General features: G+C 66.2%; 100 protein-coding genes, 4 pseudogenes and 1 other annotated feature (2 of these 105 only partly in view). Of the genes and pseudogenes, 54 read left to right on the top strand and 50 right to left on the bottom strand.

Annotated elements, in window-relative coordinates; translation table 11 throughout:
- The 5 genes from HUS23_02855 to HUS23_02835 all read right to left on the bottom strand — a co-directional run.
- A protein-coding gene (locus HUS23_02855) for an efflux RND transporter permease subunit (GenBank protein ID QKT02825.1) crosses the window boundary here: on the bottom strand, window positions 1-2,453 show its 5' portion. The gene continues 622 nt to the left of window position 1, outside the view; the window shows 2,453 of its 3,075 coding nt (coding positions 1-2,453); the start codon lies at window positions 2,451-2,453; its stop codon lies off the left edge, out of view.
- The gene (locus tag HUS23_02850; protein ID QKT02824.1) at window positions 2,450-3,547 is read right to left on the bottom strand and encodes an efflux RND transporter periplasmic adaptor subunit; all 1,098 of its coding nucleotides are present in this window, start codon (window positions 3,545-3,547) and stop codon (window positions 2,450-2,452) included. Before HUS23_02850 ends, HUS23_02855 begins: the two co-directional genes overlap by 4 nt.
- Window positions 3,544-4,173 carry a TetR/AcrR family transcriptional regulator gene (locus HUS23_02845; GenBank protein QKT02823.1) on the bottom strand — a complete coding sequence of 210 codons (630 nt, stop codon included), beginning with the start codon at window positions 4,171-4,173 and terminating at the stop codon, window positions 3,544-3,546. Before HUS23_02845 ends, HUS23_02850 begins: the two co-directional genes overlap by 4 nt.
- A 116-nt stretch (window positions 4,174-4,289) precedes the next feature.
- Complete coding sequence (argF, locus tag HUS23_02840; GenBank protein ID QKT02822.1) at window positions 4,290-5,192, bottom strand: ornithine carbamoyltransferase; 903 nt, start codon at window positions 5,190-5,192, stop codon at window positions 4,290-4,292.
- Between the two features lie 4 nt (window positions 5,193-5,196).
- Window positions 5,197-6,381, bottom strand: a complete 1,185-nt coding sequence (locus HUS23_02835; GenBank protein QKT02821.1) for an acetylornithine transaminase — start codon at window positions 6,379-6,381, stop codon at window positions 5,197-5,199.
- A 373-nt stretch (window positions 6,382-6,754) separates the two neighbouring features.
- On the opposite strand from HUS23_02835, the gene HUS23_02830 reads away from it, so the two are divergent.
- Window positions 6,755-7,264 carry a urate hydroxylase PuuD gene (locus tag HUS23_02830; GenBank protein ID QKT02820.1) on the top strand — a complete coding sequence of 170 codons (510 nt, stop codon included), beginning with the start codon at window positions 6,755-6,757 and terminating at the stop codon, window positions 7,262-7,264.
- Window positions 7,265-7,732: 468 nt separating this feature from the next.
- On the opposite strand, the gene HUS23_02825 is transcribed toward HUS23_02830, so the two are convergent.
- Window positions 7,733-8,317 carry a superoxide dismutase [Fe] gene (locus HUS23_02825; GenBank protein QKT02819.1) on the bottom strand — a complete coding sequence of 195 codons (585 nt, stop codon included), beginning with the start codon at window positions 8,315-8,317 and terminating at the stop codon, window positions 7,733-7,735.
- Between the two features lie 144 nt (window positions 8,318-8,461).
- Between HUS23_02825 and HUS23_02820 the strand changes: the two genes are divergently transcribed.
- The 4 genes from HUS23_02820 to HUS23_02805 all read left to right on the top strand — a co-directional run bounded on the left by HUS23_02820 (window position 8,462) and on the right by HUS23_02805 (window position 12,662).
- The gene (locus HUS23_02820; GenBank protein ID QKT02818.1) at window positions 8,462-10,024 is read left to right on the top strand and encodes a hydantoinase B/oxoprolinase family protein; all 1,563 of its coding nucleotides are present in this window, start codon (window positions 8,462-8,464) and stop codon (window positions 10,022-10,024) included.
- A 4-nt stretch (window positions 10,025-10,028) separates the two neighbouring features.
- The gene (locus HUS23_02815) at window positions 10,029-11,810 is read left to right on the top strand and encodes an N-acetylglutaminylglutamine amidotransferase (protein ID QKT02817.1); all 1,782 of its coding nucleotides are present in this window, start codon (window positions 10,029-10,031) and stop codon (window positions 11,808-11,810) included.
- A 102-nt stretch (window positions 11,811-11,912) separates the two neighbouring features.
- A complete protein-coding gene (gene grxD, locus HUS23_02810) occupies window positions 11,913-12,245 on the top strand; it encodes a Grx4 family monothiol glutaredoxin (protein ID QKT02816.1) in 333 nt (110 codons plus the stop codon).
- Between the two features lie 123 nt (window positions 12,246-12,368).
- Window positions 12,369-12,662 carry a PepSY domain-containing protein gene (locus HUS23_02805; protein QKT02815.1) on the top strand — a complete coding sequence of 98 codons (294 nt, stop codon included), beginning with the start codon at window positions 12,369-12,371 and terminating at the stop codon, window positions 12,660-12,662.
- 13 nt (window positions 12,663-12,675) lie between these two features.
- Here HUS23_02805 and rnt read toward each other — a convergent pair whose 3' ends face one another.
- The 3 genes from rnt to HUS23_02790 all read right to left on the bottom strand — a co-directional run bounded on the left by rnt (window position 12,676) and on the right by HUS23_02790 (window position 16,059).
- The gene (gene rnt / locus HUS23_02800) at window positions 12,676-13,344 is read right to left on the bottom strand and encodes a ribonuclease T (GenBank protein ID QKT02814.1); all 669 of its coding nucleotides are present in this window, start codon (window positions 13,342-13,344) and stop codon (window positions 12,676-12,678) included.
- 41 nt (window positions 13,345-13,385) lie between these two features.
- Window positions 13,386-14,432 carry a dihydroorotase gene (pyrC, locus tag HUS23_02795; protein QKT02813.1) on the bottom strand — a complete coding sequence of 349 codons (1,047 nt, stop codon included), beginning with the start codon at window positions 14,430-14,432 and terminating at the stop codon, window positions 13,386-13,388.
- 244 nt (window positions 14,433-14,676) lie between these two features.
- Window positions 14,677-16,059 carry a class II fumarate hydratase gene (locus HUS23_02790; GenBank protein QKT02812.1) on the bottom strand — a complete coding sequence of 461 codons (1,383 nt, stop codon included), beginning with the start codon at window positions 16,057-16,059 and terminating at the stop codon, window positions 14,677-14,679.
- Between the two features lie 317 nt (window positions 16,060-16,376).
- Here HUS23_02790 and pdhA point away from each other — a divergent pair, with 317 nt between their 5' ends.
- The 5 genes from pdhA (at window position 16,377) to HUS23_02765 (ending at window position 24,167) form a co-directional block, all read left to right on the top strand.
- On the top strand, window positions 16,377-17,369 hold the full coding sequence (gene pdhA, locus HUS23_02785; GenBank protein QKT02811.1) for a pyruvate dehydrogenase (acetyl-transferring) E1 component subunit alpha: 993 nt from the start codon (window positions 16,377-16,379) through the stop codon (window positions 17,367-17,369).
- Window positions 17,369-18,352: an alpha-ketoacid dehydrogenase subunit beta gene (locus HUS23_02780; protein ID QKT02810.1), complete on the top strand. Its 984-nt coding sequence runs from the start codon at window positions 17,369-17,371 to the stop codon at window positions 18,350-18,352. Before pdhA ends, HUS23_02780 begins: the two co-directional genes overlap by 1 nt.
- A gap of 6 nt (window positions 18,353-18,358) precedes the next feature.
- A complete protein-coding gene (locus tag HUS23_02775; GenBank protein ID QKT02809.1) occupies window positions 18,359-21,454 on the top strand; it encodes an FAD-dependent oxidoreductase in 3,096 nt (1,031 codons plus the stop codon).
- Between the two features lie 264 nt (window positions 21,455-21,718).
- Window positions 21,719-22,264, top strand: coding sequence for a hypothetical protein (locus HUS23_02770; GenBank protein QKT02808.1), 546 nt, complete (start codon window positions 21,719-21,721; stop codon window positions 22,262-22,264).
- A gap of 100 nt (window positions 22,265-22,364) precedes the next feature.
- Window positions 22,365-24,167 (top strand): AAA family ATPase, encoded by a 1,803-nt coding sequence (locus HUS23_02765; protein ID QKT02807.1) that lies wholly within the window; start codon window positions 22,365-22,367, stop codon window positions 24,165-24,167.
- A gap of 508 nt (window positions 24,168-24,675) precedes the next feature.
- On the opposite strand, the gene HUS23_02760 is transcribed toward HUS23_02765, so the two are convergent.
- Window positions 24,676-25,140 carry a transposase gene (locus HUS23_02760; GenBank protein QKT02806.1) on the bottom strand — a complete coding sequence of 155 codons (465 nt, stop codon included), beginning with the start codon at window positions 25,138-25,140 and terminating at the stop codon, window positions 24,676-24,678.
- A 153-nt stretch (window positions 25,141-25,293) separates the two neighbouring features.
- Between HUS23_02760 and HUS23_02755 the strand changes: the two are divergent.
- The 5 genes and pseudogenes from HUS23_02755 to HUS23_02735 all read left to right on the top strand — a co-directional run bounded on the left by HUS23_02755 (window position 25,294) and on the right by HUS23_02735 (window position 31,146).
- Window positions 25,294-26,381 (top strand): annotated as a pseudogene (locus HUS23_02755) (IS3 family transposase).
- A 56-nt stretch (window positions 26,382-26,437) separates the two neighbouring features.
- Window positions 26,438-27,424, top strand: coding sequence for an IS4 family transposase (locus HUS23_02750; GenBank protein ID QKT02805.1), 987 nt, complete (start codon window positions 26,438-26,440; stop codon window positions 27,422-27,424).
- A gap of 339 nt (window positions 27,425-27,763) precedes the next feature.
- The gene (locus HUS23_02745) at window positions 27,764-29,041 is read left to right on the top strand and encodes a hypothetical protein (protein QKT02804.1); all 1,278 of its coding nucleotides are present in this window, start codon (window positions 27,764-27,766) and stop codon (window positions 29,039-29,041) included.
- 12 nt (window positions 29,042-29,053) lie between these two features.
- Complete coding sequence (locus HUS23_02740; protein QKT02803.1) at window positions 29,054-30,133, top strand: hypothetical protein; 1,080 nt, start codon at window positions 29,054-29,056, stop codon at window positions 30,131-30,133.
- A 494-nt stretch (window positions 30,134-30,627) separates the two neighbouring features.
- Window positions 30,628-31,146: a DUF2141 domain-containing protein gene (locus HUS23_02735; GenBank protein ID QKT02802.1), complete on the top strand. Its 519-nt coding sequence runs from the start codon at window positions 30,628-30,630 to the stop codon at window positions 31,144-31,146.
- A gap of 62 nt (window positions 31,147-31,208) precedes the next feature.
- Here the strand turns inward: HUS23_02735 and HUS23_02730 are convergent, their stop codons facing one another.
- The 3 genes from HUS23_02730 to HUS23_02720 all read right to left on the bottom strand — a co-directional run bounded on the left by HUS23_02730 (window position 31,209) and on the right by HUS23_02720 (window position 34,158).
- Window positions 31,209-32,030, bottom strand: coding sequence for an alpha/beta hydrolase (locus HUS23_02730; GenBank protein QKT02801.1), 822 nt, complete (start codon window positions 32,028-32,030; stop codon window positions 31,209-31,211).
- Between the two features lie 270 nt (window positions 32,031-32,300).
- Complete coding sequence (locus HUS23_02725) at window positions 32,301-33,698, bottom strand: FAD-binding oxidoreductase (protein ID QKT02800.1); 1,398 nt, start codon at window positions 33,696-33,698, stop codon at window positions 32,301-32,303.
- Window positions 33,699-33,729: 31 nt separating this feature from the next.
- On the bottom strand, window positions 33,730-34,158 hold the full coding sequence (locus HUS23_02720; GenBank protein QKT02799.1) for an ester cyclase: 429 nt from the start codon (window positions 34,156-34,158) through the stop codon (window positions 33,730-33,732).
- A 903-nt stretch (window positions 34,159-35,061) separates the two neighbouring features.
- On the opposite strand from HUS23_02720, the gene HUS23_02715 reads away from it, so the two are divergent.
- On the top strand, window positions 35,062-35,865 hold the full coding sequence (locus HUS23_02715; GenBank protein QKT02798.1) for a DMT family transporter: 804 nt from the start codon (window positions 35,062-35,064) through the stop codon (window positions 35,863-35,865).
- 284 nt (window positions 35,866-36,149) lie between these two features.
- Here the strand turns inward: HUS23_02715 and HUS23_02710 are convergent, their stop codons facing one another.
- Together HUS23_02710 and HUS23_02705 are read right to left on the bottom strand one after the other, a co-directional pair.
- On the bottom strand, window positions 36,150-37,226 hold the full coding sequence (locus HUS23_02710; GenBank protein QKT02797.1) for a hypothetical protein: 1,077 nt from the start codon (window positions 37,224-37,226) through the stop codon (window positions 36,150-36,152).
- A gap of 11 nt (window positions 37,227-37,237) precedes the next feature.
- Window positions 37,238-38,509 (bottom strand): hypothetical protein, encoded by a 1,272-nt coding sequence (locus HUS23_02705; protein QKT02796.1) that lies wholly within the window; start codon window positions 38,507-38,509, stop codon window positions 37,238-37,240.
- 634 nt (window positions 38,510-39,143) lie between these two features.
- Here HUS23_02705 and HUS23_02700 point away from each other — a divergent pair.
- Entirely contained in the window at window positions 39,144-39,407 is a 264-nt protein-coding gene (locus tag HUS23_02700) for a hypothetical protein (protein QKT02795.1), read from the top strand.
- Between the two features lie 398 nt (window positions 39,408-39,805).
- On the opposite strand, the gene HUS23_02695 is transcribed toward HUS23_02700, so the two are convergent.
- Complete coding sequence (locus tag HUS23_02695) at window positions 39,806-40,213, bottom strand: hypothetical protein (protein QKT02794.1); 408 nt, start codon at window positions 40,211-40,213, stop codon at window positions 39,806-39,808.
- 49 nt (window positions 40,214-40,262) lie between these two features.
- On the opposite strand from HUS23_02695, the pseudogene HUS23_02690 reads away from it, so the two are divergent.
- From HUS23_02690 to HUS23_02665, 6 genes and pseudogenes are all read left to right on the top strand, one after another.
- Window positions 40,263-40,984: pseudogene (locus HUS23_02690) on the top strand (IS3 family transposase).
- Window positions 40,541-40,654, top strand: a sequence feature (AL1L pseudoknot). Its footprint overlaps the pseudogene before it by 114 nt.
- A gap of 73 nt (window positions 40,985-41,057) precedes the next feature.
- Entirely contained in the window at window positions 41,058-41,387 is a 330-nt protein-coding gene (locus HUS23_02685; protein QKT02793.1) for a transposase, read from the top strand.
- Window positions 41,384-42,244: an IS3 family transposase gene (locus tag HUS23_02680; protein QKT04941.1), complete on the top strand. Its 861-nt coding sequence runs from the start codon at window positions 41,384-41,386 to the stop codon at window positions 42,242-42,244. Before HUS23_02685 ends, HUS23_02680 begins: the two co-directional genes overlap by 4 nt.
- Before the next feature lie 1,086 nt (window positions 42,245-43,330).
- Window positions 43,331-43,630, top strand: coding sequence for an ester cyclase (locus tag HUS23_02675; GenBank protein ID QKT02792.1), 300 nt, complete (start codon window positions 43,331-43,333; stop codon window positions 43,628-43,630).
- Window positions 43,631-43,661: 31 nt separating this feature from the next.
- Window positions 43,662-45,057 (top strand): annotated as a pseudogene (locus HUS23_02670) (FAD-binding oxidoreductase).
- A 270-nt stretch (window positions 45,058-45,327) separates the two neighbouring features.
- Window positions 45,328-46,148, top strand: a pseudogene (locus HUS23_02665) (alpha/beta hydrolase).
- 62 nt (window positions 46,149-46,210) lie between these two features.
- On the opposite strand, the gene HUS23_02660 reads toward HUS23_02665, so the two are convergent.
- The 9 genes from HUS23_02660 to HUS23_02620 all read right to left on the bottom strand — a co-directional run bounded on the left by HUS23_02660 (window position 46,211) and on the right by HUS23_02620 (window position 57,261).
- Window positions 46,211-46,729: a DUF2141 domain-containing protein gene (locus HUS23_02660; protein QKT02791.1), complete on the bottom strand. Its 519-nt coding sequence runs from the start codon at window positions 46,727-46,729 to the stop codon at window positions 46,211-46,213.
- A 495-nt stretch (window positions 46,730-47,224) separates the two neighbouring features.
- The gene (locus HUS23_02655; GenBank protein QKT02790.1) at window positions 47,225-48,301 is read right to left on the bottom strand and encodes a hypothetical protein; all 1,077 of its coding nucleotides are present in this window, start codon (window positions 48,299-48,301) and stop codon (window positions 47,225-47,227) included.
- Between the two features lie 11 nt (window positions 48,302-48,312).
- Window positions 48,313-49,602: a hypothetical protein gene (locus HUS23_02650; protein QKT02789.1), complete on the bottom strand. Its 1,290-nt coding sequence runs from the start codon at window positions 49,600-49,602 to the stop codon at window positions 48,313-48,315.
- Between the two features lie 464 nt (window positions 49,603-50,066).
- The gene (locus HUS23_02645; protein ID QKT02788.1) at window positions 50,067-50,579 is read right to left on the bottom strand and encodes a hypothetical protein; all 513 of its coding nucleotides are present in this window, start codon (window positions 50,577-50,579) and stop codon (window positions 50,067-50,069) included.
- A gap of 386 nt (window positions 50,580-50,965) precedes the next feature.
- Window positions 50,966-52,807, bottom strand: a complete 1,842-nt coding sequence (locus tag HUS23_02640) for an SLC13 family permease (protein QKT02787.1) — start codon at window positions 52,805-52,807, stop codon at window positions 50,966-50,968.
- Between the two features lie 371 nt (window positions 52,808-53,178).
- Entirely contained in the window at window positions 53,179-53,883 is a 705-nt protein-coding gene (gene soxX / locus HUS23_02635; GenBank protein ID QKT02786.1) for a sulfur oxidation c-type cytochrome SoxX, read from the bottom strand.
- 26 nt (window positions 53,884-53,909) lie between these two features.
- Window positions 53,910-54,755 (bottom strand): sulfur oxidation c-type cytochrome SoxA, encoded by an 846-nt coding sequence (gene soxA, locus HUS23_02630; GenBank protein ID QKT02785.1) that lies wholly within the window; start codon window positions 54,753-54,755, stop codon window positions 53,910-53,912.
- 629 nt (window positions 54,756-55,384) lie between these two features.
- Window positions 55,385-56,209 (bottom strand): DUF4824 family protein, encoded by an 825-nt coding sequence (locus HUS23_02625; GenBank protein QKT02784.1) that lies wholly within the window; start codon window positions 56,207-56,209, stop codon window positions 55,385-55,387.
- Window positions 56,206-57,261 carry a DUF2157 domain-containing protein gene (locus tag HUS23_02620; GenBank protein ID QKT02783.1) on the bottom strand — a complete coding sequence of 352 codons (1,056 nt, stop codon included), beginning with the start codon at window positions 57,259-57,261 and terminating at the stop codon, window positions 56,206-56,208. The genes HUS23_02625 and HUS23_02620 overlap by 4 nt, the downstream gene beginning before the upstream one ends.
- 386 nt (window positions 57,262-57,647) lie before the next feature.
- Here HUS23_02620 and HUS23_02615 point away from each other — a divergent pair, with 386 nt between their 5' ends.
- Window positions 57,648-58,538 (top strand): EamA family transporter, encoded by an 891-nt coding sequence (locus HUS23_02615; protein QKT04940.1) that lies wholly within the window; start codon window positions 57,648-57,650, stop codon window positions 58,536-58,538.
- Window positions 58,539-58,804: 266 nt separating this feature from the next.
- Here the strand turns inward: HUS23_02615 and HUS23_02610 are convergent, their stop codons facing one another.
- The gene (locus HUS23_02610; GenBank protein ID QKT02782.1) at window positions 58,805-59,899 is read right to left on the bottom strand and encodes a two pore domain potassium channel family protein; all 1,095 of its coding nucleotides are present in this window, start codon (window positions 59,897-59,899) and stop codon (window positions 58,805-58,807) included.
- A 140-nt stretch (window positions 59,900-60,039) separates the two neighbouring features.
- Between HUS23_02610 and HUS23_02605 the strand changes: the two genes are divergently transcribed.
- The 6 genes from HUS23_02605 to HUS23_02580 all read left to right on the top strand — a co-directional run bounded on the left by HUS23_02605 (window position 60,040) and on the right by HUS23_02580 (window position 67,137).
- Window positions 60,040-61,254 carry an argininosuccinate synthase gene (locus HUS23_02605; GenBank protein QKT02781.1) on the top strand — a complete coding sequence of 405 codons (1,215 nt, stop codon included), beginning with the start codon at window positions 60,040-60,042 and terminating at the stop codon, window positions 61,252-61,254.
- 142 nt (window positions 61,255-61,396) lie between these two features.
- Window positions 61,397-61,963, top strand: a complete 567-nt coding sequence (locus HUS23_02600; protein QKT02780.1) for a biliverdin-producing heme oxygenase — start codon at window positions 61,397-61,399, stop codon at window positions 61,961-61,963.
- Window positions 61,960-64,029 (top strand): diguanylate cyclase, encoded by a 2,070-nt coding sequence (locus HUS23_02595; protein QKT02779.1) that lies wholly within the window; start codon window positions 61,960-61,962, stop codon window positions 64,027-64,029. Before HUS23_02600 ends, HUS23_02595 begins: the two co-directional genes overlap by 4 nt.
- A gap of 69 nt (window positions 64,030-64,098) precedes the next feature.
- Window positions 64,099-65,934 (top strand): DNA helicase RecQ, encoded by a 1,836-nt coding sequence (recQ, locus tag HUS23_02590; GenBank protein ID QKT02778.1) that lies wholly within the window; start codon window positions 64,099-64,101, stop codon window positions 65,932-65,934.
- A 49-nt stretch (window positions 65,935-65,983) separates the two neighbouring features.
- A complete protein-coding gene (locus HUS23_02585) occupies window positions 65,984-66,607 on the top strand; it encodes a hypothetical protein (GenBank protein ID QKT02777.1) in 624 nt (207 codons plus the stop codon).
- Entirely contained in the window at window positions 66,604-67,137 is a 534-nt protein-coding gene (locus HUS23_02580; protein ID QKT02776.1) for a TlpA family protein disulfide reductase, read from the top strand. Before HUS23_02585 ends, HUS23_02580 begins: the two co-directional genes overlap by 4 nt.
- A 33-nt stretch (window positions 67,138-67,170) precedes the next feature.
- Here the strand turns inward: HUS23_02580 and HUS23_02575 are convergent, their stop codons facing one another.
- From HUS23_02575 to metG, 13 genes are all read right to left on the bottom strand, one after another.
- Window positions 67,171-67,983, bottom strand: a complete 813-nt coding sequence (locus HUS23_02575; protein QKT02775.1) for an alpha/beta fold hydrolase — start codon at window positions 67,981-67,983, stop codon at window positions 67,171-67,173.
- A gap of 114 nt (window positions 67,984-68,097) precedes the next feature.
- Window positions 68,098-69,969, bottom strand: coding sequence for a DUF4105 domain-containing protein (locus HUS23_02570; GenBank protein ID QKT02774.1), 1,872 nt, complete (start codon window positions 69,967-69,969; stop codon window positions 68,098-68,100).
- Between the two features lie 95 nt (window positions 69,970-70,064).
- Window positions 70,065-70,562 (bottom strand): DUF3015 family protein, encoded by a 498-nt coding sequence (locus HUS23_02565; protein QKT02773.1) that lies wholly within the window; start codon window positions 70,560-70,562, stop codon window positions 70,065-70,067.
- 122 nt (window positions 70,563-70,684) lie between these two features.
- The gene (locus HUS23_02560; GenBank protein QKT04939.1) at window positions 70,685-71,122 is read right to left on the bottom strand and encodes a DUF1841 family protein; all 438 of its coding nucleotides are present in this window, start codon (window positions 71,120-71,122) and stop codon (window positions 70,685-70,687) included.
- Between the two features lie 36 nt (window positions 71,123-71,158).
- Entirely contained in the window at window positions 71,159-71,824 is a 666-nt protein-coding gene (gene nth / locus HUS23_02555; GenBank protein QKT04938.1) for an endonuclease III, read from the bottom strand.
- Between the two features lie 46 nt (window positions 71,825-71,870).
- Window positions 71,871-72,287 (bottom strand): hypothetical protein, encoded by a 417-nt coding sequence (locus HUS23_02550; protein QKT02772.1) that lies wholly within the window; start codon window positions 72,285-72,287, stop codon window positions 71,871-71,873.
- A gap of 153 nt (window positions 72,288-72,440) precedes the next feature.
- Window positions 72,441-73,130 carry an electron transport complex subunit E gene (locus HUS23_02545; protein ID QKT02771.1) on the bottom strand — a complete coding sequence of 230 codons (690 nt, stop codon included), beginning with the start codon at window positions 73,128-73,130 and terminating at the stop codon, window positions 72,441-72,443.
- Entirely contained in the window at window positions 73,123-73,743 is a 621-nt protein-coding gene (rsxG, locus tag HUS23_02540; GenBank protein ID QKT04937.1) for an electron transport complex subunit RsxG, read from the bottom strand. The genes HUS23_02545 and rsxG overlap by 8 nt, the downstream gene beginning before the upstream one ends.
- A 23-nt stretch (window positions 73,744-73,766) precedes the next feature.
- The gene (gene rsxD / locus HUS23_02535) at window positions 73,767-74,798 is read right to left on the bottom strand and encodes an electron transport complex subunit RsxD (GenBank protein ID QKT02770.1); all 1,032 of its coding nucleotides are present in this window, start codon (window positions 74,796-74,798) and stop codon (window positions 73,767-73,769) included.
- A 6-nt stretch (window positions 74,799-74,804) separates the two neighbouring features.
- A complete protein-coding gene (gene rsxC, locus HUS23_02530) occupies window positions 74,805-76,400 on the bottom strand; it encodes an electron transport complex subunit RsxC (protein QKT02769.1) in 1,596 nt (531 codons plus the stop codon).
- Window positions 76,400-76,963 carry an electron transport complex subunit RsxB gene (rsxB, locus tag HUS23_02525; GenBank protein ID QKT02768.1) on the bottom strand — a complete coding sequence of 188 codons (564 nt, stop codon included), beginning with the start codon at window positions 76,961-76,963 and terminating at the stop codon, window positions 76,400-76,402. The genes rsxC and rsxB overlap by 1 nt, the downstream gene beginning before the upstream one ends.
- Before the next feature lie 4 nt (window positions 76,964-76,967).
- Window positions 76,968-77,549, bottom strand: a complete 582-nt coding sequence (gene rsxA / locus HUS23_02520) for an electron transport complex subunit RsxA (GenBank protein ID QKT02767.1) — start codon at window positions 77,547-77,549, stop codon at window positions 76,968-76,970.
- Between the two features lie 142 nt (window positions 77,550-77,691).
- Window positions 77,692-79,731: a methionine--tRNA ligase gene (metG, locus tag HUS23_02515; protein QKT02766.1), complete on the bottom strand. Its 2,040-nt coding sequence runs from the start codon at window positions 79,729-79,731 to the stop codon at window positions 77,692-77,694.
- Window positions 79,732-79,890: 159 nt separating this feature from the next.
- Here metG and apbC point away from each other — a divergent pair, with 159 nt between their 5' ends.
- Together apbC and HUS23_02505 are read left to right on the top strand one after the other, a co-directional pair.
- The gene (apbC, locus tag HUS23_02510; protein ID QKT02765.1) at window positions 79,891-80,985 is read left to right on the top strand and encodes an iron-sulfur cluster carrier protein ApbC; all 1,095 of its coding nucleotides are present in this window, start codon (window positions 79,891-79,893) and stop codon (window positions 80,983-80,985) included.
- 1,026 nt (window positions 80,986-82,011) lie between these two features.
- Window positions 82,012-82,578 carry a dCTP deaminase gene (locus HUS23_02505; GenBank protein ID QKT02764.1) on the top strand — a complete coding sequence of 189 codons (567 nt, stop codon included), beginning with the start codon at window positions 82,012-82,014 and terminating at the stop codon, window positions 82,576-82,578.
- A 16-nt stretch (window positions 82,579-82,594) separates the two neighbouring features.
- Here HUS23_02505 and HUS23_02500 read toward each other — a convergent pair whose 3' ends face one another.
- Genes HUS23_02500 through purM form a run of 3 tightly spaced genes read right to left on the bottom strand, consistent with a single transcriptional unit; the run spans window position 82,595 to window position 85,031 of the window.
- A complete protein-coding gene (locus HUS23_02500) occupies window positions 82,595-83,305 on the bottom strand; it encodes a DUF3108 domain-containing protein (protein ID QKT02763.1) in 711 nt (236 codons plus the stop codon).
- Window positions 83,302-83,976, bottom strand: a complete 675-nt coding sequence (gene purN / locus HUS23_02495) for a phosphoribosylglycinamide formyltransferase (protein QKT02762.1) — start codon at window positions 83,974-83,976, stop codon at window positions 83,302-83,304. Before purN ends, HUS23_02500 begins: the two co-directional genes overlap by 4 nt.
- Window positions 83,973-85,031, bottom strand: coding sequence for a phosphoribosylformylglycinamidine cyclo-ligase (purM, locus tag HUS23_02490; GenBank protein ID QKT02761.1), 1,059 nt, complete (start codon window positions 85,029-85,031; stop codon window positions 83,973-83,975). The genes purN and purM overlap by 4 nt, the downstream gene beginning before the upstream one ends.
- A gap of 135 nt (window positions 85,032-85,166) precedes the next feature.
- Between purM and HUS23_02485 the strand changes: the two genes are divergently transcribed.
- The 3 genes from HUS23_02485 to hda are packed head-to-tail and all read left to right on the top strand — an operon-like array spanning window position 85,167 to window position 87,445.
- A complete protein-coding gene (locus HUS23_02485; GenBank protein QKT02760.1) occupies window positions 85,167-86,189 on the top strand; it encodes a DUF2066 domain-containing protein in 1,023 nt (340 codons plus the stop codon).
- A gap of 9 nt (window positions 86,190-86,198) precedes the next feature.
- On the top strand, window positions 86,199-86,768 hold the full coding sequence (locus HUS23_02480; GenBank protein QKT02759.1) for a CDP-alcohol phosphatidyltransferase family protein: 570 nt from the start codon (window positions 86,199-86,201) through the stop codon (window positions 86,766-86,768).
- Complete coding sequence (gene hda, locus HUS23_02475) at window positions 86,765-87,445, top strand: DnaA regulatory inactivator Hda (GenBank protein ID QKT02758.1); 681 nt, start codon at window positions 86,765-86,767, stop codon at window positions 87,443-87,445. Before HUS23_02480 ends, hda begins: the two co-directional genes overlap by 4 nt.
- A 102-nt stretch (window positions 87,446-87,547) precedes the next feature.
- On the opposite strand, the gene HUS23_02470 is transcribed toward hda, so the two are convergent.
- The 3 genes from HUS23_02470 to arsC are packed head-to-tail and all read right to left on the bottom strand — an operon-like array spanning window position 87,548 to window position 88,876.
- The gene (locus tag HUS23_02470; protein QKT02757.1) at window positions 87,548-87,928 is read right to left on the bottom strand and encodes a DUF2069 domain-containing protein; all 381 of its coding nucleotides are present in this window, start codon (window positions 87,926-87,928) and stop codon (window positions 87,548-87,550) included.
- Window positions 87,921-88,523, bottom strand: coding sequence for an NAD(P)H:quinone oxidoreductase (wrbA, locus tag HUS23_02465; protein QKT02756.1), 603 nt, complete (start codon window positions 88,521-88,523; stop codon window positions 87,921-87,923). Before wrbA ends, HUS23_02470 begins: the two co-directional genes overlap by 8 nt.
- Window positions 88,524-88,525: 2 nt before the next feature.
- The gene (gene arsC / locus HUS23_02460) at window positions 88,526-88,876 is read right to left on the bottom strand and encodes an arsenate reductase (glutaredoxin) (GenBank protein ID QKT02755.1); all 351 of its coding nucleotides are present in this window, start codon (window positions 88,874-88,876) and stop codon (window positions 88,526-88,528) included.
- A 136-nt stretch (window positions 88,877-89,012) separates the two neighbouring features.
- Between arsC and HUS23_02455 the strand changes: the two genes are divergently transcribed.
- From HUS23_02455 to HUS23_02425, 7 genes are all read left to right on the top strand, one after another.
- Entirely contained in the window at window positions 89,013-89,339 is a 327-nt protein-coding gene (locus HUS23_02455) for a DUF4398 domain-containing protein (GenBank protein ID QKT04936.1), read from the top strand.
- Window positions 89,340-89,981: 642 nt separating this feature from the next.
- Complete coding sequence (locus HUS23_02450; GenBank protein QKT04935.1) at window positions 89,982-90,302, top strand: LysM peptidoglycan-binding domain-containing protein; 321 nt, start codon at window positions 89,982-89,984, stop codon at window positions 90,300-90,302.
- Window positions 90,303-90,443: 141 nt separating this feature from the next.
- A complete protein-coding gene (locus HUS23_02445; GenBank protein ID QKT02754.1) occupies window positions 90,444-90,917 on the top strand; it encodes a TlpA family protein disulfide reductase in 474 nt (157 codons plus the stop codon).
- 13 nt (window positions 90,918-90,930) lie between these two features.
- A complete protein-coding gene (locus tag HUS23_02440) occupies window positions 90,931-91,476 on the top strand; it encodes a thioredoxin fold domain-containing protein (GenBank protein QKT02753.1) in 546 nt (181 codons plus the stop codon).
- The gene (locus HUS23_02435) at window positions 91,473-92,807 is read left to right on the top strand and encodes a TolC family protein (protein QKT02752.1); all 1,335 of its coding nucleotides are present in this window, start codon (window positions 91,473-91,475) and stop codon (window positions 92,805-92,807) included. Before HUS23_02440 ends, HUS23_02435 begins: the two co-directional genes overlap by 4 nt.
- Complete coding sequence (locus tag HUS23_02430; protein ID QKT02751.1) at window positions 92,804-93,592, top strand: efflux RND transporter periplasmic adaptor subunit; 789 nt, start codon at window positions 92,804-92,806, stop codon at window positions 93,590-93,592. Before HUS23_02435 ends, HUS23_02430 begins: the two co-directional genes overlap by 4 nt.
- Window positions 93,593-93,600: 8 nt before the next feature.
- A complete protein-coding gene (locus tag HUS23_02425; protein QKT02750.1) occupies window positions 93,601-93,858 on the top strand; it encodes an acylphosphatase in 258 nt (85 codons plus the stop codon).
- A gap of 108 nt (window positions 93,859-93,966) precedes the next feature.
- Here the strand turns inward: HUS23_02425 and HUS23_02420 are convergent, their stop codons facing one another.
- The 4 genes from HUS23_02420 to HUS23_02405 all read right to left on the bottom strand — a co-directional run bounded on the left by HUS23_02420 (window position 93,967) and on the right by HUS23_02405 (window position 96,968).
- Window positions 93,967-94,605, bottom strand: coding sequence for a lytic transglycosylase domain-containing protein (locus HUS23_02420; protein QKT02749.1), 639 nt, complete (start codon window positions 94,603-94,605; stop codon window positions 93,967-93,969).
- On the bottom strand, window positions 94,538-96,256 hold the full coding sequence (locus tag HUS23_02415; GenBank protein ID QKT02748.1) for a proline--tRNA ligase: 1,719 nt from the start codon (window positions 96,254-96,256) through the stop codon (window positions 94,538-94,540). Before HUS23_02415 ends, HUS23_02420 begins: the two co-directional genes overlap by 68 nt.
- A 75-nt stretch (window positions 96,257-96,331) precedes the next feature.
- The gene (locus HUS23_02410; protein ID QKT02747.1) at window positions 96,332-96,676 is read right to left on the bottom strand and encodes a hypothetical protein; all 345 of its coding nucleotides are present in this window, start codon (window positions 96,674-96,676) and stop codon (window positions 96,332-96,334) included.
- A 4-nt stretch (window positions 96,677-96,680) separates the two neighbouring features.
- A complete protein-coding gene (locus HUS23_02405; protein ID QKT04934.1) occupies window positions 96,681-96,968 on the bottom strand; it encodes a DUF3579 domain-containing protein in 288 nt (95 codons plus the stop codon).
- Window positions 96,969-97,242: 274 nt separating this feature from the next.
- On the opposite strand from HUS23_02405, the gene HUS23_02400 reads away from it, so the two are divergent.
- The 10 genes from HUS23_02400 (at window position 97,243) to HUS23_02355 (ending at window position 109,652) form a co-directional block, all read left to right on the top strand.
- A complete protein-coding gene (locus HUS23_02400; GenBank protein ID QKT02746.1) occupies window positions 97,243-98,793 on the top strand; it encodes a DNA mismatch repair protein MutS in 1,551 nt (516 codons plus the stop codon).
- A 150-nt stretch (window positions 98,794-98,943) separates the two neighbouring features.
- The gene (locus HUS23_02395) at window positions 98,944-100,662 is read left to right on the top strand and encodes an acetolactate synthase 3 large subunit (GenBank protein QKT02745.1); all 1,719 of its coding nucleotides are present in this window, start codon (window positions 98,944-98,946) and stop codon (window positions 100,660-100,662) included.
- Between the two features lie 4 nt (window positions 100,663-100,666).
- Window positions 100,667-101,161: an acetolactate synthase small subunit gene (ilvN, locus tag HUS23_02390; GenBank protein ID QKT02744.1), complete on the top strand. Its 495-nt coding sequence runs from the start codon at window positions 100,667-100,669 to the stop codon at window positions 101,159-101,161.
- A 48-nt stretch (window positions 101,162-101,209) separates the two neighbouring features.
- Window positions 101,210-102,226, top strand: coding sequence for a ketol-acid reductoisomerase (gene ilvC / locus HUS23_02385; GenBank protein ID QKT02743.1), 1,017 nt, complete (start codon window positions 101,210-101,212; stop codon window positions 102,224-102,226).
- A 194-nt stretch (window positions 102,227-102,420) separates the two neighbouring features.
- Entirely contained in the window at window positions 102,421-103,236 is an 816-nt protein-coding gene (pssA, locus tag HUS23_02380; protein ID QKT02742.1) for a CDP-diacylglycerol--serine O-phosphatidyltransferase, read from the top strand.
- 300 nt (window positions 103,237-103,536) lie between these two features.
- Window positions 103,537-105,081: a 2-isopropylmalate synthase gene (locus tag HUS23_02375; GenBank protein ID QKT02741.1), complete on the top strand. Its 1,545-nt coding sequence runs from the start codon at window positions 103,537-103,539 to the stop codon at window positions 105,079-105,081.
- Between the two features lie 13 nt (window positions 105,082-105,094).
- Window positions 105,095-105,820, top strand: coding sequence for a uracil-DNA glycosylase (locus tag HUS23_02370; protein ID QKT02740.1), 726 nt, complete (start codon window positions 105,095-105,097; stop codon window positions 105,818-105,820).
- Window positions 105,821-105,849: 29 nt separating this feature from the next.
- The gene (gene rimI, locus HUS23_02365; GenBank protein ID QKT04933.1) at window positions 105,850-106,272 is read left to right on the top strand and encodes a ribosomal protein S18-alanine N-acetyltransferase; all 423 of its coding nucleotides are present in this window, start codon (window positions 105,850-105,852) and stop codon (window positions 106,270-106,272) included.
- A gap of 346 nt (window positions 106,273-106,618) precedes the next feature.
- Window positions 106,619-108,202 carry a peptide chain release factor 3 gene (locus tag HUS23_02360; protein ID QKT02739.1) on the top strand — a complete coding sequence of 528 codons (1,584 nt, stop codon included), beginning with the start codon at window positions 106,619-106,621 and terminating at the stop codon, window positions 108,200-108,202.
- 175 nt (window positions 108,203-108,377) lie between these two features.
- On the top strand, window positions 108,378-109,652 hold the full coding sequence (locus HUS23_02355; GenBank protein QKT02738.1) for an MFS transporter: 1,275 nt from the start codon (window positions 108,378-108,380) through the stop codon (window positions 109,650-109,652).
- A gap of 97 nt (window positions 109,653-109,749) precedes the next feature.
- On the opposite strand, the gene HUS23_02350 is transcribed toward HUS23_02355, so the two are convergent.
- Window positions 109,750-112,539, bottom strand: coding sequence for a valine--tRNA ligase (locus HUS23_02350; protein QKT02737.1), 2,790 nt, complete (start codon window positions 112,537-112,539; stop codon window positions 109,750-109,752).
- A gap of 301 nt (window positions 112,540-112,840) precedes the next feature.
- On the opposite strand from HUS23_02350, the gene glgC reads away from it, so the two are divergent.
- Window positions 112,841-114,109 carry a glucose-1-phosphate adenylyltransferase gene (glgC, locus tag HUS23_02345; GenBank protein QKT02736.1) on the top strand — a complete coding sequence of 423 codons (1,269 nt, stop codon included), beginning with the start codon at window positions 112,841-112,843 and terminating at the stop codon, window positions 114,107-114,109.
- Window positions 114,099-115,343, top strand: partial view of a glycoside hydrolase gene (locus tag HUS23_02340; protein QKT02735.1) — the 5' portion only. Its footprint extends 447 nt past the window's final position; the window shows 1,245 of its 1,692 coding nt (coding positions 1-1,245); the start codon lies at window positions 114,099-114,101; its stop codon lies off the right edge, out of view. Before glgC ends, HUS23_02340 begins: the two co-directional genes overlap by 11 nt.

Below are 115,343 nucleotides of genomic sequence, written 5' to 3'. Positions count from 1 at the left end.
ACGGCATCGCCGAGCGGCAGGTCCGGATTGGCGTAGAAGTTCGCCGCATACTGCAGGCTGTGGCGTCCCACCACCGCGGGGCCGACCTCCTCGTGGAACTGCGCCACGGTGTCGAGGCGCACCATCTCGCCCTGCGCGCTGCGCAGCCAGATTGCGGAGAGGTCATCCGGCTGTTGGAAGCTGCCCTCCACGGCCTTCAGGCGAATGTCGTAGCGCTCACCGTCGCCCGGCTCATCGTTGTACTTGGCGACGTCCAGGCCGCCCGCCAGTACGTTGGCCGCCTGCGCCACGTCGCGCGCGGACAGTCCCAGCGAGGCGGCGCGCTCGCGGTCCACGTCCAGCACCAGCTGGGGCAGATCGAGCTGCAGGTCGAGGTCGATGCGGCCCATGCCGTCGATGGCCGAGAGGCGCTCCTGGATGGCCTGCGAGTACTCGGCCACCTCGGTGAGATTCGGGCCGCGCACCACGAACTGCAGCGGCTCGCCGCGCTGGCCGCCGACCATCGGAATCGGCCCGGCGAAGGCGCGCACGCCGGGGATCTGCGCGAGTTCGGCGTTCACCGCGGCGATCAGCTCCTGCTGCGACTGATCGCGCTCGGCGTGCGGGAGCATGCGCACCACGGCGATGCCCTGATTGGCCTGGCCGCGGTCGCCGAGCCCGATGGCGGTGAAGTAGTTGCGCACCGAGGGTTGCTTGGCGATGACGTCCTCGACCAAGCGCAGGCGCCCGTCGGTGTAGTCGATGCCGGCGCCGAGCGGCGCGCGCAGCATGATGATGAACTGGCCCTCGTCCTCCTCGGGCAGGAAGGCCTTGCCGACGTTGGCGAAGAACCAGCCGCTGGAGAGCACGATGACCGTGGCGATGGCGATGGTGGTCCAGCGCCAGTCGAGGGCGTGGTTCAGCAGCCAGCGGTAGCCGTTGTCGAGCCGCCGGAAGCCGTTCTCCAGCACGTGGTACACGCGCCCGTGCTGGGGCTGCACGCGCAGGAAGCGCGCGCACAGCGCCGGCGTGAGGGTGACCGCCACGAAGTAGGAAATGAGCACGCCCACCGCCACCACGATGGCGAACGATTCGAAGAACCGCCCGATGATGCCGCCCATGAACACCACCGGCGCGAAGATCGCCACCAGCGAGAGCGTGGTGGCGAGCACCGCGAACACCACCTGCTTGGTTCCCGAGAGCGCGCCCTTGATCGGGTCGGGCTCGATGGTCTCGCGATGTCGGTAGATGTTTTCCAACACCACGATGGCGTCGTCCACCACCACGCCGATGAGGAGCAGCAGGGCGAGCAGGGTGAGGGTGTTGAAGGTGAAGCCGAAGAAGTACATCACCGCCACCGCGCCGAGCAGCGACACCGGGATCGCGGTCGCGACGATCAGCGTGGCGCGGAAGTTCTTCAGGAACACCCACACCACCAGCGCGGCGAGCAGCGTGCCCAGGATGATCTTGTCGAGCAGGGCGTAGATCATCTCCAGCACGAACACCGACTGGTCGGAGGCGATCTCCAGGCGCAGCCCCGGCGGCAACTGCGGACGAATCTCGGCATCCAGGCGCTCGCGCACCGTGTTGGCGATGGCCACCGTGTTGCTGCCCGGCACCTTCACGATGCCCAGGCCCACCGAGGGCTCGCCGTTGAAGCGCGCCAGACGCCGGAAATCGGCCAGCCCGTCGCGCACCTCGGCCACCTCGCGCAGGCGCACATTGGCGCCGTCGCGGTGAGCGATCACCATCTCCTCGAGTTCGCGCACGCTGTGGAACTCGAGGTCGAGCTTGAGCAGGCGCTCGGTCTGGCCGGAGGTGAGGAAGCCGCCCGGCAGCTGCAGGTGCTCGCGCTGAAAGGCGGCGATCAGGTCCTGCACCGTGAGGTCGTATTGGGTCAGGCGCTCGGGATAAAGCTCCACGCGGATGGTGCGCTGCAGGCCGCCGCCCATGCGCACCTCGCCCACGCCGTCGATGGTCTCGAGCTGTTTGCGCACCACGTTGCGCGCGTACTGGCTGAGCTGCTGCTGGGTACGGTCGCCCTGCAGTACCACCCACATGATGGGCGAGGCGTCGGCCTCCACCTTCGCCACCACCGGCGGATCGGCGTCGGTGGGCAGTTGGCGCAGCACCTGATTGACCTTCGATTGCACCTCGTTGAAGGCGACGTCGATGTCCTTGTCGAGGTTGAAGGTCACCACCACGATGGAGGTGCCGGGCGAGGAGGTCGACTGCACGCTGTCGATGCCCGGCACGCTGTTCACCGCCGATTCGAGGATGGTGGTGACGCTCGCGTCGATCACCTCGGGGTTGGCGCCCGGCACCACGGTGGTGACCGACACCACCGGGAAGTCGATGGTCGGGAAGCGGTCGACGCCGAGCTCGCGCATGGCCACCAGGCCGAACAGCACCAGCACCGCGCTCAGCATGTAGGCGAAGACGCGGCGGTGGACGGAAATCTCGGGCAGGTTCATGAACTCACCTCGCGCACCGGCGCGCCGTCCGTCAAGAAGCCCGCGCCGTCGGTGACCACGCGCTCACCGGCCTGCAGCCCCTCCAGGATCTCCACGTGACCGTTCTGGCGCTGCCCGGGGCGCACCACCCGCTGTGCCGCGCGGCCCTCCTCGATCACGTACACCACGTAGCCGGCCGGGCGTTGCACCACCGCCAGCTCGGGTACCAACACGGCGTCGGCGCGTTCGGAGAGGTTCACGGTTCCGGTGACGCTCGCACCGGGTCGCCAGCCACCCGGATTGGGAAACTCCGCGATGACGGTCACCGCGCGCGAGGCGGTGCCGATGCTCGGGCGCAGCTCGGTGATGGTGCCGTCGATGCGCTGCTCGGGCGCGGCCGGCGAGGCGAGTTCCACGGTCAGCCCCGGGCGCAGGCGGGTCGCCACGCGCTCGGGAAAGGGCAGGTGAACCCGCAGCACCTGGTCGGTGGAGATGCGGTACAAGGGCGCGCCGGTGCCGACCCACTCGCCGGGGCTGGCGCGGCGCTCCTCCACGGTGCCGTCGACGGGCGAGACGATGCGCGTGCGGGCGATGTCGCGTTCGGCGCGCGCATGCTCGGCCCGCGCGCCCTCGAGTTGGCGCTCCAGCGCACTTAGCTGCGCCTCGGTATCGTCCAGCATGCTCTGCGAAATGAAGTTCTCGGCCAGCAGTTCACGGTTGCGTTCGACCTGGCGGCGCTGGTTCTCGATCAGGGTCTCCAGGCGCGCGATCTCGGCGCGCGCGCCGTCGCGCGCCAGGCGGTAGTCGCCTGGATCGAGCTCGGCCAGTAGCTGCCCCGCCCGCACCTGGTCGCCCTCGTCGGCGTGCAGGCGCAGGACACGCCCCGCGACCTCGGCGCCCACTGTGGGCGCCTCCTTGGCGGTCACGGTGCCGAGGCTGCGCTCGGTCAGGCGCACCGTGCCGGCCTGCGCCTCGGCCGCGCCCACGGCGGTGGCACGCGGTCCGTTGGCCGCGTTCTGCGCGGGTGCGTCGCCGTCGGTCCCGCAGGCCACCAGGGTGCCGCCGAGGGCGAGCGCCAAGGCCGTGGTCAGCAGGATTCGGTAACGGCGGGTCATGAGGCCTCCTTCGGTCTGCAGCCACCGAGCAGCAGATCCAGCGATAGCTTGTTATAGGTTTCGGGCGCATCCGCGAAGTCCACCCGGGGCAGGTGGCGCAGGATGTCGCGGGTTTGGAAGAAGAACACGTTGGCGCTCAGGATCAGCGTCGCCAGCAGCGCCGGCGGCACGGCGTCATCCAGCTCGCCGCAGCGCTGACCCTCGGCCACCAGCTCCACCAGGCGGGCGAAGCCGTCGGCGAACACGTCCTCGGCCAGGTGCCGCCCGTCGCTATGGCCGCGCTCCATCACCTCGCGCTGCAACAGGCGCGCATCGCGCTCGTTGTCGATCAGCGAGGCGAGGTGCATGGCCGCGAACCGGCGGATGCGCTCGCGCGGGCTGCCTTCCTCTTGCGACAGGCGCTCGATGGCCTCGCGCGAGGTGCGGCAGGCCGCCCGCAGCGCGGCGATGTAGAGCGCGTCCTTGGAGCTGAAGTGATGGAACACATTGGCCTTGCTCACACCGGCGCGACCCGCGACCGCGCTCATGGAGACGTGATCGAAGCCGTGCTCGGAGAACAACTCACAGGCCGCATCGAGGATGCGATCGACGGCACTGCAGCCGGCGGACTCGGGGGTTGGGGCCATGGATGCTACCCGCAAACGGTGAACGGACTGGCGCGGAGTATACTGACCGACCGGACGGTTAGCAATCGACCGCAAAAAAAAGGCGCGGCCGCACCGGCGACCGCGCCTCGGGGGCGCTACAGCTCGCGCCCCAGCATCTCCATGAGGGCCTTCTGCGCGTGCAGGCGGTTCTCGGCCTCGTCCCACACCACGCTCTGCGGGCCGTCGATGACCTCGGCGGCCACTTCCTCGCCGCGGTGAGCGGGCAGGCAGTGCATGAACAGCGCGCCCGGCGCGGTCTGTTGCATCAAGGTCTGCGTCACCTGGTAGTCGGCGAAGGCCAGCGCGCGCTTGGCCTGCTCCTCCTCCTGGCCCATGCTGGCCCACACGTCGGTGACCACCAGGTCGGCGCCGCGCGCCGCCTCCATGGGATCGCTGATGAGCTGCACGTTCTCGGCGCCGGAGAGCAGGATCTCGCGATCCGGCTCGTAGCCCACGGGGCAGGCGATGCGCAGCGTGAAATCGAACTGCCGCGCGGCGTGGATGTAGCTGTGGCACATGTTGTTGCCGTCGCCGATCCAGGCCACCGTCTTGCCCTCGATGGGGCCGCGGTGCTCGACGAAGGTCTGCACGTCGGCCAGCAGCTGACAGGGATGGAAGCGGTCGGTGAGGGCGTTGATAACCGGCACGCGCGAGCAGGCGGCGAAGCGCTCGATCTTCTCGTGCTCGTAGGTGCGGATCATGATGAGGTCGACCATGCGCGAGAGCACCCGCGCGCTGTCCTCGATCGGCTCGCCGCGCCCGAGCTGGGTGTCGCGTGGCGACAGGAAGATCGCCGAGCCGCCGAACTGGATCATGCCGGTCTCGAACGACACCCGCGTGCGGGTGGAGGACTTCTCGAACACCATGCCGAGCACCTTGTTCTTGAGCGGCTCGTAGGGCTCGCCCTTGCGCAGCATGGCCTTCAGCTCGATGGCGCGGGCGATGAGACCCTTGAGCTCGGACTTCTCCAGGTCGAGCAGGGTGAGGAAGTGGCGCATGGTGTTACCCCTTGTTCTCTTGCAGGAAGCGGGCGATCAGCGCGCTGACCTGCTGCACGATTGCGTCCGCCTCCTGATCGCTGATGATGAGCGGCGGCAACAGACGCACCACGCGCTCGGCGGTGACGTTGATGAGCAGGCCCTCGTCCAGGGCCATGCGCACCAGCGCGCCGCACGGACGGTCCAGCACGATGCCGAGCATCAGTCCCTGGCCCCGTACCTCGACCACGCCCGCCGTGTCGGCCAGCGCCTCGCGCAGGCCCTGCGTCATGCGTGCGCCGAGCGCGCCGGCCCGCGCCGCGAGATCCTCGCGCTCGAGGGTATCCACCACCGCCTGCGCCGCGCTGCAGACGAGCGGGTTGCCGCCGAAGGTGGAGCCATGGTTGCCCGGCTGGAAGACCTCGGCCGCCTCGCCGCGCGCCAGACACGCGCCGATGGGCACGCCGTTGCCGAGGCCCTTGGCGAGCGTCATCACGTCGGGGGCGATGCCGCTGTGCTGATGCGCGAACCAGCGCCCGGTGCGGCACATGCCGGTCTGCACCTCGTCCACCATCAGCAGCCAGCCGTGGCGGTCACACAGCGCGCGCAGGCCGGGTAGGTAGCCCTCGGACGGGACGCGGATACCGCCCTCGCCGGTAATCGGCTCGACCAGTACAGCGACCACATAAGGGTCCACGCCGGCGATGTTCTCGATCGCCGTCAGATCGTCGAAGGGCACGCGCAAGAAGCCCTGCGGCAGCGGTTCGAAGCCGGCCTGGATTTTGGCGTTGCCGGTGGCGGTCAGCGTGGCGAGCGTGCGGCCGTGGAAGGCGCCCTGGGTGACGACGATGGTCGGCTGCGCGATGCCGCGGCGGTGGCCGTGTAGGCGTGCGAGTTTGATCGCCGCCTCGTTGGCCTCGGCGCCGGAGTTGCAGAAGAAGGCCTTGTCCATGCCGGCCAGGCGCGTGAGCGCCGCGCCCAGCGTCGCCTGACGCGGGATGCCGTACAGATTCGACGTGTGCAGCAATGCGCCGGCCTGACGCGCGATGGCCTCGGTAACGGCCGGATGGGCATGGCCCAGGCCGCACACCGCAATGCCGGACAGCGCGTCCAGGTAACGCCGCCCCTCGGTGTCCCACAGCCAGGCGCCCTCGCCATGGGAAAAACTCACCGGGAGGCGCGCGTAGGTGTTCATCAACGCGTCGCTCATGCGCTCATCACTCGCTCGCAGCATAAAAAAGAAAATGGCAGCCCCACCCGAGGCCGCCATCGGCAACGAAAAGGCCGATTCTAGCGGTGGCGCACGCGCAGTGCAAACGCGCGCGGGCGGCGCTTATTGTGTTCCGGGTATCAGTGCCTTATGCTGCGAACCCAGCTGTGTGAGCCGCGTCCCAAACGCGCCCCGCCCAACGTTAAAGAACGATTACAACGCAGCAAGGAGAATAATCATGAAAAATCCGCTGGAGAGCATCGGCGGCACGATCATCCTCGGTATCGTGCTTTCGATCATCCTGGTGTTCGTCGCGCGCGCCATCGCCTGAACAGCCCACGAACAAGAACAATTGAATTAAGGGGATCGACTCATGGAACTGGATATCATGTCGCTGTTCCGCTGGCTGCATCTGCTGGCGGGTATCACCTGGATCGGCTTGCTGTACTACTTCAATCTGGTGCAGGTGCCCGCGCTGGCGGCCGCCGCGGCCGACACCGGCGGCCCGGGTGGCGCGGGCATCAGCAAGTACGTCGCGCCGCGCGCGCTGCTGTGGTTCCGCTGGTCGGCGGTGGTCACCTGGATTGCGGGCGCGGGCCTGCTGGGCGCCAATTTCGTCGGTGCCTTCACGCTCGGCATCGGCCAGGCCAACCCCTACCTCACCAACATCGGCATCGGCGCCTGGCTCGGCACCATCATGCTGATCAACGTGTGGGTGTTCATCTGGCCCAACCAGAAAAAGGTGCTCGGCCTGGTGTCCGCCACCGATGAGCAGAAGGCCCGCGCCCGGCGCGTGGCGCTGCTGGCCTCGCGCACCAACATGATGTTGTCCATCCCCATGCTGCTGTTCATGGGTGCGGCGGCGCACGGTCTGCCGTTCTGATCCGTTTCCCGGATCGGCGGCCCAGCCCGCCGATCCGGAACGGCAACGCGAAGCACTAAGAGAAAGGCCCGGCGCAAGCCGGGCTTTTTCCTTTTGGAAAGCAGAAAGGGCGCGAAGCGCAGCGCATTGCCCAACGGGGCGCAAATTACGAGAGAGCAGCCGGCGCATTGCGCTGCGCTTAATGCGCCCTACGACGCCTTGGATTCTATGTTTGGACTGCGTTATGCGAAGCCGCACGGTTGGACGCCGTCGCGGGGTGCCAGAGCAAGCCGAAAGGACGTAAAGTGCAGTCACTGTAGGGCGCAATAAGCGCAGCGCATTGCGCCAACGGGGTGCAAATCAAATCACGCGAGAGCGGCCGGCGCATTGCGCTGCGCTTAATGTGCCCTACGACGCCTTGCGCTGCGCTCACTGCAAAAAAGAGCCCGGTGGTAGCCGGGCTCTCGGTGATGCGACTGCAGCGCTGGCTTACGCGCCGAGGTTCTTGGCGGCGAACTCCCAGTTCACGATGTTCCAGAAGTGCTTCAGGTACTCGGGCCGGGCGTTGCGGTAGTCGATGTAGTAGGCGTGCTCCCACACGTCCACCGTCAGCAGCGGCTTGATCCCTTTCGTAATGGGCGTGCCGGCGTTGCTGGTGTCCTCGATGGCGAGCGTGCCGTCGCTGCGCTTGACCAGCCAGGTCCAGCCGGAGCCGAAGTTCTTGGTGGCGCGTTCGGCAAACTGGTCGCGGAACTGCTGCGCCGAGCCGAAATCGCGGTTGATGGCATCGGCCAGATCGCCTTGCGGATCGCCGCCGCCGTTGGGGCTCAGGCACTGCCAGAAGAAGGTGTGGTTCCAGACCTGGGCGGCGTTGTTGAACAGCGGGCCGGGCTGGGCGTTTTTCACGACGGTCTCGAGCGGCGCGTCCTCAAACTCAGTGCCCTGAATGAGCTTATTCAGCGTGTCGACGTAGGTCTTGTGGTGCTTGCCGTGGTGGAACTCCAGGGTCTCGGCCGACATGTGCGGCGCGAGTGCATCCTTGGCGTACGGGAGTTCGGGCAGTTTGTGTTCCATGCATACCTCCTTATGCTGGGTGTTGTCAGGCGGAGCGGAGTCGACGCGGCGCAGGCCAGGGACAGAGACGGGCGCCCGCGTGAGAACATAGTATTGTACACCCCGGCTGGGGGTGACGCAGAAAGGCGAGGCTGTCGAGAGGCGATGGAAGCCATAGAACTGTCCCTGTTCGCGAGCCGCATCGAAGCGGTGTGCGAGGAAATGGGTGCGGCGCTACGCCGCGCCGCGGTGAGTCCCAACATCAAGGATCGGTTGGACTTTTCCTGCGCGGTGTTCGACGCCCAGGGCGAGCTGTGCGCGCAGGCCGCGCACATCCCGGTGCACCTGGGCAGCATGGCCTACGCGATGCGCGACGTGGTGCGGCGCGTGGACTGGTCGCGGGGCGACATGGTGATCCTGAACGATCCTTTCCTTGGCGGCACCCATCTGCCCGACGTGACCGTGGTGGCGCCGTTGTTCGAGGGAGGCGCCTGCGTCGCCTTCGTCGCCAACCGCGCCCACCACGCCGACATCGGCGCGAGCACGCCGGGATCCATGCCGCTGTCGACTTCATTGGAGGAGGAGGGGCTGGTGATCCCGCCCACCTTCATCCAGCGCGCGGGTGCGCCGGTGACCGAGGCCTTCCAGCGCATCGTCGGCGCCACCGGCCGCCCGGATGAGAGCGCGGCCGATTTTGCCGCGCAGATAAGCGCCAACCGCGTCGGCCTGACGCGTCTGCAGGCGCTGGTGCGGGGTCTCGGCGGCGGGCGCTTCGCGGCGGCGCTCGCGGAGCTGAACGCCTATGGGGAGCGCCTCGCGCGGGCGGCGCTGCGCGCGCTCCCGGCCGGGCGCTATGAGTACGTGGATTATCTGGACGACGACGGGTTGGGACAGCGCGACATTCCCATCGCGGCGACGCTGACCGTGGACGACGGCACGGTGGCGGTGGACTTCGCGGGCACCGCGGCGCAGGTGCGCGGCAACGTCAATTGCCCGCTGTCGGTGGCCGCCGCCGCGGTGTATTACTGCTTTCGCTGCCTGATGCCCGACTACACCCCCGCCTGCGCGGGCAGTTTTCGGCCCATCACCCTCAGCGCGCCGGAAGGCTCGCTGGTGAACGCCCGCCCGCCCGCCGCGGTGGCGGCCGGCAACGTGGAGACCAGCACGCGGGTGGTGGACGTGGTACTCGGTGCGCTCGCCAAGGCGCTGCCGGAGGCGGTCCCGGCGGCCAGCCACGGCAGTATGAACAACCTCGCCATGGGCGCGCGCGCGGCCGCGGCCGAGGGTGGCACCTGGGACTACTATGAAACCCTGGGTGGCGGCATGGGCGCGGGGCCGCGCGGCGGCGGCCTGGGCGGGGTGCAGACCCACATGACCAATACGCTGAATACCCCGGTGGAGGCGCTCGAGGCGCGCTACCCGGTGCGCGTGCTGCGCTACGCGCTGCGCCAGGGCTCGGGCGGTGCGGGGCGGCGCCCCGGCGGCGACGGCGTGGAGCGCGAGTATCTGTTCCTGGCGCCGGCCACCGTGACGCTGCTGACCGAGCGGCGGCGTTACGCCCCATGGGGCTTGGCGGGCGGCGCGCACGGCGCGCGCGGCGAGAACCTGCTCGACGGCGAGCCGTTGCCCGGCAAGTTCAGCGGCCGCGTCGCGGCGGGGCAGCGGCTTACGCTACGCACCCCGGGCGGCGGCGGCTGGGGCCCCGCGGCACAACAGGAGGACGCCTAGCACGATGTGTGGAATCAGCGGCGAATTGCGCCTGGACGGCGGCCCGGCCGACGCCGAGGCGGTGGCGCGCATGAGCGAACGCCTGGCCCGCCGCGGGCCGGACGATGCCGGCGCCTGGGCGGAGCGGCCGGTCGCGTTCGGCCATCGGCGCCTGTCGGTGATCGACCTCTCGGCGCGTTCGCACCAGCCCATGGTGGACGAGGAACTGGGGCTCGCGCTGGTGTTCAATGGCGCGATCTACAACTACCGCGAGCTGCGCGCCACGCTCAGCGCGCGCGGCTACCGCTTCTTCTCGGAGGGTGACACCGAGGTCATCCTCAAGGCCTACGCCGAGTGGGGCGAGCGCGCGCCCGAGCACCTGCACGGCATGTTCGCCTTCGCGCTGTGGGATCGGCGCGCGCGGCGCCTGTTCCTGGCACGCGACCGCTTCGGCATCAAGCCGCTGTACTACACGCGCAACGACGCGCGCCTGCGCTTCGCCTCCAGCGCGCAGGCGCTGCTCGCCGGTGGCGGCGTGAGCGGCGAACTCGACCCGGTGGCGCTGCACCATCAGTTCACGCTGCACGCGGTGGTGCCCGCGCCGCGCACCGTGCTGGGCGAGGTGCGCAAGCTCGAGCCCGGCACCAGCCAGACCATCGGCCTGGACGGCAGCACCCGCACGCGGCGCTACTGGACCCTGCAGGCGCAGCGGCCGGGGGTGGCGCGCAGCGAGGACGAATGGACCGAGGCGGTGCACGATGCGCTACGCGCGGCGGTGGAGAAGCGCCGCACGGTGGCCGACGTGCCGGTGGGCGTGCTGCTCTCGGGCGGGCTGGATTCGAGCCTGCTGGTCGCGCTGCTGGCCGAATCGGGCGTGTCCGATCTGCACACCTTTTCCATCGGGTTCGAGGACATCGGCGAGGAGCGCGGCAGCGAGTTCGAGTTTTCCGACCAGGTGGTGGCGCGCTACGGCACGCGCCACCACAAGATCCGCATCCCCAACGACGAGGTGCTGCGCCGTCTGCCCGAGGCGGTGGACAACATGAGCGAGCCCATGGTCGGCCAGGACGCGGTGGCGTTCTACCTGCTCGCCGAGCGCGTGTCGCGCGAGGTCAAGGTGGTGCAGAGCGGGCAGGGTGCCGACGAGGTGTTCGGCGGCTATTTCTGGTATCCGCGCATGGAGGCGACCACCGGCAGCGACCTGGAGCGCTTTCGCAGCCACTATTTCGACCGCGACCACGACGAGTACCTCGAGACCGTCACCGCCGCCTACCGCGGCGCGGACCACACCAGCGCGCTCGTCGAGCGCCTGCTCGGCGAGCCGGGCGCGCAGACCTTCATCGACCGCGTGCTGCGCCTGGACGTCACCACGCTGATCGTCGACGACCCGGTCAAGCGCGTGGACAATATGACCATGGCCTGGGGCCTGGAGGCGCGCGTCCCGTTCCTGGATCACGAGCTGGTGGAGCTGGCCGCGGCCATGCCGCCGGAGCTCAAGCTCGGCTCGGACGGCAAGCACGTCTTGAAGCGTCTGGCGCGCGGGCGCCTGCCCGATGGGGTGATCGACCGCCCCAAGGGCTACTTCCCGATGCCGGCGCTGAAATACGTGCGCGGCGAGTTCCTCGACTTCATGCGCGACATCCTGAACTCCGAGGCCTGTCGCCGGCGGGGTGTGTTCGAGCGCGCCTACGTGGACAAGCTGCTGGCCGAGCCGGAGGCGTACCTGACGCGCATCCAGGGCAGTAAGCTATGGCACTTGGCGTTGTTCGAGTATTGGCTGCAGCGCAACGTCGATCCCCATACCTGAACGAAAACCCGTACCAATGGCCGCTTTATGCCCGGGGCGGCAGGGTTTAGACTGTGTCGATTGAGCCGCGGGCTCGGCAAGCATGTCAGTGAGGTGAAAACAATGGACGTAATGGAACGCATCAAGCAGCACGTGGAGCAGAACCCGGTGGTGATCTTCATGAAGGGCACGCCGCAGATGCCCCAGTGCGGCTTCTCCATGCGCGCCGCGCAGGCGCTCAAGCAGTGCGGTCAGGAGTTCGCCTACGTGAACGTGTTGGCGGACCCGGAGATCTTCCAGAACCTGCCGCGCTACGCCGACTGGCCGACCTTCCCGCAGATCTACGTCGATGGGGAACTGATCGGCGGCTGCGACATCACGGTCGAGATGTTCGAGAGCGGCGATCTCAAGAAGATGGTCGACGAGGCGGTGAGCAAGAAGGCGCAGGCCGAGTAATACGCCGCCGCACCCCCGCAGAACGGCCCGGCTTGTCCGGGCCGTTTTGCGTATAAGCTAAGGAAGTTCTGCATCCCCGACGGGGTGCACAAGGCTTGGCCACACAAGGAGTGTGTTATGCGCATGATGGGTTTAGTGGGCGGTTTCGGCTTGGGCTTTCTGGCGGCCACGGCGCTCGGGCGCGCTGCCTCGCGCGGCTACGACATGGACCTGCGGCCCGGCGAGCCGCTGCCCTTGGAGCGGATCGCGGCGCTGGCGCGGGCCTACCGGCCCGGGCGGCTGCTGGAAGTGGAGCTCGAGCACGAGGATGGGCGCGAGGTGTACGAGGTCGAACTGATCGACGCCGAGGGCGTGGAGTGGGAACTGACCTTCGACGCCTACACCGGCGAGTTGCTGATCGAGGCGCGCGGCGATTGAGGGCGCCGGCCGCTCAATCCGTTGCGGGCGGTGCGGCGGGCGGCGGCGCGGGCGCGCGGCTATCCCAGCTGTTGACGATGGTGCAGAACAGCTCGGCGGTGCGCTCGGCATCGTACAGCGCCGAATGGGCCTGGTCCGGGTCCCAGGCCAAGCCGGCCGCCATGGCCGCGCGCGCGAGCACCGTCTGGCCGTAGGCGAGCCCGCCCAGGGTGGCGGTGTCGAAGGTGCTGAAGGCGTGGAACGGCGTGCGCTTGATCTTGTTGCGCGCGCAGGCCGCCTTCAGGAAGCCGAGGTCGAACCAAGGGTTGTGCCCGACCAGGATCGCACGGCTGCAGCCGTGCGCCTTCACGGCCTGGTCCACCTCCGCGAAGATGGTCTCCAGGGCCTTGCGCTCGGGCACCGCGAAGCGGAACGGGTGGAACGGGTCGATGCCGGTGAACTCCAGCGCGCGCGGGTCGAGGTTGGCGCCCTCGAAGGGCTCGACGTGGGCGGCGTGGGTGGCGCCGGTGCGCAGGCGTCCGCTCTCGTCCACGGTGATGATGACCGCGGCGATCTCCAGCAAGGCGTCGGTGCGCGCCTCGAAGCCGGCGGTCTCGACATCCACCGCCACGGGCAAAAACCCGCGGAAGCGCTTCGCGATGCGTCGCACGCGGTGGTCCGTGTCCTGCGGCTGCTCGCTCATGCCGGGTGGAGTCCTCGAATCGTCAAATGGCCGCCGCCGTTTCAGGCGGCGGCGGGGTTCAGCAGGCGCCAGCGGATCTCGCCGCCGGCGCGCATCGGGATCAGTTCGGTGTCGCCGAACGCGTAACTGGCCGGCACCGCTTGCGGGGCCTGCTCCAGCGTGATGGTGGCGGTGTTCGCCGGCAGGCGGTAGAAGCGCGGCCCGTGCAGGCTGGCGAAGCCCTCCAGTTGCTCGAGCTTGCCGGCCTCCTCGAAGGCCTCGGCATAGAGTTCGATCGCGGCGTGGGAGGTGTACACGCCGGCGCATCCGCAGGCGCTTTCCTTGCCCTCGCGCGGATGCGGCGCGCTGTCGGTGCCCAGAAAAAACTTCGGATCCCCGCTGGTGGCCGCCTCGAGCAGCGCGGCGCGGTGGCTCTCGCGCTTGAGCACCGGCAGGCAGTAGTGGTGCGGGCGTATGCCGCCCACCAGCATGTCGTTGCGGTTCATCAAGAGGTGGTGCGCGGTGATGGTGGCGCCCACGTTGCTGTTGCGGCTCTGCACGAACTCCACCGCCTCGCGGGTGGTGATGTGCTCGAGCACCACGCGCAGGTGCGTAAAGCGCTCCAGCAGCGGGGCGAGCACCGTGTCGATGAATACGCGCTCGCGGTCGAAGACGTCCACCGCCGGGTCGGTCACCTCGCCGTGCACCAACAGCGGCAGGCCTTCCTCCTCCATGCACGCGAGCGTGGCGTAGGTGTTCTCCAGCTTGTGCACGCCCGCGTCGGAGTGCGTGGTGGCACCCGCGGGATAGAGCTTCACCCCGTACACCTGCCGGCTGGACTTGGCGCGCTGGATCTCGCGCGGCGTGGTCTGCTCGGTGAGGTAGAGGGTCATCAGCGGGTCGAAATGCATCCCCGCCGGCACCGCGGCGCAAATGCGCTCGCGGTAGGCGAGCGCCTCTTCGGTGGTGCGCACCGGCGGCTTGAGATTGGGCATGATGATCGCGCGCGCGAACTGGGCGGCGACGTGCGGGATGACCGTGGCGAGGGCATCGCCGTCGCGCACGTGCAGGTGCCAGTCGTCGGGGCGGCGCAGAGTCAGCCGTTGCATGTAGTGCTCCGCTTGCATGGATGAATCGAATGGATTGTGGCCGCGACGTGCGGCGGCCAGTGCGCCATTATGCCAGCAAAGGCGGTGCCGACGCCTGCGAGCGTCCTTGTGCGAAGTGCCGAGCGGCTCCCAGGCTTACGGCGCCATGCAGGAACGTCTCGTCATGATCACGGCATCAAGCGGTTGATCACAACGGAAAAGCGCGCGCACCGTCGCTTCGTGAATCGGAAAATCCAGGCTGCATTCATTCCGACCCGCCAACCAGCCGCCGCGGATCGAGCAGGTCGGCCAGTTCCTCGCGGGACAGGTCGGTCATCTCCGCGGCGACCTCGATCACCGGACGGCCTTCGCGGTAGGCGCGCTTGGCGATCTCCGCGCCGCGTTCGTAGCCGATCACGTTGTTCAAGGCCGTGACCAGGATCGGATTGCGCGACAGCGCCTCCTCGAGCCGCGCCTGATTGACGGTGAAGCCCGCAATCGCCTGCCGCGCGAGTACCTGGGCGGCGTGCGCCAGCAGCTCGATGCTTTGCAACAGGTTGTAGGCCGTCACCGGCAGCATGACGTTGAGCTGGAAGTTGCCCGATTGACCCGCCACCGCCACCGTGGCGTCGTTGCCCATGATCTGCGCGGCGGCCATCGCCACCGCCTCGGGGATCACCGGGTTGACCTTGCCGGGCATGATGCTCGAGCCGGGCTGCAGGGCGGGCAGGGCGATCTCGCCGAGGCCGGCCAGCGGGCCGCTGTTCATCCAGCGCAGGTCGTTGGCGATCTTCATCAGCACCACCGCCGCCCCGCGCAGCTGGCCGCTGAGTTCCACCGCCGTGTCCTGGCTGCTGAGTCCCACGAACAGATTGTCCATCGGGCGGAAATCGACACCGGTCTCCTGCGCCAACCAGCGCGCCACGTCCGCGCCGAAGCCGGGCGGGGCGTTCACCCCGGTGCCCACCGCCGTGCCGCCGAGCGGCAGCGCGAGCAGGCGCGGCAGGGTGTCGCGCAGCCGCGCCTCGGCGTCGCGCACCTGTGCGGCCCAGCCGCCGAGTTCCTGGCCCAGGGTGACCGGCAGCGCGTCCATCAGATGTGTGCGCCCGGTCTTCACGATGCCCTGGCACTCCGCAACGCGCTGCGCGATGGTACGCGCGAGTTCGTCCAGCGCGGGCAGCGCCTCGCGGTGCAGGGCGAGGCTCGCGCTGACGTGGATCGCGGCGGGGATCACATCGTTCGAGCTTTGACCGCGGTTGACGTGATCGTTCGGGTGCACGGGGCGGCCCAGCCGGCGCGTGGCGAGATGGGCGAGCACCTCGTTGACGTTCATGTTGGTGCTGGTGCCCGAGCCGGTCTGGAACACGTCCACCGGAAACTGTTCGCCATGGCGCCCGCGCGCGACCTCCAGCGCCGCCTGGCGCACGGCGTCGGCGAGGTCGCTCTCGAGTTGACCATTGGCCTGGTTCGCGACCGCGCAGCCGGCCTTGATCAAGGCCGCCGCCTGGATGAACGCGGGCGGCATACGCAGGCCGCTGATCGGGAAATTATCGACCGCGCGCTGAGTCTGGGCGCCGTACAGGGCGTCGGCGGGCACGCGCAGCTCGCCCAGGCTGTCGCGTTCGATTCGAAAGTCCTTGTTCTGCATGTGGCAGCCCCTCCATCACGAAGCCGAGCATTGTACGCGCACCGTGCGCCGACGCAGAAGCGCGCACGCGCACGGCTAAAAGTGTGCGTGCGTTCGCGTTTTGCGGCGCGACAGGCTCCTGCCGGGCCTGCCGCGGCTTGGCTTAAGTGGTTGTCGCACCAGGATATGGCGCATCCGAGGAGGCGCGGGCGGCGCGCGGTCTGCCTTGACCTGAATCAGAAAAATCCCGATCATACGCCGTTTGCGCGCGCCGGGTCGCCCTGTCGAACACCTGCGCTCTTCCCGAATTCCATAACGATCAAGCAGTAAGGAGCTCCATGAACGCTGCGGACAAGAAACGCTTGCTGCGCGAGATGCTGTTCGCGCGCCGCTTCGAAGAGCGTTGCTACGAGGCCTACGTCGAACGCAAGATCGGCGGCTTTTTGCATCTCTACTCCGGGCAGGAAGCCTGTGCACACGGCGTCATGGAAGCCGCGCGACCGGGTTACGACTACGTCATCACCGGTTATCGCGATCACGTGCACGCCATCAAGTGCGGTTCGGACCCGAAAGAAGTGATGGCCGAGCTGTTCGCCAAAGAGACCGGCTCCAGCAAGGGCCGCGGCGGCTCCATGCACATCTTCGATGTCGAGAAGCGCTTCATGGGCGGCTACGCGCTGGTGGGCGGGCCGTTCCCGCTCGCCGCGGGCATGGCCAAGGCCATCAAGCTCAAGGGCGGCGACGAGATCTCGATCTGCTTTCTGGGCGATGCGGCCAACAACCAGGGCACCTTCCACGAAACGCTGAACATGGCGAAGGTGTGGGAGCTGCCGGTGTTGTTCGTGTGCGAGAACAACCTGTACGGCATCGGCACGCGCATCGACCGCTCCACCGCGGTCATCGAACAGCACAAGCGCGTGTGCGGTTACGACATCCCTTCCGCGCAGGCCGACGGGCAGGACATCGAGGCGGTGTTCAAGGCCGCCAAGAAGGCGGTCGACCACGTGCGCTCCGGCAAGGGCCCGTACTTCCTCGAGCTGATGACCTACCGTTATCGCGGTCACTCCATGTCCGACTCCAATGCCTACCGCACCAAGGAAGAGCAGGAGGCCTGGAGCCAGCGCGACCCGATCATCATTCTGCGCGACCGCCTCATCAAGGCGGGCGAGATGACCCTGGAGCAGTACGAGGCGCTCGATAAAGAGGTGATCGACGAGATCGAGAACGAGGTGATCAAGTTCGCCGAGGAGTCGCCCGAGCCCAAGGTCGAGGAACTGGAGAAATACGTGCTGGCGGAAAACGATCCGTACGTTCGCGGGGAGGCGCGCTAATGGCCGAGATGATGTATTGGGAAGCCATCCGTCGTGCCCACGACGAGGAGATGGCGCGCGACCCGCTGGTGATCTGCATGGGCGAGGACATCGGCGTCGCCGGCGGTACCTACAAGGCCACGCAGGGTCTGTTCGACAAGTACGGCCCGGAGCGCGTGATCGACACCCCGATCTCCGAAAACGGTTACACCGGCCTCGGCATCGGCGCCTCGTTCATCGGCGTGCGCCCGATCATCGAGATCATGTCGGTGAACTTCGCGTGGCTCGCTACCGACCAGATCATCAACACCGCCGCCAAAGTGCGCTACATGTCGGGCGGGCAGTTGACCGCCCCGGTGGTGATCCGCTCGCCGGGCGGCACCGCGCATCAGCTCGGCGCGCAGCACTCGGCGCGCATGGAGAAGGTGTTCATGGGCATCGCCGGCCTGCGCGTAGTCACGCCGAGCAACGCCAAGCAGGCCTACGGTCTGCTGAAGTCCGCGGTGCGCTGCGACGACCCCGTGTTCATCAACGAACACGAGCTCATGTACAACATGAAGGGCGAGGTGCCGGACGGCGAGTTCTTCCATCCGCTGGAAGGCTCCGAGGTCGCGCGCAAGGGCAAGGACATCACTCTGTTCGGTTACAACGTCTCGGTGCACTGGTGCCTGCAGGCGGCCGAGATCCTGGCCAAGCAGCACGGCATCGATGCCGAGGTGGTGGACCTGTATTCGCTGGCGCCGCTCGATCGCGAGGGCATCAAGAACTCCGTCAGCAAGACGCACCGCGCGCTCATCGCCGAAGAGGCCGAGGCGCCGGTCGGCGTGGGCTCCGAGGTCATGGCCATCATCAACGAAGAGTGCTTCTTCGAGCTGGACGCGCCGCCGGTGCGCGTGTCGGCGGCCAACGTGCCCGTGCCGTACAACCACACCCTGGAGAAGGCCGCTATCCCCAACGCCAAGAGCGTGGTGGACGCCGCCCTCAAGCTGCTGGGCAAGGCTTAAACACTAATGGCAGATCCGCACGTCATCAAAATGCCCCAGCTCTCGGACACCATGACCGAGGGCGTGGTGGTGAGTTGGGAAAAGAACATCGGCGACAAGATCTCGCGCGGTGACATCGTCGCCACGGTGGAGACCGACAAGGCGATCATGGACGTGGAGGTGTTCCGCGAGGGCTACCTCTCCGGCCCCATCGCGCCGGTGGATGCGGTCGTGCCGGTGGGCGAGGCGATCTGCTATTTGGTCGCGAGCGAAGCCGAGGTGCAGCACGGCGAGGCCGCCCCGGCCGCCGCGCCCGCGCCTGAGCAGGAGGCCCCGCAGGACGCCGCCGAGGAAGGCGCCGGTCAGCCCGCGGACACCTCCGCCGCGCAGGAACCCGCCGGTGCCACCCACACCATCAAGATGCCGCAGCTCTCCGACACCATGACCGAGGGCGTGGTGGTCAGCTGGGAGAAGCAGCCCGGCGACAAGATCTCGCGCGGCGACATCGTGGCGACGGTTGAGACCGACAAGGCGATCATGGACGTGGAGGTGTTCCGCGAGGGCTACCTCTCCGGCCCCATTGCGCCGGTCGATGCCGTGGTGCCGGTCGGCGGCCCCCTGGCGTACCTGGTGGCCGAGGAAGGGCAGGTGGTGCGCGAAGAGGCGGCCCCGGTGGGCGCGCCCGCCAAGGCCGCCGCGCCTGCAGCGGCAGCCGCGCCTGAGGCGGCGCCGGAGCCCGCACCCGCGGCGCCGCGCGCCACCGGCGCGAAGCCCGCGCCGCGCCCGGACAACAAGCAGGCCTCGCCCTATGCGCGGCGCCTGGCGGCCGAGCTGCACGTCAATCTGAACAACCTCAAGGGCACCGGTGCCGAGGGCGTGATCGTCGGCGCCGACGTGCTGCGCGCGCAGCCCATCGAGCGGCCCACTGAGCTCGCGCAGCCGGTGCCGGCGCACGCCCTGCCCGAGATCCAGGTGCCCGGCCACGGCCGGCGCATGACGGCCATGGAGCGCGCGGTCGCGCACTCCATGACCGCCTCGCTCACCATGCCCACCTTCCGCGTGTCGGTGAACGCGCAGCCCGGCCCGATCATCAAGGCGGCCAAGAAGAAGGGCGTGTCGGTCACCGTGGCCATCGCCAAGGCCTGCGCGCTGGCGGTCGCCAAGCACCCGTCCATCAACTGGGCCTACCAGCCGGTGGACAAGCTGGTCGAGCGCGACAACGTGGACATCGGCATGGCCGTGTCCGCCGAGGGCGGTGGTCTGGTGGTGCCGGTGCTGCGCCACTGCGAGTCGCGCTCGCTGGAAGAACTGAACACGGATTGGAAGGGCCTCGTGGACCGCGCGCGCAAGCGCCGCCTGGCCCCCGAGGAGTACGCCAACCCCACCTTCATGGTGTCCAACATGGGCATGATGGGGGTGAGCTACTTCGACGCCATCCCGACGCCCGGCACCGCGGCCATCCTGGCCATCGCGGCGGCCGGCCCCGAGGGCATGCCGCTCACCGTCACCGCCGACCACCGCGTGGTGAACGGCGCCGAGGTGGCGCTCTACCTCAATACCCTGAAGGGCTACTTGGAAAATCCCGAAAGCTGGATGGGCCCGCTCGGCCCCGCCATTCCCGAAGGGGACTGGGACTACGACGTGCTGGTGATCGGCGGCGGTCCCGGCGGCGAAGACTGCGCGCGCGATCTCGCCGGCCACGGCCTCAAGGTCGCCATGATAAACGACGCCCCGTTCCCGGGCGGCGAGTGCCTGTGGCGCGGCTGCATCCCCTCCAAGGCCTGGCGCGCGGCGGCCGACCGCATCCGCGACCGCGCGCACGACGCGCACCTGGGCGTGGAAGGCACCACCGACGCCAAGCTCAACTGGAAGGCCCTGGAGGCCACCCGCCGCAACGTGCTCGAGACGCGCGGCGACATGGCCCTCAAGACCGACAAGGGCGTCAAGATCGACGTCATCCACGGCTTCGCCTGGTTCGAGACCGAGCATCGCGTGTTCGTCGACCAGAGCGGCAACCTGGACGACCCGCACAAGCGCGCCCCGCAGGGCGACGGCTCCAAGGGCCGGCACCTGAGCTTCGGTTGCGCGGTGATCGCCACCGGCGCGCCGCCGTTCGTGCCGCCGATCCCCGGCGCGCGCGAAGGCGTGGAGACCGGCGGCGTACTCACCTCCGACACCGTGTGGGATCTGCCCAAGCCGCCCAAGCGCCTCGGCATCATCGGCGGCGGCGCCATCGGCGTGGAGATGGCGCAGATCTTCCAGGACTTCGGCTGCGAGGTCGTGATGCTGGAAGGGCGCGACCGCATCCTGGCCGAGGTCGAGCCCGAGGTCGCCAAGCAGCTCATCGCGGTGCTGGACGCCGACCCGAACCTCACCGTGCGCACCAATGCCAAGGTGGTGGATATCACCGGCAAGCCGGGCGCCATGACCCTGCGTTTCCAGGTTCCCCGAGAGGAGGGGACAGGGGGCGAGCAGGAAGAGGCCTACCAGTGCGACTACGTGCTGATGGCCACCGGCAAGCGCCCGGTGCTCGAGCCGCTGCGTCTCGAGAACGCCGGCGTCGCGGTGGAGCACGGCGTGGTGAAGGCCGACGTGCGCTGCCGCACCTCGGTGTCGCACATCTTCGCCGTGGGTGACGTCATCGGCGGCCTGATGCTCGCGCACACCGCCGGCCAGCAGGGTCGCGTGGCGGCCGCCACCATCCTGGGCGAGGACATGCGCTACCGCGAGGAGAAGGACAGCGGCGTGATCTTCACCCGCCCGCAGGCCGCCTTCGTGGGCCTCTCCAGCGAGCAGGCCAAGGCGCGCGGCATCGACGCCGTCGAGGTCAAGACGCCGATGAGCATCGACGCCAAGGCGATGATCAACAATGAGACCCACGGCCTCATCAAGATCGTCGCCGACAAGGCCACCCACAAGATCGTCGGCGTGCACTTCCTCGCCGACCACGCCGACACCCTCATCGGCCAGGGCGTGATGATGGTCAGCGGCGAGATGACCCTCGAGCAGGTCGCCGAGGCCATCCACCCGCACCCCACCCAGACCGAGCTGTTTGGCGAGCTGGCGCGGCGGTTGTTGTCGCGGTTGCGGCGGAGTGCTAAGCAGGCGGCGCGGGTGGGGTAGGCGCGTCGCCGCGCGGTCGTAGCGCGGCCTTAGTAAGTAACGACTAAGCCGATGATGGCGGTTACGCCATCATCGGCTTTTTCTTTGGGCGGTCGGTCGCCTGGAGGAGGTCGCGCTTGAATCCGTGGCGCTCGCGCGGGATGATGTGACGAAAATCACAAGAAGGGCTGGCGATGACGCCCCGAGCATGCCACCTCACGATCTTCGCCCCTTATTCCCAATACGACGGCGAGTTTCCGTAGCCGTTATGCACAAAAAGAAATCATGGATTGGTTAACCTTCATATCACAACTCGTTAAATCGCTCGCATGGCCAATAGCGGTGGTCGTAATTGCAGTTGTGCTTCGAGAAGAAGTCGGCAGGCTTCTCTCGAAAATCACCCGCATACGCCACAACGACACCGAAGTGGAATTTCGGCATGAATTGGCAGCGGCAAAGAAAGAAGCGGAAAAGGTTCTTCCCGATTACAAAAACACCACTTATCTCAAAAGCCAATCATCTCAACTAGCTAAACTCTCCCCACGTGGGGCGATAATTGAAGCTTGGCTGAGTATAGAAGGCGCGCTACTCAAGTATGCCGAACGTCACGGAATTGAAGTAAAAAAGGATAAGCCATTCACAATGCGAGAGTTACACTTCCATACGCTCGATTATGGAAGTCTCGGGAAAGGCGTTTTCGAAATGCTTGGACGGCTAAGAAGAACACGAAACGAGGCCGTACATCTTTCAGATGCACAAATCGATGAAGACTCGGCGCAAGAGTATGTTGAATTAGCCAGTCGGGTAATCCAGCGCATAGAAGAGGCATAACAAGGTGCGCAAGTTCGTGCGCTATCGCTCATTGTGACGCCCGCTTCGCTCGCGCCGCCCCTTGGCAGGCTGTAAGAGTTTCGGGCAGGAAATCCAGAACATGAAATTGCATAAGCTTCATATTGACGGACTTCGCCGGCTTCGTTCTGTGGATATCCTTTTTGGGGACGCCACGTTCTGTATAGGTCCCAACAATTCCGGGAAGAGCTCCGTTCTGATCGCGATCAACTACCTGCTCTCGGCAAATAAGCGAATTCCAGAAGCCGAATACTATTCGGAAAAGGACGCCGAGACCGGAGAAACAAAAGTGGTGTCGGACTGTATCGTCATTGAAGCGGAGTTCCGAAACGTCCCGGCAGAGTCTTCCAATTGGAGAGGGTTTAAGGGGAGAACGTTCGCCTATCAACCACCGGAAGGGTCGGGCGAGAGCGGCATATCCATTCACTACCGAAAAAGCTATCCACTTGGGAAAGATGTTGTCGTTGAGCTGAAGTCAAAGAAGCGCACGCTATTTCCGCAGTTTGTCGCGTGCAAGTCGCCCCAGGAGTTTATTGCCGCAGGAGCAAGCCAACAGGCGTTTGCGGAGTTGTTTGATGACCTTGGAAAGAATGTTGCAGCAAAAGACAAGATCATTCTCGAATCCATAGACGAGTTGTGGGACCTCGGCGAGGAAGAAGAGTGGTTCCACAATCCCGGTGGGGTACCAGGAAACGTCCTCAGTCGCCTCCCACGATTTCTCCAGATACCCGCGGAAGCAGCATCTTACGAAATCGACGATCCCAAAAAGGGGGTTCTCGGAAAGACGCTAGGCGAGCTCTTTGAGGAGGTCCGTGAAAAGTCGGAGAGCTACAAACAGGCGCAGAAGCACCTTAATGATCTCGCGAAAGAGTTAGATCCATCAGATGCCGACTCAGAGTTCGGAAAGATGATGGCCGAACTGAACCAAGTCTTGTGCCGCGTGTTCCCTGATTCTGTTCTTCATGCCACAGCAGATCTCAGTGACCCTAGCAAGGCGCTTGTGCCAAGTTTCGAAATCGCCATGTCAAGCAACATTAGGACTCCCGTTAGCCACCAAGGCACCGGGATGGTGCGAGCAGCGGTCTTCGGGATGCTGCGGTTCAGGCAAAGGTGGCTCGCGCAACGCGAAGACAAGTCAGACCGTAGCCTGATCATTGGGTTTGAGGAACCGGAAATCTACTTGCATCCGAGCGCAGCCAACCAGATGCGTGACTCGATCTACGAGCTTTCTGGCACACATTCCCAAATTGTGGCCACGACGCACTCTCCATATCTAATTGACCTCTCAAGAAAACCAAGGCAGGTGCTAAACCGTTTTCGTCATGCTGGTGGGCATACGAATGCCGTCGCCTTCAATGTGAGCGACAAATTCGGTGAACTAAGTGAGAACGACAAGTCATATGTGAAAATGCTTCTGCGCATCGATGACTATGTAGCGCGAGCTTTTTTCACGAAGACTGTAATCGTCGTGGAAGGTGATACAGAGGAAATCGTGCTGCGTGAGGCGCTGAAACGAGTTCCAGACGATACAAGAACAAAGATCGCCGCGGATTTTGAGGTGATTAAGGCGAGGGGTAAGGCATCTATCATCGGCGTGGCGAGATACTTTCGGGCGCTTGACCTCGATTTTCGGGTGATGCATGACCGCGACGGTGGCGTCGCGGATGCCGAGAAGTTCAACCAGCCGATAGCGGAGGCTGTCGGAGATCAAGATCGAATCGTTGTGCTAGAAGAGTGCATGGAAGACGTTCTGGGGTATCCCGCGCCATCTAGCGAGAAGCCGTTCAAAGCGTTCAAGGTAGCATACGGATGGGGTGACTCGTGGGGCGACGTTCCGCCCGCCCTCCGCGTTATTATAGAGAAGCGGTTTCCTGGTTATGTATAAGCACGAGCGGAAAGGAGGGCGGGGTCAGGTCGGATGGAAGAAATAGGGTCAGACTTGGAAGAAATAGGATCAGGCTCGAATTGGTCAGTCCCGAACGGGTATGGCCGGCCATATTGGAGTCTGGCCGTAATAGCCGCCCCTAATAGCCGACCCTGATAGCGTCTCGAGTCTGCCCCGTGTTCGAAAAACGATTCTTCCGGGTAATAGCATGCAAAACATCTTGATGAACCTTGAGCGCTTGCGTCGGCACTACGCGGAATCGGTTCGAAGCTATGATCAAGTGTCGCTTTTGGATTTGTCGCACTCATTGAGGATATGGACAGAGCTTAAGCAGCCGTTGTCTGTAGTAGCTCCAGATTTCTCGAGTGCGTCGGCGTTCAAGACAGGGATCCCCGCGCGTAAGATTTTGAGGGCCGTGAAAGGTGTGCCATACGTTTTCTCCTACATGCGCGGCGGGGTTATGAATAATCGGGGTCAGACTCTGAGGTTTCCCCACATCTTTTCGCTTCTAAGCCGCGTTGACAAGTAAATTCCGCAACCGGCGGACTGCGTCCGGCGCCGGCGGCGACAGTATTCCGTGCCGCCTTCGCAATGACTCCCATCCGAGCCACACCACCGAGTGCTTTTGCTTCCCGCATGGCGCTGACGCCTGAAGTCCGAGCGTCGTCGACTTGACCGCCACCCCTTCAAGCCAGGCCGCGAGGATAGCCAGCGCGTGTATAAGCAGCAGCATTTCGAGGCGTGGCGCATCGCGGGTCAGCGTATCCTCGAACGCCGCCCCGAATCGGTGAGACTTGAGGTCGCGGAAGGACAGTTCGATCTGCATGCGCTTGCCATAGAGCGCGGCAATGTGGGCGGCCGGCAACTCCGACAAGGAGCGCGAGTACGCCAGAAGCCACGGTTCACGTTCACGTTTGGCAACCTTTCGCGAGTAGCCGCCCTTGGCGCGGGTGCCAAGTCGGGTGCGGTGCACTCGCCCCTTCGGCGCGCGACGTACAAGTACTAAGCAGCAGGCAAAACATTTGCTCTCGGTCAGCTCCACTTCACCCAAGGAGACGGCCCGGTAATCCCCCCAGAAATTGGTCGCGTTTAGAAGTAGAATTTTCCACCCACGAGGAGATTCTACGTGAAGAAATCGCGGTTCAGTGACAGCCAGGTGTTAGCGATCCTGAAGGAAGCCGAGGCCGGACGGGCGGTGCCGGACGTGTGCCGAACCCACGGGATCAGCACCGCCACCTTCTACAAGTGGCGCGCCAAGTACGGCGGCATGGACGCCTCGATGATGAGCCGACTCAAGGAGTTGGAGGAGGAGAACCGGCACCTGAAGAAGATGTACGCCGAGTCCAAGATGGACGCCGAGATCCTGCGGGAGGCGATGGCAAAAAAATGGTAGCGCCGTCTCAACGGAAGGAGATGGCGCAGTGGGCGGTGAGGGATCAGGGATTGGCGATCCGCCGCGCCTGCCGGCTGTTCCAGGTCAGCGAGCGCTGCTACCGCTATCGCCCGGTGCTGGCGACAGAGAACGCGCTCATCGCCGACTGGCTCGTGCGCCTCACCTACAATCACCGCAACTGGGGTTTCGGGCTGTGCTATCTGTATCTGCGCAACGTCAAGGGCTTTCCCTGGAACCACAAGCGCGTGTACCGCATCTACTGCTGGCTTGAGCTTAATCTTCGCATCAAGCCCAAGAAACGCCTGGTACGCGAGAAGCCCCAGCCTCTGGCCGAGCCAAGCTCCATCAACGAAACGTGGTCGATGGACTTCATGCACGACGCGCTCGCCGACGGGCGCGCCTTTCGGCTCTTGAACGTCAACGATGACTTCAACCGCGAGGGCCTTGCCATCGAGGCGGATTTTTCGCTGCCGGCCGAGCGGGTAATCCGCACGCTCGAGCAGGTCATCGAGTGGCGCGGTAAGCCGCTGGCTATCCGCTGCGACAATGGGCCCGAGTACATCAGCGGCACGCTGCTCAGCTGGGCCCAACGCAACGGCATCGACATCCTTCACATCCAGCCCGGCAAACCGCAGCAGAACGCCTACATCGAGCGCTACAACCGCACGGTGCGATACGATTGGCTCGCCCAGCACCTGTTCGACACGCTGGAGGAGGTGCGCGATTATGCGACCCGCTGGCTGTGGACCTACAACAATGAACGGCCCAATATGGGCTTGGGAGGTATCACCCCAAAGCAGAAAATGGCCTTAGCGGCCTAATCTACTTCTGCGTGCGACCAAGAATGGGGGGACTACCAAAGCGCTTCGATCGGCTGTTGAGTAATCGCTCCGTCCAGGTTCACCGGACGGCCTTTTATCAGCGCGCTTCACGTTGGCTTTTACGCGTGCCACAGCCAGTGCTGATCGTCGACTGGAGCGAGCTCAAACGTGACGGTCGCTGGCATCTCCTTCGGGTATCGGTGGTCGCGCGCGGACGCGCCATGACAGTGTACGAAGAGGTGCACCCGACGAGGTTGCTGGGCAACCCGGCGGTGGAGGCGGCCTTCTTGCGGCGGCTACACGCGGTACTGCCCAAGGGCGTGCGCCCGATCGTCGTGACGGACGCGGGGTTTCGTGTTCCTTGGTTCCACGCGGTAGAGGAGTTGGGCTGGCATTGGTTAGGGCGGGTGCGCCACCGCAGCCGCGTTCGCTTTTCCCGCGACACGCCGTGGATGCCCTCTAGGGATCTGTACGCCCAAGCGACGCGCAGGGCCGTCTCCTTGGGTGAAGTGGAGCTGACCGAGAGCAAATGTTTTGCCTGCTGCTTAGTACTTGTACGTCGCGCGCCGAAGGGGCGAGTGCACCGCACCCGACTTGGCACCCGCGCCAAGGGCGGCTACTCGCGAAAGGTTGCCAAACGTGAACGTGAACCGTGGCTTCTGGCGTACTCGCGCTCCTTGTCGGAGTTGCCGGCCGCCCACATTGCCGCGCTCTATGGCAAGCGCATGCAGATCGAACTGTCCTTCCGCGACCTCAAGTCTCACCGATTCGGGGCGGCGTTCGAGGATACGCTGACCCGCGATGCGCCACGCCTCGAAATGCTGCTGCTTATACACGCGCTGGCTATCCTCGCGGCCTGGCTTGAAGGGGTGGCGGTCAAGTCGACGACGCTCGGACTTCAGGCGTCAGCGCCATGCGGGAAGCAAAAGCACTCGGTGGTGTGGCTCGGATGGGAGTCATTGCGAAGGCGGCACGGAATACTGTCGCCGCCGGCGCCGGACGCAGTCCGCCGGTTGCGGAATTTACTTGTCAACGCGGCTTAGAAGCGAAAAGATGTGGGGAAACCTCAGAGTCTGACCCAATTTCTTCGCGACGCCTCGGTCTCCTCAATGGTCCGCCTCGGCAACCGTCACCATGCAAGTCCCGATGGTAGCCCCCTCGATCTCTACCAGGTTGTTCGAGATGCCATTCCCTCTCCTTGCCCTAACGCTAGCGCTCCCGGGCTCCGGTTTAGTTTCCATTCTCGGCACTAGCTGGTAAGTTGCACAAGGATCCACAGTATCCCTATCTGTCGTGCAGCGCGTGATTCCGCTGGTCTCGCCTCCGACTTCTCCGCGACTGTGGATTACAACAACAAGAAATAACAATGAGGGGTTCTTCCAATGCCATCTCTTTATACTCGCATCAGTCCGGACGCGGTCCGAAAGGTCGCGCTGCGGCGCGTCCTCTGCGTCCTAAGCTGGTTCCCGCTTCTCTCGCTGATCGCCTGCTCTACCGCCACTGCAGCGGTGCCTTCGCAGTTCGCCGGCCTGATCCAGCTAGGCGCTACGCAGGGACACGCAGTGCCGATCTCAAACAATCTGTTCTTACGTCAGCAGTATGATGCCGCCGGCGCGCTGGTCACTTTCCAGCCTTGGGTTAGGGATCCGGAGAGCCAAGAGTGGATCTATTCCGTCGCTCCCGGGGAAACCTTCATGTGGATTTGGCGCGATGTTAGCTCAGGCCAGCCGCTTGCGTTCAACAGCGTCCGCTACCTTGGAGGCGACGATTTATGCTGGAGCGATGGCTCCTGCGGTCCGTCCGTGTCCTGGTGGTCGGCGTTGGTCCTTCAGTGCATGGAGGAACACGACCGCGTCCGGGTCGAGGTTTATCACGACGGCGCGTTCCTCGGCGCCGATACGCTGCGCCCAACACGCTTCGTGCCCCGGCTGGCGACAACTGATATGGCATCGGCGATCGAACCCAAGCGCACGCGGCTCCGCGAGGGTGGGACCACCGAAGTTGCTGTAGTTGTAACCGATGACCTCGGCTGCTCGCGCCCGATCGCCGGTGCCCGCGTTCGCGTAAGCGCAACGATTGCACAAGATGCGACCAACCAGCAGCCGTACCTGACGCAGAACGAGATCGGCACCGGCAAGTTCTCGACCCTCGGGTTTGACGCGGTGGTCAACCCAGACGACGCCACCCAGGCCGGTACGGTCATCGAGGGCTTTACCGACTGGCAGGGGCGATTCAAGGCGCGCTATCAGGCCCAGGCCCACGGCGCCGAAGAGACGATCACGATCGAGGTCACGCGCCCGGCCAGCGGCTCCGACCCGGCTTTGGTCGCTCAGCCCGTGGAAAGGCAACTCCGCATTGCCATTCCAAACTTAGTACGCATCACTCACGATAGCGCACCGCTTGCCTTCGCCGTACTCGACCACGGAACTCCGCGGTGCCACGGCTCTCATCGCCAGGGCATCGACATCGATCTCAACGCGACTGACCGGTTGGTGGGACCGCCTGGAGCGGAGCCTATCGGACTGAATATGCGGGAGACGCAGCACGAGTTTAACGGTTTGGAATGGACGCTGCTTACCCTACTCGATGAATGGGCGGGATTGTATGACGGCACTGCCCATCACGGAACCAGATCGATCCACTACCGCTTCCCAAACTAAAGTGGCCTGACTATGACCATCAATATTGCCCGCTCGCTATGGCTCATGGCCTGCCTCCTGGCAGGCGTTTCCCTTGTTGATGCCGCCGAACTCAAGGATCCTAGATTACGCGATGATGACATCTCTCCTACTAAGATCAGCGTCGAGGTAACCCGCAACGCCCACGGGCACTTCGTCTATTCCTACGACCTCGACATGCCCGAAGGGAGCACCGGTCAAGTGCGAACCTTCGCCTTGGCAATTGGCTGCGCCGAGGCGGTGGACCCGCGTGGCTTCGACCCGAGCGACTACCCTTCCAAGGCGATGATGGGAAACTTTTCGAGCGACGGCCTACACGTCCCCGCCGCCATCGACGCCCCGTGGGGACAGGCTGGCCCGCTCGCAATCGCCGAGAGCAACCGGGCGCACTGGGGAGTCGCCGCGCCCCCAGGATCGCTACGAAGAGGCCTGCAACTCATCAGCCCTTATCCCCCGGGTCCACGCGAATACCGACTGATACCGTCCTTGAACTACAACTGGAGCGAGTGGGATTATGACAGCGTCGACAAGGACGACCCCGACGTTCCCAGAGAGGACGACATGACCGTCGCCGGCATCACCACGGGGCCGGCCTGTCCGGGTGAGGAGTATCCGGACGATGGCGGCAGCGAGGGGCCGGGTGACGGCATCCGATTCGCGGGAAGCCCGTTCTCCAGCCAGCACGAGCTGCGCAACGACCTGCTGACCTATTCGGCCCCGCTGCGCGACCAGTTTCACGTGCCATCCGGCACCCGGGAGTTGGAGCTGATCATCCACTACCACGAGGCGATCGACCCGCGCACCTTCCGGGTTACGCCGATGCAGGGCCAGGCGCGCCGTTTGTTCAACCCGCAGCCGGGGAGCAGCGAGACGGTACGCATCCCCCTGCAGCCCGGAAAGAACCGCATCGAGCTCCAGGTACAGGAGGCGTTCGTGCCGCCCGGCCGGCGCGAGGGCAGCGAGGCGGCCGCGGATCGCGGGCGCGGCGGCGTCGCCATGGACCGCGATGTGTTCGTGATACGTGTCGGCACGGCCGAGAGCGCCACCGACAAGGGCCGGGGCAAGACCCAGTGAGGAGCTTCAGGAACATGCGCACCCTAACCTCGCGGCGTGCCTGGGCGGCGCTGGTGGCGGCACTGCTCGCCGCCGCGGCCCTGATCGCCCTTCGCTCCCCGGCAGCCCCGGAAGTGGTCGAGAGACCTACCACGCGGATTGACGCGCGGGATCTCCAGCAGTCGCTCCCAACGCCTGTGGGCGAAACGCTCCTTGGCACGACCACCGCCGGCCCGCCGTCCCCGCCTCCCGAGTGAGGCACGCGCAAAAAGCCCCCCCAAAAGCGGGTTAGCTCAGTCTGTCCCCGATTATTGGGGCAGGACCCAGTGAGGAGCTTCAGAACATGCTCCTAAACCCTGGGGACTATCCCCGATTTTCCGTAGTGGTAGCCGGATCAGAACGCGTTAGCGACTATTATTAGAAGAGTCGGCTCTCAGACCGGTCGCTATCGCAAGTGTTTGTTTATTATGAATCCCGCTGAGCCAGGATACGCCGGAGAGTCATGAGGATAGATCATGTGTGCGTCTACCCATCAGAATCCCGCGTTGACCCTTACAGACAGAAATCCACTGAGGCGCGCCGCCAAGGGCGTACGCTATGTAGCACTGTGCGCCGTGCTGGTGTTTGCGAACCTTCCCGCCATCACCTTTGCCCAAACATCGTGTCCTGGAATTCACGTGAACATTCTGGACATCAGAAACAACGTTGGGGCGATAGCGTGTGCCCTGTTCGAAGGCCCAGATGGCTTTCCCACTGAGTTTCTGCACTACGCGACCAACATCATGGTGATAAAGATTCGAGATACTGAGGCGCGTTGCGATTTTCTAGACATCCCGCCGGGGACATATGCGCTTGCCGTCATCCATGATGAGAATATGGACGGCAAGCTGGACACAAACTGGCTAGGGATTCCCACGGAAGGCTACGGTTTTTCGAATGACGCAAAAGCCACGATGAGTGCGCCTTCGTTTGACGCCGCCAGCTTTACATACGACGGGCGGAACCTCGATATGACGATCACCTTGGAATACTGACGGAGAACCCCGGTCCGCTCAGTTCTCACTTTCTAACGGCAGCGGATGTCCAACAGCCGCGGTCAGGTCAGATTCCTGTGAATGAATGTCCTGATTGCCTCAACATACGCGTCCGGGTGTGTGGCGTGTGGAATGTGGCCAGCGCCTGGAAGGGCAATGACCTCTACGTTGGGCAGCACGTCGGCGAGCTTTGCCACTACCGGGGCGAACATCGGCGGACTTTGGTCGCCGGTCGTGAGCAGCGAGGGTGGAGAGAACCCCTTGATCCATTCAAGATCGAAAGCAAGTTGCTCGGGATCGTTTGACTCGTCCAAGAAGGTCGGTGCGTTCTCGATTAATGTCTGCTGGGACTCAGGCGGGAACTGTGCCCAGGTGTTGGGGCCGAGCGCAACCTTCTCGACGAACTGCTCCGCGGCACCGGCATGATCGCCGGAAGCGATGCGCTCGACGACAGCACCGATCTCGTTCTCGACTTCTTTTAGCAGCGGCGCCATGGCCGGATCGTCTTCGAGCAACGAGAACAGCGGCGGCTCGTGAGCGATGAGTCCCCTGAAAAGGTCGGGGCGCTCTCCGGCCAGCCGGAGTGTGATCGACGCGCCAAACGAGTTGCCGACTACCCACGCAGGGGCTAGCCTCAGGTTCTCGATCAACGCGGCCAGGTCGGCGACATCTTCCCGGACACTTCCTTGCGCGTCTAGGCGCTGACTTTCGCTGTGCCCGCGTCGGTCGTAGGCAAGCACCCGGAACGAATCGGCCAAACGCGGAACAACCGGATCCCAACCGTGGTGCGAGTCCCAAGACCCGTGCACGAGGACGAGAGGAGTGTCGCCCGTAGCGTTAAGCTCATAAAACAGCTGGACGCCGTTAACATTAATGGTTGCCATGTCATCGTCCTTCCGCTTTATCCGTTTGTTCCCAGAAAGGTTATGGGGGAGATCCACTCTGGAATCGCACAACGCGCTGCCCATAAGCTGTCGGAGTGTCGGAGCCATGGACGATCATCCGCTTCATCGGCCTGTTACCTCGCCCGTTCGGTGAAATCGGACGCCACGCCGACGCGCCAGTCCGAATGAGCAAGATGCGGCACCTGTTCTGCTCAGCGGAAGTGCGATCATGACCCTCGATATCGCCGCTGCGATCACCCGCAGGCCGATTCATGGTTGCGGCTCGATGTTGTGGTTTCTGCGGAAGAAGTTATGGGGATCATAGCGGGTCTTGATCCGCCGCAGGCGCTCCGCGTTGTCACCGAATGCGGCCCGAAGACGCTCCTCGCTTTCATCGTGGCTGAGAAAGTTCACGTACACGCCGGTGGCCGCGTGCTCGCTGAGCCGGGTATGGCATTCCCTCGCCCAGCCGATGCACTGCTCGTCCTCCGCCGGCCGCTCGGCACGTCCGCCGAGCGTCACGATAAAGCCGGCGTCCCGGTGCGGGTACGCCGTCGCGTCGGGCGCAGGCTCGCCGATGCGCCCGCCCAGGTGCTGAATCAGGATGTCGCACAGCGGGTTCGGCATCGTCGCGGCACAACCGACGAGGGTATCGATGAGCTCGTCGGATAGCGTGGCGAGGTTGTGGGACTTCCAGTAGTAGCGTCCGCCCTTCGGGTACAGGGGGTCGGAACGGCGCTGGGCCTCCGCGTAGCGTGCAGGGGCGACGGCATCGGCGAGCGGACGGCCGAACTCGCGCAGAGGCCGGAGTATCTCCTCACCGTCCTCCAGGTCCCCAACGTAGCACTGGATCAGGAAGAGCACTTTGGTTCCGTGTACCTGCTCCGGCAGGAACGGCAGCGGTGGCGCCGTCAGGAAGTCCGCATAAACGGTGCACTCCTTCGGCGCCCTGCTCGTGAACGCCTCGTAGTGCCGGAGCACCGCCGCCGCATCCTCTAACCGGTGGACGGTCGGGCCGAAAAGCACCTCCGGCCCAAGCTCGTGAAGCCGGAACTCGAACGAGGTGACGACCCCGAAGTTGCCGCCCCCGCCCCGTATCGCCCAGAAGAGGTCCGCGTTCTCCTGCGCGCTGGCCTTCACGAGCTCCCCTTCGGCGGTGACGACGTCGGCGGCGAGGAGGTTGTCGGCGGCGAGACCGAAAGTCCGCGCGAGCCAGCCGAATCCACCCCCGAGCGTCAACCCCGCCACGCCGGTCGTCGAGATGATGCCGCTCGGGGTCGCGAGACCGAACGCCTGCGTCTCGTGGTCGACGTCGCCCCATTGGGCGCCGCCCTGGACACGGACGGTGCGTGACTCCGGATCGACGTCAACGGCACGCATGAGCGACAGATCGATCATCAGGCCGCCGTCCACGCTGGCGAGCCCGGCGACGTTGTGCCCGCCCCCGCGCACCGCGACCGTCAGGCCGGTCTCGCGCGCGAATTTCACCGCCGCGATCACGTCGGCCACACCTGTGCAGCGCGCGATAAGCGCGGGGCGCTCGTCGATCATCGCGTTCCAGAGCGCGCGGGCCTCGTCATAGCCGTCGCTCTCGGGCCGCAGCAATTCGCCGCGCAGGCTCGTCTCGAAGGGCCCGAGCGCCGCATCCGTCCGACTCGCATCTGGCATCGCTCCTCCTACCGGAAGCGCGGGGCTTCCGCTACGGGTTCCCGTCTAATCGATTGCCGGCGACGCCGAGTTGCTCCATGAGCGCGAGGGTGTCGTAGTAGTCACGCTCCCAACCGATCCGTCCCTCACGGACCTCCACCACGCTGCAGGCGACCACCTCCATCCTCCTGCCGGTGGGCGGGATACCTTCCAGATCGCCGCGGTGCGTGCCTGCAAAAACGTACTCCACGATGGATACGCTCTGACTCGGCAAGTGCTGGTGGCGGATCTCGATGGCGAGATCCGGGAACGCCGTCGTGAACGTCTCCACGACCGCAAGGACGGCCGCCACGCCCCGGTGCTCGACACCGTCGCCGCCGGTGTAGCTGCAGTCGGGGTGGTAGATCTCGCGGAGCCGCTCGAAATCACGATCCGGCACGGCTTCGTAGACGGCGCGATGGAGTTCCCTCGTGGTGCTCATCGGTGGATGATGGTTTCGCGGATGAAGCCGATGACGGCGGTGGCACGCCCGGAGCGCGGGCCAGCCGGAGTTCGCTTGCGCAGCTTGTCCTGTCTACCCCACAAAAACGGATTCTAGTTGGCGTGGCCCAGGGGTCAAGGTGGTGGGAATTACGCTGGGGTCCGCCTTCAAACAGAAGAACAACGATTCAACGGCAGCGACTGCTGAAGCTGGGTGGGAGCTGCTGGAACTCGCGGGCGCCAGACGTCAGCGGGGCACGGACTTGTATTCCGACATACTTCGCCTCTCCAAACACCGCTACTCGTCTGCTCCGGGTACATCAGCGCAACGTTGCATCGCAAGAACCGACCCTGTCGCACGCCTGTGCTTCGTCAACGCCGGCAGCGACATCGAAAACGTCTGTCCCCGATTATCCCGTATCCTGGGTTTGCGGACGGCTGGAGGCAATGCGAGGCATCAACTCCAGGGCGACCCGATTCCGCCATAGCCGTGTCCCCTGCCAAACAGGCGGACAGAGAGGCTAGGACACTTATTTCGTCTCGTTCTTCTCCTGAGCCTGTGCCTGCACAAGCTTCATCTGCTCTCCGCAGCAGATCTCTGCATGTGGCATGCTTTCTGGACAAGGACAAGGCTTCTCATAAACAAGCTGGGCTCCGCACTTCTCGCACGCATATCGATCACCGACATTACGTTGCATTTCGCTCTCCTTCTTAGCTTCACACGTAAGAGTAGGGTATACCGGCCACCTGCGCTCGCAAGCATCGCGATCGTGTCGCCTAACGTGTTAATTCCCCGCCTGCGCAGCTTTTCGGAGAAACCCGCAATCTCCGCAGAAAGCCGGGTTAGGAGAAACCGGGGTCTGTCCCCGATTATGTGAGGAGAAACCGGGGTCTGTCCCCGATTATGTGTCCGATTGCGGTCTCGTTCTACCGCGGGGCGATCGGCCTGTTGTTCGTGCTCGCCTGGCTTGCATTGCGCCCGCGCGGCAGCGGGTTGGGGCGTCCGCGACTGTGGCTCTGGTCGGCGGTTGCCGGTGTGGGTGTAGCGGGTAACTTCGCATTCTATTTCGTCAGCATCGCGCATGGCAGTGTCGCGGTTGCGGCAACACTGATGTACTGCGCGCTGGTGTATGTCTACCTCGTGTCCTTCGCGCTCAAGCTCGAACGACCCACGGTGTCAAAGTGGGTCGCGCTCGCGCTCGTCTTGCTCGGCGTCGTACTGCTGACCGGCGTGCACGATATCGGAGCGAGTGAGGTTACGGCGATCGCTGCCGGTGCCGGGCTGCTGGCCGGCGTGTCCTATGCGGTATTCATCTTCGGCTTCAAGTACGCGGCACCCCACGGCAGCCCCCAGGCGATTCTCGCGATCGCGTTCGCGGTACTCACCGCCATCCTTGTCGGGTTGAGCGATGCCGGGCAGACCGTGGCGCTTGCGGTATCGCCGAGTTGGCCCCTGCTGGTGGTGTTGGGGGTGCTAGGCGCCGGATTGTCGTTCATTCTCTACGTCGCGGGCCTGAGGCACACCGCGCCGGCGGTCGCGTCGGTGGTGGCGATGGTCGAGCCGGTCACCGCTTCGCTCTTCGGCGTGGTGATCCTGCAGGAATCCCTGGGCGCGCGACAGATGCTCGGCATGGCTTTGATCGTGGCCACGGTAACCGCGCTGAGCGTCCGGTCAGGAACCGGCCGGTCTGAGCGCTCGGCAGTCTGATCCTCGCTTAGGGTTCGGGGCTTGCGGTGCGCGCAAAGTACGGATAGATGGCAACGGAGGCACCTTGATGAAGGTTCAGACCCTCAGCCACACCTCCCCGGGCTCCCGCTCGACCTGCTCGCGCTCGCCATTCACACGCAGGAGCGGGGTCTTGATGTTTGCCTTTGCTTTTACCAAAGAAGCAAAATGCAGGACCTGACTCTGCGACGCGCTGCGATGACCCTGCGACCGAGACCTGCCCTTGCGATGCGCGCGAAGGTAGGAGCGCATGTTCCTGGAGCTTCTTATTCGGTCCTGCCCAGGCCCCTGCCTGGCGCGCTCTCGGCAGTGCCGACTCGTATCACGAACACATCGCGGTCCATGGCGACGCCGCCGCGCCCGCGATTGGAGGCTGTCTCGCTGCTGTCGCGCTGGCCGGGCGGCAGGAACGCCTCTTGTACCTGAAGCTCGATGCGGTTCTTTCCGGGCTGCAGGGGGATGCGTACCGTCTCGCTGCTCCCCGGCTGCGGGTTGAACAAACGGCGCGCCTGGCCCTGCATCGGCGTAACCCGGAAGGTGCGCGGGTCGATCGCCTCGTGGTAGTGGATGATCAGCTCCAACTCCCGGGTGCCGGCGGGGACGTGAAACTGGTCGCGCAGCGGGGCCGAGTAGGTCAGCAGGTCGTTGCGCAGCTCGTGCTGGCTGGAGAACGGGCTTCCCGCGAAACGGCTGCCGTCACCCGGCCCATTACCGCCGCCATCGTCCGGATACTCTTCGCCCGGACAGGCGGGCCCCGCGGTGATGCCGGCGACGGTCATGTCGTCAATCCAGGGGACATCCGGAGTCTCCTCGTCGACGTCCGAGTAGTCCCACTCGTTCCAGTTGTAGTTGATGGACGGCACCAATCGGTACTCGCGTGGTCCCGGCGGGTAAGGGCTGATCAGCTGCAGGCCCAGTCTGCTCGCGCCTGGGCGCGCGTACACTCCCCAGTGCACCCAGTTGGTCTCAGAGATTGCAAAGTCGCGAGATGCATCCTTGGGAGCGTCAATGGCGACCGGGACGTGCCAGCCATCGCGCGAGAAATTTCCCTTCGAGTCCGAGGGGTAGTCGCTTGGATCGAAGCCGCGCGCGTCCACCGCCTCGGTGCAGCCGATCGCCAAGACGAAACCATTCACCTGTCCGGTGTTGGACTCGGGCATTAGAAGGTCATAGGTATAGGCGTAGTGACCATGAGCGTTGCGAGTGACGTCGACACTGATCGTAGTCGGCGAAATGTCGTCATCGCGTAGTCGGGGGTCCTTACGTTCGGCGGCATTAATAACGGAAGCGCCGAGGAGCAGACCGATGGGAAGCCACAGCGCATGGATGATTCTCTGGGTCATGGCGAAGCCTCTCAGTTCGGAAAGCGGTAGTGAATCCCCGCGGAGGGAATACGCGTTCCCTCAAGCCAGCTTGTAACGACGTCAAGTCGGTCGAGTACCGTACCGTCGCCGCTGCCTGATGGGGTCGCAGTCATACTTAGGCCCACGGGCTCCTTTCCAGGTGTTCCCACCAACCGGTCGTCGTCGTTGAAGTCGATGTCGATGCCCTGGCGGTGCGAGCCGTGGCAGCGCGGAGTTCCGTGGTTGGGAATCTGGGGGATGGATTCGTGCTCGGGGGTCACACGTGCGCGGGCGATGACGCCGCCGAGTGGTAGGCTGCCATCATTTAACGACAGTAGCCTCCCCGTTTCATTGTGGTAGATAGCCGCCAGGGTCATGACCCTCGAACGCGTGTTGATCGTCAGCCAGTGCGGGTAGTCTGCATGGCGGCAGCTCCCGGCGTCGGCGAAAGCGAGCGGCGCGTTGTCGTGGGTGATGCGTACCAAGTCGGGCACCGCGATGCGGAGTTGCCGTTCCACAGGTTGACCGACCAACTTTGGGTCAGTCCCGCTGGCCGGGCGCGTGACCTCAAACGCGAATGACTCCTCGGCCGCATGCGCCTGGGCCTGATAGCGTGTTTTGAAACGACCCTGCCAGTCGGTAACTCCTTCGATGACTGTCCCGGCCTGGGTCGGCTCGTCCGGGTTGACGACTGCGTCGAATCCGAGGCTGGAGAACTCTCCGGTGCCGATATCATTTTTGGTCAAGTACGGTTGCGCATTGGTCTCACTCTTCGCAATCGTTGCGCTCACGCGGACTCGCGCACCGGCGATCGGGCGCGAGCATCCGAGATCATCGGTTACAACGACAGTAACTTCGGTGGTTTCACCCTCCCTGAGCCGCGTGCGCTTGGGTTCGATCGCCGATGCCATCTCCGTTGTCGTCAGCCGGGGCACGAAGCGTGTCGGGCGCAGTGTATCGGCACCGAGGAAGGCGCCATCGTGATAAACCTCGACCCGGACGCGGTCGTGTTCCTCCATGCACTGAAGGACCAACGCCGACCACCAGGACACGGATGGACCACACGAGCCGTCGCTCCAGCATAAGGCCTCGCCGCCGAGATAGCTGACGCTGTTGAATGCAAGTGGTTGGCCCGAGTCAACATCGCGCCAAATCCACATGAAGGTTTCCCCGGGAGCGACGGAATAGATCCGCTCTTTGGTCTCCGGATCCGTTACCCAAGGCTCGAAAGTGACCAGCGCGCCAGCGGCACTATATTGCTGACGCTGGAACAGATTGTTCACGATTGGTACTACCTGTCCGTTTACCTGGACTAAGCCAGCAAACTTCGATGGAACCGCCGCCGTTGCTGCAGAGCAGGCGATCAGTGAAAGAAGCGGGAACCAGCCTAGGACGTAGAGCGCGCGCCACAGCACGATCGTTAGTGCTGGAACCGCACTAACGGTAGGATGAGAATAGGGCATTGGAAGGAACCCTTCATTGTTATTGTGTTGTAATCCGCAGCCTAGAGGGCGCATGCGCGGTAGGCCCAGTCTCGCACAATCAACGTTGCACGACAACTGAAGATACTGTGTATTTCTAGGAAACCAGAGAGGCTCACATCTGGTGTTATATGGAAACCAAGGCGCGGGTCAGAGAGCAATTTCCGCTAATCTCCGAACAACAAGAAGGAGGGGGGGGCCAAGGGAGCACGGCTTCACGCTTCCTGGTGTTCCGCAGCACGTCATCCAGTGCGGCGACAACGGAGCAGGATTGCCGCCGGCATCTGGACGATCTGCGCGCGGCGAGCGTCGACTTATGAAGGTAGGCGAGAAGGGAGAAGGGTCAGACGTCAGACCCGGAGAAAGAAGCAGAAGAAAAGCTGAGCTATCCCGCCTTTCGTGGAGACGGGGGCTGCCCTGGTCGGAGGAGAAACTCATGAGTACGCGATCGCAGAACAACACAGCGGGGCTGTTTCCGCCGGCCCTGTTGGCAGTTGATCTGGTGGCAATCATTTTGATCGGGATCGCTTTCGCGGAATTGTTCCCGGGAAGCGGGAAGCCGCTCGGCCTGATCCCGGCGGAGTTCGCTTGGCCGATTTTCCTTGGGGTGATTGCGGTTGCTGTGATCTGCATGTTCATACAGTTTCGGATTCTGCTTGTGCGCAGCGAACGGGCGCAGCGCAATCGGCAGGGTAACTGAGAGTGATCTGGGATCGCCCCTAGTTTACGGGGTAGTCGGGGCAGGCATGAGGCGCGGGTTTCGTGTTTGGCTCATCGCGGGCTCGCTCCTCAGCGCGCTGGCGTCGCTCTACTGCTCCCTGTGGATTATCTCTGCCGCAAGTCTGGCGTCAGGCTTCTGTGGCTCTGAGTTCTCGTTGTTCGCGGAGCATGTTCGCTGTCGTCAAGTTCATTACGCCATGACGCTTACCGGCATGTTCGCTCTGCTTTGCGGGTATCTTGGCTGGGCGGCGGCACACGCTGGTCGTGGCAGCGCCGTGTAGCGGTGTGCGAACCGCCGGCCAGAGTGGTCTGACCTGCGGAGTAATCGGGAATTGATCCTGCCAAGATCCAGATAGACTGGTATGGCGCCGTGCGGTCTCAAACGATGCGCGCTCCGCGTTTCCAGCGCAGCTTTCGTCCGAATCGATAGTTGTCGCCCTCGACGTTCAGGATCATCGTCTCGCCGGGGAAGCTAACGCGCTCCTGGATGAGGTTTAGGACGCGCACGGCGCGGCTTTTGCTATGTGGCCGGAGCACGCCCGTGACGCCGAATCCAAGGATGAAGAGCGGGCGGTGCGCGAAATGCTTCACCCGCTTCCGTACCAGGTACACGCGTCGCAGGCCGGGAATTGACTTGAGTGCGTCGCGTAGCTGCGTCAGGACGTCCGGGGGCAGTCCGTGGGGGTCGAACTTGTCACGCACGGTTACCCCTTCCCGCTCGGCGTGAGCGGCCTGCTCGAGTTGGGCGCGCTGAACGTGCTCGTGGTTCCAGGCATGGGCCAGCATGAACCGCCCCGGGTTTCGCGGAGGCTCCAACCTCTGAGAGAATGGAGCCATGAACAAGACCAACAAGTTTTCCCCGGAAGTGCGTGAGCGCGCGGTTCGCATGGTGCAGGAGCATCGGGGCGGATATTCCTCGTTGTGGGCTGCTGTCGAGTCGATCGCGCCCAAGATCGGCTGCGTGCCGCAGACGCTGCTGGAGTGGGTCAAGCGTGCGCAGGTCGATTCCGGGGCGCGTCCGGGCACTCCCACGACGGAGACGCAGCGCATCAAGGAACTGGAGCGCGAGAACAAGGAATTGCGCCGGGCCAATGAGATCCTGCGCACCGCCAGCGCTTTTTTCGCGCAGGCGGAGCTCGACCGCAAGCTGAAGTAAACGCCTACATCGATCAGCACCGAGACGTTTACGGGGTCGAGCCGATCTGCAAGGTGTTGCAGGTCGCCCCGTCCGCCTACCGGCGCCATGCGGCCTGCCAGCGTGATCCTGATCTGCGCAGCGCCCGCGCCAAGCGCGATACGGTGCTGATGGCGGAGATTGAGCGGGTTTGGCAGGCCAACCTGCACGTCTACGGCGCGGACAAGGTTTGGAAGCAGCTCAACCGCGAAGGCATTGCCGTGGCGCGCTGCACGGTCGAGCGGCTCATGCGCCGCCTGGGCTTGCAGGGCGCGCGCCGTGGTAAGTCGGTGCGCACCACCGTAGCGGAGCGCTCCGCGCCGTGCCCGCTGGACCGGGTCAATCGCCGATTCACGGCCAATCGCCCCAACCAGCTGTGCATAATCGGGGACAGACTGAGCTAACCCGCTTTTCTCGGACACTTTTGAAGGTAGACAATACCTCAGGAGGTGTCCGATGGGAACGAAGAAGAATAAGGTGAATCCGGAGCGCCTGCGCACCCGGTATACGAAAGAGTTCAAGCTCGAAGCAGTACGCCTATTGGAGCTTGGCCAGAAGCCAGCGACCCAGCTCGCGCTGGAACTGGGAGTCGCGCGCAACCAGCTTTATAAATGGAGGGAGCAGCTCGACGTCGCTGGAACAGATCGCGCTTTCCGTGGACCAGGCCGCAAGCCCCTTGACGAGCAGAGCGAAATCGAACGCCTGCGCCGAGAGCTCAAGCGGGTCACCGAGGAGCGCGACATCTTAAAAAAAGCTGCGGCGTACTTCGCGAAGGATCTGACGTGAAGTACGCCTACATCGCAGTGTCGCGCTCGCAGTACTCCTTGGCCTCATTGTGCCGTGCCCTACAGGTCTCGCGCAGCGCTTTTATGTGGCAGGGGCGCGGGACTAGCGCCCGCGCGCAGTCTGATGCCGCCCTCCTGATCGAGATCCGCCGCATCCACCGTGAACACCGACAGGCGTGCGGCGCGCTCAAGACTTGGCATGTTCTACGCCGCGAAGGCGTCCCCTGTGGCAAGCACCGTGTGGCGCGGCTGAGGAAGCGCGATGGCATCGAAGCCAACCGCAAGCGCCGCTTTCGGGTGATCATCGAGCACCACCAGACACCTCTGGCGGCGCCCGATAGACTGGAGCGTCGTTTCCTCGCGTCGGCGCCCAATCGTGCGTGGGTCGGGGATATCACCTTCATCCGCACCCGGGAGGGGTGGCTCAACCTCGCGGTGCTGCTCGACCTCTACTCCCGCAAAGTGGTGGGCTGGGCGATGGGAACGCGTCCGGACAAAGATCTCGCTCTAGCTGCGTTGAACATGGCGCTCGCGCACCGGGCGCCCCCACCGGGCCTCATCCACCACACGGACCGCGGAGCCACCTACAGCGCCGCTATGTATCGGGATCGCTTACAAGCAGCGGGCGCCCTTCCCAGCATGAGTGGTCGCAAGAGCGCTTACGACAATGCGGTCGCGGAGAGTTTCTTCTCGAGCCTAAAGAACGAGCTCGTGCACCACCGCGACTTCCCGACGCGGGACTATGCCAAGGCCGCGATCTTCGACTACATCGAGGTGTACTATAACCGGCAGCGATTGCACCAGACTCTGGGCTATCGCACGCCGGAGGAAGTTGATGGCGAATGGCGAAATGCTTAATTAACCTGTCCGAGGAATCCGGGTTAGCTCAGACCCCGGTTTCTCCTAACCCGGCTTTCTGCGGAGATTGCGGGTTTCTCCGTGCATAATCGGGGACAGACCCCGGTTTCTCCTAACCCGGCTTTCTGCGGAGATTGCGGGTTTCTCCGAAAAGCTGCGCAGGCGGGGAATTAACACGTTAGGCGACACGATCGCGATGCTTGCGAGCGCAGGTGGCCGGTATACCCTACTCTTACGTGTGAAGCTAAGAAGGAGAGCGAAATGCAACGTAATGTCGGTGATCGATATGCGTGCGAGAAGTGCGGAGCCCAGCTTGTTTATGAGAAGCCTTGTCCTTGTCCAGAAAGCATGCCACATGCAGAGATCTGCTGCGGAGAGCAGATGAAGCTTGTGCAGGCACAGGCTCAGGAGAAGAACGAGACGAAATAAGTGTCCTAGCCTCTCTGTCCGCCTGTTTGGCAGGGGACACGGCTATGGCGGAATCGGGTCGCCCTGGAGTTGATGCCTCGCATTGCCTCCAGCCGTCCGCAAACCCAGGATACGGGATAATCGGGGACAGACGTTTTCGATGTCGCTGCCGGCGTTGACGAAGCACAGGCGTGCGACAGGGTCGGTTCTTGCGATGCAACGTTGCGCTGATGTACCCGGAGCAGACGAGTAGCGGTGTTTGGAGAGGCGAAGTATGTCGGAATACAAGTCCGTGCCCCGCTGACGTCTGGCGCCCGCGAGTTCCAGCAGCTCCCACCCAGCTTCAGCAGTCGCTGCCGTTGAATCGTTGTTCTTCTGTTTGAAGGCGGACCCCAGCGTAATTCCCACCACCTTGACCCCTGGGCCACGCCAACTAGAATCCGTTTTTGTGGGGTAGACAGGACAAGCTGCGCAAGCGAACTCCGGCTGGCCCGCGCTCCGGGCGTGCCACCGCCGTCATCGGCTTCATCCGCGAAACCATCATCCACCGATGAGCACCACGAGGGAACTCCATCGCGCCGTCTACGAAGCCGTGCCGGATCGTGATTTCGAGCGGCTCCGCGAGATCTACCACCCGACTGCAGCTACACCGGCGGCGACGGTGTCGAGCACCGGGGCGTGGCGGCCGTCCTTGCGGTCGTGGAGACGTTCACGACGGCGTTCCCGGATCTCGCCATCGAGATCCGCCACCAGCACTTGCCGAGTCAGAGCGTATCCATCGTGGAGTACGTTTTTGCAGGCACGCACCGCGGCGATCTGGAAGGTATCCCGCCCACCGGCAGGAGGATGGAGGTGGTCGCCTGCAGCGTGGTGGAGGTCCGTGAGGGACGGATCGGTTGGGAGCGTGACTACTACGACACCCTCGCGCTCATGGAGCAACTCGGCGTCGCCGGCAATCGATTAGACGGGAACCCGTAGCGGAAGCCCCGCGCTTCCGGTAGGAGGAGCGATGCCAGATGCGAGTCGGACGGATGCGGCGCTCGGGCCCTTCGAGACGAGCCTGCGCGGCGAATTGCTGCGGCCCGAGAGCGACGGCTATGACGAGGCCCGCGCGCTCTGGAACGCGATGATCGACGAGCGCCCGCGCTTATCGCGCGCTGCACAGGTGTGGCCGACGTGATCGCGGCGGTGAAATTCGCGCGCGAGACCGGCCTGACGGTCGCGGTGCGCGGGGGCGGGCACAACGTCGCCGGGCTCGCCAGCGTGGACGGCGGCCTGATGATCGATCTGTCGCTCATGCGTGCCGTTGACGTCGATCCGGAGTCACGCACCGTCCGTGTCCAGGGCGGCGCCCAATGGGGCGACGTCGACCACGAGACGCAGGCGTTCGGTCTCGCGACCCCGAGCGGCATCATCTCGACGACCGGCGTGGCGGGGTTGACGCTCGGGGGTGGATTCGGCTGGCTCGCGCGGACTTTCGGTCTCGCCGCCGACAACCTCCTCGCCGCCGACGTCGTCACCGCCGAAGGGGAGCTCGTGAAGGCCAGCGCGCAGGAGAACGCGGACCTCTTCTGGGCGATACGGGGCGGGGGCGGCAACTTCGGGGTCGTCACCTCGTTCGAGTTCCGGCTTCACGAGCTTGGGCCGGAGGTGCTTTTCGGCCCGACCGTCCACCGGTTAGAGGATGCGGCGGCGGTGCTCCGGCACTACGAGGCGTTCACGAGCAGGGCGCCGAAGGAGTGCACCGTTTATGCGGACTTCCTGACGGCGCCACCGCTGCCGTTCCTGCCGGAGCAGGTACACGGAACCAAAGTGCTCTTCCTGATCCAGTGCTACGTTGGGGACCTGGAGGACGGTGAGGAGATACTCCGGCCTCTGCGCGAGTTCGGCCGTCCGCTCGCCGATGCCGTCGCCCCTGCACGCTACGCGGAGGCCCAGCGCCGTTCCGACCCCCTGTACCCGAAGGGCGGACGCTACTACTGGAAGTCCCACAACCTCGCCACGCTATCCGACGAGCTCATCGATACCCTCGTCGGTTGTGCCGCGACGATGCCGAACCCGCTGTGCGACATCCTGATTCAGCACCTGGGCGGGCGCATCGGCGAGCCTGCGCCGACGCGACGGCGTACCCGCACCGGGACGCCGGCTTTATCGTGACGCTCGGCGGACGTGCCGAGCGGCCGGCGGAGGACGAGCAGTGCATCGGCTGGGCGAGGGAATGCCATACCCGGCTCAGCGAGCACGCGGCCACCGGCGTGTACGTGAACTTTCTCAGCCACGATGAAAGCGAGGAGCGTCTTCGGGCCGCATTCGGTGACAACGCGGAGCGCCTGCGGCGGATCAAGACCCGCTATGATCCCCATAACTTCTTCCGCAGAAACCACAACATCGAGCCGCAACCATGAATCGGCCTGCGGGTGATCGCAGCGGCGATATCGAGGGTCATGATCGCACTTCCGCTGAGCAGAACAGGTGCCGCATCTTGCTCATTCGGACTGGCGCGTCGGCGTGGCGTCCGATTTCACCGAACGGGCGAGGTAACAGGCCGATGAAGCGGATGATCGTCCATGGCTCCGACACTCCGACAGCTTATGGGCAGCGCGTTGTGCGATTCCAGAGTGGATCTCCCCCATAACCTTTCTGGGAACAAACGGATAAAGCGGAAGGACGATGACATGGCAACCATTAATGTTAACGGCGTCCAGCTGTTTTATGAGCTTAACGCTACGGGCGACACTCCTCTCGTCCTCGTGCACGGGTCTTGGGACTCGCACCACGGTTGGGATCCGGTTGTTCCGCGTTTGGCCGATTCGTTCCGGGTGCTTGCCTACGACCGACGCGGGCACAGCGAAAGTCAGCGCCTAGACGCGCAAGGAAGTGTCCGGGAAGATGTCGCCGACCTGGCCGCGTTGATCGAGAACCTGAGGCTAGCCCCTGCGTGGGTAGTCGGCAACTCGTTTGGCGCGTCGATCACACTCCGGCTGGCCGGAGAGCGCCCCGACCTTTTCAGGGGACTCATCGCTCACGAGCCGCCGCTGTTCTCGTTGCTCGAAGACGATCCGGCCATGGCGCCGCTGCTAAAAGAAGTCGAGAACGAGATCGGTGCTGTCGTCGAGCGCATCGCTTCCGGCGATCATGCCGGTGCCGCGGAGCAGTTCGTCGAGAAGGTTGCGCTCGGCCCCAACACCTGGGCACAGTTCCCGCCTGAGTCCCAGCAGACATTAATCGAGAACGCACCGACCTTCTTGGACGAGTCAAACGATCCCGAGCAACTTGCTTTCGATCTTGAATGGATCAAGGGTTCTCTCCACCCTCGCTGCTCACGACCGGCGACCAAAGTCCGCCGATGTTCGCCCCGGTAGTGGCAAAGCTCGCCGACGTGCTGCCCAACGTAGAGGTCATTGCCCTTCCAGGCGCTGGCCACATTCCACACGCCACACACCCGGACGCGTATGTTGAGGCAATCAGGACATTCATTCACAGGAATCTGACCTGACCGCGGCTGTTGGACATCCGCTGCCGTTAGAAAGTGAGAACTGAGCGGACCGGGGTTCTCCGTCAGTATTCCAAGGTGATCGTCATATCGAGGTTCCGCCCGTCGTATGTAAAGCTGGCGGCGTCAAACGAAGGCGCACTCATCGTGGCTTTTGCGTCATTCGAAAAACCGTAGCCTTCCGTGGGAATCCCTAGCCAGTTTGTGTCCAGCTTGCCGTCCATATTCTCATCATGGATGACGGCAAGCGCATATGTCCCCGGCGGGATGTCTAGAAAATCGCAACGCGCCTCAGTATCTCGAATCTTTATCACCATGATGTTGGTCGCGTAGTGCAGAAACTCAGTGGGAAAGCCATCTGGGCCTTCGAACAGGGCACACGCTATCGCCCCAACGTTGTTTCTGATGTCCAGAATGTTCACGTGAATTCCAGGACACGATGTTTGGGCAAAGGTGATGGCGGGAAGGTTCGCAAACACCAGCACGGCGCACAGTGCTACATAGCGTACGCCCTTGGCGGCGCGCCTCAGTGGATTTCTGTCTGTAAGGGTCAACGCGGGATTCTGATGGGTAGACGCACACATGATCTATCCTCATGACTCTCCGGCGTATCCTGGCTCAGCGGGATTCATAATAAACAAACACTTGCGATAGCGACCGGTCTGAGAGCCGACTCTTCTAATAATAGTCGCTAACGCGTTCTGATCCGGCTACCACTACGGAAAATCGGGGATAGTCCCCAGGGTTTAGGAGCATGTTCTGAAGCTCCTCACTGGGTCCCTGCCCCAATAATCGGGGACAGACTGAGCTAACCCGCTTTTGGGGGGGCTTTTTGCGCGTGCCTCACTCGGGAGGCGGGGACGGCGGGCCGGCGGTGGTCGTGCCAAGGAGCGTTTCGCCCACAGGCGTTGGGAGCGACTGCTGGAGATCCCGCGCGTCAATCCGCGTGGTAGGTCTCTCGACCACTTCCGGGGCTGCCGGGGAGCGAAGGGCGATCAGGGCCGCGGCGGCGAGCAGTGCCGCCACCAGCGCCGCCCAGGCACGCCGCGAGGTTAGGGTGCGCATGTTCCTGAAGCTCCTCACTGGGTCTTGCCCCGGCCCTTGTCGGTGGCGCTCTCGGCCGTGCCGACACGTATCACGAACACATCGCGGTCCATGGCGACGCCGCCGCGCCCGCGCTCGGCGGCTGCCTCGCTGCCGTCGCGCCGGCCGGGCGGCACGAACGCCTCCTGTACCTGAAGCTCGATGCGGTTCTTTCCGGGCTGCAGGGGGATGCGTACCGTCTCGCTGCTCCCCGGCTGCGGGTTGAACAAACGGCGCGCCTGGCTCTGCATCGGCGTAACCCGGAAGGTGCGCGGGTCGATCGCCTCGTGGTAGTGGATGATCAGCTCCAACTCCCGGGTGCCGGCGGGGACGTGAAACTGGTCGCGCAGCGGGGCCGAGTAGGTCAGCAGGTCGTTGCGCAGCTCGTGCTGGCTGGAAAACGGGCTTCCCGCGAAGCGGATGCCGTCACCCGGCCCCTCGCCGCCGCCATCGTCAGGATACTCCTCACCCGGACAGGCAGGCCCCGTGGTGATGCCGGCGACGGTCATGTCGTCCTCTCTGGGAACGGTCGGGTCGTCCTTGTCGAAGCTGTCGTAATCCCACTCGCTCAGTTTGTAGAGCATAGTCGGTATAATGTGGTACTCGCGCGCACCGGGGGGGTAAGGGCTTATCAGTCGCAGGCCCCGTCTGCTCGATCCTGGGCGTGCGAACATTCCCCAGTGCACCCAGTTGCTCTCAGAAATGCCAAAGCTGGCTGACTGACCCCAGGAGGCGTCGACGGCGACTGGGACGTGCAGGCCGTTGCGCGAGAAACTCCCCATGGCCGCGGTGGGGTAATCTTGCAGGTCGAAGCCGCGCGGGTCTACCGCGTGAGCGCAGCTGATGGACAAGGCGAAGATGTTCACTGTGCCGGTGTTCTCTTCGGGCATGACCAGATCGTAGGTATAGGCGTAGTGGCCATGGGCGTTGCGGGTGACGTCGACGCTGATAGTGGTCGGCGAAATGTCGTCATCGCGCAGTCGAGGATCCTTAAGCTCGGCGGCATTTAGAACGGAAACGCCGAGAAGAAGGTACGTCGGAAGCCACAGCGAGTGGATTATTCTGATCCTCATGACGAAGCCCCTTAATCCGGAAAACGATAATGGATCGAGTTGTTGGTGTGATGAGGGGTGCCGTCGGCCCTCCGAGCCCAGATGTCGAGTATGCTGAGCAGGGGCAACTCCTCGCCAAGAAGTTCGTGCATGGTCGTGCGCATGCTTTGCCCCGCCGGCTCCTTTCCAGGTTGCCCGACTAACCGGTCGGTGTCATTGAAATCAATGTCGATGCCCTGGCGGTGCGAGCCGTGGCAGCGCGGAGTTCCGTGGTCGGGAATCTGGGGGATGGATTCGTGCTCGGGGGTCACACGTCCGCGGGCGATGACGCCGCCGAGCGGCAGGCTGCCGTCATTCAACGACAATAGCCTCCCCGTCTGATTGTGATAAATCGCCGCCAGGGCCATCACCCGTGAGCGCGTGTTGATCGTCAGCCAGTGCGGGTCCTCTGCATGGCGACAGCTGCCCCCGTCGCGGAAGGCCAGCGGCGCGCTGTCGTGGGTGATGCGTACCAAGTCGGGAACGGCGATGCGGAGTTGCCTTTCCACAGGTTGGCCGACCAACTTTGGGTCAGTTCCGCTGGCCGGACGCGTGACCTCAAACGCGATCGACTCCTCGGCGCCGTGCGCCTGGGCCTCATAGCGTGCTTTAAACTGCCCCTGCCAGTCGGTAATTCCTTCGATTACCGTCCCGGCCTGGGTTGGGTGGTCCGGGTTGAGGACCGCGTCGAATCCGAGGCTGGAGAACTTGCCGGTGCCAATATCATTTACTGTCAGGTACGGCTGCGCGTTGGTCTCACTCTTCGCAGTCGTTGCGCTAACGCGAACGCGGGCACCGGCGATCGGTCGCGAGCAGCCGAGGTCATCGCTTACAACTACAGAAACTTCGGTGCTCTCACCCTCGCGGAGCCGCGTGCGCTTTGGTTCGATCGCCGATGCCATCTCAGTTGTCGTCAGCTGGGGCACGAAGCGTGTTGGGCGCAGCGTATCGGCGCCGAGGAACGCGCCGTCGTGATAAACCTCGACCCGGACGCGGTCGTGTTCCTCCATGCATTGAAGGACCAACGCCGACCACCAGGACACGGACGGACCGCAGGAGCCATCGCTCCAGCATAAATCGTCGCCTCCAAGGTAGCGGACGCTGTTGAACGCAAGCGGCTGGCCTGAGCTAACATCGCGCCAAATCCACATGAAGGTTTCCCCGGGAGCGACGGAATATATCCACTCTTGGCTCTCCGGATCCCTAACCCAAGGCTGGAAAGTGACGAGCGCGCCGGCGGCATCATACTGCTGACGTAAGAACAGATTGTTTGAGATCGGCACTGCGTGTCCCTGCGTAGCGCCTAGCTGGATCAGGCCGGCGAACTGCGAAGGCACCGCTGCAGTGGCGGTAGAGCAGGCGATCAGCGAGAGTAGCGGAAACCAGCTTAGGACGCAGAGCACGCGCCCCAGCGCGACCTTTCGGACCGCGTCCGGACTAATGCAAGTATAAAGAGATGGCATTGGAAAAACCCCTCATTGTTATTTTTGTTGTAATCCACAGTCGCGGAGAGGTCGGAGGCGAGACCAGCGGAATCACGCTCTGCACGACAGATAGGGATACTGTGGACCCTTGTGCTCATTACCAGCCGGTGCCGAGAATGGAAACTAAACCGGGGCCGGTGAGCGCTAGCGTTAGGGCAGGACTGGCATCTCGCGTAATAATCGGGGACAGACCTGGACAGACCCCAGTTTCGCCATGCGACACGACTACGAAGCGGCCTTAGCGGGCCGTAACGGCAGCTCCGTTACGCCGAAGCCTTCATCGTCGGACACGAGAGGTCGTTACCCGCCGCCCAGCGATCGAGCGCGTCAAAGATGTAACCTTCCGCCTTACGTCCATATACGGTGAGGGCGGTACCGCCGCCTGCAGCCCCCACAACATCGACCAGCATGATGTACATGCCATCCGATGGGTTCTTGACGCGGCCCGGCACCTGGATCGTAAGCTCTGCGTTCGTCCGGCCGGTCTGGTTCAGCTTGGGAACGAACGTGGTCCTCGACGCGTGCATCTGACCGCCGAGGATGCGCGATTCCGTCACCGTGGTGTCGAGACAGGCCGGAGCCCGATCGGCCAGCGTCCTGTAGACGTCGGCGAAAGAGCGGGAGGTCTCATAGACCTCTATGCGTGTAATCTTCGCGAACATCCCCGTCCGCTGGGTCTGGAACGCCTCCCGGAACTCCGACGCCGTTTGCGGAACCTGGCCTGTCGCGCAGCCGGCCATCGACACGACGGCTAGAATCAAGAGTCCGAATCTCATGCTGCACCCCCCCTCAATTGACCGCTGCGGCTTCCACACCGGACGCCTTGTTGTGAGGGAAGGCTACTCCAATGAAAGCTCCTGAAGTGTGATGGAGTTCGCAGACGGGGGCAGGAAGGCGGGTTCAGGGGCGCCCGATTGCGCGCCCGGATCGGGACTCGGGCAAAGCAGCGGAGCAACCGGGAGGCGTACCTCTTCACCTATAGGGAGTCGGTGGTCCAGCTATGGCAGGAACGCGTTGGGCAACGCTGATCGGTTCATCACATCCCGCGCGATCTACGCGGCGGCCTTCGGGGCCACTTCGCTTAGTGGCATGTTCTCTGCCCCGGGTTTTCGGTCGCGGGATTTCGACCGGGGTTTCCAGCGCAACCCCCGGCCGATCCCCCTTAGAAGATCAGGTTCAGCATGATCAGCGACACCACCAGGAACAGCACCGTCATGATGCCGCCGGCCTTGATGAAGTCCTTCACCCGGTAACCCCCCGGTCCCATGATCAGGGCGTTGACCTGATGGGTGGGGATGAGGAAGGCGTTGGATGTGGCGATGGCCACGGTCAGGGCGAACACCCGCGGGTCCGCGTTCATACCCATGCTCTGGGCGGCGAAGGCGATGCTCACCGCCAGCGGCACCAGCAGCACGGTGGCGCCGACGTTGGACATGACCAGGGTGAAGAAGGTGGCCAGAATCGCAATGGCGGTCTGTAGGATCCAGGGCTCCACGCCGCCCAGCAGGCCCAGCGTCTGGTGGGCGATCCAGGCGGCGGTGCCGGTGTCCTGCACCGCTGCCCCGAGGGGGATGAGGCTGGCCAGCAGGAAGACGGTCTTCCAGCTCACGGCCTTGTAGGCCTCGTCCATGTTGAGCACCCCGGTGAGGATCATGCCCACGGCGCCTACCAGCAGGGCCACCGACAGGCGCAGGTCGGTGAAAAGGATCAGCCCCAGGGCGATGGCGAAGAACAGCACGGCGAAGCCTACCTTCTGGGGGCGAAGCTCCTCGTGGGGGTATTCGCTGGTGACGATCGCGAAGTCGCGGTTCTTTTCCAGGCGCGCCAGGGCGCTCCATCTGCAATGGGTGACCAGGGTGTCGCCGGCGCGCAGGGGCACGTCGCGCAGGCCTTCGCGGAGGGTCTCCTCGCCGCGGTGGATGGCCAGCACCGTCAGACCGTAAGTCTTGCGCATGGCGATCTCGGACGCCGACTTGCCGATCAGGTCGGAACCGGGCGGGATCACCAGCTCCGCGACGCCCGACGTGGTGTGGGAGAGGGCGTCGGAGAACACCTCCAGGTGACCCGGGGTCTGCAGGCCGGCGCCCTCGGCAAAGTCGTCCAGGCGCTCGGCGGGGGCCAGCACCGCGAGCTGGACGGTGCCGTTGAGCTGGTAGCCGGGCCAGGGAGCCACGCGCAGCTCACCAGCCACCAAGGTCCCGATGACGTTGATGCCGTATTCCCGCTCCAGGTCGCTCACCGTGTGGCCGGACATGGGATGGCTGGAGGGCAGGGTGTATTCGCGAATGGTGTAGTCCAGGCCGTAGACCCGCTTGAAGTAGCGCACGGTGCTTTCGCCGCTGGAGCCCTCGCTGCGCACGGCGGGCAGCACGTACTTGCCCAGCAGCACGAAGTACAGGATGCCGGTGGTCACCAGGGCGAGCCCGATGGGGGTCACGTCGAACAGCTGGAACTGCTCCATGCCCTCGGGCAGCAGGTCGTTGAGCAGGATCAGGGGGCTGGAACCGACCAGGGTGAGGGTGCCGCCCAGGATGGCGCAGAAGCCCATGGGCATGAGCAGCCGGGACATGGGCAGCCCGGTGCGCGCCGAGATGCGCGAGATCACCGGCAGGAACAGGGCGGCGGCGCCCACGTTCTGCATGAAACTGGAGATCACCCCCGCGGTGCCGGAAACCATGGGGATGGCGCGTTTCTCGGTGGTGCCGCCCCAGCGCATGATGAAGGATGCGACCTGGCTCATGACGCCGGTCTTGTCCAGGCCGGCGCCGATGATCATCACCGCGATGATGGAAATGACCGCATTACTGGCGAAGCCATCGAACAGACGTTGGGTGTCGGCCACATTGCCGAGCCCGGGAAGCAGGCTGATCAGGCCCAGCAACACCATCACGGACACGGCCGCCACGTCCACCCGCACGACCTCGGAGACGAACAGGAAGATGGTCAAGCCCAGCAGCCCGAGGACCACCATCATCTCGGGCGTTAGTGCGATGGATTCTTGCATGGATAAAGAGGCCTTGTCGGAGGGCGAATGCCGCAAAAAGCCCGGAAGTATTGCATCGCGTCTCCACAAAGCCAAACAGCGCCCTCGCGCTTGGTCAGTATCGCCGGCGCGAGCCGCGGGGTGGCCGACTATGGTGGGCGCCAGGCCGATTTACGATCGCGGGAAGGATGAAGTGGTCTTACGAATCCGCGAAGTAAGCCTAGCGAAGGAACGGAGGAAGATCTGGTTACAATGGTTGTTCAGGGGCTGGTTATACGTCCGCTACTCAACGCCGATTCGTTCCCTCCCCCACGATGACTTCGAAACAAAGGGCCGCCGGCAACATGCCGGCGGCCCGCTTCGCTTCCCGTTCCTGATCGTCGCTCAAGGGCTTACTGGTTCACCGGCGACTCCGGATGCAGCAGGTAGGCCATGATGTCGGCGATGGCCTGCGGGTCCAGGATGCCATTAGCGCCCATGCGCGGCATGTTGCTGCAGGGGAAGTAGGCATGCGGGTTGTAGATCACCTCGTAGACGAACCGGCGAGTGTCTTCGGTGTCACCGCGCGTCTTTCCATAGCCGGTCAGGCTGGGGCCGATGGTGCCGCCGGTGCGTTCCGTCGACATGGCGTGGCAGTTGTAGCAGGCGCCGTCGGGGGCGCGGCGGGTATGGTCGTCGTAGTTATCCTCCGAAAGGCGGTAGCCGAATCCGCCCCAGGACAACTCACCGCCCCGTTCCCAGTCTCCCAGCTGGATTCCGTCTTCCGGGTACTGGATGGTCTCCCGCGCCGCGGCGCTGATCTGGCCGGCCTGTTCCCCGCTGGGGCGATTGCGCGTCTCGCTGCACACTTTCTGCAGCTCGTCCTGGGACATGCGCTCCCGCGCCGTGGTGCCTTCCTGGGTGGGCATGTCCAGGTGAAAACTACCGGATTCCATCACCAGGTACTCGCCGAGTTCGGCCGCGCTCATCTGCGTGTAGTCCTTGTTGGCCTCGGCGTTGCTTGCTCCGCCTTCCGCCCCCGCGCAGGCAACTAGGCTCAGAACGATCGTCCCGGCGGCACACCCTGCCGCCAATCGGCTCATGCTCTTGAATTTCATTTCGACACTCCTGTGTGCGACCGGGATCAACGCTTCACGTCCGGCAGGACGGTCGGCTGGCCTCGTGCCAGGTCAGTCCAGTAGGAGATCAGGGCGATGGTTGCGTCCGATCCGCCGATGGGCACCGCATGGCGCATTTGCCACAGGCATTCGCGGACCCGGTGCTGGCTGCTGCGCACGTGATCATGGCCTGCCCGGAACGCCGGCCACGAAACCGCCTTGGTCCATTCCTCCGGGATGTTCTTGTCCGGCAATACCGAGGCGCGGATGCGCTTGCCGGTCGCGGTGTGGCAAGTGGCGCAGTTGAAGTCCATGTTGCCGGCGCGACGGTAGAAGATGTACTCCCCGGCATCGCGCATCGCCTGTTCCACCGGATGATCCAGGGGCGGATTCCAGGGCATGCCGTTGGACTGGTAGGCAATGTACGTCTGCAGCTGCATGTGATCGGAGTCGGACCCGTCGCGCTTGCTCACCGCCGGGTCGTCCTCCGGGAAGCCCTGCAGGGTGATCATGCAGTGCACCAGACGGCTCTCCAGATCCATGACCCTGCCGGTGTCCTCGAAGTAACGGGGCAACTCCGCATAGGCGCCTTCCAGCACGCCCGGGCCCTTGCCGAAGTCGCATTCCTCCAGAGAGACATTGTTGGGCCCGCGCGCCTCGTAGAACAGTGCTTCGCCGTCTTCCACCGTCCAGAGCGCGGGATTGTCGGCCATCAATATGAGGTTCTGTTCACTCTGGGTCAGGTAGTCGGAATCGACCTGTTCGATGAGCCCCTCGAGCACTTCCAGCGGGTCTTCGACCGGCTGCGCGTGCGCGGCAAAGGCGGCCGCCAAGGCCGCCACCGGCAGTGCCATAACTAACTTCCGTAACATGGGAAACCTCCGCACCTGAACGTGACGTAGAAGAGACACGTACTTGCAGGCACCCCGCCGCGGCGGCGTTACCTGTCAAGGACACGCTGGAGGGCGAGCATAGGATCGACCGCCGGAGATAAGGCGGATGAAGGTGGATGACGTTCTGCCGACTCAACAGCCGCAGCCTGTCGCCAGCGCACTCCGGACCACTTCCCACGCTTGCACACCAACAACCAAACCACGACCACTTTGACCCCCAGGGCCACTGCGCCCCGGGCTTCCTCCACTTCCGGTCTTAAAAATCACTAGTACCCACCCCAACCCATGTCAAGGTGAACACCCAGTAGAAGGCCGGTCCCGGCGAGAGCCTGCGAGGGTGAACTCGGAGCCTCGGCGGCAGGAGGCCCGCCGATGAAGCTCCTCCCTCGGTCCCGCCCTCGCGATGCAGTGATCTGGAGCCACGCGACGGCACAGCGGCAAGTGTGGCGCGGGCGCAGCCGGGGCGACCGCGCGGCGGCGAAGAGCAGGGGGGGCGGGTCGCCTTGGGGGACATTACCCTGTTGACGGGAAATGTTCTCTGCCCCGATATGACCCGGTCTTCTGCGGTCCTGGTTACTTCCCGGTTGGACGGCGTCGCGCGTCGTTACTTACGGTAGAACGCGGATGTCCTCGATCCACGGCTCGTTGCGCTGGCCGTAGCGCAGGCTGACGGCATAACGCGGGGGGCTACGGTAGTCGTACGCAGCGACTTGCCAGGGATCGGCGCCCTTGCGCCCTGCGTCGGACGCCGCGTCACCGGCGTGGGGTCGCGCAGTCGCCGCCTGCAGCGCAGGGTGGAACGGCGCCGGTACGTGAATGGAGCGGGTGAGTAGGCGGCTGATATAGCCCTGCGGGTGGGAGAGCATACGGATCTCGGCCGGGACGATGGCATAGCGCGAGCGGTCCGGATAGCGCTCGCGCAGCGCCGCCGGCTCCTTGCCCGCATCCACCGGCACCAGACGGGAGCCGGCCACGCGCACGCGCGCCAGTTCGCGCTCGGCGTGCCGCAGTTGCTCGGCGGTCTGCTTGCCGGCCTCCACCAGCGCCGGCATCCGCGCCAGCGCCTCTACCCTTTCCTCGACCAGCGCCGCCCAGGCCGGGCCGTCGAACTCCAACACGACGTAGGCGCGCCGCGGTAGGGGAGTCTTGTAGCGCGCCGCCTCGCGTACAAAGCGCTGGGGCTCAAACCCCAACTCCCGCAGCTTGCCCTCATCCAGCCAGCGCGGCGACCCCGCCTCCCTGGCCAGGGTCAGCGCGAGGCGCACGCCGCTGTTCTCCCCACTGCGCCAGTTGTAGGCCAGCGGCAATTCGCGTTCGGTGAGCAGCAGCTCCGCATCCGGCGCCCCCGCCCGGTTCCAGGCCGCGCCGGCCAACACCGCGCCATTGACGAGCACCAGCAGGCCCAGCGCCCACAGCAGTCCCGCGCGCTTCATGTCCGCACCTCCGCGCCAACGCTACGCAGCCGCCGCATCAGCACCAGCAGCAGAACCGCGATCAGCCCCAGTAACAGAAAGAACAGGTATTTCGGTAGCCAGTCCCACCACCAGTCGAACAGCTTGGTGTAGAGGTGGAGCACGAAGAAGCTGCTGCCCAGGTTCACCATGCCCGGCCACTGCCCGCGGATGCCCAGCCAGATGGTCAGGCCGGCCAGGGCGAACCCGAGGGTCTGGTAGCTCTGCTCGATGGCGGCGCTGGACCACGGCAGGTAGCTGATGTGGCCCCAGTTGGAGAGGATCAGGATGGCGATGAACACCACCAGCAGGCCGTACACGCGATAGATGGCCGCGAACGCGGGCTGGCGGTGGCGGGACAACACGCCGATGGCGAACATCAAGACGCCGCCGAGCACGAAGTTCTCCGGTCGCTCGCCGAACGACAGCCAGTACGCCCCGCTCCAGGTGCCCGTCGTCGCCGACAGATAACCCAGCAGGCTGGTGAGGCCGGCCACCAGGATCAGGCGTAGCCGATAGGTATAGGCGAGCAGCATCGCGAACGCGCCCCAGGCCAGGAAGGCGTTCTGGGTGGGCGTGATGTTGAAGATCTGCCCCAGCACGGACAGGTTCAGCACAAAGCAGGCAACGGCCACCAGTGCCATCAGCGAGGCGAAGTACAGGGTGCGCTCGCGTCGCGCGGCGTATTCCACGCCGAGCGTCGCCAGCAGCGGCGCGGCGGCCAACAGGCCCACCTGCGCCGCGGTGCCCAGGCCGCCCCAGAACCGATAGAAGAAGAAAAACACCGCGGCGGACAGCGCCAGAGCGCCCAGAAAGGAGGCGAGGCGCATGCCCCAGGACAGGCGCTTCTGATCGCTCGTGGTGTCGACGTCGAACTGCGCCGCGAAGCGCGCGAGCAGGCCGGCGTAGTGCTTGTCCAGCCGCGCCTTGGCTCCCGCCGGCAACTCGAACACGCCCTCCCGCGCCAGCTGAGTGAGTTCCTCGCGAAAGGCTTGGATGCGGTCGACGCGCGCTTGCGCTTGCTGGTGGTCCATGGGTTTCTGACCTTTTGTTATTTTTCTGTGGCGTACTTATACGGAGCATCAAGCCTCTCGTCCAGCGTGTGGCGCAAGCCCCTTCCCGCGGTCCGACGCACTTTGACCCGGATTCTCAAAGACAAGATCGCCGGCGGTACACAGGCAAGTGCGCGAGGGTAGCCGGAGCGGTCGTCGTCGGCGGAGAGAGCGGGGAAGTACGTCGTCCTTGGAGCGACTTTGCATACTAGCGGGAATCGTTCACTGACTCAGATCTCGTGACCCAGGATTCGTGCGGGTTTCTGTCGAATCGTCGGCGGTTCGGCGCGCACTTCGCGCCCATGGTATAGGCTTTCCACTGGTACGGGAGCCGCGAATCCGAGGGGTTAATGTCATCCGACAAGTCGGTGAGTCTGGGCACGACGTTCGTGGTACTGGCGGCGTTATCGTGGGGACTCTCGGGCGGGATCGGCGGCATACTCACCGCCGAGGGGTGGGACCCGGTGGTGGTCTCATTCTACCGCGGCGCGATCGGGCTGTTATTCGTTCTAATCTGGCTTGCATTGCGTCCGCGCGGCAGCGGATTGGCAAGTGGCCGATTATGGTTCTGGTCGGTGATTGCCGGGCTGGGCGTAGCGGGCAACTTCGCCTTCTATTTCGTAAGCATCGCGGAGGGCAGTGTCGCGGTTGCAGCGACCCTGATGTACTGCGCGCCGGTGTTCGTCTATCTCGTGTCCTTCGCGCTCAAGCTCGAACGGCCCACGTTGCTCAAGTGGGTCGCGATCGGGTTAGTCATGCTGGGCGTCGTGCTGCTTACCGGGGTTTACGACATTGGCGCGGGTGACGTCACACCCATTGCCGCCGGTGCCGGGCTGCTCGCCGGCCTGTCCTATGCATTGTTCATTTTCGGCTTCAAGTACGCGGCACCGCACGGCAGCCCACAAGCGATACTCATGATCGCGTTCGCAGTACTCGCCACCATTCTTGTCTGGCTGGGTGATGCCGATCAGCGCCTGGCCGTTCCGGGATCGTCGAGTTGGCCGTGGTTCGTAGTGTTAGGGGTGCTTGGCGCGGGATTGTCGTTCATTTTGTATATCGTCGGCCTGAGGCATACCGCACCGGCAGTCGCGTCCATTGTCGCGATGGTCGAGCCGGTCACCGCCTCCCTATTCGGTGTTGTGGTTTTGAATGAAAGCCTAGTCGGTCTACAGATCCTGGGCATGGGTTTGATTTTGGTCACGGTGACAGCGTTGAGCGTAATTTCGACTGGTAGCGGCGCAAAGTGCTCGGCGCCCTGATCCTCCATGAGCCGTGGTTGTATGCACTATTCAAACGCCCGGCCAGACCTACAGGCTCCCGCTCGAGGTGTGCGCGCGCACCATCCACGAGGTAGGTAAGGAAGCAGAGCGGGCGCGGTTCGATAGCAAGGTTCGGTTGAACACGCCGTACCACTCGCCCTTGCAGCGCGGAGCGGGTGAGGAGGCAGGAGACGGTAGAGAACGGTGAATCAATCGGAGTTTTCTTGAACCTGCTCCAAGTCAGATCCTCGATAGGGCCGTTTTCCTTAACCTGCCTCGCGGTAGCGGCACGGGTGGTCCAGCGGCCAGCGTGTGCGCGGCTCCAGCGCTTGCAGCACGAGGCGTCCGCGCGCCGCGACGCGCAGGGCGGCGGGTACGTCGTCCGCGTCGGCGGCGGACCCTGCGCCGAGGCGTTTCGTCAGGCGTCGCCGAATGTGTGCCACCCAGCGCCGGTCGAGGCGCTCGATGTCGGGTTGCCGTACGCGTGCGGCGAAGGGCGCTCCCAAATGCTCGGCCGCCGTCAGTTCCAGGACCGCGCCCGTGGCTTGGGCCAGATCCTCGGCGACGTTGAGCAGACGCCGATAGCGCGCCGTGTGGGCGAGCAGTAGCGCGGCCGCTGCCATCTCCACCACGACCTGCAGATAGGATTCCGGATCGTGACGCCGCTCGCCCGAGCGGTAGAACAGGTAGAGCAGGGGCAGCTTGCGCATCTTTTCCTGGAACTCGTGCAGGTGGCCCACCAGCGCGTCCAGGCGCAGCCGGGTGTCGCCGATGTCCTCACACTGCAGCGAGCGCAGCAACGCGTGCACCCCGTCGTCGGTATCGTGCGTGGTGCTGTGCACGCGCAGCGCCAGCACGTCGCGCTCGGTGACCCCGTTTACCACGCCGAGCAGGTAGGCGACGATGCCGGTGAGCAGCCCGAAGCCGAGCCCGGACTGCACAAAGGCGAGGATCTTGAGACCGAGGGTCATGGGCGTGATGTCGCCGTAGCCGAGCACGGTGGCGGTCACGCCGCTGTAGTACAGGGCGGCGGAGAAGCCGAGGGGGCGGGTGAATTCGTCCTCGGCGCGGTAATACTCAAGGTTGGGCCAGTAGATCAAGGCGAAGCCCAGGATGAACACGCCCACCCAGATCAGGAAGCCGACGGTGACCATGGTGGGGCCGGCGAGCGCCAGGAGGCGGCGTCGCGCCGACCCGCGGCGCGGGCCCAGACGCATGAACAGCCACCACACGCCGCGATGGGCGTAGGGCACCAGGATGCCGCTGCGGTTGACGTGCAGCACGGCGAGGAATACGTCGAGCAGCACGACCAGCACGAGCAGCGTGCCCAAGCCCATGATCGCCCAGCCGAATCCGTCCATCGTGCGCCTCCGCCTCCTGCCGCTAGCGACTATAGCAGAGCGCCGCCATGCCCCGCCGGGCGCTGCGTGCGGGCCGCGCTGCCGTATAATGCGCGCTTTCCGGCCCCCCTCGGCCGCTCGACTCTTCGGGAGCACGCAACATGTCCGCGCAGGTGAACAAAGTCGTCCTGGCCTACTCCGGTGGGCTCGATACCTCCATCATCCTCAAGTGGCTGCAGGACACCTACGGCTGCGAGGTGGTGACCTTCACCGCCGACATCGGCCAGGGCGAGGAGGTGGAGCCCGCGCGCGCCAAGGCGCAGGCCATGGGGGTGAAGGAGATCTACATCGACGATCTCACCGAGGAGTACGCGCGCGACTTCGTGTTCCCCATGTTCCGTGCCAACGCCCTGTACGAGGGCGAGTACCTGCTCGGCACCTCCATCGCGCGGCCGCTGATTGCCAAGCGCCTGGTGGAGATCGCCAACGAGACCGGCGCCGACGCCATCTCGCACGGCGCCACCGGCAAGGGCAACGACCAGGTGCGCTTCGAGCTCGGCGCCTACGCGCTCAAACCCGACGTGCGCGTGATCGCGCCCTGGCGCGAGTGGGACCTGAACTCGCGCGAGAAGCTGCTGGCCTACGCCGAGCAGCACAACATCCCCATCGAGCAGAAGCGCGGCAAGAAGTCCCCGTACTCCATGGACGCCAACCTGCTGCACATCTCCTACGAGGGCGGCATCCTGGAGGATCCCTGGGCCGAACCCGAGGCGGACATGTGGCGCTGGACGGTCTCGCCCGAGCAGGCGCCTGACGAGGCACGCTATGTCGAGCTCACCTTCCAGGGCGGCGACCCGGTGGCGCTGGACGGTAAAGACCTCTCGCCCGCCGCGATCATGGTGGAGCTCAATCGCATCGGCGGCGAGCACGGCATCGGCCGCGCCGACATCGTCGAGAACCGCTACGTCGGCATGAAGTCGCGCGGCTGCTACGAGACGCCCGCCGGGACCATCCTGCTAAAGGCGCACCGCGCCATCGAGTCCATTACCCTGGACCGCGAGGTCGCGCACCTGAAGGACGAGCTGATGCCGCGCTACGCCAGCTTGATCTACAACGGCTACTGGTGGTCGCCCGAGCGCGTGATGATGCAGCAGATGATCGACGCCTCGCAGGCCACGGTGAACGGGCGCGTGCGCCTCAAGCTCTACAAGGGCAACGTGATCGTGGTGGGCCGCGAATCGGCCAGCGACTCGCTGTTCGACGCCAACATCGCCACCTTCGAGGACGACGCCGGCGCCTACAACCAGCAGGACGCCGAGGGCTTCATCAAGCTCAACGCCTTGCGCATGCGTATCGCGGCCAAGCGCCGCGGCTGACGCACGTCGCCCGCCTGCTCGCCGCGGGAGGTAGACGTAGCGCCGGGAGCCGACCAAGCTTGAGGGCATGCCAGGCCTTCAAGCTGCCCAAGGACGGGGCAGGGCCGCGGCCGTCGCGGGACGCGACCTCCTGGCGGCCGAGTTGCGGGCGGCGACGGCTGTCCGCCACCGGGCCGTGGAGTCGTTGCCCGCCCTGACGCGGCTCTTTGACCCGGGACTCGATCGCCCTGCCTACAGCGCGACGCTGCGGGGCTTGCTGCGTGCCACCGTGGCCTGCGAGCGCGCGCTGCGCAAACAGAAGGCGCAATGGGCCGGCCGCGGGCTCGACTGGGGCGCGCGGCTGCGGAAATCGCAGTGGCTGCACGAGGATCTGGCGCGCCTCGGCGTCAGCCCCGAGCCGCCGCCCCTGCCCGCATCGCCGGAACTCGACGACATTTCGTGCTGCGTGGGCTGCCTCTATGTGTTGGAAGGCGCCACACTCGGCGGGTGCGTGATCGGCAAGGCCTTGCGCCGCAATGCGCGCATTCCCGTCCAGGCGCAGCGCTACTTCACCGGCTACGGGGCCGACACCGGCGCTCGCTGGACCGCGTTCTGGCTGCGAATCGGCGCGGCACACGCCTGGGAGGCGCCGGCGCGTGCCGCGGCGGCCGAGACGGCGCGCGCGACCTTCGACCTCTATCACGCCTGCCTCGCCGACGCCGCGCCATGAGTGGCCCGCGTCCTGCGCCCGAGGACATCAACCTCACCAACTGCGATCGCGAACCCATCCACGTGCCCGGCAGCATCCAGCCCTTCGGCGTGCTGCTGGCCGTGGCGCGGGACGGCGTGGTGGAGCAGATCAGTGCCAATGCCGGCGACTGGTTGCGCCTCGATCCTCACGCGGCGGTGGGACGGCGCCTGGAGGAGGTGGCCGGCGCGGGGCTGGCCCAACGCGTCGCGTCGCTGCTCGCGGACGGCGCGGGGCGCGCCGAGTTCGACGCCACGGTCGGCTGCCCGGCGGGCGCCTGCGACGTGGTGGTGACGGCGAGCCCGTACCCGCGCGGCCTGATTCTCGAACTGGAGGAGGATCGGCCCGCGTTTCGAGATGACTACATCCGCCTGTTCCGGCTGCAGGACACGCTCACCGCGCAACTCGAGCAGGCGCGTTCCTCGCAGGACCTGATGGAACGCGTGGCGCGCCTGATCGCCGATGTGACCGGCTTTCATCGCACCATGGTGTACCGCTTCGACCCCGACTGGAACGGCGACATCATCGTCGAGGAGGTGCGCGGCGTCGCGGCGCGCTTCCTGGGGCACCACTTCCCCCATACCGACATCCCGGTGCAGGCGCGCGCGTTGTACGCGCGCAACCGCATTCGCGTGATTCCCGACCGCGCCTATGTGCCGGTGCCCTTGGTCGTGGCGCCGGGTAGCGCCGAACCGCTGGACCTCAGCGACACCTTGCTGCGCAGTGTGTCGCCGGTGCACCTGCAGTACCTCGCCAACATGGGAGTGGGCGCCACGCTGGTGATGACCTTGATGGTGGAGGAGGTGCTGTGGGGAATGCTGGTGTGTCACCACGAGGGCGCGCACGCGGTGAGTCCGCCGCTGCGGCGGTTCTGCGACGCCGCGGCGCGCGCGCTGTCGCTGCAGCTCAAGCAGCACCTGGAGGTCGAGACCGCAGCGGAATGCCGCCGCCTGTGCGGGCGCTTGGACCAGATCGCCGAGCGGCACCTGGATGCCAGCGCATTCCTGGATGACGTGGCGGCCGGGCCCGACCTGCTGGCGCTGTGGGGGGCCGAGACCATGGTGGTTGCGCTGCATGCGCGTTGCACGGTGACCGGCCGCGCGCTTCCGCCCGGCGTGGAGGCCCCGCTTGTCGCAACGTTGTTCGCCCAGGCGCAAGCGCAGGGCGGTGGGGCGGTGCACACGGCGCGTGTGCACGAGTTGACGCCGGACCTCGCCGCGCGCCGCGACTGGATAGGGGGGGCGTTGCTGGTGCCGCTGTCGCCGGACGGCGAGGACTACCTGCTGTGGCTGCGGGCCGAGCGCCCGCTGCAGGTGCGCTGGGCGGGCAAGCCCGACAAGCACACGGATCCGGCGCGAGTAGATGAGCTCACGCCGCGCCGCTCGTTCGAACTGTGGGTGGAGGAGGTGCGCGGCAGCGCGCTGCCGTGGGGCGCGGCCGAGATTGGCGCCGCCGAGCATCTGGCCCAGCATCTGCGCGCCAAGCTCGCGAGCGACCTGCGGGTCGCGCTGGAGAACGAGTCGACCCTGCGCCGCATGGCTACCCACGACCCGCTCACCGGGCTGCCCAACCGACGCCTGCTCATGGATCGCATCCAGACCGCCCAGGGGCGCGCGCGCCGATCTGGGGGCGAAGGCTTTGCGCTGCTGTTCATCGATCTGGATAATTTCAAACCCATCAACGACGCCTATGGGCACGCCGAGGGTGACGCGGTGCTGAAGGCGATCAGCGCCCGCTACCGAGAGGCCCTGCGCGGCGCCGACACCTTGGCGCGGCTCGGCGGCGACGAGTTCGTGGCGGTGGTGGAGGGGCTCGAGGACGAGGCGGAGGCGGAGCAGGTCGCGCGCAAGCTGCTGGCGGCCACCGCGGCGCCACTGCCCATCGGCGAGCACGCGCACCGCGTGGGGGCGAGCATCGGCGTGTGTTACTTTCCCCTCGTGCAGGGTTCACCGGAAGAGTTGCTGCGGGCCGCCGATCAGGCGATGTATGCGGCCAAGAGCGCCGGGCGGGGCCGTTATCGGCTGGCACCGGCGACGCCCCACACCTAGCCGGCTTGGCCGCTCTGCAGGCGACCGGCACCGGCCGCCAACAGCCACGCACCACGCAAAGGAGACGGTTTGGCCCCTGACCCCGCAACGCGCGCCAGCGACCCGGCGCACACGATCCTCGAGCGCGTGTTCGGCTACACGCAGTTTCGCCCGCACCAGGGCGAGATCGTCGGGCACCTGATCGACGGCGGCGATGCCCTGGTGCTCATGCCCACCGGCGGCGGCAAGTCGCTGTGCTACCAGATCCCCGCGCTGGTGCGCCCCGGCGTGGGCGTGGTGGTCTCGCCGCTCATCGCGCTCATGCAGGACCAGGTGCAGGCGCTGCGCCAGAACGGCGTGCGCGCGGCCTACCTGAATTCGACTCTGAGCATGGAAGAAGCGGGCGCGGTGGAGCGCGCGCTGCTACAGGGCGAACTCGACCTCCTGTACGTCGCCCCCGAGCGCCTGCTCATGCCGCGCATGCTGGAGCTGCTCGGGCGCGCGCGCCTCGCGCTGTTCGCCATCGACGAGGCGCACTGCGTGTCGCAGTGGGGCCACGACTTTCGCCCCGAGTACATTCAGCTCTCGGTGCTACACGAGCGCTTCCCCGAGGTCCCGCGCATCGCGCTCACCGCCACCGCGGATGTGCGCACCCGTCGCGAGATCGCCGCGCGCCTCGCGCTCGATGGGGCGCGCGAATTCGTCACCGGCTTCGACCGCCCCAACATCCGCTACGCCATCCACGAGAACACCGGCAACGCGCGCGAGCGCCTGCTGCGCTTCATCCAGGACGAGCACCCGGGCGAGGCCGGCATCGTCTATTGCCTGTCGCGGCGCAAGGTGGAGGAGACCGCCGCCTGGCTCGCGGCTAAGGGTCTCACCGCGCTGCCCTACCACGCGGGCCTCTCGGCGCAGGAGCGCGAGCGCCACCAGACGCGCTTTTTGCGCGAGGACGGCGTCATCGTCGTCGCCACCATCGCCTTCGGCATGGGTATCGACAAGCCCGACGTGCGTTTCGTCGCGCATCTGAGCCTGCCCAAGAGCCTCGAGGCGTACTACCAGGAGACCGGTCGCGGCGGGCGCGACGGTCTGCCCGCCGACGCCTGGATGGTGTACGGCCTGCAGGACATGATCACCCTGCGCCAGATGCAGGAGTCCTCCGACGCGCCCGAGGCGCACAAGCGCGTGGAGCGCCACAAGCTGGACGCGATGCTCTCGTTCTGCGAACTGGCCACCTGCCGCCGCCAGGCCCTGCTGCGCTACTTCGACGACGAGCTGCCCGCGCCCTGCGGCAACTGCGACACCTGCATCAACCCACCCGAGACCTGGGATGCCACGGTGGCGGCGCAAAAGGCGCTCTCGGCGGTGTACCGCACCGGCCAGCGCTTCGGCGTGACGCACCTGGTCGAGGTGCTGCTCGGCATCGACGGCGAGCGCATGCAGCGCTTCGGGCATCACGCGCTCAGTACCTTCGGCGTCGGCAAGGAGCTGGACAAGAACGAGTGGCGCAACCTCTACCGCCAGCTCATCGCGCACGGCCTGCTGACCGTGGACCTCGAGGGCCACGGCGGCCTGCGCCTCACCGAGGCCGCGCGCCCGGTGCTGCGCGGCGAGCAGACGCTGATGCTGCGCAAGGCCGCGCGCCCGGTACGCGCGGCGCGCGCCGTGGGAAGGGGGCGCGGCGCCGAGCGCGTGGTGCCCGAGGCCGACCGCGCGCTGTGGGAGGCGCTGCGCGAGCAACGTCAGGCGCTCGCCGAGACCCAGGGCGTGCCCGCCTACGTGATCTTCCACGACGCCACCCTGCTCGCGATGCTGGAGCATCGCCCGCAGACGTTGGCGAAACTGGCGGAGGTGCACGGCGTGGGCGCGCGCAAGCTCGAGGCCTACGGCGAGGCCTTTTTGCAGGTGTTGCGGGCGCACGCCTGAGCCTGGCCGGTTTGGGCACACACCGCATGCTTGCGATAGTATTGGGGGCATGCGTGTGTTCTATGTCGTCGCCATCCTATCGAGTGCCTGTCTATGGATGCCGTTCGCTGCGGCGGCCGCGACGCAGGCGCAGGGCGAGTTGTCCCACAGCATCAATCCCGACACCGGTCTGCAGCGCTGGCACTGGCAGGGCGGCGGTATCAGCCTGGAGATGATCCAGCGCCTGCCCGATCAAAGCCGCGCCTTCTTTGCGGCGCGCGGGTTCCCGCCGGACGCCGCGGAGCAGGTGGCAGAGGACTGCGTGTTCCAGACCGTGCTCAGCAACGCCGACCCGGACGGGCGGCCGGTGCAGGTGGATCTCGCGCAATGGCGTGTACAACCCGCCGGCGGCGAGGCGCAGGCGCCGATCCTCGAGGAGCAGTGGGACGCGCACTGGCGCGAGGCGGGGCTGCCGGACGCGGCGCGCATCGCCTTCCGCTGGGCGACGTTTCCCACCGACCAGATCTTCGAGGACGCCGATTACAACTGGGGTATGACCACCTTGGGCCTGCCGCCCGGGACCGAATTCGAGCTGCGGGTCCGCTGGCTACTCGACGGCGAGCCGCGCACCGTGACCATTCCCGACATGCACTGTGCGCCAGACGTGGCGCAGCTGGTGGAGGAGAGGCCATGAACCCGCTGGTGATCGGCTTTATGGCCGGACTGCTGCTGTCACTCGTCGCGCCGGTCAAAGCCGAGTTGCCCACCTCGCTTACGCCGCTGCCGCAGCGCCCGCCCGCGCCCGATTTCACGCTGCCGGACCTCGACGGCAATGTGCAACGCTTGACCGACTACCGGGGCAAGGCCGTCATCCTCAACTTTTGGGCGACCTGGTGTCCGCCGTGTCTGGAAGAGATGCCGGCCATGCAGCGCGCGTGGGAACAGGTGCAGGATGAGGACATCGTGCTCATCGCGATCAACGTCGGTGAGGACGAGGACACCGTATTCACCTTTCTCGCCGATTACCCCGTCGACTTCCCCCTGCTGCTGGACGAGGATTCCACCGTCATCGCCGATTGGCCGGTGCGCGGTATCCCCACTACTTTCGTGATCGACCCACAAGGGCGCATGGCCTACCGCGCCATCGGCGGCCGCGACTGGGACCAGCCTGAGATGCTGGACCCGGTGCGTGCGCTGCTGCAGGAATCGGCGGCGGGCCGATAGTGCGGTGATGAAGGCGCGTCAGCGCCGCCCGAACTAGTTGGCCGCGTCTGCCGGCGCCGGCTTCTCGGCCGCCAGCGAACGATCGCCGTTCAAGGCCGCCACCAACCAGCCGACCAGCCGCGCGCGGTTCTCTTCGTGCAGTGAACTGCCGATATGCCCGACGTCGGGCAACAGCCACAGGTCACGCGGGTCCTCGGCGGCCCGGTACAGCCGCTCGGCGTGGTGGGCGGGCACGATGTGGTCGTCGGTGCCGTGCACGATGAGGAGCGGCACCGGGCTGATCTGATCGACCACCCGCGCCGGGCTGTAGCGGTCGGAAAACAGGTAGGAGAGGGGGACCTGCAGCGGCCAGGTGAGCCAGATCATGCCCAGCTTTTCGCGCGCGATGCCCCGGTAGCTCGCGAACGCCCCTTCCGAGACCACCGCGCGCACGCAATGCGCATGCGGCGAACGCGCCACGGTGTGGATGCCGATGGCCCCGCCCAGACTCTGGCCGTACACGATGATCTCGCCGCAGGCGGCGTCGGCCACATGGTCAAGGGCGGCCTGAGCGTCGAGATGGACCCCGCGGATGTGCGGTTCGCCGTCCGACTGGCCGTAGCCGCGGGGGTCCAGCATGAACACGTCGAAGCCTTGCGCCGGCAGCCAGTGGACCGAGGCGATGTGCGCGCTGTTGTTCTGGGCGTTGCCGTGGAAGAACAGGATGGTGCCCTCGCGCGGGCCCTCGGCCTTCAGGTGCCAGGCGTGCACGCGGGTGCCGTCGGCGGCATGCAGCCAGACGTCCTCGTACTGCAGTTCGAGCCGGTCGGGACTGAGGCGCTCGACCCGATCGGGAAGGAGAAACATCGAGGTGCACCCTGACAGGCAGAGCGCAGCCAGTGCAGCGAATATCAGACGACCGTCCATGGGTTCCACTTCTTATTCTTGGTTGAAGGTGGGCGTCGCGCGCCCCGCTACCGATCAACGGTAGTAATTGAAAGATAGCAGGGCGCGCGTGTCGTGCTCGTGCAACACCTCCAGGCGTAGCGCGCGGTGCTGCGCGAGCCGGTAGCCGGCGCGCAGCCCGGCGGTGGCGAGCCAGCGCTCGTCCGCACTGTCGTAGCGCGCGCCGCCGTGCAGCCACGCCTTCCAGGTCCCGCCCTCCACGAGCACGGCGGCGGTGGGTTCGGCCGCGGCCGCGGCGGGGCCGGTGTAGCCCCACAGGTCCACGCCCAGATAGCCGATGGCATGGCGGCTCAGGCGCGCCGCACGGCCCGCCCCCGCGTTGATCAGCGGGTCGGTCTGCGGCGCACCGCGTCGATAATGGCGCTCGGCGCCGACCCGCACGTGCCAGGAGAGGCGACTTTCGCCCGGCACCGGCGGGGGGTCGGGATTGAGGCGGCGCACGCGGATTAGGTCCAGCCGTTCCAGAAAGCCGTCGCCGTGCCGGTCCACGCCCAGCGCCGCGTCCAGCGCCACCAGTTCTCCGGCCTCCAGCCCGTTCGCGCCCACCAGGTCGTACGCGAACGCGCTCCACTGCAACCGCCCGTACGCTCCGCCGTCGCGCTCCCAGCCGACGCCCGCGCCGAGCGCCATGGGGGCCGAGCCCAGCGCCGGCGAGGGACGCGCCGGCACCGGCGCGGCGGCGCGCTCACGCGGCGGCAGCCGCAGGCGCGCCGCCAGCAGCTCGCGCCGCGCCCCGCGCAGTGCCTCGTCCTCCTGCGCGACGCCGCGGTACTCGTAGTAGGCGAGCAGCGCATCGACCACCTCGATGCGCTGCTCGGTCGTCAGCGGGGCGAGCGCCTCGTCGAGCGGTGCACCGGCGATGGCGGCGCCGGCCGCGCCCGATTCGGCGGGCGCCAGGGCGCGAAACTGGTGGTAGAACGCGCGCTGGCTGCTCGGCATGTAGCGAATGGCGCGGATCAGCGGCGCCGGTGCACGCTCGTCCAGGGTGTGCAGGCGGTGGAAGAGCTCGATCGGCGCGTACCAGCCGCGTACCCCGTCCACGAACGGCTCGCCGGTCGCCAGGGTCATCAGCTCGCCAAGCCGATAGGCGCAGTTCTGGGTGAGGAAGTAGTAGGTGAATTTGCGGCCGGTCATCTCCCACAGATGAAACACCAGCAGCTGTAACGCGTCGTCGTCCAAAGCGATCTCGTAGTCCCACATGTCGCGGAACTCGGTGCGCGCATAGACGAGATCCTGCGTGTAGTAGTGCCGGTCGGAGAAGCCCGCTTGGTAGCCGCCGGTGAGCCCGCGGTAGATGTAGACCGGCGTGAGCTCGTTGTCGGGCACCAGGGCGCCGAAGTTGAAGGTGAGGTCGAGCAGCGAGCCGCCGCCGTGTGGGCGCTCACTGTTGAACTTGAGCAGCGTGTGACCGAAGGCGGAGGCCGGATTGCCGAAGTAGCCGCTGACCATGAGCAGGCTGGCCGATCGGATGTCGTCTAGCTGCGCCCAGCGCTCGAAGCGCGCGCAGGCGGGCTCGCGCACGCGGTAGCCCGGCAGATCCAGGTGGCGGCTGAGCCAGAAATAGCGGGCCGGAAACTGGCAGCGCGGGTGGTCGTCGTGCAGCGCCTCGGTGTCCGTCAGCGCCCGCAGGGTGGCGCGCAATTCGGCCTCGGGATCGTGGCGCCCGGCGGGCGACAGGAAGAAGGCGTCGCTGACGATCTCGCTGCGCCGCCCGTGGCGGTCGTAGTGCAGGAGCTGCAGCCATTGCGGGTGGCTCGCCAACGCGCTCAGCACGTCGGCAGCGAATGGCGCCGAGAAAGGCTCCGAGGGGTGAGCCTGGCCGGCGCCGGCCGAGGCGGCCGCCAGCAGCAGTAGCGCCCCTGAGATCGTGCGAAAGAATGTACGCAAGGGCGGACGTACCTGGTGAGAAGGATCGCCCGACGCGGGGTCGGGCGATCCGGGCCTACAACTTATAACCTACCCGTGCGGGTCGGCCGCGTGCCTCAGCCGATGGTGCAGGAGTGACGCGCGATGTGCTGGTGCAGCTGCTGGTGCAGCGTGCCGGCCTGCTCGAAGCGCGACTGGCTGGTGTAGTTGGTGTCAGCCACCGTGCCGGCCAGATCGGCCCGCAGCGACGCGGTCAGACCCTCGCGCGCGGCGGCGGGGCAGCCGGACATGGCGATCAGGGCGTCCAGGTGCGCGCCCTGGCCCTGCGCGATGTCCTTCTCCAGCTGCGGGTAGGTCTCGAAGATGAAGGACGCGGTCTGTTCCTTGGCGCCCGCACAGGTGTCCGCGCTGGTGGCGTTGGAGCTGATGGCGGTGGTGCCGAGATCCCAGGTCACGTTGGTGACGGCGGCGACGGGCCCGTTGTTCGGGGCAATCATGGCGCCCAGGCCGCACTCGGTATAGATGTCGGCGAACTCGCGCGCGGTGGCGTTGGTCGAGAACGCCATCGACAGCACCGCCGTGGCGGCCACACCTAGAAGGACTTTTTTCATCATTATTCTCCGGTTTGCGTTTTGTTGTTGTCCAAACCGCGGCCGTTGCAGCCTGTCCCGGGGCCGCCCCTCTCCTGATCGGTATTCTGTTTAATCGTCCTTGGCTTGGCAAGGATTGGTTCGCCTCAGGGCTTGGCGCCGCCCAGGCGTTTGAGGCAGGCGAGGTAGGCCCGCTCGTCGGGCGCCGTGCCGGTCCGCTGAGCGGTCCACAGCGTCTCACCCAGGCACTCCATGGCGTGATGCTCGGCGGCATGGGCGTCGCCGGTGCGACGCACCAGATCCTGGAACGCCTCGCGCACGCCGGGCGGCTGGCCGGCCGCCATCTGTTCGCGCAGCGCGATGTGCATGCCCATGTGCAGGAAGGGATTGGACTGGCCGCCCTCGGGCGTGTAGTCACGCGCGAGGCCCGCGTCCTCGTCGGCGAGCAGCGCGTGGTACTCGGGGTGCTCGCCCACCACCTCGGCGATCAGCCGCTCCAGGGGTTCCAGCGGCTGGCCGGTGCGGGCCTTGTCCCAGGCCTGGAAGAAGTGGCGGCGCAGGCTGTCGCGGTCTTGTCCGAAGATCATGAGTCCCTCACCTCTTTCAGGAAAGCTTACGCCTTATGCGGCGCTGCCGCGCGGCGTCGGCACGGCGGCCGGCGTCTTGTGGCGGTAGTCGCATAGATCCGCGATCAGGCACTGGGGGCAGGCGGGCTTGCGGGCCGTGCAGACGTACCGTCCGTGCAGGATGAGCCAGTGGTGCGCGTCCTGGAGAAACTCCTTGGGCACCACGCGCAGCAGCTTGTCTTCGACGGCGCGCACGGTCTTGCCGGGTGCGATGCCGGTGCGGTTGGCGACGCGGAAGATGTGGGTGTCCACCGCCATGGTCGGCTCGCCGAAGGCGGTGTTCAGGATCACGTTGGCGGTCTTGCGTCCCACGCCCGGCAGGGCCTCCAGCGCTTTGCGCTCGCGCGGCACCTCGCCGTCATACTGCTCCACCAGCATGGCGCAGGTCTTGAGAACGTTCTTGGCCTTGGTGTTGAACAGGCCGATAGTCTTGATGTGTTCCTTCAGCCCTTCCTCACCGAGGCCGAGGATCGCCTGCGGGGTGTTGGCGACCGGGAACAGGCGCGCGGTGGCCTTGTTGACGCCCTTGTCGGTGGCCTGCGCGGAGAGGATCACCGCGATCAGCAACTCGAACGGCGTGCGGTACTCGAGCTCGGTGGTGGGCGCGGGATTGGCCGCGCGCAGACGCTCGAAGATGGCGCGGCGTTTGGCGGCGTTCACGGGCGGGGTGGAAGGCGGCGGGGGCACGCGGCCCCCGCGTTATCGCCTAGGTGTGGCGGAAGTAGCCGATGTCCGGCGCGGGCTCGCGCGGGCTGGCGCCGGTCTCGTTGCGCAGCTCCTCCACCATCTTGCGGTGCTTGTCTTCCAGCTTGTGCATGTCGTCGGACGACAGGCGGGGGAAGAGGGCGTACTTGATGAAGTGGCCCAGGTCGTCGAGCATCACCGCCCAGACCTTGTCGTTCAGGTGGAAGCCGCGATGGGCGTGCTGCCCGTACGGATAGCTCTGGAACTCGATGGCCTTGGTCTGGCTGAGCTCCTTGTCCTGCTCAACGAAGCGCTTGGCCCATTCGTACCACCAGCGGTAGTACTTCTCCTGCAGCTCGGCATTGTAGCCCTGCAGTTCGAAGAAGGCGGTGGTGGCGGCCCGGCCGCCGCGGCCGCTGAAAGGAAAATGTCCTGCCATCGAGTCAACTCCCTGAGGGGTATATAAGAATCATCTAACGGGCTAATACGCCGAAATCGGGCGATAACGTAACAGAATCGGTCTGGGGGTTAAAGGCGCGAGCGGGCCGACATGGGAAGGAGGCACGCAATGGGCGTGCGCGCCGGTCCGCGGTCAGCCCTCCGCCGTGGCCGCCCGCGGCGCCGGCGCCCGCTGGGCCGCGCGCCGCTGCTGACGGGCGTCGATGACGTTCTTGAGCGCAATCAGCAGCCCCAGGCCGATGAACGCACCGGGCGGCAGGATGGCCAGCAGCACGCCGCGGTAGTCCTCCCACACGGTGATGGTGAAGGCGCGGCCGAGCTCGCCGAACATGAGGTGCGATTGGGCGAACAGGGTGCCGTGGCCGACCAACTCGCGCAGCCCGCCCAGCACGACCAGCACGGCGCAAAAACCGACGCCCATCATGAGGCCGTCCACGAAGGCGCGCCCGACGTTGTTCTTCGAGGCGAAGGCCTCGGCGCGTGCCAGGATGGCGCAGTTGGTCACGATCAGCGGGATGAAGATGCCGAGGATGAGGTACAGCTCGTGGAAGTAGGCGCTCATGCTGAGCTCGATGGCGGTCACCGCCGAGGCGATGATGAGCACGAACACCGGAATGCGGATCTCGGGGCGCACCACGTTGCGGATCAGCGAGACGATGACGTTGGAGGTGACCAGCACCAGGATGGTGGCCAGCCCCAGGCCCAGGCCGTTGATCAAGGTGCCGGTGACCGCCAGCAGCGGGCACAGGCCGAGCAACTGCACGAAGGCCGGGTTGTTGGTCCACAGCCCCGCGCGCGTGATGTCGCCGTAGCCGTCACTCATCCTGGGTCTCCTCGGGCTGGCCGAACAAGTGCTCGCCCCGCGCCTCGTAGTAGCGCAGCGTATTGTACACAGCGCGCACCACCGCTCGCGGCGTAATGGTGGCGCCGGTGAACTGTTCGAACTCGCCGCCGTCGCGGCGCACGCGCCAGCGCGCCGGGGGCGGGTCCTGCAGCGACTTGCCCGCGAAGGCGTGGATCCAGTCCGACCGCCCCGCCTCGATGTAGTCCCCCAGGCCTGGCGTCTCGCGGTGCGCGATGACGCGCACGCCCGCCAGGGTGCCGTCGCGGTTCACCGCCACCAGCAGGCGAATGCTGCCGCTGTAGCCGTCGGGCGCGATCGTGTTGAACACCGCCGCGACCGGCTGCCCCTCGCGGCGGGCGATAAACACGGTGACCGGCTCGCGTGTGCCGAGGCGCTCGGGATCGTGCACCTCCACCGTGTCCTTGAACAGCTCGTTGTCGTAGCGTTCCGGCGGCACCAGGGTGTGCAAGGTGCGCAGCAGCGTGGCACGCTCGTTCTCCAGAATACGGTCCGCGGTCAGCGACTGCGTGAACGCCACCAGTCCCGTGCCCACCACCGCGAACACGCCGAGCACCAGGGCGCTGGGTAACATCGCGCGCAGCAGGGCCTTGAACACTAGCGCCTCCCGTGGCCGAACGCGCGCGGCTGAGTGTAATAGTCGATGGTGGGCGCGGCCATGTTCATCAGCAGCACGGCGAAGGCCACGCCGTCCGGATAGCCGCCGAACACGCGGATGACGAAGGTCAACGCGCCCACGCCGGCGCCGAAGATCAGCCGCCCCCGCGGAGTGGTGGCGGCGCTCACCGGGTCGGTGGCGATGAAGAACGCGCCCAGGATGGCCGCGCCGCTGAACAGGTGAAACAGTGGCGAGGCGTTGGCGTCGGGATTGGTGAGGTAGAACACGGTGGCCAGCGCGCCCAGGGTGCCGAGCATGGCGACCGGGATATGCCAGCTGATCACCCGCCGCAGCATGAGCCATACCCCGCCGGCCAGAAACGCGAGGTTGACGACCTCCCAGCCCACCCCACCCACTTCACCGATCAGCGGGTTGCCTGCCTTGATCTCGGTGATCGTGCGATTGAGACCGAGCTCGGTCTTGATGTGGTCCAGCGGCGTGGCCATGGTGATGGCGTCGATCGGCGCGGGCGGGACGCCGGTGAAGGCGTAGCGCAGCGAGTCCCAGAAGTCGGGGAAGGTGGCCGCGATGGTCTCGGGCGGCAGCCACTGCGTCATTTCGCGCGGAAAGGAGATGAGCAGCATGGCGTAGCCGACCATGGCCGGGTTGAACACGTTGTAGCCCAGGCCGCCGTAGAGCTGCTTGGCGACGATGATGCCGAACGCCGCGCCCACCGCCGTCATCCACCAAGGCAGCAGGGGTGGCAGGGCGAGCGCCAGCAGCACGCCGGTGACGATGGCGCTGCCGTCGGTGAGGTGGGGCATCAACGGCCGGCCGCGCAGGCGCAGCATCAACGCCTCGCTGGCCAGCGCCGCCACCACGGCGATGCTGATGTTGATCACCACGCCCCAGCCGAAGAACCAGACGTAGGCCGCCACGCCGGGCACCAGCGTGTACAGCACGCGCAACATGACCACGTTGACGCTGAGCGGCCCGCGCACGTGCGGCGAGCTGGGGTTGTTCAGCAGCACCTGGGGCTATTCCTTCTGGTCGTCTTGGGCGGGTGTCGCCGGGTCGCTGGTGGCGGGCGCACTGTCCGCGCCGCCGAGCGGCGCCGCGGCCTCGCGTTTGCGCCGCGCGCGCTCCACCGCCGCCTTGATGGCGGCCTGTTTGTCGTCGCCCGCGGCGTCGCTCACCCCGGCCTTCTTCTGTCGGTGGCGCGCCTCGCGCTCGGCCTTCTCACGTTCCAGCCGCTCCAGGCGGAACTCGTGGCGGCGCCGCGCGAGGTCGGCCTTTTGTTGGTCACGCTCGCGCGCCCAGATCTCGGTCTTGGCGTAGCGGAAGTATTGTACCAACGGGATGTTGCTGGGGCAGACGTAGGCGCACAGCCCGCACTCGATGCAGTCGTACAGGTTGTGGTCCTGCACCTTGTCGAAATCCTTGGCGCGCGCGTACCAGTACAACTGCTGTGGCAGCAGCTGGGCGGGGCAGACGTCGGTGCAGGCCCCGCAGCGGATGCACGGCATGGGCGGCGGCGGGTCGCCCACCACCTGCGGTCCGGCCACCAGGATGCAGTTGGTGGCCTTGACCACCGGCACATCCGCGCCGCTCAGGGTGAAGCCCATCATCGGCCCGCCCATGATGAGCCGCAGCCCGGGACGCGCCCCGCCGACCTCCTCGATCAGATCCTGGACGGGGGTGCCGATCAGCACCTCCAGGTTGCGCGGCGCGGCCACGCCGTCGCCGGTCACGGTCACGAAGCGCGAGGTGAGCGGCTCGCCCCAGATCACCGCCCAGTACACCGACGCCGCCGTGCCGACGTTATGGCACACCACGCCGACGTCGATGGGCAAGCCGTTGCTCGGCACCTCGAGGCCGGTGAGGGTCTTGATGAGCTGCTTCTCGCCGCCGGCCGGGTAAATCGTGGGGATGACCACCACCTCGACCTGCTCGATTCCCAGCGCCTTCACCGCGGCGCGCATGGCGGCGATGGCCTCCGGCTTGTTGTCCTCGATGCCGATCAGGCACTGCTTCGCCTGCAGCGCGTGGCGCATGATGGTCATGCCCTGCAGGATCTCCCGCGCGCGCTGGCGCATGAGCATGTCGTCGCAGGTGATGTAGGGCTCGCACTCGGCGCCGTTCAGGATCAGCGTGTCGACCTTGTGGCCCGGGCCCGGATTGAGCTTGATGTAGCTCGGAAAGCCGGCCCCGCCGAGTCCGACGATGCCCGCCTCGCGGATCAGGTTGCGCAGCGCGCTGGGGTCCATGTCCGCGTAGTCGAGGTGCAGCGTGAGCGGCGCCCAGGTCTCGCGCCCGTCGGTCTCTATCACGATGCAGGGCGCCGTGAGGCCCGAGGGATGCGGGATGGGGCGCTCCTCGATGGCCACCACCCGGCCGGAGCTGGACGCGTGCACCGGCGCGCTCACATAGCCGTCGGCGCGCGCGATGAGCTGGCCCTTCAGCACTTGGTCGCCGACCGCCACCACCGGCTCGGCCGGTTCGCCGATGTGCTGGGTGAGCGGCAGCACCAGGTGCCGGGGCAGGCGCGCCGGCACCGCGTCGCGCGCGGTGGAGATCGCCTTGTAGCCCGGCAGGCGCAGCCCGCCATGGAAGCGCCAGAGCTTGCGCGCCATCAGCTGCCCTCCGTCTCGCGCTGGTCGCGAGGCGCTTCCGGGTAGGGCCACTTCCAGGTGTTGACGTCTTCGGGCAAGGCCACCATGTCGATGCAGTCGACCGGGCAGGGCGGCACGCAGAGGTCGCAGCCGGTGCATTCGGCGGCGATCACGGTGTGCATCTGCTTGGCCGCGCCCACGATGGCGTCCACCGGGCAGGCCTGGATGCACAGGGTGCAGCCGATGCAGGTCTGCTCGTCGATGACGGCGACGGTCTTCTCCTGCGCCGCCCCGTTCTCGGGGTTGAGCGGCTTGGGATCTTTGCCGAGCAGGTCGGCCAATGCATGGATGGTGGCCTCGCCGCCGGGCGGGCACTGGTTGATGTCCGCCTCGTCGTTGGCGATGGCGGTGGCATACGGGCGGCAGCCGGGGTAGCCGCACTGCCCGCACTGGGTCTGCGGCAGCAAGGCATCCACCTGGTCGACGATGGGGTCGCTCTCGACCTTGAAGCGCACCGCGGCATAGCCGAGCAACAGCCCGAATACCAGGGCCAGCGCGGCCAGCGCAAGGATGGCGCTCAGCATGCGCTCAGGCCCTCACCAGACCGGCGAAGCCCATGAAGCCCATGGACATGAGTCCCGCGGTGACCAGTGCGATGGCCGCGCCCTGGAAGGGCACCGGCACGTCGGCCGCCGCTACCCGCTCGCGCAGCGCCGAGAACAGGATCAGCACCAGCGAAAAACCCGCAGCCGCGCCGAAGCCGAACACCGCCGACTGCAGGAAGCTGTGTTGCTCCTGCACGTTCAGCAGCGCGACGCCGAGCACCGCGCAGTTGGTGGTGATCAGCGGCAGGAAGATACCCAGCACCTGGTAGAGCAGCGGACTGGTCTTGTGGACCACCATCTCGGTGAACTGCACCACCACGGCGATCACCAGGATGAAGGTGATGGTGCGCAGATACTCCAGCCCCAGCGGGGCGAGCAGGTAGGTATTGGCGAGGTAGCTCACCACCGAGGACAGGGTGAGCACGAAGGTGGTGGCCAGCGCCATCCCGGTGGCCGTCTCCAGCTTGCGCGAGACGCCCATGAACGGGCACAGGCCCAGGAACTTCACCAGCACGAAGTTGTTGACCAGGACCGTGCTGATCAGAATGAGGGCGTATTCGGTCATCCGTAGGTCGCCTGAAGAGCTGGAAGCGCCGATGCGCGCAGGTGATCCAAGGGGATGAATCGCGGTGCGCGGGCCCGCCTGCCGCGGGGCCCGCGCGTATTCTAACAGGTTGCGGGCGCGGACAGGCGCGCGCCGCCGCCCGCTATTTGATGCGCATCCCCGGTTGGGCGCCGGTGTCGGGGCTCAGGATCCACAGATCCTGGCCGCCCGGGCCGGCGGCCAGCACCATGCCTTCCGAGACGCCGAAGCGCATCTTGCGCGGGGCGAGGTTGGCCACCATCACCGTGAGCCGCCCCTCGAGGTCCTCCGGCCGGTAGGCCTTGCGGATGCCCGCGAACACCGTGCGCCGCTCGAAGCCGAGGTCGAGGGTCAGGCGCAGCAGCTTGTCGGCGCCCTCCACGGCCGCCGCTTCCACGATGCGCGCCACGCGCAGATCGACCTTGGCGAAGTCGTCGATGCCGATGGTCTCGGCAATCGGATCGGCCGTCGGCGCGGCAGGCGCCGTCGCGGCGGGCGCCGCCTCGGCCGCCGCGGCCTTGGCGGCGTCGTCGAGCATGGCCTGCACGGCCTTAGGGTCGACGCGTGTCATCAGCGGCTGGAAGGCGTCGATGCGGTGGTCGGCGAGCGGCTCGGCAAGGTTGTCGAAGTCGAGCGGCGCGCAGCGCAGGAACCCCTCCGCCTGCGCGGCCATCTGCGGCAGCACGGGCTTGAGGTAGGCCATCAGCACGCGGAACAGGTTCAGCCCGGTGGAGCAGACCGCCTGCACGCGCGCCTGCTGGGCCGGGTCCTTGGCCAGCACCCAGGGCTTGTGCTCGTCGATGTACTGGTTGGCGCGGTCGGCGAGCGCCATGATCTCGCGCACCGCGCGCCCGTATTCACGTGCCTCGTAGTGCGCGGCAATGGACTCGCGCGCCTGCACGAAGGCCTCGAACAGCGCGGGTTCCGGCCCCGCGGGGTCGAGCCGACCGTCGAACAGGCGGGTGATGAAGCCCGCGCAGCGGCTCGCGATGTTGACCACCTTGCCCACCAGGTCCGCATTCACGCGCTGCGTGAAGTCGTCGAGGTTGAGGTCGAGGTCGTCCACGCCGCCCGACAGCTTGGCCGCCAGGTAGTAGCGCAGGTACTCGGGATTGAGGTGGTCCAGGTAGCTGCGCGCCATGATGAAGGTGCCGCGCGACTTGGACATCTTCTGGCCGTTGATGGTGAGAAAGCCGTGCGCGAACACCCCGCTCGGCATGCGGTAGCCGGCGGCATGCAGCATCGCGGGCCAGAACAGGGTGTGGAAGTACACGATGTCCTTGCCGATGAAGTGGTAAACCTCGGTCGCCTCGTCCTCGCGCCAGTAGGCGTTGAAGTCCAGGCCTTCGGTGCGCGCGCACAGGTGCTGGAAGCTGGCCATGTAGCCCACCGGCGCATCCATCCAGACGTAGAAGTACTTGCCGGGCGCGTCCGGGATCTCGAAGCCGAAGTAGGGCGCGTCGCGCGAGATGTCCCACTCGCGCAGGCCGCCCTCGAACCACTCATCCAGCTTGTTGGCGATCTGCGCCTGCACGTGGCCGGCGCGGGTCCACTCGCGCAACAGACTCTCGAACACCGGCAGCTTGAAGAAGTAATGCTCGGAGCTGCGCTGCACCGGCACCGCGCCCGACACCGCCGAGCGCGGGTTCTTGAGTTCCAGCGGGGTGTAGGTCGCGCCGCAGACCTCGCAGCTGTCGCCGTACTGATCCGCCGCGCCGCAGCGCGGGCATTCGCCCTTCACGAAGCGGTCGGGCAGGAACATCTCGCGCTCGGGATCGTAGGCCTGCTCGATGGTGCGCGAGGTGATGTGGCCGTCGGCGCGCAGATGCCCATACAGGCTCTCCACCAATGCGCGGTTCTCCGGCGAATGGGTGCTGTGGTAGTTGTCGAAGCCGATGTGGAAATCCGCGAAATCCGCCTGGTGCTCGCGGCTCATGCGGGCGATCAGCGCCTCGGGCGTGATGCCCTCGCGCTCGGCGCGCAGCATGATGGGCGTGCCGTGGGCGTCGTCGGCACACACGTAGGTGCAGCGATGGCCGCGCAGGCGCTGGAAGCGAGCCCAGATGTCGGTCTGGATGTACTCGACCATATGCCCGAGATGAATCGGCCCATTGGCGTAGGGCAGGGCGCTGGTGACCAGGATTTGGCGCGGTGTGTGCGGCATTCGTCGACTCGGTCGCGGCGGAAAAGGCGCCTATGATACGCGATCCTGCGCCGTTCTGGTGCCCGCGGGGGCGGTGGTTGTGCTATCGGCCGCCGCGCCCGATCGTGTAATATTGCGTTTTGCCCGCCGAGCCCAAGTACGGCATAAGGAGGACTGTTTATGGCAAGCGTGTCGCAGCTGCAGGTCGAGACGGCGCTCAAGGAATTCATCGAGCCGAACCTGGATTCCGACTTGGTATCGGCCAAGGCGGTGAAGGGTATCGAGATCGACGACGCCGATAACGTCACGCTGAAGATCGAGCTGGGCTACCCGGCCAAGGGCTTTCAGGCCGAACTGGCCGACAAGCTGCGCGAGAAGCTCAAGCAGGTGCGCGGCGTGGGCGAGGTGACGGTCAACATCGACAGCAAGATTTCCAGCCACGCCACCCAGAAGGGCGTCAAGCCCATCAGCGGGGTGAAGAACATCATCGCCGTCGCCTCCGGCAAGGGCGGCGTGGGCAAGTCCACCACCGCGGTGAACCTGGCGCTGGCCTTGGCGGCCGAGGGGGCCAAGGTCGGTATTCTGGACGCCGACATCTACGGTCCCAGCCAGCCGCGCATGCTCGGCACCAACGCGCGCCCCGACTCCAAGGACGGCCGTTCGCTCGAGCCGGTGATGAGCTACGACCTGCAGTCCATGTCCATCGGTTACCTCATCGACGAGGAAACCCCGATGATCTGGCGCGGCCCCATGGTTACCCAGGCCCTGGAGCAGCTCCTGAACGACACCAACTGGAAGGACGTCGACTACCTCATCGTCGACCTGCCGCCGGGTACCGGCGACACGCAGCTTACCCTCGCGCAGAAGGTGCCGCTGGCGGGCGCGGTGATCGTCACCACGCCGCAGGACATCGCCCTGCTCGACGCCCGCAAGGGGCTGAAGATGTTCGAGAAGGTCGAGGTGCCGGTGCTCGGTATCGTGGAGAACATGAGCATCCACATCTGCAGCAACTGCGGCCACGAGGAGCACATCTTCGGCGAGGGCGGCGGTGTCCGTATGGCCGAACAGTACGGCGTCGACTTCCTGGGGGCGCTGCCGCTCGACATCCGCATTCGCGAGGAGGCCGACAACGGTCGCCCGACCGTGGTCGCTGAACCCCAGAGCCGCATCGCGGAAATCTATCGCGCCATCGCGCGCCGTATGGCGGCCAAGCTGTCGCTGCGGGCGAAGGACCACAGCGCGAAGTTCCCGAATATCGTGATTCAGAATAGCTGATTGAAGTCCGGAACAGGCCAGTCCCTGGCCTGCCCGGACACGGCGCGGGAAAAGCGTGGTTTTCCCGCGCCTCCGCATAGCGGCGGCACATCCATGTGCCGCGGGTGCCTGCGTCAGGCGCGGGTGCGTGCGGGTGCACCCGGATTGCTCAGGCAGCGGCGTTCGAAAAGCGTCGTTTTCGCCCGCCTTCGCACAGCGGCGGCGATGTTAGAAGCCTGAGACGGGCCATCCATGGCCCGCTCAGGCACGGCGTTCGAAAAGCGTCGTTTTCGCCCGCCTGCGCATAGCGGCGGCGATGTTAGAAGCCTGAGACGGGCCATCCATGGCCCGCTCAGGCACGGCGGGCGAAAAGCGTGGTTTTCCCGCGCCTCCGCGTAGCGGCGGCACATCCGTGTGCCGCGGGTGCCTGCGTCAGGCGCGGGTGCGTGCGGGGCACCCGGGTTGCTCAGCAACGGCAGTCGAACAGCGTGGTTTTCGACCGCCTCCGCATAGCGGCGGCGATGTTAGAAGCCTGAGACGGGCCATCCATGGCCCGCTCAGGCACGGCGGGCGAAAAGCGTGGTTTTCGACCGCCTCCGCATAGCGGCGGCACATCCGTGTGCCGCGGGGTGCCTGCGTCGGGCGCGGGTGCGTGCGGGGCACCCGGGTTGCTCAGCAACGGCAGTCGAACAGCGTGGTTTTCGACCGCCTCCGCATAGCGGCAGCGATGTTAGAAGCCTGAGACGGGCCATCCATGGCCCGCTCAGGCACGGCGGGCAAAAATCGTCGTTTTCGCCCGCCTTCGCATAGCGGCGGCACATCCGTGTGCCGCGGGGCGCCTGCGTCGGGCGCGGGTGCGCACGAGTGCGCCGGGCGGCACTCACCGTGGCTTTTTCTCCCTCTCCCTCAGGGAGACGGCAGCGAGGGGGGCAAGACCCCCGCCGCTGGCGCATCACCGGCCAAGACTGGGATCGGCGCGGCGCTCCGGAGCAGGGCGCGGCGGCGACAATAACATCAGGCATATTCGCACACACAGGGGCGGGGCAGATGAGCATCAAGTCCGATCGCTGGATCCGGCGCATGGCGCAGGAGCAGGGCATGATCGAGCCGTTTGAGCCGGGACAGGTACGGCACAACGGCGGCGGGCCGATCGTCTCCTACGGCACCTCGAGCTACGGCTACGACGTGCGCTGCTCGGACGAGTTCAAGATCTTCACCAACATCAACTCGGCGGTGGTCGACCCCAAGCAGTTCGACTCGAACAGCTTCGTCGATTTCAAGGGGCCGGTGTGCATCATCCCGCCGAATTCCTTTGCGCTCGCGCGCACGGTCGAGTATTTCCGTATCCCACGCAAGGTGCTCACCATCTGCCTCGGCAAGTCGACCTACGCCCGTTGCGGCATCATCGTCAACGTCACGCCGCTCGAGCCCGAGTGGGAAGGGCACGTCACCTTGGAGTTCTCCAACACCACGCCGTTGCCCGCCAAGATCTACGCCAACGAAGGTGTGGCCCAGATGCTGTTCCTGGAGTCCGACGAGGAGTGCGAGACCTCCTATAAGGATCGCGGCGGGAAGTATCAGGGGCAGACGGGCGTTACCTTGCCCAAGACCTGAGGCGGGGGCGATTACCTCAGCCGGGATCGCCCCGAAGCCGGGTGAGCCGCAGCACCAGCGTGCCGACAGTGCGCTCGGCGTCGCGCTGCTCGATGCGCACCGGTAGATAGCCGAGTTCCGGCGCCAACCAGAAAATCATGCTGCGCTGGCGGTCCGTGTCGCGCTGTTCGACGCGCACCGTGTGATAGCGTCCCGCCGGCGTCTCCACCCGCCCCTCGCCCTTGACCTCGAAGGTGTAGGACTCGACCCGCCGTCCGTCGGCGATCGGGTATTCCATCTGCGTCTTGCCTTGCGCAACGTCGAGCATCAACGCGATCTGGATCGACGCGAGGTCCTGCGCGCAACAGGGCAGGTCCCAGCGCTCATCGGTGAGGGTGCTGGCGATCACGCCGCGCTCGTAGTCGAAGGCGATCTCCCGGTGGCGCTCCCGGCGGCCGCCGGTTTGGTGATAGGCGTATGACATCGGCTTGACCTTACCCTCTTCGAGGCGCCAGCGGCTGTACTCCTCGATGCGGTCGCGTACGAACAGTGTGGCGACGCCGGCCGGTTGCGCCACGGTGCGAAACTCCCACACGCCGTCCTCCCGGCGCTGCAAGGTGCGACTCGATTCGGCGGCGCGCACGCCGTTGGCGGTGAGGGTGTAGCTGGCGCTGAAGGGCTGCGGCGCCTCGGCGAGCGCGAGGCCGGCGAGCAGGAACAGGAAGAGGGCGGCGGGAACGGCCCTCATCCCGCCGGCTCCACGCCGGGATCCGTGGGGGCGGCGGCGTTCAACGGACGGTCGTCCAGGAAGACGCGTCCGTCTTCAAGGCGCAGGCGCCCACGCGCGAACCAATCAATAGCCTGCGGATAGATGCGGTGCTCCTGCTCCAGCACCCGCGCCGCCAACGAGGTCGGCGTGTCGTCGGACAGCACCGGCACGCGCGCCTGCAGGATGACCGGCCCGCCGTCCAGTTCGCGGGTGACGAAGTGCACGCTGGCGCCGTGCTCGCGCTGCCCGTCGGCGATGGCGCGCCGGTGTGTGTCAAGGCCGCGGTACAGCGGCAGCAGCGAGGGATGGATGTTCATCATGCGCCCTTCGTAATGCGCGACGAATTCGTCCCCCAGGATACGCATGAAGCCCGCCAGCACAACCAGCCCGGGGCGGTGGGCATCGATGGCGGCCGCCAGCGCACGATCGAAGGCGGCGCGGTCCGAATATTCCGTGTGATCCACGACCTGCGCCGGCACCCCCGCGCGGCGCGCACGTTCCAGGCCGCCGGCGGCGGGCCGGTTGGCGATCACCGCCTGCACCCGCGCGTGCACGCGCCGCTCGGCGCAGGCGTCCAAAATCGCTTGCAGGTTGGTGCCGCCGCCGGAGATCAGGACGACGATCGGCAACGGCGCGGTGCCGACGCTCACTCGTGGATAAGGACCGCGGGGGCCCCGTCGCGCAGCGGGACGACGCGCCCGATCTGCCAAGCCGGCAGACCGGCCTCGGCGAGGTGGGCGAGGGCCCGTTCGGCGTCGCCCTGCGCGACACACACCGCCATGCCGATGCCGCAGTTGAAGGTGCGGTACATCTCGGCGGTCTCGATACCCCCTTCGCGTTGCAGCCAGTCGAAGATGGCGGGCTGCTGCCAGGTCTTGGCGCCCAGTTCGACGCCCAGGCCTTCGGGCAGCACGCGGGGGATGTTTTCGGTCAGTCCGCCGCCGGTAATATGGGCCAGCGCGCGCACCTCGACCTGGTGCATGAGCGACAGCAGCGGCTTGACGTAGATGCGCGTCGGCTCGAGCAGGGCCTCGCCTAGCGTGCGGCCGTCGAAGGGCTGGGCGAGATCGGCGCCGGAAACTTCCAGCACCTTGCGAATCAGGGAGTAGCCGTTGGAATGCGGGCCGGAGGAGGCGATGCCGAGCACCGCGTCGTCGGCCTGCACGCGGCTGCCGTCGATGATGGCGCTCTTCTCCACGATGCCGACGCAGAAACCGGCAAGGTCATAGTCGCCGCCGCCGTACATGCCCGGCATCTCGGCGGTCTCGCCGCCGATCAGCGCGGCGCCGGCGCGCTCGCAGCCCACGCCGATGCCCTCGACCACCTGCGCGGCGACCTCCACGTCCAGCTTGCCGGTGGCGTAGTAGTCGAGGAAGAACAGCGGCTCGGCGCCTTGCACCACCAGGTCGTTCACGCACATCGCGACCAGGTCGATGCCGATGGTGTCGTGGCGGCCCATCTGCATCGCGAGCTTGAGTTTGGTGCCGACTCCGTCCGTGCCGGATACCAGCACCGGTTCGCGGTAGCGGTCGAGCGGCAACTCGAACAGCGCGCCGAAGCCGCCCAGGCCCTGCATCACCTCGGGACGCGCGGTGCGCTGGGCAATCGGCTTGATCCGCTGGACCAGCGCATCGCCGGCATCGATGTCGACGCCGGCGTCGCGGTAGCTCAAGGACGCCTGGGAATCGGGGTTGCGCTCGGTCACAAGACACTCCAGTTGGCGGAAGGGCACATTCCCTTGAGGGAGAATGGAGGCATAATAGGCGCCATAGTCTATCAGGCCGGCTTAGGCGCTGAAAACGCGCGCACGGCCGCAAGACGTCGATCCCCGGGGGCTGTTTTGCGCATATTGTTGACCTCTCTTTTGTTGATTCTCGCCGTGGCCCATGCGGAGGCCCGCGCACCCGCCGCCGTATACGAGGTCGAGGTGCCGGTGCGTTCTCAGGCCGCCGGGGAGCGCGACCAGGCACTCGGTGCCGCCTTGAGCAAAGTGCTGGTGAAGGTGGCCGGCACCCGGGCCGTGCTCGACCACGAGCAGGCCCGCGCAGCGCTCGGTCAGGCCGGTCGTCTGGTGCAGCAGTATCGCTACCTGGCGGACGACGAGGGCCAGCGCTTGTGGGTGCGCTTCGATACGGCGGCCGTGGAAGGGCTGCTCAGTCGGGCGCAGGTGGTGTCGTGGCCGTTCCCGCGCAACGCCACGCTGGTGTGGCTGGCGGTCGACGATGGACGCGAGCGCATGCTGCTGGGCGCTGCCGACCTCGACCATGAGACCCGCCAAGTCCTCGAGGCACGTGCCCAGGAGCGGGCCTTGCCGCTGATGTTTCCGCTGATGGACTTGACCGATCAGGGGCGGGTGCGACTGGGTGATCTGTGGGGCGGTTTTCACGAGCCCGTGCTCGAGGCCTCGGAGCGCTACGACGCCGCCTCCGTGCTGAGCGGCCGTGTCTCCCGTGGCGCGCGCGAGTGGTCGGGACGCTGGCAGTTGTTCCAGGGCGGCGAGGCAGTGGCCGGCTGGGAGTCGAGCGGCTCGTTGCAGGACACGCTCGCCGGCGGGCTCGATCATGCCGGTGATCTGCTGGCACGCCACTATGGGGAGAACATCGGCCAGGAGGGCGTGCTGTATGTGCGTGTGCGCGACGTACGCGGCCTACAGGACTATCGGCGTGCCATGGAGGCGCTGGAACGCGTCGGGCCGGTATCGCTCGCGCAGCCGCAGACCCTCGGCGCCGACCACGTCGTGTTTCGCGTCGATGCCCGCGGCGGACGTGCCGGCCTCGGCCGCGCACTACGCGGCAATGCCGCACTGGCCGCGGTCGAGAGCGAGGGCGCAGACGATGAGGTCGTGCTGCGTCTGGTGCGCTAGCGCGAGGTCGTGAGCCGCTACCGGCACATCCCTAACCTCATCACCGGCGCGCGTCTGCTGTTGGTGCCGCCGCTGATCGCGCTGCTGTGGCTGGAGCAGTACACCGCGGCCATGGTGCTGTTTCTGGTGGCGGGTCTGTCGGACGGCGCCGACGGCTTTCTCGCACGCCGCTATGGCTGGACCAGCCGGCTGGGCTCGCTCCTCGACCCCTTGGCCGACAAGCTGCTGCACGTCGGCCTGTACCTCAGCCTGGGGTTGCTCGGTCATCTGCCCATCTGGCTGGTCGCCCTGGTCATCGGGCGGGACGTGCTCATCCTGGCCGGCGCCGCGGCGTACCGCGCCGCGCTTGGCAACTATCGGGTGGAGCCGCGCGCGCTCTCCAAGTTCAATACCCTGATGCAAATGGTGCTGGTGCTCGCCGTCATCGTCGCGCTGGGCGGACTGCCGATGCCGGCCGGGTTGATCGATGCCTTGATCTACGTCGTCGCGGCGACCACCGTTGCGAGCGGCAGCGAGTATGTATGGATCTGGAGCGGACGCGCGCGCGATCGGCTGCGCGCGTTGCGGGCCTCGCGATGAGCCATCAGCTGCCTTTGCGCATGGCGCTCGCCGGTGCGCCGACCTTCGAGCACTTCGAGGCGGGCGCCAACGGCGCCGCGCTGGCGGCGCTGCGCGGGCCGGAGCGTTTGATCTATCTGTGGGGTGCGCCGGGGACCGGCAAGAGTCATCTGCTGCAGGCGGCTTGCGCGGAGGCCGCGAACGCGCAGGCGAGCAGCGCGTACCTGCCGTTGCACGAGCCCGCACTTGCCCCGGCGATGGCGGCGGGCCTGGAATCGATCGCGCTGGTGTGCGTCGACGATCTCGACGCCGTGGCCGGTCAGCCCGCTTGGGAAGCGGCGCTGTTCGGGCTGTACAACGAGGTGTCGGCCGGCGGGGGGCGTCTGGTATTCGCGGCGGCGGCCCCGCCCCAGGCGTTGCCCCTTGGGTTGGCGGACCTGCGCTCGCGTTTGAGCGCCTGCGCGGTGTTCCACCTGGAGCCGCTGGATGACGCGGATAAGGTGCACGCGCTGCGCCGTCAGGGGGCGCGTCGCGGGTTGGACGTGAGCGAGGAAGTCGCTTGGTTCCTACTGCGCCATTGGCGCCGCGATCTGCCGGCCTTGTGCGCCTTGCTCGATCGACTCGACAGGGCCTCCCTCGCTGCCCAGCGCCGTGTGACGATACCGTTCGTGCGCGGCGTCATTGCCGCGCGCGACTGAGAAAGGTCGATCACGGCGGCACATCCGTGTGCCGCAGGTGACGGCATAAAACAAAGCTTCCCGAGGGCAGAACTTGGGGACGGTCTGGCAGGCGCCGCTGCTTTAGCCCGCGCGTTCCGCGGCCTCGCGCACTAAGCGCAACTCGCGCCCGCGAAAACGCGCGAACAGCACCGCACCCGTCCAGAACAGCGTGCTGAACAGCACCTCCAGGGCGCCTAGATAGACGCCGACCCCGCCGGCCGCCACTTCCCCGATCCCGTGCACGAAGTACAGCAAGGCAAGGAAACTCGCCCAGGCATGAGTGTAAGGGCGCGCATGCAGCAGCCCGCGCAGCGGGAACAGCAGGGGTACCACCCATACCAGCACCACCAGCGAAATCGGCGATTGCGGGCGTTGCAGCAGTGTGATCCACAGCAGCAGCAGGATCAGCAGCCCGAAGTAACCCACCAGCGTCGTGATGCGCGCCCAGCGCGTTTTAGTCATGGTGTCGCTCCAGGCGCCGCACGGTGTCGGCGAGCCGCCGGCCCGCGGCGCGGCACAGGCGCGCCTCCTCGTCGCTGAGGGGACGGTCGTTGTCGGTGCCGGCGGTGTGGCTGGGACCGTAGGGCGTGCCGCCGGTGCGCGTGTGCAGAAGATCGGTATCGGTGTAGGGCACGCCCTGGATCAGCATGCCGTGATGCAGCAGGGGAATCATCATCGACAACAGGGTCGCCTCCTGGCCGCCGTGCAGCGTGGAGGTCGAGGTGAACACCATCGCCGGCTTGCCTGCCAGGGCGCCGGTCAGCCACAGCGGGCTGGTGCTGTCCAGGAAATACTTCAGCTCCGCCGCCATGTTCCCGAAGCGGGTCGGACTGCCGAGCGCAAGCCCCGCGCATTCCTTTAGATCCTCCAGCGTCGCGTAGGGTGCCCCCTCGGACGGTATGCTGTCCTCCACCGCCTCGGCGACGGTCGAGACGCGCGGCACCGTGCGCAGGCGCGCGTGCACGCCGGGGATCTCCTCGATGCCGCGCGCGATCCGCCTGGCCATCTCGGCGGTGGCGCCGTGGCGGCTAAAGTACAGCACCAGTACGTCCGCCATATCTAGAGTATCTCCAGGACGTTCTCGGGCGGACGCCCGAGGGCGGCGCGTTCGCCGGCGATTACGATCGGTCGTTCGATCAGCCGTGGGTGGGCGGCCATCGCGGCCAGCAGCGCCTGGCGGTCCAGGGTGGGATCGTCCAGACTGAGTTGCCGGTATTCGGGTTCCTGTCGCCGCATGAGCTGCCGGGGGTCCTCCATGCCGAGCTTGCGGAGGATCTCCTCCAGCTGCGCGGGAGAAGGTGGTGCCTTCAGGTACTCCACGGCGCGCGGTGTGATGCCCTTCGCCTGCAACAGCTCCAGGGTGGCGCGCGATTTGCTACAGCGTGGATTATGAAAAATGGTGACTACCATCACAGAATTTCGTCCAAATTCGCCAAAACATCCATTGTACCGGGACTTTCTTGACAGCCCAACAGGGCCGGTGATAGCTTCTTGTCGCCAGGCCTTAACAAGTCCAAATGCGTTAGTTTTTTCCATGGGTGCCGGCATGTCGAGAGGTTCTGGGGATCGCTGGAAAAGGCTACTTGCGGTTCCGGTTTCCTTGCTCTTTTTGGCGGCCTGCGCGGTTGCTCCGCCGGTGCAAGAAATGAGCGATGCCCGGCAGGCGGTTCAGGCAGCGCGGGATGCGCAAGCGCAGCGCTACGCCGTGGATGTCCTGGTTGCCGCCGAACGGTTATTGGAGCAGGCCGCGCGCGACTTGGAGGCAGGGCAGTACCGCAGCGCTCGGGACGCTGCGTTGGAAGCCAAGGAACAAGCGATGCGCTCTCGCAGCCTCGCTATTCGCCGCGCGACGACAAGCGACTCCGCGCTGTGAGCGGACTGGCGTTCGCACCGGTTGACACCTTTATAGGGCCGGTGATAGCGTCAGGTCAAGGCTAAAACAGCGAGATATGGGCCGAATCTAAGGGCCTCTCTCAAGTCTAAAGATAATGACGAAACACTCATGAGTCGGGAGTTACCGAAAATGAAAATAAAGGATTCGCTTAAGTATTCGAGTCTGGCGGCGCTGGTGTTGACGGTCGCCGCGGGTTGTGCCGCCGTGCAGCCCGAGCCGCGCGGTCCTGAGGCCGAGGCGCGGCAGGCCATCGAAGAGGCCCGCGCGGCCGCCAGCGCAGCTGCGCAGGAAGGTCAGGTCTGGCGCGACACCGAGAAGTTCATAGAAGACGCCGAGAAGGCGCTCGAGGCCGGCGATGCGCAGCAGGCGCTGCAGTTGGCGCAGCGCGCGCGTGCGGAGGGCGAGATGGCGGCCGAGCAGCGCCGCACCGAGCGTGAGACGTTCCGCCGTGCCGCCGCCGAAGGCGCGATCCAGGATGCCGAGGAGGCCCTGCGCCAGGCGCGCGAGGCCGGGCAGGAGTGGCGCGACACCGAGAAGATGATCGCAGACGCACGCACGGCCTTCGATGCGGGCGACTACGACACCGCCTACGAACTCGCCGTCCAGGCCCGTCGGCAGGCGATGCTGGCGGCCGAGCAGCGTCGCGCGCAAGCCGGTGGCGAGGCCACCGAGTACAACGTGCAGCGTGGCGACAGCCTGTGGTCGATCTCCGGCAAGGCCGAGGTCTACAACAACCCCTACCACTGGCCGCTGATCTATCGCACCAACCGCGACCAGATCACCGACGCCGACCTGATCTACCCGGGTCAGCGCTTCCGCATCGAGCGCAACTTCTCGCAGCAGGACATCGACGCGGCGGCGCAGCATGCCCGTACCCGCGGTGAGTGGGAACTGGGCCGGGTCGAGCAGTCGGACCAGGACTACCTGCGAGGCCGCCGCTAATACCGGCGCCCCAAAGGGTCAAAGGGGCTCCCTTCGGGGAGCCCTTTTTTATGCGCGGCATGCCAGCTCGGCATGGGTGAGCACCGGAACCTTTTCGTCAGGGCGCGGTCGGTACAAAAAAGACTCCGAAGAGGCGCCAATATGTCGCGAGCGGTACGTCGATGGTTGCTGAGCATCGCCCTGGTCTTACCCATGGCGGCGCTCGCCAGCGCCGAGTTAGTCCTCCCCGGTATGGATGGCCGGGAACACAAGGTGTCCGACTATCGCGGCAACTGGGTGGTGGTCAATTTCTGGGCGACGTGGTGCCCGCCCTGTCTGAAAGAGATTCCCGAGTTGATCAGGTTCCACGAACGCCGGGACGATGCAGTGGTCCTTGGGGTGAACATGGAAGACATCGACGCCGACATGCTGGCGGGCTTCATCGATGTGCATGCGATCTCGTATCCTGTACTGCGCATGGAGCCCGCGTCGCAGACGCCGCTGGGCCCCGTCGTCGGACTGCCTACAACGTATCTGGTGGATCCGTCCGGCGAGGTTGTCGCGCGTCACCTCGGCGAACTCGACGCCCAGATGCTGGATGAATTCATCGATAAGCACGAAAGCCGTGGGCGCTAGGCGGAGGTTACACATGTCGAGATTCAGCGTTCTATTCCTTGCTGCCGCTCTGCTGGCCGCACCCTTGGCGGTATCCGCCGACGGGCCGCGCGATCCTTATCGCCACTTCTTCGACGAAACCTGGCACGATTTCCAGGAAGAACTGGAGAAGGCGCGGGAGGAGAACAAGAAGGGTGTGTTCATCTTCTTCGAGATGGACGAGTGCCCGTTCTGCCACTACATGAAGGACCACGTGCTGAATCAGCCCGCGGTCCAGGAGTACTTCAAGGACCATTTCCTCGCCTTCAGTGTCGACATCGAGGGCGGCGTGGAGGTGGTCGATTTCGAAGGCAACACCATGACGGAACGCGACTTCGCGTTTCGTGAGCACCGCGTGCGGGCCACGCCGGTGATGGCCTTTTTCGATCTCGACGGGGAGATGGTGCACCGCCACACCGGACGCACGGCCGGCCCTGACGAGTTTCTGCTAATGGCGCAGTTCGTGGCGGACGGCATCTATAAGGACATGCGCTTTACCCGCTATCGGCGCGAACAAGAAGGACAGCTGATCGACCGATGATCAAGCGCTCGTGGGCGCCGCGCGGTGGGAGGGGCGCGCGGTTTCTCGCGTTGTGCACGTGCCTGGTGCTGCCGATCGCGGCGCCGGCGGACACCGCGCAGCCACTGCCCGATCCCCTGACGCTGAACCATGCCTTGTCGCTGGCTGACGAGGCCGAGCATCCCGATCTGGCGCGCGCGCTCGCTACGCGAGACCGGGCGCGCGCCGGACGCCTCGATGCCCGCGCGCGTACTGGCTTGGAGGCAAGCCTGATTGCGGGTGCGCGCGTGGTCGGGCCGTCCGAGCTCTCCCCCGATAACAACCGCGACAGTGTCGAGGATCACCTCGCGGGAATCGTGGTGCGTAAGAATCTCTACGACTTCGGGCGCAGTCGCGGCGCGCTGTCGGCAGCCGATGCGGCGCTGCACGGCAGCGAACTCGCCTATCTCGATGCGCGGCAGCAGCGGCGCCTGGAGATCATGCGGCACTACTTTGACGTGTTGCTGGCCGATCTGCAGTTCACGCGCGACAACGAGGACATGGCGGTGGTGTTCGTGGCGCTGGATCGGCTGCGCGATCGGCACGAGCTTGGTCAGGTCTCGGACGTCGATTTGCTCGAGCATGAAAGCCGTTTCCAGAACATTCGTGCACGGCGCATTGAGAGCCAGCATCGCCAACGCACCTCGCGCGCCCGCCTGGCGGCGGTGCTGGGCCGCCCCGGCCAGTTGCCCGCCAACCTGGCCGTGCCGAACCTGGCCCTGCAGCGCGAGCTCCCCGAGTTGGAGGAATTGGAGCAAAGCGTGCGCGAACACAATCTCACGCTACGCGCGTTACGCGCCGAGGTTGACGCCGCGCGCGAGCGCGTGAGCGCCGCGCGTGCCGGGCGTCGCCCGCGCCTCGATGCCGAACTCGAGGCCTTCCACTACGAGCGCCCGTTGTCGGGGCGCGACGAGTGGCGCGCGGGCGTCGTGCTGGAAGTGCCGCTGGCTACCGGCGGGCGGGTCGCAGCGCAGGTCGCGCAGCAGAACGCCGAGCTCGCGCGCCTGCGCGCCGAGTTGCACGCCCACGACCTGGCGTTGCGTCAGCAGGTGCTCGAGCTGTACCTCGAACTCGAGCACCTGCAGGCGCGTCGGCAGGAGATGAATGTGCTGCGCGATTATCGCGCCCTCTATCTCGACCGCAGCCGCGCGCTGTACGAGATGGAGGTTCGCACGGATCTGGGGGATTCGATGGTGCGCGTGTCCGAGGCCGAATTGGCGCGGGCGGAGGTGGACTTTCAGTTGGCGCAAGCCTGGGCGCGCCTGGACGCGCTCACAGGGGCGATGCCGCTACCGGAGGAGGCGATACGGTGAGGGCACGAAGCATGGTGGAGGCGCGTCGCGTCGCGCTGGTGACGTTCGCAGCGCTGGCACTGCTCTGGGGCTCGGTGCCCCTGGCGGCGGAACAGGCGGCGACGCTGCACTGGGCCGCGCGCGTGGAGTTGGGCCTGCCGGTGTCGGGCACGGTGCGGGCGGTCGAGGTGCGCGAGGGCGAGCGGGTCAAGCGCGGGCAGGTACTGGTGCGGCTCGATGCGCGCGGCTACGAGGCCGCCGTGGCGCGTGCCAAGGCGCGCATGGCCAGCCAGGAGGAAGCCCTCGCGGAGGCCGAGCGCGAGGCGGAGCGCGCCGAGGAGCTGTATGAACGCACGGTGCTGTCGGATCACGAGCTGCATGTCGCGAAGATTGCCTTTGCGCGCGCCAAGGCCGAGTACGCCGCGGCGCAGGCGGAACTGGTACAAAGTGAATTGAATCTGGAATACAGCGTGCTGCGCGCACCGTTCGATGCGGTTGTGCTGCGGCGCATGGTGGAGCCCGGGCAGGCCATTGCGTCCGGTCTGCAGGTGACGCCGTTGCTGGTGCTGGCGCAGGACGGGCGCATGGTGGCGCGTGCGCAAGCCGGGGAGGAGGTCGTCGGCCGTCTCACGCGCGGTGCGCAAGTGCCGGTGCGTGTGGCCGGCCAGCGATTCGACGGACAGGTGCGCCATGTCGGTCTCGAGCCGGCGGAGGCCGGCGGCTACGCGGTGGACGTTGAGTTCGACTACGACCCGAACCGCGTGACCTTGCGTGCGGGGCAGAGCGGGCAGGTCGATCTGCCGTGAGCGTCTGCATGACGTGCCGTGTACGCGGTCGCGTGCAGGGCGTGTTTTACCGCGCGTCCACCGAGCGGAAGGCGAAGGAGCTCGGGGTGCGCGGCTATGTGCGCAATCTCGACGACGGCTCGGTGGAGGTGCTGGCCTGCGGTGTGCCGGCACAGGTGGAGGCTTTGCGGTCCTGGTTGTGGCAGGGGCCGCGCGCCGCGCGTGTGGAGGGCGTCGACTGCGAGGTGGTCGACGGCGACGCCCCCGCCGGCTTCTCGGTGAAGTAGCGTCCCTCTACGACGACGGTTTTCTAGCTGCGGTGGGAACGCCGCCACCGGTGCCTCGCGGTCCCTTTCTTCGGTTGCTGCTCTCCATGCAGGGGCGCCCCTCACACGTCAGCGGGCCGCCCAGCGGGTGTTCAACGCCTGATACACCCGTTCGGGATACCAAGTCTGTCCGAAACTGCCGTTGTAGCGCGCCAGTGCGCGAGTAAGGTCGCCGCGCTCCCGGTCCAGGTAATGGCGCAGGATGGTGCAGCCCATGCGCAGGTTGGTGCGCAGATCGAACAGGTTGTCGTCGGGTCGGCCGAGTTCCTCCAGCCAGAAGGGCATCACCTGCATCAGACCCTGCGCCCCGGCCACGGAAATCGCGAAGCGATCGAAATTACTTTCCACTTGAATCACGGCGAGCACGACTTCCGGCGGCAGATCGACGCGGGCCGCTTCCTGGTGCACCTTGCGCAGCAGGCGTATGCGTTCGGCTTCGTCGGGAATGCGGTGGCGCAAGCGGTGCGCCATGTCGACCAGCCACACCTCGGCGGCGTAGCGGTCCTCGAAGGTGTCCGGTTCCGCCAGGGCATCGGCGAGGGCGGCGCGCAGAGTCCCGTGGTCGGCGTCGGCCGCGACAGGTGCGCCGATCAGTAGCAGGCCGAACGCCAGCGCGCAGGCCGCACCGGCGCGGCGCTCTTCAGACGGCGAGCCGGTCGCGGAGGAAGGCCGCCAGTTCCGCCATGGGAACCTGCGCCGCTTGATCATCGCTACGCCCCTTGTACTCGATCTCGCCGGCGTCCAGTCCGCGTTCGGACAGGACGACCCGGTGCGGGATGCCGATGAGTTCCATGTCGGCGAACATGACGCCCGGGCGTTCCTTGCGGTCGTCGTAGAAGACTTCGAAGCCTGCGTCGGTGAGGGCGGCGTACAACGCGTCGGCGGCCTCGCGCAGGCGTTGCGACTTGTGCATGTTGATCGGCACCAGCGCGACCTGAAACGGCGCGATCGCCTGCGGCCAGATGATGCCGCGCGCGTCGTGATTCTGCTCGATGGCCGCCGCGACCACGCGCGAGACGCCGATGCCGTAGCAGCCCATGGGCATCACGATGCTCTGGCCCTGCTCGTCGAGCACCGTCGCGCCCAGCGCCGCGCTGTACTTGGTGCCGAGCTGGAAGATGTGCCCGACCTCGATGCCGCGGCGGATGCTGAGGGTGCCCTTGCCGTCGGGACTCGCGTCGCCCGCCACCACGTTGCGCAGATCGGCCACTGCGGGGCGCGCCGCGTCGCGCGCCCAGTTGATGCCGAAATGGTGCTTGCCGTCGACGTTGGCGCCGGCGGCGAAGTCGGCCAGTGCCGCCACGGCGCGGTCGATCACGCACGGGATGGGCAGCTTCACGGGGCCGAGCGAGCCCGGCCCAGCGCCGATGGCGGCGCGGATCTCGCTTTCCTCGGCAAAACGCAGCGGCGCGGCCACCTGGGGCAGCTTCTCGGCTTTGACCGCATTCAACTCGTGATCGCCGCGGATCAGCAGTGCGACGAGGCCGCCGCCGCTCTCCTCGCTGGCGGCGACGACCAGGGTCTTCACCGTGCGCTCGATGGGGACGCCGAATTGCTCGACGAGCTCGGCGATGGTCTTGGCATTGGGGGTGTCGACCAGGCGCAGGTCCTCGCCGGGTGCGGGTGCCTCGGCGGCGGGCGCGACCGCCTCCGCCAACTCCACGTTGGCCGCGTAATCGCTGCCGTCGGAGAAGGCAATGGCGTCCTCGCCGGAGTCCGCCAGCACGTGAAACTCGTGGGACAGGCTGCCGCCGATGGAGCCCGTGTCGGCGCGCACCGCGCGAAAGTCCAGTCCCAGGCGCTGGAAGATCCGCGTGTACGCCGCGTACATCACCTCGTACGTCTCGTTCAGCGAGGCCGCATCCTGGTGGAAGGAGTAGGCGTCCTTCATCAGGAACTCGCGCGCGCGCATCACGCCGAAGCGCGGACGGATCTCGTCGCGGAATTTGGTCTGGATCTGGTAGAAGTTGGCGGGCAGCTGCTTGTAGCTGCGCAGCTCGTTGCGCGCGAGGTCGGTGATGACTTCCTCGTGGGTCGGCCCGAAACAGAATTCGCGCTGGTGGCGGTCCTTGAGGCGCAGCAACTCGGGGCCGTACTGCTCCCAGCGGCCCGACTCCTGCCACAACTCGGCCGGCTGTACCGCGGGCATCAGTACCTCCTGGGCCCCGGCGCGGTTCATCTCCTCGCGCACCACGGCCTCCACCTTGCGCAGTACGCGCAGGCCCAGCGGCAGCCAAGTGTAAAGTCCGCTGGACAGGCGCCGGATCATGCCCGCGCGCAGCATGAGCTGGTGGCTGACGACCTCGGCGTCGGAGGGGGTTTCCTTGAGGGTGCTGAGTAGAAACTGCGAGCTACGCATCGGACGGCAAGACTCCGCGTTTATGGGTGCCGGCATTGTAGCCGCGGGGCGCCCCGAGCGTACAGGCCGCGCCGGCTAGAAGGTCCGCCCGTTCCAGCCCCACATCGTGCGGGGCGCGTCGGCAAACTCGATATACACGCGGTCGCGGGGGATGCCGAGTGTTTCCTCGAGCAGGGCGCATAGCTCGGCCGACAGGGCCGGTGCGTCTGCGGACGGCAGCCCGATGCTCTTCAGTTCCAGATAAGCGGCGGGGGCGTCGCTGCCGGCGAACATCATCGGCACGGGCGGGCGCAGGGCTACCATGACGTAGCGCTCGGGCTTGCCGAGCAGGTCGGCGAGCTGCGTCGAGAGGCGCGGAAGCAGTGCGCTCGCCTGCTCCTCGCTCAAGTCCTGGTTGGTCTGCAGGCTCAGGTACGGCACGGCCTCAGGCCTCGCTGGGCTCAGGCTCGCCGATGATGGTCAGGTGGTTAGCGCGCGCGAAGTTGATGATGTGCCGGAACAGCTCCGGGTGGATCTGGCGCAGCGCAGGATCGACCACCACGCACTTGGAGCCGCTGCGCGAGGTCTGCGGCTGCAGCAGCGGGGAGTAGTGGATCCGCCCGCCACCGAAGGTGGACAGGGCACCGCTCATCCGCTCGGCCCAGTCGCTGGGACGGAACTTGCGGCCCTCGGTGGTGATGCCCTCGATGATGATTTTGTTGTTGGCGTGCATGCTCACAGGTTCGGATGGCATGACAAGGGAGACCTTGTACTTCGAATCGACCGGAGTCGCTCGCTCCGTGTCGCTGATGGGCTCTAGTCTACAGGACTTGCGCCCCCAAGTGCACCGGCGGGTCGACAAAAAGGCGGGCTTTGGGATGCTTTTTGCCGCGGGCGGTGCCCATGGTCGGTGGCGCGGGCGTTTGCTACGATGTTGAACTCGCGCGGTGGCGCCGGTGCGTCCCGTTAACCGCCATGATTGCAGACGAATTCTCGAAACGCCTTCCATGAACAGCGACCTCAAGGCCCTGGAGTTCGAGGGCATCCGGCGACTGCTGGAGAAACTCACCGCCACCCCGTACGGCGCCGACGCCGCCCGGGCCCTGGAGCCCGCGCCCGCGTTGGCCGATGCGCTGCGCATGCAAGCCTCGGTGTCCGCCGCGCGCGAGGTCCTGGAGGCGGGCGCCGTCCCGGCGCTGGGCGAACTGCCGGACATGCGTGCCGCACTGCGCCAGGCGGCGCGCGAGGGCGCGGCGCTGAACGTGCATGCGCTGCATAACCTGCGTCTGGTGATGCAGGCGGTGGAGGGGCTGCGGGATACGGTGGAACGTTGGCCGGCGCTCTATCCGGGGCCGGCCGCGGCGCTGAACGCCCCGGCGCCGGTGGCCGAACGGCTGGCGCAGACGCTGGCGGCCGGCGCGGCGCTGCGCCCGGAGGCGAGCGAGACGCTCGCCGAGTTGCATGGGGAGCAGGCGCGTTTGTGCGCCGAGGCCGGGCAGATCGTGGAGCGGCGCATGCAGGCCGCGGACGTCGCCGACGCGGTCAAGGAGCCCAAGGTCCAGTGGCACAATCAGCGCGCCGTGTTCGCGCTGCACAACAGCGCCGCCGACCGCGTGAAGGGGGTGCGTCGCGGCACCGCCATGGGCGGGCGCGATGTGCTCATGGAGCCGATGGAGGCGGTGGCGGTCAACAACCGCCTGGAGACCGTCAACGGCCAGATCGGCGCCGAGCAGCAGCGCCTGCTACGCGAGATCACCGGCGTGGTGCGCGCGCATCTCGATGCGCTGCATCAGCAGATCGCCGCGCTCACCTGGATCGACCTCGCGCTCGCGGCCGGGCAGCTCAGCCAGCACCTGAACGCGCACGCGCCGCAGCTGGCCGACGAGCCGCTGGTCGCGCTGGAGCAGGCCTACCATCCCTTGCTGCTGCTGCAGTACGCGGACGGCAGCGGCCCGCAGCCGGTGCCGCTGTCGGTGCGTCTGGACGACCAGAACCGGGTGTTGGTGATCACGGGCCCCAACACCGGCGGCAAGACCGTGGTCATCAAGACCCTGGGGCTGCTGACCGTGATGGCCCACTGCGGGCTGCACATTCCGGCCGAGGGCGACTGCGTGATCGGCAACTACCGCCGCGTGATGGTCGACGTCGGCGATCACCAGAGCCTGTTCCATCACTTATCCACCTTCGCCGGCCATGTGGAGGTCTTGAAGCGCATCCTGGCCGAGGCGGACGAGCGCACCCTGGTGCTGCTCGACGAGCTGGGTACCGGCACGGATCCGGAGGAGGGGGCGGCGCTGGCCATGTCGGTGATGGACGAGCTGGTCGAGCGCCGCGTGCAGGGCATCGTCAACACCCACCTGTCGCCGCTCAAGACCTATGCCGCGCAGCGCGACCATGTGCGCAATGCCTCGATGCTGTTCGACCATGAGCAACTGCGCCCCACCTACCAGCTGCGCATCGGCGAGCCGGGCAAGTCGTTGGGCCTGCTGATCGCCGAGAAGAGCGGGCTGCCCCCGGAGTTGGTGCAGCGCGCCCGCGATCACCTGGCCAGGTTCTGAGCCGCGCCCGCGCACCTGGCGCGCCGCGGCGGGTCGTCGGGCGGCCCTGCTTGACCTGCGTCGCTAATATAAGTACTTTCTTCCTTTGCGCGTGTCCTCGCTGTTCGCCCCCATGTTCGGGGCGCTTTTCACCTTCGTGGAGGTTGTGACGTGGAGCTCTCCGGTGCCGAAATCGTCGTCCAGTTTTTGAAGGACGAGGGTGTGGAGTACGTATTCGGCTACCCCGGCGGCGCGGTACTGCACCTCTATGACGCCTTCTATCAGCAGGACGCCGTCAAGCACGTGCTGGTGCGCCACGAACAAGGCGCCACCCATGCGGCGGACGGCTATGCGCGCTCCACCGGCAAGCCGGGCGTGGTGCTGGTCACTTCCGGCCCGGGCGCGACCAATGCCGTGACCGGCATCGCCACCGCCTTCATGGACTCCATTCCGATGGTGGTGATCACCGGCCAGGTGCCGACCCGCTACATCGGCTCCGACGCCTTCCAGGAAGTGGACGCGGTGGGGATCACCCGCCCGTGCGTGAAGCACAACTTCCTGGTCAAGGACGTCAACGAGCTGGCCGAGACGCTCAAGAAGGCGTTCTACGTCGCGACCACCGGCCGTCCCGGCCCGGTGGTGGTCGACATCCCCAAGGACATCACCGATCCGCGCATCCGCGTGCCCTACGTCTATCCGGAGTCGGTGCGCATGCGCTCCTACAACCCGGTGGTGCAGGGCCATCCTGGCCAGATCCGTCGCGCCGTGGACCTCATGTTGGGCGCCAAGCGCCCGATGATCTACACCGGCGGCGGCGTGGTGCTCGACGACGCCTCGGCGGAACTGACGGAACTGACGCGTGCGCTCGGCTTCCCCATCACCAACACGTTGATGGGGCTCGGCGCCTATCCGGCGACCGACCCCCAGTTCGTCGGCATGCTCGGCATGCACGGCACCTACGAAGCGAACATGGCCATGCACGACTGCGACGTGCTGGTGGCGATCGGCGCGCGCTTCGACGACCGGGTGACCGGCGACATCGAGAAGTTCTGCCCGCACGCGCGCATCATCCACGTGGATATCGATCCCGCCTCCATCGCTAAGAACGTGAAGGTCGACGTGCCCATCGTGGGTTCGGTGCGCAACGTCCTGACCGACATGAACAAAGCCCTCAAGGAGGCGCGCCGCGATCCCGACCGCGAGGCGCTGGCGGCCTGGTGGAAACAGATCGACGAATGGCGCGCCAAGGACTGCCTGCGCTACGACCGCGCGAGCGAACTGGTGAAGCCGCAGTTCGTGCTGGAGAAGCTGTACGAGGCGACCGGTGGCGATGCCTACATCACCTCCGACGTCGGCCAGCACCAGATGTGGGCCGCGCAGTTCTACAAGTTCGACAAGCCGCGCCGCTGGATCAACTCGGGCGGACTCGGCACCATGGGCTTCGGCCTGCCGGCAGCCATCGGCGTGCAGCTCGCCCATCCGGACGCGACCGTGGCCTGCGTGACCGGCGAGGCCAGCATCCAGATGTGCATCCAGGAGCTGTCCACCGCGCTGCAGTACCGCCTGCCCATCAAGGTCATCAACCTGAACAACCGTTACATGGGCATGGTGCGCCAGTGGCAGGAGTTCTTCTACGAAGGCCGCTACGCCATGTCCTACATGGACGCGCTGCCGGACTTCGTGAAGCTGGCCGAGAGTTACGGCCACGTCGGTCTGCGCATCGAGAAGCCGGGCGACGTGGAGGGCGCGCTGCGCGAGGCACTGGCGCTCAAGGATCGCCTGGTGTTCCTGGATTTCATGACCGACCAGACCGAGAACGTCTACCCGATGATCGCGCAGGGCAAGGGGCACAACGAGATGCACCTGGCGCCCGAGCGGGAACTGGCATAAGAAGATGCGGCATATCATTTCGATTCTGCTGGAGAACGAGGCTGGGGCGCTGTCGCGCGTGGCCGGTCTGTTCTCCGCGCGCGGCTACAACATCGAGTCGCTCACCGTGGCGCCCACCGAGGACGCCTCGCTGTCGCGCATGACGCTGGTCACCCGCGGCTCGGACGAGATCATCGAGCAGATCACCAAGCAGCTCAACAAGCTGGTGGACGTGGTCAAGCTCGTGGACCTCACCGAGGGCACGCACATCGAGCGCGAGATGATGCTCATCAAGGTGAGCGCGGTCGGCGGCGAGCAGCGCGAGGAGCTGAAGCGCCTGACCGACATCTTCCGCGGCCGCATCATCGACGTCACCGACACCACGTACACGGTCGAACTCACCGGCACCGGCGACAAGCTCGACGCGTTCATCCAGGCGGTGAACAGCTCCCAAGTGCTCGAGACCGTGCGCTCCGGCGTGTCGGGCATCTCGCGCGGCGACAAGGGCCTGCGTGCCTGAGCGACCTTCTCTTTCCCTTTCATACCCTTCTGCAATAACGAGACGCCCATGAACATCTATTACGATCAGGACTGCGACCTCAGCATCATCCGCGGCATGAAGGTCGCCATCATCGGCTACGGCTCCCAGGGGCATGCCCACGCGAACAACCTGAAGGATTCGGGCGTCAGCGTCACGGTGGGGCTGCGCACTGGCTCCGGCTCGGCCAAGAAGGCCGAGGGCGCCGGGCTGAACGTGGCCGAATGCGGCGAGGCGGTCAAGAGCGCCGACCTGGTCATGATCCTGGCCCCGGACGAGCACCAGGCGCGTCTGTACCGCGAGCACGTGGAGCCCAACATCAAGCAGGGTGGGGTGCTGGCCTTCGCGCACGGCTTCAACATCCACTTCGGTCAGATCGAGCCGCGCGCCGATCTCGACGTGATCATGATCGCCCCCAAGGGCCCCGGCCACCTGGTGCGCTCCACCTACACCCAGGGCGGCGGCGTGCCTTCGCTGATCGCGGTCTATCAGGACGCCAGCGGCAAGGCGCGCGACATCGCGCTGTCCTATGCCTCGGCCAATGGCGGCGGGCGTGCCGGCATCATCGAGACCAACTTCCGCGAAGAAACCGAAACCGACCTGTTCGGTGAGCAGGCCGTGCTGTGCGGCGGCGCCACGGCGCTGGTGCAGGCGGGCTTCGAGACGCTGGTCGAGGCGGGTTACGCCCCCGAGATGGCCTACTTCGAGTGCCTGCACGAGCTCAAGCTGATCGTCGACCTGATGTACGAGGGCGGCATCGCCAACATGCGTTACTCGATCTCCAACACCGCCGAGTACGGCGACGTGACGCGCGGCCCCCGCGTGGTCACCGAGGAGACCAAGAACGAGATGCGGCGCATCCTGCGCGAGATCCAGACGGGCGAGTTCGCGCGCGAGTTCATCATCGAGAATCAGGCCGGCGCGCCCAAGCTCAAGGCCCTGCGCCGCCTGGGCCGCGAGCACCAGATCGAGGTGGTGGGCGAGCGCCTGCGCGAAATGATGCCGTGGATCAAGGCCAACCGCATCGTCGACCGCAGCAAGAACTAGCGCGACGCGAGCTGTCGCGCGGGGATCTCGGGCTGCGTCGAAGTATCCCCGCGCGACTAGGCGTCGGAGAGGGCCGCGATGCGGCCTTTTCTTTGCGCGTTGGCGGGGGCGGGGATGAGCGTGCTTGCGCAAACGCGCGGGTTGTCGGGGGTGCCGCGCCCGGCGCCATGTTGTACCGTATGCGGCGACGATGGATGGCCAGCGAGAAGGATGAGGCGGTGACACCACGCAAGACCGACGGCATCGAGCCCAAGCGGCGCCGGGGCATTTACCTGCTGCCCAATCTGTTCACCACCGCCGCGCTGTTCGCCGGATTCTTCGCCATCGTGTCGGCCATGGGCGGGAACTTCCGCCACGCCGCCATCGCGGTGTTCGTGGCGATGCTGCTGGACGGCATCGATGGGCGGGTGGCGCGCCTGACCAACACCCAGAGTGCGTTCGGCGCCGAGTACGACAGCCTCGCCGACATGGTGTCCTTCGGCTTGGCGCCGGCGCTGGTCATCTACCAGTGGTCGTTGATCGAGCTGGGTCAGCTCGGCTGGCTGGCCGCGTTCATCTACACCGCCGCGGCGGCGCTGCGCCTGGCGCGCTTCAATACCCAGGTCGATACCGCCGACAAGCGCTACTTCCAAGGGCTGCCGAGTCCGTCCGCCGCCGCGCTGGTGGCGGGCTTGGTGTGGGTCGGCAGCAGCTACGGCTTCGACGGTGAGACCTGGCGATTGCCCGCCTTCATGCTCACGGTGCTGGCCGGCCTGCTGATGGTGAGTAACATCCGCTACCACAGCTTCAAGGGCCTGGACCTGCGCGGCCGGGTGCCGTTCGTGACCATGCTGGTGGTGGTGCTGGTGTTCGTGCTGATCTCCATCGACCCGCCGCAGGTGCTGTTCGCCGGTTTCCTGTTGTACGCCTTGAGCGGGCCGGTACTCACACTGACCAATCTGCGTCGGCGCCGCGCTGAGCGTAAGGCACACCTGGAGGGCACCGACCGCGCCGGCGAGGACAAGCCCTGAGCCGGCTTGGCAAAGGCCGACCCGCGACGGTATAGTTTCCGGCATGGAGCCCGTAAGCCGACATTCAAGCCTCTGCCGTCCTGCCGGTGCGCAGGGCGCGGTGCGTATGCGCCCGCCGCATGCCGGTGCGCGCATCTCCTTTGCTCTGCTCCTCTCCCACGACGCCCTGCTTTCGCTACGACTGCTGCCCTGAGCAGCGAGTGAAAGACGCCCCGGCGTGAGGGCCACGATCACGCATCCGCGTTGTAGACTTCCGTAGCGTTGACGAACCGCACAGGCGCGTTCGCAGGAGCAGTAGCCATGAAAGACCAGCTCATTATCTTCGACACCACCTTGCGCGACGGGGAACAGAGTCCCGGTGCCTCCATGACGCGCGACGAGAAGGTGCGCATTGCCACCGCCCTTGAGCGTCTGCGCGTGGATGTGATCGAGGCCGGCTTCCCGGTGGCCAGCTCGGGTGACTTCGAGGCGGTGCAGGCGGTAGCGCGTGCGGTGAAGGATTCACGCGTGTGCGGCCTCGCGCGCGCGGTGGACGGGGACATCGACCGGGCCGGCGAGGCCCTGCGCGAGGCCAACGCGGCCCGCATCCACACCTTTATCGCCACCTCGCCGATTCATATGAAGATGAAGCTGCGCATGGAGCCCGACCAGGTGCTCGCGCAGGCGGTGCACGCGGTCAAGCGCGCGCGGCAGTATACCGACGACGTGGAGTTCTCGCCCGAGGACGCCGGCCGCTCGGATATCGACTTCCTGTGTCGCGTGCTCGAGGCGGTGATCGACGCCGGTGCCACCACGCTCAACATACCCGACACCGTGGGCTACAACGTACCCCAGCAGTTCGGCGAACTGATCCGCACCCTGCGCGAGCGCATCCCGAACTCGGACAAGGCGGTGTTCTCGGTGCACTGCCACAACGACCTCGGCCTTGCGGTGGCCAATTCGCTGGCCGCGGTGGTCAACGGCGCGCGTCAGGTCGAGTGCACCATCAACGGCCTCGGAGAGCGTGCCGGCAATGCCGCGCTTGAAGAGGTGGTGATGGCGGTACGCACGCGTCAGGACATCTTCCCCTGTCAGGTCGACCACCTCGACACCACCCAGATCATGACCTGCTCGCGCCTGGTCTCGAACGTGACCGGCTTTCCGGTGCAGCCCAACAAGGCCATCGTGGGCGCCAACGCCTTCGCGCACGAGTCGGGCATCCATCAGGACGGCGTGCTCAAGAACCGCGAGACGTACGAGATCATGCGCGCGCAGGACGTCGGCTGGACCGCGAACCGCATGGTGCTCGGCAAGCACTCGGGTCGTAACGCCTTTCGCTCACGCCTGAAGGAACTCGGCATCGAGTTCGAGCACGAGGCGGACTTGAACGCCACCTTCCAGCGCTTCAAGGATCTGGCGGACAAGAAACACGACATCTATGACGAGGATCTGCACGCGCTGGTGTCCGACACCTTCGCGGCCGAGCGCGAACTCTACAAGCTGGCGTTCCTGCGGGTGTGCTCGGAAACCGGGGAGACGCCGCGTGCCGATATCACCGTCGTGCGCGAGGGCGAGGAGCTCACCGCCAGCGCCGAGGGTAGCGGCCCGGTGGATGCCGCCTACCGCGCCATCGAGTCGGTTGCCGAGAGCGGCGCCCAGCTGCAGCTCTACTCGGTGAGCAATATCACCAGCGGCACCGACGCGCAGGGCGAGGTCACCGTGCGCTTGGAGAAGGGCGGGCGTATCGTCAACGGGCAAGGGGCGGATACCGACATCGTCGTGGCCTCCGCCAAGGCGTACATCAACGCGCTGAACAAGCTCTACGCCACCGTTACGCGGGCGCACCCGCAGGCGGCGGACGTCTGAGTTCCGCGGCGTGATGGACGCGCGCCGCCGCCAGTATCTGGAGCTGATGGGCATCACGCCCTGGCGGCGGCGGGCCTCCGAGCCCGCCGAGCCGGCGGCACGCACGCGCGATGAGTCCGTGCATCCTGAAACCCCCGCCGCCTCTGACCTATCTGCACCGCCGGACCTTGAGGCCGCCCCGCGCGCGGATCTGGATTGGCCGGAGCTGGAGCGGGCGGTGGCCTCTTGCACCGCCTGTGGCCTGCATGCCACCCGGACCCAGCCGGTATTCGGCGTGGGTGACCGGCGCGCCGAGTGGATGATCGTCGGCGAGGCGCCGGGTGCCGAGGAGGACCGCCAGGGGGCGCCCTTCGTGGGGCGCGCCGGGCAACTGCTGAGCGCCATGCTGCGCGCCTTGGGCCTAGCGCGCGAGCAGGTGTATATCGCCAATGTGCTCAAGTGCCGCCCGCCCAACAACCGCGACCCCACGGCCGAGGAGGCCGCCGCCTGCGAGGCGCACCTGCATGCCCAGATCGCCTTGGTGCGTCCCCGCATCTTGTTGGTGGTGGGTCGGGTCGCCGCCCAGAACCTCTTGAAGTCCGACGCTCCGCTCGCGCGGTTGCGCGGGCGTGCGCATCGCTATGCGGACGGGTCCCCGCTGGTCGTCACCTACCATCCTGCCTACCTGCTGCGTGCGCCGCAGGACAAGGCCAAGGCCTGGCAGGACCTGTTGCTGGCACGCAGCGAGGCCGCGCGTTGAGCGCCGAACCCGGCGAGGCCCTACGCCGCATGGAGCTGCGCGACCTCGATGCCGTCATGGACATCGAGTGCAGCGCGTATGCCTACCCCTGGACGGTCGGCATCTTCCGCGACTGTCTGCAGGTGGGCTACGACTGCTGGGTGTACGTGCGCGAGGGATGGCCGGTCGGCTACGGCATTATGTCGGTGGCCGCGGGGGAAGCGCACATCCTCAATCTCTGCGTCGACCCGCAGCACCAGCGCCAGGGCATCGGTCGGCGCCTGCTCGAGCATTTGTTGGCGCGGGCGCGCGGCAGTCGGGCGCAGGTGACTTTTTTGGAAGTGCGCAAGTCGAATCGCTCGGCCGTGGAGCTCTATCGCGGGTTGGGCTTCAAAGAGATCGGTCGCCGGCCGGCCTATTATCCGGCCCAGCGCGGGCGCGAGGACGCCTTGGTCCTGTCCAAGCCGCTGTAAGAAGGTCTGAATCCATCCGTCCTGGATGGCTCAGACCACGCAGGGCGAAAAGCGTGGTTTTCGCCCTGCTTCGTGAGCAACGGCTTGCGCCGTTGCTCACGGCGGCGCCCGTTTGGCAGGTCTGAATCCATCCGTCCTGGATGGCTCAGACCACGCAGGGCGAAAAGCGTGGTTTTCGCCCTGCTTCGTGAGCAACGGCTTGCGCCGTTGCTCACGGCGGCACATCCCTGTGCCGCGGGAAGTCTGGAGCGTTCTGGGATCGGCGCTTCCTTGGCCGGTTCCCATGGATGGCGCGCGCATCGTATAGTGATGCGTTTTTCCATCCCCTTGAGTACGGATCATCGCTATGTCGCGCATCGCGCAAGAGGCCGCACGGCGGCGCACCTTTGCCATCATCTCCCACCCGGACGCCGGTAAGACCACGCTCACCGAAAAACTGCTGTTGTTCGGCGGCGCGATCCAGCTTGCCGGCACCGTGAAGGGCCGTAAGGCGGCGCGCCACGCCACCTCCGACTGGATGGAGCTCGAGCAGCAGCGCGGTATCTCGGTGACCTCCTCGGTGATGCAGTTCCCCTACGGCGAGCACATCATCAATCTGCTGGACACGCCGGGCCACGAAGACTTCTCCGAGGACACCTACCGCACGCTCACCGCGGTCGACTCGGCGCTGATGGTGATCGACAGCGCAAAAGGCGTGGAGGAGCGCACCATCAAGCTGATGGAGGTCTGCCGTCTGCGCGACACGCCCATCGTCACCTTCATCAACAAGCTCGACCGCGACGGCCGCGAGCCCATCGACCTGCTGGACGAAGTGGAGGACATCCTCAAGATCCAGTGCGCCCCCGTCACCTGGCCGATCGGCATGGGCAAGGCCTTCAAGGGGGTGTTCAACCTGCACACCGACAGCGTGCATCTGTTCAGCGCCACCCACGGTGGCAAGGTGCAGAGCGGCGAGGTCATCCAGGGGCTCGACAACCCGCGCCTGGACGAGTTGTTCGGTGCGAGCGTGGCCGAGGAGCTGCGCGGCGAGATCGAGCTGGTGCGCGGGGCAAGCCACGCCTACGATCAGCAGGCCTTCGCCGAGGGGCGCCTGACACCGGTGTTCTTCGGCTCGGCCATCAACAATTTCGGCGTGAAGGAGCTGCTGGATGCGTTCGCCAGCTTCGCGCCGCCGCCGCGCCCGCGCGCCACCCAGACGCGCGAGGTGGCCGCCGAGGAGGAGAAGTTCACCGGCTTCGTGTTCAAGATCCAGGCGAACATGGACCCCGCGCATCGCGATCGTGTCGCGTTTCTGCGCGTGTGCTCCGGTCAGTACAGCAAGGGTATGAAACTCCGCCACGTGCGCATCGGGCGAGACGTGCAGATCGCCAACGCGATTACCTTCATGGCGCGCGACCGCGAACAGGCCGAAGAGGCCTGGCCGGGCGATATCCTCGGCCTGCACAACCACGGCACCATCCAGATCGGCGACACCTTCACCCAGGGCGAGGACCTGAAGTTCGTCGGCATTCCGAACTTCGCGCCGGAGCTGTTTCGCCGCGCCCGCCTGCGCGACCCGTTGCGCGTGAAGGCGCTGCAGAAGGGTCTGGAGCAGCTATCGGAAGAGGGCGCCACACAGCTGTTTCGCCCGCTCAACAACAACGATCTCATTCTCGGCGCAGTGGGCGTGCTCCAGTTCGACGTGGTCGCGCACCGGCTGAAGGCCGAGTACGGCGTGGACTGCTTGTTCGAGCCGGTGAACGTGCGCCTCGCGCGCTGGGTGTACGGCGACGACGGCAAGAAGCTCGAGGAGTTCAAGCGCAAGGCCGAGGACAACCTCGCGCTCGACGCAGCGGGCCAGCTCGCGTACCTGGCGCCGACGCGGGTCAACCTCGATCTCACTATCGAGCGTTGGCCGGATCTCGAGTTCGTCGCCACGCGGGAGCATTAGCAGTCTGGTCAACGCTGCCGGTGCGCTGCGCTTGATGCGCCCTACCTTGCGTTCATTGCCGCTGCGGGCGGGCGAGGCGTAGGGCGCAATAAGCGGTCGCGCATTGCGCCGACGGTGCACGGGTGCCCTGGTGTCGTTGCGTGTTGCACCGTGCCGCCCGCGAATGAGTGTTCCGATGCAAAACGACAGAAAGCAGATCTTCGCCTGGGCGCTTTACGATTGGGGCAACTCGGCCTTTGCCACGACGGTGATGGCGGGTTTCTTCCCCATCTTCTTCCGCCAGTATTGGAGCGGCGAGGTCGATCCGGCGCTGCCCACTTTTCATTTGGGCGTCGCCAACTCCCTGGCCAGCGTGATCATCGTGGCGCTCGCGCCGGTGCTCGGCGCCATCGCCGACCGCGGCAGCGCGAAGAAGCGCTTCCTGTTGTTCTTCACCTTGCTCGGCGTGGTCATGACCGGCGGGCTGTACTTCGTGCAGGCCGGCCACTGGCAGATGGCGGTCGCGCTGTATGTGCTCGCCACCATCGGTTTCTCGGGCGGCATCATTTTCTATGATTCCTTGCTGGTTGCGGTGGCCGACGAGTCGCGTATCGACAAGGTCTCGGCGCTGGGCTATGCGCTCGGTTATCTCGGCGGCGGGCTGCTGTTCGCGGTCAACGTGTGGATGACGCTCTCGCCCGAGACCTTCGGTCTGCGGGATAGCGCGCACGCGGTGCAGGTGGCGTTCGTTACGGTGGCGGTGTGGTGGGCGGTGTTCGCCATTCCCGTGTTGTGGCTGGTGCCTGAGCCGCGAGCGGGCGGCGCGCGCGGCGGGCGCGCGGTGCGCGAGGGGCTGCGCCAGCTGGTCGCAACCTTTCGCGAGATCCGCCGCCTGAAGGTGGTGTTTCTGTTTCTGGTGGCATATTGGCTGTACATCGACGGTGTGGACACCATCGTGCGCATGGCGGTGGACTACGGCATGGCACGCGGCTTCGACGTCAACAGCCTGATTCTCGCGCTGCTGCTCACGCAGTTCGTGGCCTTTCCCGCCGCGCTCGCCTTCGGCTACATCGGCCAGCGTTGGGGACCCAAGCTCGGCATCTACATTGCGCTGGTGGTGTACATCGGCGTGACCATCTACGCGGTGTTCATGGAGCGCACGGCCGAGTTCTTCGTGCTGGCAGTCGCCATCGGGCTCGTGCAGGGCGGCATCCAGTCGCTCAGCCGCTCCTACTACGCGCGCCTCATTCCCAAGGACAAGGCGGCGGAGTTCTTCGGCTTCTACAACATGATGACCAAGTTTGCTGCCGTGCTGGGGCCGATCTCGATGGGCGCGCTGGCGCTGCTGCTCGGGGATCCGCGCTACGCCATCCTGGCGGTGCTGGTGCTTTTCGTGGCGGGGGGCACGTTGTTGTGGTTCGTGGACGAGGAAGAGGGGCGGCGCATGGCGCGGGAGCTGGAGCGGGTGTAGGGATTGTAGGGCGCAATAAGCGCAGCGCATTGCGCCGAGGGCGTCCCGGTTTGCCACCTTGGCCGGCGCATTGCGCTGCGCTTAATGCGCCCTACGGTTAAAGCCCGGCGATGCGTGCGCGTTGCGCTTCGAGCGTCTCCAGCGCCGCGCGCATCTCGGCCACGCGGCCGCGCTCCTTGTCCACCACGTCGGCGGGCGCGCGGTCGACGAAGCTCGGGTTGGCGAGCTTGGCCTCGCTGCGCTCCAGGTCCTTGCGCAGCTTGTCGGCCTCCTTCTGCAGGCGCGCGAGTTCGGCGTCCTTGTCGATCAGCCCCGCGAGCGGGATGAGGATCTTGAGCTCGCCCACCAGCGCGGTGGCCGCCTCGGGCGCGGTCTGGCCGTCCAGCCAAGTGACGCTCTCGGTGCGCGCCAGGCTGTCGATGTAGACGCGGTTGCGCGCGGCGTAGTCGCGGTCCCGCGCGCCGCCGTCTTGCAGCATGACGGGCAGGGGCTTGCCGGGCGCGATGTTCATCTCGCCGCGGATGCGCCGCACGCCGAGAATGAAGCTCATCAGCCATTGCATCTCGGCCACGGCCTCGTCGTCGCCTTCAATCGCCTCGGCCTCGGGGTAGGGCTGCAGCATGATCGTGTCGCCGGTCTTGCCCGCGAGCGGGGCGACGCGCTGCCAGATCTCCTCGGTGATATAGGGCATCAAGGGGTGCGCGAGGCGCAGCACCGTCTCCAGCACGTGCACCAGGGTGTGCCGCGTGCCGCGCCGCGCGGCCTCGCTGCTCCCGTCGGTCTGCAGCACGGGCTTGGACAACTCCAGGTACCAGTCGCAGTACTCGTTCCAGGTGAACTCGTAGATGGCCTGCGCGGCGAGGTCCAGGCGGTACTGGCCGACCGCCGTGTGCACCGCCGCAGTGGTGTGCGCGAGGCGCGCGAGGATCCAGCGGTCGGCCTGCGAGAGTTCGAGTGCCCCGCCCGCGGCGCCGCAGTCCTCGCCTTCCGTGTTCATCAACACATAGCGTGCCGCATTCCACAGCTTGTTGCAGAAGTTGCGGTAGCCCTCGATGCGCCCCAGGTCGAACTTGATGTCGCGCCCGGTGGAGGCGAGCGCGGCGAAGGTGAAGCGCAGCGCGTCGGTGCCGAAGGCGGGGATGCCGTCGGGGAACTCCTTGCGCGTGGCCTGCTCGATGCGCTTGGCCATCTCGGGCTGCATGAGGCCGGTGGTGCGCTTTTGCACCAGCGCGTCGAGCTCGATGCCGTCGATGAGGTCCAGCGGGTCGAGCACATTGCCCTTGGACTTGGACATCTTCTGGCCGTGGGCGTCGCGCACCAGGCCGTGGATGTAGACCTCGTGGAACGGCACGTCGTCCATGAACTTCAGGCCCATCATGATCATGCGGGCCACCCAGAAGAAGATGATGTCAAAGCCCGTGACCAACACGCTGGTGGGGTAGAAGGTCTTGAGTTCCGGGGTCTGCTGCGGCCAGCCCAGCGTGGAGAAGGGCCACAGCGCGGAGGAGAACCAGGTGTCCAGCACGTCCTCGTCCTGGCGCAGGGGGTAATCCTCGGCTAAGCCGTGCTTGGCGCGCACCTCGGCCTCGTCGCGCCCGACGTAGATGGTACCGGCCTCGTCGTACCAGGCGGGGATGCGGTGGCCCCACCATATCTGGCGCGAGATGCACCAGTCCTGGATGTTACGCATCCACTCGAAGTAGGTGTTCTTCCAGTTATCGGGCACGAAGCGCACGCGCCCGTCCTCCACCGCGCGGATGGCCGGCTCGGCCAGCGGCCCGACCTTCACGAACCACTGGTCGGTGAGGTAGGGCTCGACCACGGTGTGGGAGCGGTCGCCGCGCGGCACCATGAGCTTGTGCGGCTCGATCCGCTCCAGGAGGTCCTGCGCCTCCAGGTCCGCCACGATGCGCTTGCGCGCCTCGAAGCGATCCAGGCCCCGGTAGGCCGCTGGCGCGTTGTCGTTGATGCAGGCATCGGGCGTGAGGATGCTGATCATGGGCAGGTCGTGGCGCTGGCCCATGGCATAGTCGTTGAAGTCGTGCGCCGGGGTGATCTTCACGCAGCCGGTGCCGAATTCGGGGTCGACGTAGTCGTCGGCGATGATCGGAATGCTGCGCCCGGTGAGCGGCAGGGTGACCGCCTTGCCCACCAGGTGCCGGTAGCGCTCGTCCTCGGGGTGCACGGCGACGGCGGTGTCGCCCAGCATGGTCTCGGGGCGCGTGGTCGCCACCACCAGATGCCCGCTGCCGTCGGCCAGCGGGTAGCGCATATGCCACAGGCTGCCGTCCTCCTCGGCGGAGACCACCTCGAGGTCCGAGACCGCCGTGTGCAGCACGGGGTCCCAGTTCACCAGGCGCTGGCCGCGGTAGATCAGCCCTTCCTCGTACAGGCGCACGAACACCTCGCGCACCGCCGCCGAGAGCCCCTCGTCCATGGTGAAGCGCTCGCGCGACCAGTCGCAGGAGGCGCCCATGCGGCGCAGCTGGCGGGTAATGGTGCCGCCGGATTCCTCCTTCCAGCGCCACACCTCCTCGACGAAGGCCTCGCGCCCGAGGTCATGGCGGGTCTTGCCCTGCGCGTTCAGGCGCCGCTCCACCACCATCTGCGTGGCGATGCCCGCGTGGTCGGTGCCCGGCTGCCACAGCGTGCGCGCGCCGCGCATGCGCTGGTAGCGGGTGAGGGCGTCCATCAGGGTGTCCTGGAAGGCGTGGCCCATGTGCAGGCTGCCGGTCACGTTGGGCGGCGGGATCATGATGCAGTAGGGCGCGCCCGCGCCGTCCTTCCCCGCATCCCCCTGGTCCTCCCGCGGCCGGAAGTAGCCGGCCTCTTCCCAGCGCGCATACCAGCGCGGCTCGATGGCGGCGGGGTCGTAAGTCTTGTCCATGTACAGTCCTGCGGGCGGTTGGTGGGTCGGGCAAAGGCGGCATTATAACCCGGGGTCGGGCGGGCGCATCCGGCACGCGGGTCGATGACAAGCCGCCGGGGCATGGTCTAAACCTTAGGCTTGCAATATCCTGGTCCGGCATCCCGCGCCGGGCCGAGATCCCGCCCCCGTCCCCGCGTGCCGCCGAGCGGCCGCGGGGCGTGCGTGTGCCGCCGCCGCGGCAGCCGGTCGTGCACCGGGAACAACGACAACGGACCGTGCCGCACGCGCAGTGCGCACTACTGAGACAGGAAGGGAGATAATGCCGGATAGAAGTTCGCGTTTTGTAAGCCGCCTGACCCGTGACACCCTGGGTCTTGTCCTGGCAGGCGGCAGCGGGACCCGCCTCAGACAGCTGACCCAGTGGCGCTCCAAGCCTGCCGTCCCCTTCGGCGGCAAATTCCGCATCATCGACTTTCCGCTCTCCAATTGCCTCAACTCCGGCATCCGTCGCATCGGCATCCTCACCCAGTACAAGGCGCACTCGCTCATCCGCCACGTGCAGCAGGGCTGGAACTTCCTGCGTGCCGAACTCGGTGAGTTCATCGAGCTGCTGCCCGCGCAGCAGCGCCTGAATACCGGTTGGTATGCCGGTACCGCCGACGCGGTGTACCAGAACCTCGACATCATTCGCACCCACAACCCCGAGTTCGTGCTCATCCTGGCCGGCGACCACGTCTACAAGATGGACTACGGCCCCATGCTGGCCTACCACGTCGAACACCACGCGGACCTCACCGTGGGCTGCATCGAGGTGCCGGTGGACGAGGCGCGCGGCGCCTTCGGCGTGATGCAGGTGGACCCCGACATGCGCGTGCGGGGCTTTCAAGAGAAGCCCCAAGAGCCCGAGTCCATCCCCGGTCGCGAGGGCGTCACGCTCGCCTCCATGGGCATCTACGTGTTCAGCACCCAGTTCCTGTTCGAGCAGCTGATCCGTGACCACGACGCGCCCGGTTCTTCGCACGACTTCGCCAAGGACATCATCGTGCACGCCATCGACCGCTACCGCGTGATGGCCTATCCCTTCCGCGACCCGATCACCGGCGGACAGGGCTACTGGCGCGACGTCGGCACGGTGGACGCTTATTGGGACGCGAACATGGAACTCGTGGGCATCACCCCCGAGCTCAACATGTACGACCAGAGCTGGCCCATCTGGACCTATCAGGCGCAGCTGCCGCCGGCCAAGTTCGTGTTCAACGAAGAGGGGCGCCGCGGCATGGCCACCGACTCGCTGGTCTCGGGCGGCTGCATCATCTCCGGGGCCGTGCTGCGTCACTCGCTGCTGTTCTCCAACGTGTTCGTGGACGAGGGCTCGCAGGTGACCGACTCGGTCATCCTGCCGGATGTGGTCATCGGGCGGGGCTGTCGACTGCACAAGGTTGTGGTGGACAAGGGCTGCAAGATCCCCGACGGCACGGTCATCGGCGAGGACCGGGCGGCCGACGCCGAGCGTTATCACGTGTCCGAGAACGGCGTGGTGCTGGTGGTGCCGGAGATGCTGGGCCAGGAACTGCACCATGCCCGCTAAACGCTTGCCGGTGGTGTTGTGTTGGCACATGCACCAGCCGCAGTACAAAGACCTGGTCAGCGGGGAGTATCTCCAGCCGTGGACCTACCTGCACGCCATCAAGGACTACGTCGACATGGCCGCGCTGCTGGAGCAACAGCCCGAGGCGCGCGCGGTGGTGAACTTCGCCCCCATCCTGATTGAGCAGATCGAGGACTACGCCGCGCAGGTGCGCGCCCACCTGGCGGGCGAAGGCGCGGTGCGCGATCCCTTGCTGGCGGCACTGGACGCCGCGGCGCTGCCCACGGGGCGCGAGGCGCGCCTAGGACTGATCCGCACCTGCCTGCGCGCCAATGAGGCGCGCATGATCCAGCCGTTTACGCCCTTGGCGGAGCTGGCCGAACTGGGCCGCTTCGCGCTCGATCACCCGCACAGCGTGGATTATCTCGCCGATGAGTACTTCGCCGACCTGGTGGTGTGGTACCACTTGGTCTGGCTGGGCGAGACCGTGCGCATGGCCGAGCCGCGCGCCCAGCAGCTGATCAAGAAGGCCCGTGCCTACACGCTGCACGACCGCCGGCTGCTGATGGGGCTGATCAAGGATCTGCTGGAGGACCTGCTGCCGCGCTACCGGCGGCTGGCCGAGCGCGGCCAGGTCGAACTCGCCACCTCGCCCTATGCCCATCCCATTGTCCCGCTGTTGCTCGATCTCGGCAGCGCCGAGGACGCCATGCCGGGATTCGCGCGGCCGCTGCTCCCCCAGTATCCCGGCGGGGAGGCACGTACGCGCTGGCACATCGAGCGCGGTCTCCAGGTGTTCGAGCGCGCGTTCGGGCACCGACCGGCCGGCTGCTGGCCCTCGGAAGGGGCGGTCAGCGTGGCTACACTGAAGCTGTTGGCCGAGTACGGCTTTCGCTGGGCGGCAAGCGGCGGCACCGTGCTTGGCAACTCGCAGGCGGCGGCGGAGCGCGGCGCCGGCGAGTGTCCGCACCGCGCCTACCGCGTCCAGGACGTAGAGGGCCTGCACTGTTTTTTCAGGGACGATGGCCTGTCCGATCTGATCGGCTTCACCTATTCGGACTGGCATGGAGACGATGCCGTGAACAACCTCGTACACCACCTGGAAGAGGTGGCGAACGCATGCAGCGCAGAGGCCGCGCCGGTGGTGTCCATCATCATGGACGGCGAGAACGCCTGGGAGCATTATCCGCAAAACGGTTACCACTTCCTGCGCGGGCTGTACCGGCGCCTGGCC

The organism is Ectothiorhodospiraceae bacterium 2226 (genome assembly GCA_013348725.1).
GTDB lineage: Bacteria > Pseudomonadota > Gammaproteobacteria.
This window is presented reverse-complemented; position numbering and strand designations above follow the sequence as displayed.

Bases quoted from the DNA above. Each gene is read 5' to 3' on its own strand.
- HUS23_02715 (QKT02798.1), top strand. From the start codon at position 35,062: ATGTGTCCGATTGCGGTCTCGTTCTACCGCGGGGCGATCGGCCTGTTG.
- HUS23_02565 (QKT02773.1), bottom strand. From the start codon at position 70,562: ATGATGAAAAAAGTCCTTCTAGGTGTGGCCGCCACGGCGGTGCTGTCG.
- pyrC (QKT02813.1), bottom strand. From the start codon at position 14,432: ATGCAACGGCTGACTCTGCGCCGCCCCGACGACTGGCACCTGCACGTG.
- soxX (QKT02786.1), bottom strand. From the start codon at position 53,883: ATGAAATTCAAGAGCATGAGCCGATTGGCGGCAGGGTGTGCCGCCGGG.
- HUS23_02735 (QKT02802.1), top strand. From the start codon at position 30,628: ATGTGTGCGTCTACCCATCAGAATCCCGCGTTGACCCTTACAGACAGA.
- HUS23_02500 (QKT02763.1), bottom strand. From the start codon at position 83,305: ATGAGGGCCGTTCCCGCCGCCCTCTTCCTGTTCCTGCTCGCCGGCCTC.
- HUS23_02355 (QKT02738.1), top strand. From the start codon at position 108,378: ATGCAAAACGACAGAAAGCAGATCTTCGCCTGGGCGCTTTACGATTGG.
- HUS23_02505 (QKT02764.1), top strand. From the start codon at position 82,012: ATGAGCATCAAGTCCGATCGCTGGATCCGGCGCATGGCGCAGGAGCAG.
- HUS23_02375 (QKT02741.1), top strand. From the start codon at position 103,537: ATGAAAGACCAGCTCATTATCTTCGACACCACCTTGCGCGACGGGGAA.
- glgC (QKT02736.1), top strand. From the start codon at position 112,841: ATGCCGGATAGAAGTTCGCGTTTTGTAAGCCGCCTGACCCGTGACACC.
- HUS23_02370 (QKT02740.1), top strand. From the start codon at position 105,095: ATGGACGCGCGCCGCCGCCAGTATCTGGAGCTGATGGGCATCACGCCC.
- HUS23_02830 (QKT02820.1), top strand. From the start codon at position 6,755: ATGGAACTGGATATCATGTCGCTGTTCCGCTGGCTGCATCTGCTGGCG.
- HUS23_02820 (QKT02818.1), top strand. From the start codon at position 8,462: ATGGAAGCCATAGAACTGTCCCTGTTCGCGAGCCGCATCGAAGCGGTG.
- HUS23_02645 (QKT02788.1), bottom strand. From the start codon at position 50,579: ATGAGATTCGGACTCTTGATTCTAGCCGTCGTGTCGATGGCCGGCTGC.
- arsC (QKT02755.1), bottom strand. From the start codon at position 88,876: ATGGTAGTCACCATTTTTCATAATCCACGCTGTAGCAAATCGCGCGCC.
- ilvC (QKT02743.1), top strand. From the start codon at position 101,210: ATGAACATCTATTACGATCAGGACTGCGACCTCAGCATCATCCGCGGC.
- rsxC (QKT02769.1), bottom strand. From the start codon at position 76,400: ATGGCGCGCAAGCTCTGGCGCTTCCATGGCGGGCTGCGCCTGCCGGGC.
- HUS23_02360 (QKT02739.1), top strand. From the start codon at position 106,619: ATGTCGCGCATCGCGCAAGAGGCCGCACGGCGGCGCACCTTTGCCATC.
- HUS23_02825 (QKT02819.1), bottom strand. From the start codon at position 8,317: ATGGAACACAAACTGCCCGAACTCCCGTACGCCAAGGATGCACTCGCG.
- HUS23_02415 (QKT02748.1), bottom strand. From the start codon at position 96,256: ATGCGTAGCTCGCAGTTTCTACTCAGCACCCTCAAGGAAACCCCCTCC.
- hda (QKT02758.1), top strand. From the start codon at position 86,765: ATGAGCCATCAGCTGCCTTTGCGCATGGCGCTCGCCGGTGCGCCGACC.
- rsxA (QKT02767.1), bottom strand. From the start codon at position 77,549: ATGACCGAATACGCCCTCATTCTGATCAGCACGGTCCTGGTCAACAAC.
- HUS23_02550 (QKT02772.1), bottom strand. From the start codon at position 72,287: ATGGCAGGACATTTTCCTTTCAGCGGCCGCGGCGGCCGGGCCGCCACC.
- HUS23_02700 (QKT02795.1), top strand. From the start codon at position 39,144: ATGAGTACGCGATCGCAGAACAACACAGCGGGGCTGTTTCCGCCGGCC.
- HUS23_02850 (QKT02824.1), bottom strand. From the start codon at position 3,547: ATGACCCGCCGTTACCGAATCCTGCTGACCACGGCCTTGGCGCTCGCC.
- HUS23_02775 (QKT02809.1), top strand. From the start codon at position 18,359: ATGGCAGATCCGCACGTCATCAAAATGCCCCAGCTCTCGGACACCATG.
- HUS23_02470 (QKT02757.1), bottom strand. From the start codon at position 87,928: ATGACTAAAACGCGCTGGGCGCGCATCACGACGCTGGTGGGTTACTTC.
- HUS23_02765 (QKT02807.1), top strand. From the start codon at position 22,365: ATGAAATTGCATAAGCTTCATATTGACGGACTTCGCCGGCTTCGTTCT.
- HUS23_02605 (QKT02781.1), top strand. From the start codon at position 60,040: ATGTCCGCGCAGGTGAACAAAGTCGTCCTGGCCTACTCCGGTGGGCTC.
- HUS23_02770 (QKT02808.1), top strand. From the start codon at position 21,719: ATGGATTGGTTAACCTTCATATCACAACTCGTTAAATCGCTCGCATGG.
- rsxB (QKT02768.1), bottom strand. From the start codon at position 76,963: ATGCTGAGCGCCATCCTTGCGCTGGCCGCGCTGGCCCTGGTATTCGGG.
- pdhA (QKT02811.1), top strand. From the start codon at position 16,377: ATGAACGCTGCGGACAAGAAACGCTTGCTGCGCGAGATGCTGTTCGCG.
- HUS23_02595 (QKT02779.1), top strand. From the start codon at position 61,960: ATGAGTGGCCCGCGTCCTGCGCCCGAGGACATCAACCTCACCAACTGC.
- HUS23_02845 (QKT02823.1), bottom strand. From the start codon at position 4,173: ATGGCCCCAACCCCCGAGTCCGCCGGCTGCAGTGCCGTCGATCGCATC.
- HUS23_02450 (QKT04935.1), top strand. From the start codon at position 89,982: ATGCTGGCGGCCGAGCAGCGTCGCGCGCAAGCCGGTGGCGAGGCCACC.
- HUS23_02815 (QKT02817.1), top strand. From the start codon at position 10,029: ATGTGTGGAATCAGCGGCGAATTGCGCCTGGACGGCGGCCCGGCCGAC.
- grxD (QKT02816.1), top strand. From the start codon at position 11,913: ATGGACGTAATGGAACGCATCAAGCAGCACGTGGAGCAGAACCCGGTG.
- argF (QKT02822.1), bottom strand. From the start codon at position 5,192: ATGCGCCACTTCCTCACCCTGCTCGACCTGGAGAAGTCCGAGCTCAAG.
- HUS23_02730 (QKT02801.1), bottom strand. From the start codon at position 32,030: ATGGCAACCATTAATGTTAACGGCGTCCAGCTGTTTTATGAGCTTAAC.
- metG (QKT02766.1), bottom strand. From the start codon at position 79,731: ATGCCGCACACACCGCGCCAAATCCTGGTCACCAGCGCCCTGCCCTAC.
- HUS23_02660 (QKT02791.1), bottom strand. From the start codon at position 46,729: ATGTGTGCGTCTACCCATCAGAATCCCGCGTTGACCCTTACAGACAGA.
- HUS23_02685 (QKT02793.1), top strand. From the start codon at position 41,058: ATGGGAACGAAGAAGAATAAGGTGAATCCGGAGCGCCTGCGCACCCGG.
- HUS23_02780 (QKT02810.1), top strand. From the start codon at position 17,369: ATGGCCGAGATGATGTATTGGGAAGCCATCCGTCGTGCCCACGACGAG.
- HUS23_02400 (QKT02746.1), top strand. From the start codon at position 97,243: ATGAACAGCGACCTCAAGGCCCTGGAGTTCGAGGGCATCCGGCGACTG.
- HUS23_02455 (QKT04936.1), top strand. From the start codon at position 89,013: ATGTCGAGAGGTTCTGGGGATCGCTGGAAAAGGCTACTTGCGGTTCCG.
- HUS23_02655 (QKT02790.1), bottom strand. From the start codon at position 48,301: ATGAGGATCAGAATAATCCACTCGCTGTGGCTTCCGACGTACCTTCTT.
- HUS23_02610 (QKT02782.1), bottom strand. From the start codon at position 59,899: ATGGACGGATTCGGCTGGGCGATCATGGGCTTGGGCACGCTGCTCGTG.
- HUS23_02790 (QKT02812.1), bottom strand. From the start codon at position 16,059: ATGCAGAACAAGGACTTTCGAATCGAACGCGACAGCCTGGGCGAGCTG.
- HUS23_02695 (QKT02794.1), bottom strand. From the start codon at position 40,213: ATGCTGGCCCATGCCTGGAACCACGAGCACGTTCAGCGCGCCCAACTC.
- HUS23_02440 (QKT02753.1), top strand. From the start codon at position 90,931: ATGTCGAGATTCAGCGTTCTATTCCTTGCTGCCGCTCTGCTGGCCGCA.
- HUS23_02580 (QKT02776.1), top strand. From the start codon at position 66,604: ATGAACCCGCTGGTGATCGGCTTTATGGCCGGACTGCTGCTGTCACTC.
- HUS23_02745 (QKT02804.1), top strand. From the start codon at position 27,764: ATGCCATCTCTTTATACTCGCATCAGTCCGGACGCGGTCCGAAAGGTC.
- apbC (QKT02765.1), top strand. From the start codon at position 79,891: ATGGCAAGCGTGTCGCAGCTGCAGGTCGAGACGGCGCTCAAGGAATTC.
- rimI (QKT04933.1), top strand. From the start codon at position 105,850: ATGGAGCTGCGCGACCTCGATGCCGTCATGGACATCGAGTGCAGCGCG.
- wrbA (QKT02756.1), bottom strand. From the start codon at position 88,523: ATGGCGGACGTACTGGTGCTGTACTTTAGCCGCCACGGCGCCACCGCC.
- HUS23_02425 (QKT02750.1), top strand. From the start codon at position 93,601: ATGACGTGCCGTGTACGCGGTCGCGTGCAGGGCGTGTTTTACCGCGCG.
- HUS23_02620 (QKT02783.1), bottom strand. From the start codon at position 57,261: ATGGACCACCAGCAAGCGCAAGCGCGCGTCGACCGCATCCAAGCCTTT.
- HUS23_02720 (QKT02799.1), bottom strand. From the start codon at position 34,158: ATGAGCACCACGAGGGAACTCCATCGCGCCGTCTACGAAGCCGTGCCG.
- rnt (QKT02814.1), bottom strand. From the start codon at position 13,344: ATGAGCGAGCAGCCGCAGGACACGGACCACCGCGTGCGACGCATCGCG.
- HUS23_02640 (QKT02787.1), bottom strand. From the start codon at position 52,807: ATGCAAGAATCCATCGCACTAACGCCCGAGATGATGGTGGTCCTCGGG.
- HUS23_02420 (QKT02749.1), bottom strand. From the start codon at position 94,605: ATGATCAAGCGGCGCAGGTTCCCATGGCGGAACTGGCGGCCTTCCTCC.
- HUS23_02725 (QKT02800.1), bottom strand. From the start codon at position 33,698: ATGCCAGATGCGAGTCGGACGGATGCGGCGCTCGGGCCCTTCGAGACG.
- HUS23_02585 (QKT02777.1), top strand. From the start codon at position 65,984: ATGCGTGTGTTCTATGTCGTCGCCATCCTATCGAGTGCCTGTCTATGG.
- soxA (QKT02785.1), bottom strand. From the start codon at position 54,755: ATGTTACGGAAGTTAGTTATGGCACTGCCGGTGGCGGCCTTGGCGGCC.
- HUS23_02445 (QKT02754.1), top strand. From the start codon at position 90,444: ATGTCGCGAGCGGTACGTCGATGGTTGCTGAGCATCGCCCTGGTCTTA.
- rsxG (QKT04937.1), bottom strand. From the start codon at position 73,743: ATGTTACCCAGCGCCCTGGTGCTCGGCGTGTTCGCGGTGGTGGGCACG.
- pssA (QKT02742.1), top strand. From the start codon at position 102,421: ATGGCCAGCGAGAAGGATGAGGCGGTGACACCACGCAAGACCGACGGC.
- HUS23_02405 (QKT04934.1), bottom strand. From the start codon at position 96,968: ATGCACGCCAACAACAAAATCATCATCGAGGGCATCACCACCGAGGGC.
- HUS23_02710 (QKT02797.1), bottom strand. From the start codon at position 37,226: ATGACCCAGAGAATCATCCATGCGCTGTGGCTTCCCATCGGTCTGCTC.
- HUS23_02740 (QKT02803.1), top strand. From the start codon at position 29,054: ATGACCATCAATATTGCCCGCTCGCTATGGCTCATGGCCTGCCTCCTG.
- HUS23_02435 (QKT02752.1), top strand. From the start codon at position 91,473: ATGATCAAGCGCTCGTGGGCGCCGCGCGGTGGGAGGGGCGCGCGGTTT.
- ilvN (QKT02744.1), top strand. From the start codon at position 100,667: ATGCGGCATATCATTTCGATTCTGCTGGAGAACGAGGCTGGGGCGCTG.
- HUS23_02350 (QKT02737.1), bottom strand. From the start codon at position 112,539: ATGGACAAGACTTACGACCCCGCCGCCATCGAGCCGCGCTGGTATGCG.
- HUS23_02545 (QKT02771.1), bottom strand. From the start codon at position 73,130: ATGAGTGACGGCTACGGCGACATCACGCGCGCGGGGCTGTGGACCAAC.
- HUS23_02835 (QKT02821.1), bottom strand. From the start codon at position 6,381: ATGAGCGACGCGTTGATGAACACCTACGCGCGCCTCCCGGTGAGTTTT.
- HUS23_02805 (QKT02815.1), top strand. From the start codon at position 12,369: ATGATGGGTTTAGTGGGCGGTTTCGGCTTGGGCTTTCTGGCGGCCACG.
- HUS23_02575 (QKT02775.1), bottom strand. From the start codon at position 67,983: ATGTTTCTCCTTCCCGATCGGGTCGAGCGCCTCAGTCCCGACCGGCTC.
- HUS23_02625 (QKT02784.1), bottom strand. From the start codon at position 56,209: ATGAAGCGCGCGGGACTGCTGTGGGCGCTGGGCCTGCTGGTGCTCGTC.